General features: G+C 45.5%; 94 protein-coding genes and 22 pseudogenes (1 of these 116 only partly in view). 50 read left to right on the top strand and 66 right to left on the bottom strand.

Annotated features, from left to right (window positions below):
• Positions 1 to 68 precede the first annotated feature (68 nt).
• The 9 genes and pseudogenes from cysH to HFV01_RS16265 all read right to left on the bottom strand — a co-directional run bounded on the left by cysH (position 69) and on the right by HFV01_RS16265 (position 7,208).
• Entirely contained in the window at positions 69 to 890 is an 822-nt protein-coding gene (gene cysH, locus HFV01_RS16230; RefSeq protein ID WP_006626217.1) for a phosphoadenosine phosphosulfate reductase, read from the bottom strand.
• A 127-nt stretch (positions 891 to 1,017) separates the two neighbouring features.
• Positions 1,018 to 2,085 carry an RNA-guided endonuclease InsQ/TnpB family protein gene (locus tag HFV01_RS16235; RefSeq protein ID WP_235720277.1) on the bottom strand — a complete coding sequence of 356 codons (1,068 nt, stop codon included), beginning with the start codon at positions 2,083 to 2,085 and terminating at the stop codon, positions 1,018 to 1,020.
• A 37-nt stretch (positions 2,086 to 2,122) separates the two neighbouring features.
• Positions 2,123 to 2,698: pseudogene (locus tag HFV01_RS32125) on the bottom strand (IS607 family transposase); the annotation flags it as partial.
• Positions 2,699 to 3,298: 600 nt separating this feature from the next.
• Positions 3,299 to 3,691 (bottom strand): RNA-guided endonuclease InsQ/TnpB family protein, encoded by a 393-nt coding sequence (locus HFV01_RS30825; protein ID WP_315639236.1) that lies wholly within the window; start codon positions 3,689 to 3,691, stop codon positions 3,299 to 3,301.
• Between the two features lie 51 nt (positions 3,692 to 3,742).
• Positions 3,743 to 4,318 (bottom strand): RNA-guided endonuclease InsQ/TnpB family protein, encoded by a 576-nt coding sequence (locus HFV01_RS30830; RefSeq protein WP_006626220.1) that lies wholly within the window; start codon positions 4,316 to 4,318, stop codon positions 3,743 to 3,745.
• A 310-nt stretch (positions 4,319 to 4,628) separates the two neighbouring features.
• The gene (locus HFV01_RS16250; RefSeq protein WP_006626222.1) at positions 4,629 to 5,270 is read right to left on the bottom strand and encodes a dual OB domain-containing protein; all 642 of its coding nucleotides are present in this window, start codon (positions 5,268 to 5,270) and stop codon (positions 4,629 to 4,631) included.
• A gap of 9 nt (positions 5,271 to 5,279) precedes the next feature.
• Positions 5,280 to 5,726, bottom strand: a complete 447-nt coding sequence (locus HFV01_RS16255; RefSeq protein WP_006626223.1) for a DUF488 domain-containing protein — start codon at positions 5,724 to 5,726, stop codon at positions 5,280 to 5,282.
• Positions 5,716 to 6,348 (bottom strand): DUF488 domain-containing protein, encoded by a 633-nt coding sequence (locus HFV01_RS16260; protein ID WP_006626224.1) that lies wholly within the window; start codon positions 6,346 to 6,348, stop codon positions 5,716 to 5,718. The genes HFV01_RS16255 and HFV01_RS16260 overlap by 11 nt, the downstream gene beginning before the upstream one ends.
• A gap of 428 nt (positions 6,349 to 6,776) precedes the next feature.
• Positions 6,777 to 7,208, bottom strand: coding sequence for a CHAT domain-containing protein (locus tag HFV01_RS16265; protein WP_315639274.1), 432 nt, complete (start codon positions 7,206 to 7,208; stop codon positions 6,777 to 6,779).
• A 41-nt stretch (positions 7,209 to 7,249) separates the two neighbouring features.
• Between HFV01_RS16265 and HFV01_RS16270 the strand changes: the two genes are divergently transcribed.
• Positions 7,250 to 7,435, top strand: a complete 186-nt coding sequence (locus tag HFV01_RS16270; protein WP_193520214.1) for a hypothetical protein — start codon at positions 7,250 to 7,252, stop codon at positions 7,433 to 7,435.
• 257 nt (positions 7,436 to 7,692) lie between these two features.
• Here HFV01_RS16270 and HFV01_RS30835 read toward each other — a convergent pair.
• The 4 genes and pseudogenes from HFV01_RS30835 to HFV01_RS16285 form a co-directional block, all read right to left on the bottom strand.
• Positions 7,693 to 8,049, bottom strand: a pseudogene (locus HFV01_RS30835) (sigma-70 family RNA polymerase sigma factor); the annotation flags it as partial.
• Between the two features lie 138 nt (positions 8,050 to 8,187).
• A pseudogene (locus HFV01_RS16275) lies at positions 8,188 to 9,690 on the bottom strand (SAV_2336 N-terminal domain-related protein); the annotation flags it as partial.
• Positions 9,690 to 10,733, bottom strand: coding sequence for an AAA family ATPase (locus tag HFV01_RS16280; RefSeq protein ID WP_193520216.1), 1,044 nt, complete (start codon positions 10,731 to 10,733; stop codon positions 9,690 to 9,692). The pseudogene HFV01_RS16275 and the gene HFV01_RS16280, both read right to left, overlap by 1 nt.
• A gap of 13 nt (positions 10,734 to 10,746) precedes the next feature.
• A complete protein-coding gene (locus HFV01_RS16285) occupies positions 10,747 to 12,900 on the bottom strand; it encodes a VMAP-C domain-containing protein (RefSeq protein ID WP_193520217.1) in 2,154 nt (717 codons plus the stop codon).
• Positions 12,901 to 13,293: 393 nt separating this feature from the next.
• On the opposite strand from HFV01_RS16285, the gene HFV01_RS16290 reads away from it, so the two are divergent.
• The gene (locus tag HFV01_RS16290; protein WP_006626231.1) at positions 13,294 to 13,845 is read left to right on the top strand and encodes a peroxiredoxin family protein; all 552 of its coding nucleotides are present in this window, start codon (positions 13,294 to 13,296) and stop codon (positions 13,843 to 13,845) included.
• On the opposite strand, the gene HFV01_RS16295 is transcribed toward HFV01_RS16290, so the two are convergent.
• On the bottom strand, positions 13,842 to 14,885 hold the full coding sequence (locus tag HFV01_RS16295; RefSeq protein WP_193520218.1) for a phosphotransferase: 1,044 nt from the start codon (positions 14,883 to 14,885) through the stop codon (positions 13,842 to 13,844). The genes HFV01_RS16290 and HFV01_RS16295 overlap by 4 nt on opposite strands.
• Positions 14,886 to 15,488: 603 nt before the next feature.
• On the opposite strand from HFV01_RS16295, the gene HFV01_RS16300 reads away from it, so the two are divergent.
• From HFV01_RS16300 to HFV01_RS16310, 3 genes are all read left to right on the top strand, one after another.
• Positions 15,489 to 16,115 (top strand): DUF6745 domain-containing protein, encoded by a 627-nt coding sequence (locus HFV01_RS16300; RefSeq protein WP_006626234.1) that lies wholly within the window; start codon positions 15,489 to 15,491, stop codon positions 16,113 to 16,115.
• 123 nt (positions 16,116 to 16,238) lie between these two features.
• Complete coding sequence (locus HFV01_RS16305) at positions 16,239 to 17,504, top strand: glycosyltransferase family protein (RefSeq protein WP_006626235.1); 1,266 nt, start codon at positions 16,239 to 16,241, stop codon at positions 17,502 to 17,504.
• A 102-nt stretch (positions 17,505 to 17,606) separates the two neighbouring features.
• A complete protein-coding gene (locus HFV01_RS16310) occupies positions 17,607 to 19,100 on the top strand; it encodes a site-2 protease family protein (RefSeq protein WP_006670066.1) in 1,494 nt (497 codons plus the stop codon).
• Positions 19,101 to 19,338: 238 nt separating this feature from the next.
• Here HFV01_RS16310 and HFV01_RS16315 read toward each other — a convergent pair whose 3' ends face one another.
• The 7 genes from HFV01_RS16315 to HFV01_RS16340 form a co-directional block, all read right to left on the bottom strand.
• Positions 19,339 to 22,257 carry a plasmid replication protein, CyRepA1 family gene (locus tag HFV01_RS16315; RefSeq protein WP_006626237.1) on the bottom strand — a complete coding sequence of 973 codons (2,919 nt, stop codon included), beginning with the start codon at positions 22,255 to 22,257 and terminating at the stop codon, positions 19,339 to 19,341.
• Between the two features lie 145 nt (positions 22,258 to 22,402).
• Entirely contained in the window at positions 22,403 to 24,730 is a 2,328-nt protein-coding gene (locus HFV01_RS16320; protein ID WP_006670068.1) for a hypothetical protein, read from the bottom strand.
• A gap of 6 nt (positions 24,731 to 24,736) precedes the next feature.
• Positions 24,737 to 26,602, bottom strand: coding sequence for a GtrA family protein (locus HFV01_RS16325; RefSeq protein ID WP_193520219.1), 1,866 nt, complete (start codon positions 26,600 to 26,602; stop codon positions 24,737 to 24,739).
• 617 nt (positions 26,603 to 27,219) lie between these two features.
• Positions 27,220 to 27,408: a hypothetical protein gene (locus HFV01_RS30840; RefSeq protein ID WP_071776849.1), complete on the bottom strand. Its 189-nt coding sequence runs from the start codon at positions 27,406 to 27,408 to the stop codon at positions 27,220 to 27,222.
• A 139-nt stretch (positions 27,409 to 27,547) separates the two neighbouring features.
• A complete protein-coding gene (gene ylqF, locus HFV01_RS16330; RefSeq protein WP_006626242.1) occupies positions 27,548 to 28,381 on the bottom strand; it encodes a ribosome biogenesis GTPase YlqF in 834 nt (277 codons plus the stop codon).
• A 46-nt stretch (positions 28,382 to 28,427) separates the two neighbouring features.
• On the bottom strand, positions 28,428 to 30,998 hold the full coding sequence (locus HFV01_RS16335) for an MASE1 domain-containing protein (protein ID WP_006670070.1): 2,571 nt from the start codon (positions 30,996 to 30,998) through the stop codon (positions 28,428 to 28,430).
• Between the two features lie 508 nt (positions 30,999 to 31,506).
• On the bottom strand, positions 31,507 to 32,709 hold the full coding sequence (locus HFV01_RS16340) for a phosphoglycerate kinase (protein WP_046321243.1): 1,203 nt from the start codon (positions 32,707 to 32,709) through the stop codon (positions 31,507 to 31,509).
• Between the two features lie 168 nt (positions 32,710 to 32,877).
• Between HFV01_RS16340 and HFV01_RS16345 the strand changes: the two genes are divergently transcribed.
• A complete protein-coding gene (locus HFV01_RS16345) occupies positions 32,878 to 33,291 on the top strand; it encodes a universal stress protein (protein ID WP_006626245.1) in 414 nt (137 codons plus the stop codon).
• A 331-nt stretch (positions 33,292 to 33,622) separates the two neighbouring features.
• Here HFV01_RS16345 and HFV01_RS16350 read toward each other — a convergent pair whose 3' ends face one another.
• Positions 33,623 to 34,045 carry a hypothetical protein gene (locus HFV01_RS16350; protein ID WP_006626246.1) on the bottom strand — a complete coding sequence of 141 codons (423 nt, stop codon included), beginning with the start codon at positions 34,043 to 34,045 and terminating at the stop codon, positions 33,623 to 33,625.
• 65 nt (positions 34,046 to 34,110) lie between these two features.
• On the opposite strand from HFV01_RS16350, the gene folD reads away from it, so the two are divergent.
• The 3 genes from folD to HFV01_RS16365 all read left to right on the top strand — a co-directional run bounded on the left by folD (position 34,111) and on the right by HFV01_RS16365 (position 36,557).
• Positions 34,111 to 34,971, top strand: a complete 861-nt coding sequence (gene folD / locus HFV01_RS16355; protein ID WP_006626247.1) for a bifunctional methylenetetrahydrofolate dehydrogenase/methenyltetrahydrofolate cyclohydrolase FolD — start codon at positions 34,111 to 34,113, stop codon at positions 34,969 to 34,971.
• Between the two features lie 154 nt (positions 34,972 to 35,125).
• The gene (crtE, locus tag HFV01_RS16360; protein ID WP_006626248.1) at positions 35,126 to 36,076 is read left to right on the top strand and encodes a geranylgeranyl diphosphate synthase CrtE; all 951 of its coding nucleotides are present in this window, start codon (positions 35,126 to 35,128) and stop codon (positions 36,074 to 36,076) included.
• Between the two features lie 25 nt (positions 36,077 to 36,101).
• Positions 36,102 to 36,557, top strand: a complete 456-nt coding sequence (locus HFV01_RS16365) for a divergent PAP2 family protein (protein ID WP_006619999.1) — start codon at positions 36,102 to 36,104, stop codon at positions 36,555 to 36,557.
• A 16-nt stretch (positions 36,558 to 36,573) separates the two neighbouring features.
• Here the strand turns inward: HFV01_RS16365 and HFV01_RS16370 are convergent, their stop codons facing one another.
• From HFV01_RS16370 to HFV01_RS16380, 3 genes are all read right to left on the bottom strand, one after another.
• The gene (locus tag HFV01_RS16370) at positions 36,574 to 37,242 is read right to left on the bottom strand and encodes a hypothetical protein (RefSeq protein ID WP_006626249.1); all 669 of its coding nucleotides are present in this window, start codon (positions 37,240 to 37,242) and stop codon (positions 36,574 to 36,576) included.
• Between the two features lie 170 nt (positions 37,243 to 37,412).
• Positions 37,413 to 37,739 carry an MgPME-cyclase complex family protein gene (locus HFV01_RS16375; RefSeq protein ID WP_006626250.1) on the bottom strand — a complete coding sequence of 109 codons (327 nt, stop codon included), beginning with the start codon at positions 37,737 to 37,739 and terminating at the stop codon, positions 37,413 to 37,415.
• Between the two features lie 55 nt (positions 37,740 to 37,794).
• Positions 37,795 to 38,508: a pyridoxine 5'-phosphate synthase gene (locus tag HFV01_RS16380; protein ID WP_006626251.1), complete on the bottom strand. Its 714-nt coding sequence runs from the start codon at positions 38,506 to 38,508 to the stop codon at positions 37,795 to 37,797.
• Positions 38,509 to 38,886: 378 nt separating this feature from the next.
• On the opposite strand from HFV01_RS16380, the gene HFV01_RS16385 reads away from it, so the two are divergent.
• Both HFV01_RS16385 and HFV01_RS16390 read left to right on the top strand, forming a co-directional pair.
• Entirely contained in the window at positions 38,887 to 39,180 is a 294-nt protein-coding gene (locus tag HFV01_RS16385; RefSeq protein ID WP_006626252.1) for a hypothetical protein, read from the top strand.
• Positions 39,181 to 39,325: 145 nt separating this feature from the next.
• Positions 39,326 to 40,078, top strand: coding sequence for a pentapeptide repeat-containing protein (locus tag HFV01_RS16390; protein ID WP_046321238.1), 753 nt, complete (start codon positions 39,326 to 39,328; stop codon positions 40,076 to 40,078).
• Here the strand turns inward: HFV01_RS16390 and HFV01_RS16395 are convergent.
• From HFV01_RS16395 to HFV01_RS16415, 5 genes are all read right to left on the bottom strand, one after another.
• On the bottom strand, positions 40,075 to 40,728 hold the full coding sequence (locus tag HFV01_RS16395) for a GDYXXLXY domain-containing protein (RefSeq protein WP_006626255.1): 654 nt from the start codon (positions 40,726 to 40,728) through the stop codon (positions 40,075 to 40,077). The two genes, HFV01_RS16390 and HFV01_RS16395, sit on opposite strands and share 4 nt — an antisense overlap.
• Positions 40,729 to 40,762: 34 nt before the next feature.
• Positions 40,763 to 42,154, bottom strand: a complete 1,392-nt coding sequence (locus HFV01_RS16400) for a DUF2157 domain-containing protein (protein ID WP_006626256.1) — start codon at positions 42,152 to 42,154, stop codon at positions 40,763 to 40,765.
• Positions 42,155 to 42,760: 606 nt separating this feature from the next.
• Positions 42,761 to 43,417, bottom strand: coding sequence for an ATP synthase subunit B family protein (locus HFV01_RS16405; RefSeq protein ID WP_006626257.1), 657 nt, complete (start codon positions 43,415 to 43,417; stop codon positions 42,761 to 42,763).
• Entirely contained in the window at positions 43,399 to 43,878 is a 480-nt protein-coding gene (coaD, locus tag HFV01_RS16410; RefSeq protein ID WP_006626258.1) for a pantetheine-phosphate adenylyltransferase, read from the bottom strand. The genes HFV01_RS16405 and coaD overlap by 19 nt, the downstream gene beginning before the upstream one ends.
• 56 nt (positions 43,879 to 43,934) lie before the next feature.
• Positions 43,935 to 45,149, bottom strand: a complete 1,215-nt coding sequence (locus tag HFV01_RS16415; RefSeq protein WP_008050048.1) for a type IV pilus twitching motility protein PilT — start codon at positions 45,147 to 45,149, stop codon at positions 43,935 to 43,937.
• 262 nt (positions 45,150 to 45,411) lie between these two features.
• On the opposite strand from HFV01_RS16415, the gene tyrS reads away from it, so the two are divergent.
• Together tyrS and pyrF are read left to right on the top strand one after the other, a co-directional pair.
• Positions 45,412 to 46,659, top strand: a complete 1,248-nt coding sequence (gene tyrS / locus HFV01_RS16420; RefSeq protein WP_006670075.1) for a tyrosine--tRNA ligase — start codon at positions 45,412 to 45,414, stop codon at positions 46,657 to 46,659.
• A 113-nt stretch (positions 46,660 to 46,772) separates the two neighbouring features.
• Entirely contained in the window at positions 46,773 to 47,501 is a 729-nt protein-coding gene (pyrF, locus tag HFV01_RS16425; RefSeq protein ID WP_006626261.1) for an orotidine-5'-phosphate decarboxylase, read from the top strand.
• Positions 47,502 to 47,517: 16 nt separating this feature from the next.
• Here pyrF and HFV01_RS16430 read toward each other — a convergent pair whose 3' ends face one another.
• From HFV01_RS16430 to HFV01_RS16440, 3 genes are all read right to left on the bottom strand, one after another.
• Positions 47,518 to 49,170 (bottom strand): ABC transporter ATP-binding protein, encoded by a 1,653-nt coding sequence (locus HFV01_RS16430; protein WP_006626262.1) that lies wholly within the window; start codon positions 49,168 to 49,170, stop codon positions 47,518 to 47,520.
• Between the two features lie 96 nt (positions 49,171 to 49,266).
• A complete protein-coding gene (locus HFV01_RS16435) occupies positions 49,267 to 49,566 on the bottom strand; it encodes a zinc ribbon domain-containing protein (RefSeq protein WP_215905440.1) in 300 nt (99 codons plus the stop codon).
• Positions 49,567 to 50,197: 631 nt separating this feature from the next.
• Positions 50,198 to 50,422 (bottom strand): hypothetical protein, encoded by a 225-nt coding sequence (locus tag HFV01_RS16440; protein ID WP_035759715.1) that lies wholly within the window; start codon positions 50,420 to 50,422, stop codon positions 50,198 to 50,200.
• A 1,140-nt stretch (positions 50,423 to 51,562) separates the two neighbouring features.
• Here HFV01_RS16440 and HFV01_RS16445 point away from each other — a divergent pair.
• Complete coding sequence (locus HFV01_RS16445) at positions 51,563 to 51,742, top strand: hypothetical protein (protein ID WP_008050473.1); 180 nt, start codon at positions 51,563 to 51,565, stop codon at positions 51,740 to 51,742.
• A gap of 828 nt (positions 51,743 to 52,570) precedes the next feature.
• Here HFV01_RS16445 and HFV01_RS32130 read toward each other — a convergent pair.
• From HFV01_RS32130 to HFV01_RS16460, 3 genes and pseudogenes are all read right to left on the bottom strand, one after another.
• Positions 52,571 to 52,675 (bottom strand): annotated as a pseudogene (locus HFV01_RS32130) (IS607 family transposase); the annotation flags it as partial.
• Positions 52,676 to 52,989: 314 nt separating this feature from the next.
• Positions 52,990 to 54,480: a group II intron reverse transcriptase/maturase gene (gene ltrA, locus HFV01_RS16455; protein WP_006626264.1), complete on the bottom strand. Its 1,491-nt coding sequence runs from the start codon at positions 54,478 to 54,480 to the stop codon at positions 52,990 to 52,992.
• Positions 54,481 to 54,975: 495 nt separating this feature from the next.
• A pseudogene (locus HFV01_RS16460) lies at positions 54,976 to 55,323 on the bottom strand (IS630 family transposase); the annotation flags it as partial.
• A gap of 57 nt (positions 55,324 to 55,380) precedes the next feature.
• Between HFV01_RS16460 and HFV01_RS16465 the strand changes: the two are divergent.
• The 3 genes and pseudogenes from HFV01_RS16465 to HFV01_RS16475 all read left to right on the top strand — a co-directional run.
• A pseudogene (locus HFV01_RS16465) lies at positions 55,381 to 55,765 on the top strand (IS630-like element ISAtsp1 family transposase); the annotation flags it as partial.
• A gap of 84 nt (positions 55,766 to 55,849) precedes the next feature.
• A complete protein-coding gene (locus HFV01_RS16470; RefSeq protein WP_006668372.1) occupies positions 55,850 to 57,499 on the top strand; it encodes an IS1634-like element ISAtsp2 family transposase in 1,650 nt (549 codons plus the stop codon).
• 27 nt (positions 57,500 to 57,526) lie between these two features.
• Positions 57,527 to 58,025: pseudogene (locus HFV01_RS16475) on the top strand (IS630-like element ISAtsp1 family transposase); the annotation flags it as partial.
• Between the two features lie 14 nt (positions 58,026 to 58,039).
• On the opposite strand, the pseudogene HFV01_RS16480 reads toward HFV01_RS16475, so the two are convergent.
• The 5 genes and pseudogenes from HFV01_RS16480 to HFV01_RS16500 form a co-directional block, all read right to left on the bottom strand.
• Positions 58,040 to 58,579: pseudogene (locus tag HFV01_RS16480) on the bottom strand (IS630 transposase-related protein); the annotation flags it as partial.
• An 84-nt stretch (positions 58,580 to 58,663) separates the two neighbouring features.
• Complete coding sequence (locus tag HFV01_RS16485) at positions 58,664 to 58,819, bottom strand: hypothetical protein (RefSeq protein ID WP_008055272.1); 156 nt, start codon at positions 58,817 to 58,819, stop codon at positions 58,664 to 58,666.
• Between the two features lie 518 nt (positions 58,820 to 59,337).
• Positions 59,338 to 59,596: pseudogene (locus HFV01_RS16490) on the bottom strand (transposase); the annotation flags it as partial.
• 5 nt (positions 59,597 to 59,601) lie between these two features.
• Positions 59,602 to 60,477, bottom strand: a complete 876-nt coding sequence (locus HFV01_RS16495; protein ID WP_048895025.1) for an IS630 family transposase — start codon at positions 60,475 to 60,477, stop codon at positions 59,602 to 59,604.
• Between the two features lie 478 nt (positions 60,478 to 60,955).
• Entirely contained in the window at positions 60,956 to 61,201 is a 246-nt protein-coding gene (locus HFV01_RS16500; RefSeq protein ID WP_006626266.1) for a DUF2949 domain-containing protein, read from the bottom strand.
• A gap of 441 nt (positions 61,202 to 61,642) precedes the next feature.
• Here HFV01_RS16500 and pap point away from each other — a divergent pair, with 441 nt between their 5' ends.
• Both pap and HFV01_RS16510 read left to right on the top strand, forming a co-directional pair.
• Positions 61,643 to 63,121, top strand: coding sequence for a polyphosphate:AMP phosphotransferase (pap, locus tag HFV01_RS16505; RefSeq protein ID WP_006626267.1), 1,479 nt, complete (start codon positions 61,643 to 61,645; stop codon positions 63,119 to 63,121).
• 197 nt (positions 63,122 to 63,318) lie between these two features.
• Positions 63,319 to 64,308 carry a YdcF family protein gene (locus HFV01_RS16510; protein WP_006626268.1) on the top strand — a complete coding sequence of 330 codons (990 nt, stop codon included), beginning with the start codon at positions 63,319 to 63,321 and terminating at the stop codon, positions 64,306 to 64,308.
• 94 nt (positions 64,309 to 64,402) lie between these two features.
• Here HFV01_RS16510 and HFV01_RS16515 read toward each other — a convergent pair.
• The 3 pseudogenes from HFV01_RS16515 to HFV01_RS16525 form a co-directional block, all read right to left on the bottom strand.
• A pseudogene (locus tag HFV01_RS16515) lies at positions 64,403 to 65,296 on the bottom strand (IS4-like element ISAtsp3 family transposase); the annotation flags it as partial.
• A 27-nt stretch (positions 65,297 to 65,323) separates the two neighbouring features.
• Positions 65,324 to 66,972, bottom strand: a pseudogene (locus HFV01_RS16520) (IS1634-like element ISAtsp2 family transposase).
• 70 nt (positions 66,973 to 67,042) lie between these two features.
• Positions 67,043 to 67,240, bottom strand: a pseudogene (locus HFV01_RS16525) (IS4 family transposase); the annotation flags it as partial.
• A 238-nt stretch (positions 67,241 to 67,478) separates the two neighbouring features.
• Between HFV01_RS16525 and HFV01_RS16530 the strand changes: the two are divergent.
• Positions 67,479 to 68,355 (top strand): IS630 family transposase gene (locus HFV01_RS16530; protein ID WP_108614957.1). Its coding sequence is split into 2 segments (ribosomal slippage): positions 67,479 to 67,808 and positions 67,810 to 68,355, totalling 876 coding nucleotides; the frame shifts between segments, so codons are not numbered across the junction.
• 248 nt (positions 68,356 to 68,603) lie between these two features.
• Here the strand turns inward: HFV01_RS16530 and HFV01_RS30845 are convergent.
• Complete coding sequence (locus tag HFV01_RS30845; protein WP_006621755.1) at positions 68,604 to 68,726, bottom strand: hypothetical protein; 123 nt, start codon at positions 68,724 to 68,726, stop codon at positions 68,604 to 68,606.
• A gap of 432 nt (positions 68,727 to 69,158) precedes the next feature.
• On the bottom strand, positions 69,159 to 69,365 hold the full coding sequence (locus HFV01_RS30850) for a hypothetical protein (RefSeq protein ID WP_071776885.1): 207 nt from the start codon (positions 69,363 to 69,365) through the stop codon (positions 69,159 to 69,161).
• A gap of 2 nt (positions 69,366 to 69,367) precedes the next feature.
• On the opposite strand from HFV01_RS30850, the gene HFV01_RS16540 reads away from it, so the two are divergent.
• A protein-coding gene (locus HFV01_RS16540) for an IS630-like element ISAtsp1 family transposase (RefSeq protein ID WP_006670343.1) occupies positions 69,368 to 70,244 on the top strand; the annotation gives its coding sequence in 2 pieces (ribosomal slippage) (positions 69,368 to 69,697 and positions 69,699 to 70,244; 876 coding nt in all).
• A 138-nt stretch (positions 70,245 to 70,382) separates the two neighbouring features.
• Here HFV01_RS16540 and HFV01_RS16545 read toward each other — a convergent pair.
• Positions 70,383 to 71,266 (bottom strand): annotated as a pseudogene (locus HFV01_RS16545) (IS630 family transposase).
• 479 nt (positions 71,267 to 71,745) lie between these two features.
• Here HFV01_RS16545 and HFV01_RS16550 point away from each other — a divergent pair.
• Genes HFV01_RS16550 through HFV01_RS16560 form a run of 3 tightly spaced genes read left to right on the top strand, consistent with a single transcriptional unit; the run spans position 71,746 to position 72,342 of the window.
• Complete coding sequence (locus HFV01_RS16550) at positions 71,746 to 71,937, top strand: hypothetical protein (RefSeq protein ID WP_152344063.1); 192 nt, start codon at positions 71,746 to 71,748, stop codon at positions 71,935 to 71,937.
• A 9-nt stretch (positions 71,938 to 71,946) separates the two neighbouring features.
• A complete protein-coding gene (locus HFV01_RS16555) occupies positions 71,947 to 72,138 on the top strand; it encodes a hypothetical protein (protein ID WP_152344063.1) in 192 nt (63 codons plus the stop codon).
• A 9-nt stretch (positions 72,139 to 72,147) separates the two neighbouring features.
• Entirely contained in the window at positions 72,148 to 72,342 is a 195-nt protein-coding gene (locus HFV01_RS16560; protein WP_108614960.1) for a hypothetical protein, read from the top strand.
• Between the two features lie 15 nt (positions 72,343 to 72,357).
• Here the strand turns inward: HFV01_RS16560 and HFV01_RS16565 are convergent.
• Positions 72,358 to 73,194: pseudogene (locus tag HFV01_RS16565) on the bottom strand (IS630 family transposase).
• A 102-nt stretch (positions 73,195 to 73,296) separates the two neighbouring features.
• Between HFV01_RS16565 and HFV01_RS16570 the strand changes: the two are divergent.
• The 6 genes and pseudogenes from HFV01_RS16570 to HFV01_RS16595 form a co-directional block, all read left to right on the top strand.
• Positions 73,297 to 73,773 (top strand): annotated as a pseudogene (locus tag HFV01_RS16570) (IS1 family transposase); the annotation flags it as partial.
• A 237-nt stretch (positions 73,774 to 74,010) separates the two neighbouring features.
• A complete protein-coding gene (locus tag HFV01_RS16575) occupies positions 74,011 to 74,151 on the top strand; it encodes a hypothetical protein (protein ID WP_006670925.1) in 141 nt (46 codons plus the stop codon).
• 181 nt (positions 74,152 to 74,332) lie between these two features.
• The gene (locus HFV01_RS16580; protein WP_231296401.1) at positions 74,333 to 74,473 is read left to right on the top strand and encodes a hypothetical protein; all 141 of its coding nucleotides are present in this window, start codon (positions 74,333 to 74,335) and stop codon (positions 74,471 to 74,473) included.
• A gap of 148 nt (positions 74,474 to 74,621) precedes the next feature.
• On the top strand, positions 74,622 to 76,370 hold the full coding sequence (ribBA, locus tag HFV01_RS16585) for a bifunctional 3,4-dihydroxy-2-butanone-4-phosphate synthase/GTP cyclohydrolase II (protein ID WP_006626270.1): 1,749 nt from the start codon (positions 74,622 to 74,624) through the stop codon (positions 76,368 to 76,370).
• Between the two features lie 293 nt (positions 76,371 to 76,663).
• On the top strand, positions 76,664 to 76,948 hold the full coding sequence (psaK, locus tag HFV01_RS16590) for a photosystem I reaction center subunit PsaK (protein ID WP_006626271.1): 285 nt from the start codon (positions 76,664 to 76,666) through the stop codon (positions 76,946 to 76,948).
• 376 nt (positions 76,949 to 77,324) lie between these two features.
• Positions 77,325 to 78,530, top strand: a complete 1,206-nt coding sequence (locus HFV01_RS16595; protein WP_006626272.1) for a site-2 protease family protein — start codon at positions 77,325 to 77,327, stop codon at positions 78,528 to 78,530.
• Here the strand turns inward: HFV01_RS16595 and HFV01_RS16600 are convergent.
• Positions 78,515 to 79,252 carry a lipoate--protein ligase family protein gene (locus HFV01_RS16600; protein ID WP_006626273.1) on the bottom strand — a complete coding sequence of 246 codons (738 nt, stop codon included), beginning with the start codon at positions 79,250 to 79,252 and terminating at the stop codon, positions 78,515 to 78,517. The genes HFV01_RS16595 and HFV01_RS16600 overlap by 16 nt on opposite strands.
• A 149-nt stretch (positions 79,253 to 79,401) precedes the next feature.
• Between HFV01_RS16600 and HFV01_RS32135 the strand changes: the two are divergent.
• Both HFV01_RS32135 and HFV01_RS16610 read left to right on the top strand, forming a co-directional pair.
• Positions 79,402 to 79,479, top strand: a pseudogene (locus tag HFV01_RS32135) (IS607 family transposase); the annotation flags it as partial.
• On the top strand, positions 79,451 to 81,082 hold the full coding sequence (locus tag HFV01_RS16610; protein ID WP_432430808.1) for an RNA-guided endonuclease InsQ/TnpB family protein: 1,632 nt from the start codon (positions 79,451 to 79,453) through the stop codon (positions 81,080 to 81,082). The pseudogene HFV01_RS32135 and the gene HFV01_RS16610, both read left to right, overlap by 29 nt.
• Before the next feature lie 118 nt (positions 81,083 to 81,200).
• On the opposite strand, the pseudogene HFV01_RS16615 reads toward HFV01_RS16610, so the two are convergent.
• The 3 genes and pseudogenes from HFV01_RS16615 to HFV01_RS16625 form a co-directional block, all read right to left on the bottom strand.
• Positions 81,201 to 81,696, bottom strand: a pseudogene (locus HFV01_RS16615) (YbjN domain-containing protein).
• A gap of 41 nt (positions 81,697 to 81,737) precedes the next feature.
• On the bottom strand, positions 81,738 to 82,394 hold the full coding sequence (locus tag HFV01_RS16620) for a methyltransferase domain-containing protein (RefSeq protein WP_008049936.1): 657 nt from the start codon (positions 82,392 to 82,394) through the stop codon (positions 81,738 to 81,740).
• 26 nt (positions 82,395 to 82,420) lie between these two features.
• Positions 82,421 to 83,491 (bottom strand): RNA-guided endonuclease InsQ/TnpB family protein, encoded by a 1,071-nt coding sequence (locus HFV01_RS16625; RefSeq protein ID WP_318286291.1) that lies wholly within the window; start codon positions 83,489 to 83,491, stop codon positions 82,421 to 82,423.
• 538 nt (positions 83,492 to 84,029) lie between these two features.
• On the opposite strand from HFV01_RS16625, the gene HFV01_RS16630 reads away from it, so the two are divergent.
• On the top strand, positions 84,030 to 84,251 hold the full coding sequence (locus HFV01_RS16630) for a hypothetical protein (RefSeq protein WP_193520220.1): 222 nt from the start codon (positions 84,030 to 84,032) through the stop codon (positions 84,249 to 84,251).
• A 319-nt stretch (positions 84,252 to 84,570) separates the two neighbouring features.
• Here the strand turns inward: HFV01_RS16630 and HFV01_RS16635 are convergent, their stop codons facing one another.
• Both HFV01_RS16635 and glnA read right to left on the bottom strand, forming a co-directional pair.
• Positions 84,571 to 85,032, bottom strand: a complete 462-nt coding sequence (locus tag HFV01_RS16635; RefSeq protein WP_006626278.1) for a hypothetical protein — start codon at positions 85,030 to 85,032, stop codon at positions 84,571 to 84,573.
• Between the two features lie 132 nt (positions 85,033 to 85,164).
• Entirely contained in the window at positions 85,165 to 86,586 is a 1,422-nt protein-coding gene (glnA, locus tag HFV01_RS16640; protein WP_006626280.1) for a type I glutamate--ammonia ligase, read from the bottom strand.
• A gap of 173 nt (positions 86,587 to 86,759) precedes the next feature.
• Here glnA and apcB point away from each other — a divergent pair, with 173 nt between their 5' ends.
• The 7 genes from apcB to HFV01_RS16675 all read left to right on the top strand — a co-directional run bounded on the left by apcB (position 86,760) and on the right by HFV01_RS16675 (position 93,421).
• A complete protein-coding gene (gene apcB, locus HFV01_RS16645; RefSeq protein ID WP_006626281.1) occupies positions 86,760 to 87,269 on the top strand; it encodes an allophycocyanin subunit beta in 510 nt (169 codons plus the stop codon).
• 56 nt (positions 87,270 to 87,325) lie between these two features.
• Positions 87,326 to 88,618 (top strand): DNA cytosine methyltransferase, encoded by a 1,293-nt coding sequence (locus HFV01_RS16650; RefSeq protein WP_318285772.1) that lies wholly within the window; start codon positions 87,326 to 87,328, stop codon positions 88,616 to 88,618.
• The gene (locus HFV01_RS16655; protein ID WP_006669718.1) at positions 88,605 to 89,408 is read left to right on the top strand and encodes a hypothetical protein; all 804 of its coding nucleotides are present in this window, start codon (positions 88,605 to 88,607) and stop codon (positions 89,406 to 89,408) included. The genes HFV01_RS16650 and HFV01_RS16655 overlap by 14 nt, the downstream gene beginning before the upstream one ends.
• Before the next feature lie 14 nt (positions 89,409 to 89,422).
• Positions 89,423 to 90,259: a TlyA family RNA methyltransferase gene (locus tag HFV01_RS16660; RefSeq protein ID WP_006626283.1), complete on the top strand. Its 837-nt coding sequence runs from the start codon at positions 89,423 to 89,425 to the stop codon at positions 90,257 to 90,259.
• Positions 90,240 to 90,965 carry a hypothetical protein gene (locus HFV01_RS16665; RefSeq protein ID WP_006626284.1) on the top strand — a complete coding sequence of 242 codons (726 nt, stop codon included), beginning with the start codon at positions 90,240 to 90,242 and terminating at the stop codon, positions 90,963 to 90,965. The genes HFV01_RS16660 and HFV01_RS16665 overlap by 20 nt, the downstream gene beginning before the upstream one ends.
• Positions 90,966 to 91,115: 150 nt before the next feature.
• Positions 91,116 to 92,573 carry a hypothetical protein gene (locus tag HFV01_RS16670; protein ID WP_006626285.1) on the top strand — a complete coding sequence of 486 codons (1,458 nt, stop codon included), beginning with the start codon at positions 91,116 to 91,118 and terminating at the stop codon, positions 92,571 to 92,573.
• Between the two features lie 47 nt (positions 92,574 to 92,620).
• Positions 92,621 to 93,421: a hypothetical protein gene (locus HFV01_RS16675; protein ID WP_006626286.1), complete on the top strand. Its 801-nt coding sequence runs from the start codon at positions 92,621 to 92,623 to the stop codon at positions 93,419 to 93,421.
• A gap of 1 nt (position 93,422) precedes the next feature.
• Here the strand turns inward: HFV01_RS16675 and HFV01_RS16680 are convergent, their stop codons facing one another.
• From HFV01_RS16680 to HFV01_RS16720, 9 genes and pseudogenes are all read right to left on the bottom strand, one after another.
• A complete protein-coding gene (locus HFV01_RS16680) occupies positions 93,423 to 93,803 on the bottom strand; it encodes a DUF4189 domain-containing protein (protein WP_006626287.1) in 381 nt (126 codons plus the stop codon).
• Positions 93,800 to 95,395: a sensor histidine kinase gene (locus HFV01_RS16685; RefSeq protein ID WP_006626288.1), complete on the bottom strand. Its 1,596-nt coding sequence runs from the start codon at positions 95,393 to 95,395 to the stop codon at positions 93,800 to 93,802. Before HFV01_RS16685 ends, HFV01_RS16680 begins: the two co-directional genes overlap by 4 nt.
• A 460-nt stretch (positions 95,396 to 95,855) precedes the next feature.
• The gene (locus HFV01_RS16690; protein WP_006626289.1) at positions 95,856 to 96,761 is read right to left on the bottom strand and encodes an Rpn family recombination-promoting nuclease/putative transposase; all 906 of its coding nucleotides are present in this window, start codon (positions 96,759 to 96,761) and stop codon (positions 95,856 to 95,858) included.
• 4 nt (positions 96,762 to 96,765) lie between these two features.
• Entirely contained in the window at positions 96,766 to 97,014 is a 249-nt protein-coding gene (locus tag HFV01_RS16695) for a hypothetical protein (protein ID WP_108614964.1), read from the bottom strand.
• A gap of 105 nt (positions 97,015 to 97,119) precedes the next feature.
• Entirely contained in the window at positions 97,120 to 97,929 is an 810-nt protein-coding gene (locus HFV01_RS16700) for an Rpn family recombination-promoting nuclease/putative transposase (RefSeq protein ID WP_193520222.1), read from the bottom strand.
• A gap of 4 nt (positions 97,930 to 97,933) precedes the next feature.
• The gene (locus HFV01_RS16705; protein WP_108614964.1) at positions 97,934 to 98,182 is read right to left on the bottom strand and encodes a hypothetical protein; all 249 of its coding nucleotides are present in this window, start codon (positions 98,180 to 98,182) and stop codon (positions 97,934 to 97,936) included.
• Between the two features lie 105 nt (positions 98,183 to 98,287).
• Positions 98,288 to 98,635, bottom strand: a pseudogene (locus HFV01_RS16710) (Rpn family recombination-promoting nuclease/putative transposase); the annotation flags it as partial.
• A 182-nt stretch (positions 98,636 to 98,817) separates the two neighbouring features.
• A complete protein-coding gene (locus tag HFV01_RS16715) occupies positions 98,818 to 99,831 on the bottom strand; it encodes an Rpn family recombination-promoting nuclease/putative transposase (protein ID WP_193520224.1) in 1,014 nt (337 codons plus the stop codon).
• Positions 99,832 to 100,194: 363 nt separating this feature from the next.
• Entirely contained in the window at positions 100,195 to 101,016 is an 822-nt protein-coding gene (locus HFV01_RS16720) for an Rpn family recombination-promoting nuclease/putative transposase (protein ID WP_006626293.1), read from the bottom strand.
• A 113-nt stretch (positions 101,017 to 101,129) separates the two neighbouring features.
• Between HFV01_RS16720 and HFV01_RS16725 the strand changes: the two genes are divergently transcribed.
• Entirely contained in the window at positions 101,130 to 102,527 is a 1,398-nt protein-coding gene (locus HFV01_RS16725; protein ID WP_193520225.1) for a TldD/PmbA family protein, read from the top strand.
• Positions 102,528 to 102,542: 15 nt separating this feature from the next.
• Here the strand turns inward: HFV01_RS16725 and HFV01_RS16730 are convergent, their stop codons facing one another.
• Positions 102,543 to 104,243 carry a TPM domain-containing protein gene (locus tag HFV01_RS16730; RefSeq protein WP_193520226.1) on the bottom strand — a complete coding sequence of 567 codons (1,701 nt, stop codon included), beginning with the start codon at positions 104,241 to 104,243 and terminating at the stop codon, positions 102,543 to 102,545.
• Positions 104,244 to 104,349: 106 nt separating this feature from the next.
• Between HFV01_RS16730 and HFV01_RS16735 the strand changes: the two genes are divergently transcribed.
• Positions 104,350 to 105,120: a LemA family protein gene (locus HFV01_RS16735; RefSeq protein WP_193520227.1), complete on the top strand. Its 771-nt coding sequence runs from the start codon at positions 104,350 to 104,352 to the stop codon at positions 105,118 to 105,120.
• An 84-nt stretch (positions 105,121 to 105,204) separates the two neighbouring features.
• On the opposite strand, the gene glpK is transcribed toward HFV01_RS16735, so the two are convergent.
• Positions 105,205 to 106,722: a glycerol kinase GlpK gene (gene glpK / locus HFV01_RS16740; RefSeq protein ID WP_006626298.1), complete on the bottom strand. Its 1,518-nt coding sequence runs from the start codon at positions 106,720 to 106,722 to the stop codon at positions 105,205 to 105,207.
• A 124-nt stretch (positions 106,723 to 106,846) separates the two neighbouring features.
• On the opposite strand from glpK, the gene HFV01_RS16745 reads away from it, so the two are divergent.
• From HFV01_RS16745 to HFV01_RS16765, 5 genes and pseudogenes are all read left to right on the top strand, one after another.
• The gene (locus tag HFV01_RS16745; protein WP_006626299.1) at positions 106,847 to 107,593 is read left to right on the top strand and encodes an RNA-guided endonuclease InsQ/TnpB family protein; all 747 of its coding nucleotides are present in this window, start codon (positions 106,847 to 106,849) and stop codon (positions 107,591 to 107,593) included.
• A 161-nt stretch (positions 107,594 to 107,754) separates the two neighbouring features.
• A pseudogene (locus HFV01_RS16750) lies at positions 107,755 to 108,150 on the top strand (zinc ribbon domain-containing protein); the annotation flags it as partial.
• A 91-nt stretch (positions 108,151 to 108,241) separates the two neighbouring features.
• Positions 108,242 to 108,815 (top strand): annotated as a pseudogene (locus HFV01_RS16755) (LptA/OstA family protein).
• Positions 108,816 to 108,955: 140 nt separating this feature from the next.
• On the top strand, positions 108,956 to 109,684 hold the full coding sequence (lptB, locus tag HFV01_RS16760) for an LPS export ABC transporter ATP-binding protein (protein WP_035759721.1): 729 nt from the start codon (positions 108,956 to 108,958) through the stop codon (positions 109,682 to 109,684).
• Positions 109,681 to 110,859 carry an LptF/LptG family permease gene (locus tag HFV01_RS16765; RefSeq protein ID WP_006626303.1) on the top strand — a complete coding sequence of 393 codons (1,179 nt, stop codon included), beginning with the start codon at positions 109,681 to 109,683 and terminating at the stop codon, positions 110,857 to 110,859. The genes lptB and HFV01_RS16765 overlap by 4 nt, the downstream gene beginning before the upstream one ends.
• Before the next feature lie 164 nt (positions 110,860 to 111,023).
• On the opposite strand, the pseudogene HFV01_RS16770 reads toward HFV01_RS16765, so the two are convergent.
• Positions 111,024 to 111,503: pseudogene (locus tag HFV01_RS16770) on the bottom strand (nuclease/transposase family protein); the annotation flags it as partial.
• 95 nt (positions 111,504 to 111,598) lie between these two features.
• Here HFV01_RS16770 and HFV01_RS16775 point away from each other — a divergent pair.
• The 3 genes and pseudogenes from HFV01_RS16775 to HFV01_RS16785 form a co-directional block, all read left to right on the top strand.
• Positions 111,599 to 112,069 (top strand): GNAT family N-acetyltransferase, encoded by a 471-nt coding sequence (locus tag HFV01_RS16775; protein WP_006626305.1) that lies wholly within the window; start codon positions 111,599 to 111,601, stop codon positions 112,067 to 112,069.
• 50 nt (positions 112,070 to 112,119) lie between these two features.
• The gene (locus tag HFV01_RS16780; RefSeq protein ID WP_006626306.1) at positions 112,120 to 114,519 is read left to right on the top strand and encodes a GH116 family glycosyl hydrolase; all 2,400 of its coding nucleotides are present in this window, start codon (positions 112,120 to 112,122) and stop codon (positions 114,517 to 114,519) included.
• A gap of 375 nt (positions 114,520 to 114,894) precedes the next feature.
• Positions 114,895 to 115,343 (top strand): annotated as a pseudogene (locus HFV01_RS16785) (IS630 family transposase); its annotated part runs 217 nt beyond the window's last position; the annotation flags it as partial.

Here is a 115,343-nt window from a genome sequence, read left to right on the forward strand (position 1 = left end):
ATCTAATTATCAGAATAGACCGATACCGGGGAATCGCCCTGGGTGTAACCATAACAGGCGGGACTATGTTAGAGGGAACTAGAATCCAAGCTCTTGGCTTCTTCGTCGCTTTGGGGAAGGTGTAAGCCGCACTCTTGTTTAAGTCCCCGGAACCGGGTATCACGATCGCTTTGATCACTATCAGTCACCGGGCGACTGGAATGCCAATCACCAACAGTAGTGTAACCGAGGTCAAAATAGGGATGATAGGGGAGGTCGTGGGCGGTTAGATATTGATAGACATCGCGGGAATGCCAATTAAGAATCGGGTAAACCTTATAACGACCCGATTGGTAATCAATAGAACGCAAAGTTTGGCGGTGTGCGGTCTGATCAGCCCTAAGTCCCGCCAACCAAGCCGTAGCCCCAAGTTCATTTAAAGCCCGTTGCATAGGTTCAACCTTGCGGATTTGGTCATAGCGGTTAAAGGCTTCGAGATCATTTTGTTCCCACAGACGACCATAAAGTGCTTCCATCCTAGCCGGAGACAGGGAAGATTGATAGACTTTCAGATTGAGTTGGAGGCGCTGAGTCAATTCTTCAGCAAAGCGGTAGGTTTCAATGGGAAGATAACCCGTATCGACCCAAATCACCGGAATATCTGGAACTACCTGGGTAACTAGATGTAGCATCACAGCCGATTGGATACCGAAACTGGTACTCATCAACAACCCTGACCCAAAAGTTTCCGCAGCCCATTTCACAATATCAGTAGCATTAGCATTTTTGAGGCGATCGTTAATGCTATCGAGATCCAGTTGCTCTAAAGTGCGATCGTCACAGCACCCGTTTTGGTCTGACGGGATAGATGCAGATTGTCCGTTGGAATTAATTAGACTCAAATTCGTCATCTTTTTTCCCTCCTAGAGACCCCCGCCATAGCTGTATTCAGCTGGGCTGGCTGCCGGAGTAAACGAGGGGCAGCACTTAGTTGGCATACGAATAACCATCCTTCTTGTGAATATTTGACTGATACATTTACGCGACATTTTTCCGGTTGTTCCCGGACAATGCAACGATAGCACTATTACCCGTTAAGGTAACAGAGGCGGTATCCCGCAAAGCTTTTAGAAAGATTCCAAAAGCACCGTTCCAGTCCCTAGGTAGAGTGAACCCACACTCCGGACATCGGAACACTTTTGAGCCACCTAGCTGGGAATGCACATGACCACAGTGAGTACAGGTTTTGCTGGTGTATTCTTCCGTCACATCTACAACTGTGGTTCCAGTTATTTCCCCTTGATGTCTCAGGGTTAGTTTGAATCGATAATGCGCCCATGTCAGCATGGCGCGGGCAGTCTTAGACCTGATTAGACGCTTCACCTTGGCAACCATATCGGAAGTCTCGAAGGTGGGCAAAAAAATTAGGCTGTAGTTGTGAGTCAAGTAGTGAGCAATTTGTTTGTGGGCTTCATCAACTAGATTGCGGATTTTGGTTCTCATTCGTTGAGCCGCTTGCCTCATCCGTCGCCTCCTTGAACGACAGGGTTCCTTGGCGATTCGGCTCATTAAATCATCCAAATGTTGACATAGCCTAGTAATGCGTCCAATATCCCCGGAGCCCAATTCCAGAAATCGTGAACCATCAAACCCGGTTATGAAAGTTCGCACACCCGGGTCTAATGCAATCACGCCAGTAGCGTCAGTTGGGGTAACGGCAACTGGTTCAGGGAAAATCGCCAACCATCGACCTTTGGTAAACACCAACTGAGTCCCTTGCCCGCAAGTTTTAGGGATGGGTTCGGAAACCATGAAAGTTAATCCTTTCGTGAGTCTTGGATACCAACTCCCTGAAGAGAAATTAGCATCGTTAAACTTGATGGCTTGAGAACTATCCCGACAGCTCCTAAACCTTGCGCCAGGACTGGCTGAAAAGGCGAGATAGGCATCAAAGATAGCATTCTGCCGAATGTGGCAGGGTGTTTCTTTGACCCATGCAGGCAAGTCGCTCTGCATCACTTCGTTGCGTAATTTCAGTTTGCTTAGTCGTTTACCACTCCGGGATAATGCAATTGCTTGGTTGTAGCAATACCGACAAGCGGCCAACCATTTGCGCCAGACTTGATTTAGCTCGGGGCTGGGGTAAATCCGGATCTTCTTTGACCTGAGTTTTGTATTTACTCCGTCCGTATAATCGGGAACTGAAGCAGTGGAGGATGGCGAGGATGTCCTCAACCATTTCTGGTTCTGGACTGAGACTTGTCTGGTTGAGAACCATGAGTGAACACCTGTTTTGCTCACAGAGCCATCGAAACAAGTCAAATCCCCATATTGCCAATCAGTCTTTGTGGGCAACGACAACCATGCCGACATCTCCTGACAAATGATGTCCCAGTAAGGCCAGCATTTTCTTTCCCTTGAAGTTGAGCCCGCCTCGGATTTCTGAGACGACTTCTGCTTCGGGGTAGAGGTTGGACAGTGCGGCCACCTGTCGGTTGAGGTCTGACTGCTGGGCGCGGCTACTAACTCTGGCATAGATAACGACTTTGCGTTTGTCACTGCCTGATTTGGCAGCAGTATATCACTCAACGTTGTATCGTCGTTGCCCAGCGGGGGTTCTGATGGTCTCGATTGAGCCATTGTCGTCCCATCTGCGGAGTGTTCTTTCATGGACTCCAAGGATTTGGGTGGCTTCCTTGGGTTTGACATATCTGGCAATAGGTTTATCCTCAACCCTTCTCGCTTATTATACTGTATTGCCCTAAAATATTAACCGAATTTGTGATTAAATCATGCTCTCTCCACGCTAAAGCAACGGAGATTCGGGAATGAACCAAAAGTTCTCACAGGCGTAGTCAAAGCGCCCCTATAGGTAGCCATAAGGCTTCCCTTTACTTTTTTTCGATGTCCCTTTTGCCTCTCGCCGATGAAACCACTTTGCTACCGACATTTCTGCATTATGCAAGTCTGCCCTCACGGGATGTTAAGCCCCTTTCATTCGGGTCTTAGAGAAGGCAGTTATATGATACCATAGCACCCGCCGGCGTAAGCACGCCTGTCGCTTTTCCTCCCCGTTAAAGAGACGGGGCTACCAAGCCACCGAGCTTTCAGCGTGTTGAGATCTTAAAACTTCCAGCAGTAGCCGTGGTGCAACCCACAGAATCAATCGTCCGGTATGATGACTTATCCGCAGTCCCCACAGCGGGTTTAGGCATAACCCAAACAAATCTTACCCAAAAATTCCCTGAGCAACTACCCTTGTTTTGACGCTCCCCGCTCTAAATAGACGGGGATTCTTCATTCATAGACTTGCCATAATTTAGCAGGATTTCTCCAACCAAACTAGAGGGCAAATCTCTGAAGCTTGAGATTTGGTGCGCCCCACCATACTTAATCCTTTTGGCAATATGTTTAAAGCAGCGTTTCTATCACGGAAGTCTGTATATCTGCAATGAGGGCAGACATGAGTGCGAGTAGATAACGACTTTTCTACCCTTTGGTCACAATTAGAACAATTCTGAGAAGTATTATGGGGTGGAACAGCAATAACCAATTTGCCATACTTATCCCCAAAATACCCTCGCCATCGTTTAAAAGTAGCCCATCCTGCATCGGTTATCGACTTGGCTAAACGATGATTTATAACCATACCTCGAACATTCAAGTCTTCACAAACTACCAAACCGTTAGATTGGACTAAACGGAGTGCCACGCTTTTGACAAACTCTTCTCGCTGTCTGCTTACTCTTAAATGTTTTTTGGCCTAAGGAGTTAAAGGGGTTATGGTATCTCTAGGATCTAATTTTATGGAGAATTGAACATAATATCCATCTGCTTGTCTAATAATCCTCACTCGCTTAATCTGTTCAGGCTGATAGTAATTAATATCCCTAGAGCCGATCAGCTTGAGCTTACCAATACCTTTTTGGTCGGTAAAAGTGATCTGCCGTTTATTGTCTGATAGTTTCCATCCAGAGACTTTATATTCTACCGAACGAGAATGTTTTTTGAATCTTGGATACCCCTTCTTCCCCTTGACCTGGTTTTGGCAATTCTCGTAAAAACGAGTAATGGCACCGAGAACCCTTTCAACTGTCGTTTGACAAGCATGATAGTTTAAATCCTTGACCAAATCAAACACCTTCCGCAGTGCTGTGTTGCATCGAAATAAGTCAACCTTACCTATGCCACGATTGTCCATCCAATAACGAAGCACCTTATTGCCGACAAACTGTGCTGTCCGTATTGCTTCATCAATGGCTTCGACTTGATGTGGCTTGGGTTGGACTTTGTATTCGATCACCAACATTTTGACACTGTACGCGCTGGTATCAGCCATTATAGCCTAAAAAATAAACGCGGGTTAAAACCCGCGAGTCGCCCTAACCCTCCCTTGAAAGACGAGGGCTTGCGGGCATCCCGTGTGATTTTCGTCAGATCCATAGCCAAAATTTTGGTGAAAATTTCTTGATTTCCTCCACAAGATCTTCACAATCTCATGGTTTGATGAGAATTAACTACTTTAGTAAACCGCCAGCACCCCTTTTATAAAATCGCTGGCCTATATGATCAAAGCATAGCCTGAGTCCATCGGACTTGGGCTATGTTGTCTGCGAGGAAAAAGTTGGTTTTTGCCGGGGCGGGTTTATTTACAGTTCCAGAACAGCAACCACTAGCCTGTAACATAGAAGCTGATCATCAGAATTCCGCTTTTTCCAAGGTTGAGAAAGGCTAAGAACCACCAGACATTCAGGACTTAAAATATAGTCATTGTCTAGTTTAGTACAAAGCTCTGGATCAGTCACGTTTAAGACCAAGCTGTTACCGCCCTCTAAAGGAATTTCCCCTTTCCACTTCCCGTAATTATTGCACCAAGTTTTAAACCCGTCAACCTTGACTATTTGTAATGTACGTCTTTGATGGCGAGGCAATGAAGATATGTATGAATAGGGGATAGCATTCAGCCAATCATGACAATGACTATGAATAATTTCATCATCACAATAACAAACTACGTCCATAGGGCTAACTCTGCCAATGTGCTTCCAGGAACCCCTTAAAATCAGTCTATTCTCGTATTCATATCCATTTCCTGTATCACTTAGAGGTATATCAACGATATCCAGAGGTTGGATAAGCCTTCCATTAATCTGAGACATATTTACCGGAATGCGACCATCATCCAATCTAGTCACAGGACGAACCCATTTACCTGTAGATATTTCTATCCCAGCAATACAACGGTCATTGTTCTTCCGAGAATTAGCAAGACAAATTAATTTTGACATCATCCTTACGACTTATAGGTGATGAATGTTTATATTTCCCCATTTTTGGTTTAAGTATTCAGCAACTAAGCGACGATGACAGTTATGAGGTTTAGCCTCACTGCAAAGCAAACAGGCTCCATGAGCTAAATCTGGGGACAGTTTTTTTTCGATTTGACGCTCCTCCATCAGCGTTAAAAATTTCTGCTCGTATATCGACCAATCTCCTTTTTTCTTTTTGTACTCATCAAGAATATCTTTGGTGGGAGCCAAGTCTAAAATATGCACATAATCAATATCGTTGATAGTTTTCAAGAAATACTCTAAGTCGGCTCTTTTAGCGAATCCCGCCAATTGAGATACGTTATTTAGGCGAGTGTCTATAACTGTCTTAACACCTGCTTTTTTAAGAGTTTCAAAGAAATTTTGTGCGCTCTTTTTAGTGAAACCTATGGTGAATAAATCAACCTTATTTTTCATGGCTATTATCCGGTTCGACATAAGCAATCTCATCCCCCTGAAGTCGATAAGCTTGGCTCAAGCATTCTTCTCTTGTCGGTAAAATTTGGGGGGAAAATAGGGAAAGCTGAACTTCTTGTGAATCGCCAAAATCCCTAAAACCATGCTTGACAAGCATTCTATCTTCCAAATGCTCATGAGATTCTAAATCACCATTCTTGAGGATGTGATTTATAGGGATATCCAAATCCCGTAAGTGCTGACAGACCAAGATGGCTCTGTGACAGGTTAATGGATCTTTTTCAGCACACATCAGCGAAATCTTATGTTTTTTCAAACCTTTCTGAAGTCGCTTAATTCCTTGGTGAAACGCATCTGTGAGGGCAATTCTTTCATATACGGCTTTACCATTGATATAGCAGTCGGGGTTACTAGGTCTTGCACCCAGTTCCCGTCCCAGAAAAACATATTGAATTCCCTCTTTAGCGAGAAACTCTTGTAGGGATGAGCGATTGAAATGTGACAAGAATCGGCTGTAGGGATGTGAACGTACATCAGCAACAGCGGTTACTTGATGCTTTTGGAGCAGGGAGATAAAAGCATCTATCTCATGATTAGAGTGACCGATACTGAATAACTCCATGCTGCTCCTCTGTTGTTACCTAGTCATACCATCTTATATAGTAGGGTTCATCCAGGTATATGAACCGTGGTTATTATGATAGTACAGACGCGCTTGGCTTGTCAATCTTAACCAGTTTCCCAATCAGGTAGAGGGGGGATATCTAACTATTCATCAGACAAGGGCAACTCAGCACAACTGCGATCGCCCTATCCCATAACCCCTATGCCATAGGCCATAACCCATAACCCCTATCCCATAACCCCTATGCCATAGGCCAATTATCCCCCGGATTAGCTTCCCAGGGAAAAGCGATCGCTTCTGCAAACATTAACGGGGAGGTGGAGGCGAAAATTGCCCCCAATGTATTCGCACACGCAGCAGGATTTTGGCACTGGGGAGTTGATAACCCGTAACTACCCCAACGCCCAGGGCTATAATTATCCCGATCAACCCCCGATCGCCACAAACGCAGCCCAGTAGTAAGGAGATGAAAAAGGTTGACTCTCGGATTTTTTGCCCCATTGCAAGGTAAATTTCATCTGCTCCTGCCATTTCGGTGCAATCGCCGGACAACTATCAATCCAGTCTAACAAATTTTGCACTGTGGCTTCTCGCAGCCATTTCTGAGTCTGCTGCAACGCCGGAGCCACTGATGAATTAGGCTGCTGGTGGAGAATTTCATAAAAGCGAATCATTAAGATGGCAGTGGATAAATCATGTACACTCCACAGGGAGCAGACCACATTAGCAGAACCCGCCAAAAGAAATCCACTGGCTAAACTGATATATTCATCGGTTTGGTCAACGGCGACTTGTCCAGTTTCAGAGGCGGAAAGGGTTACAAGGCGGCAGTTGCTCAGGTTCAGTTGGGTGATGATTTGTTCTAGGGGATTGGTGACAACTTAAGGCTAGAGTGTAATTGTCAAGCTACTTTCGACAGCAGTTTGATGGAATGAGTCGTCCTCGCAAAAACAACCCAGATCATACTCGCCGCCACAATATGCCAGGGCCAAGTAGCGACGCGATTAAAGCCCACCTGAGCGACTTGTTGAGACCTGTGGTTCACGAGCAATTGAAATACTATCGCCAGTTGGGGTTGCGCTAACGAATTGTGGGGCTTCCTCTAATGGTGGCAGCAGTGTTGAGCCTGTTATGGCCTCAAAATGTGGGATCTCAAACCTTTCCATCCAAACCTCTAGCAACCTCTGAAAAAAACTGGGAGTTCCAACCAAGAAACCCCAGCTTTTTCCTTGTCTTCAAAAATGTGATCGCCCTGATCTGTAGTCTGTCTGAAACGTCCCTGCATCATGACCCAGCCTACTATTGATCACCATGACCCACAGGAAGCCATATCTGCGCAAACTAGCGAATGTACTTTTTAAGAATACTATTGCGATCGGAATGGCGGAGTTTACGCAACGCTTTAGCCTCAATTTGGCGAATGCGTTCGCGAGTCACATTAAAAATTTTGCCGATTTCTTCAAGAGTTTTCATCCGCCCATCATCGAGCCCGTAACGAAGTCGCAGGATATCCCGTTCACTGGGGCTTAATGTATCTAAGACACTTTCAAGATCTTCGCGCAACAACTTTTTAGAGACTTGAGCTTCAGGGGTTTCACCATCAGATTCAATGAAATCCCCCGGCTCTGGCTCTTCGGTAGGTGGGGGCGGTTCCTCAACTACAGAGGAGGATTCCAACTGTTCCGCATACTCTATATATGCTCCTCCCAATGACCTTAAAACCTGAGCCGTTACCCGGGCAAAAGCGATCGCATTCCCCTGAACTTCCCCTTCCCCTAACTGTTGCGGATTTCTCAAAATCGCCCCAAAATCTTCTACCGCAAAGCCCAAATTCCTCGCCACATAACCAGAAATCTCATCAATCACCCTCACCGTCTCATCCACCGGCATCAACTCTAACAATAACTCCCGGACTCCCGGCATAAAATCATATTGCACCAACTCTGGGTCAGTATCGATATTAATCTCCGATATCGGCTGCAATAACCCACCCAAAAACACCTCCGCTACATGGACTGGCAACGACTCTTTTAACAAATTTTCCTGAATCAACCGCACCACAGGTAAGGTAATCACAGGGGCTGCCGCCAACAACCCGGCTAATTTCCGCCCTACCCGAGAAGCCGTTGCCCGAAACCCGTTTACCCGCTTTTCCGCCGTCAATTCTCCCCCAGAATTGGGTCTGCGCCTCCGTCCTTGATGTTCTGCACACTTAAATAGATATCCTGCCGCCCAAACTTTACCTTTCCCCGCCAATAATCGCGCCCAAGTCCCTACGGATTCCGGTTCTAAGGTAAAAATCGGCACTTTCACCACCGAATGAGCCACTTCCTCATCCCACCACAAGGGGAATTCATCAACCTTTAAATTCTGATTCCAATCTCCGGGATTGAGTCCCTGTAACCTCACCAACGCTTCCCAACCTAAACCGCTTCTTTTCCACATCCATTCAGGCAGCATCTGCAAAATAGCCATCGACCCCCGTTTCGCCCACAGGTCTAAAATGGGAGTCATTTTCCCCTCTCGCCACACTTTCGAGACACAATCACTCACCACAATCACTAACCGTCGCCCAGTGGGGTCGATTAATTCCTTGGGACTGCGAGGGGCTTGATGTTTCGCCGTTGCCCCAATCCCCCGCCGAATTTTGACCGCTTCCGGGTTATCGGTGAGCAAACTCCAAACTCGGACATCTCGGAAAATTCCATAGTTCTTGAGGAGTTTTTCTAAGTCTCGCAGGGTATGCCGCCACAGCAACATCGAGAGGGAATCCTCAATCACTAAATCTAAGTCTAACCAAGGTTCTAGGCGAGGTTTTAAAACCGGAATCCAAATCCCTTGGCTGGCAATTTGTTCGCTAGTGGCGACTTCATCAATCACCCAATCTCGTCCCCCAGAAACTCGACGCATCAGGGGTTTTAAGGCTCTGGCTAAGGTCAGAGGTTCCCGGAGTGAGGGGGCATCGGAAACTCGAATGGGTAAACCCCCTCCACCCGCAGCGGTTTGACTGGGTTCCGGTTTAGGGACAATTTCCCCTTGGGGCGGTTGGGGGGTTGCTGGGGTAGCAGGGGCAGGAGGTTGGTTTTCTGGGAGATTCTCTGGAGGGGTTGTGGCGGAATCCTCTGGGGTAGGGGGTTGAGGGGCTGGTTCTGTGGGCGGTTGGGATGAACTGCTGCTGTCGGTGGGGGGTTCAGCCCCAGGAGAAGCACTGGCTTCCTCTGGGGGGGTTACAGATTCAGAATATTGGTCAATGTGGCAAGCCAGCCAAAAGACATCCGCAATATCTTGGGCGGAGAGTTGAAATTCCTGTTGTAAGGCTTGAACCAAGTCGGGATTCATTAGTCTTCTGAACTGTTCAGATACTTCATTAAGATTGTTACCAAATCTTGCTCGTCGCTGACTTCCGGTTTTAAGTCTCGCGTCACCATATAAATGGCATTTAAGAGTTGGTCGGTGGCGAGGTCTCCCTGGCTGCGACGCTTGATAAACTGGTCGATGAGTTGATTAATTTTTGCGGGGTTTTGGGTGAGGCTATCTTCCCCTAAATGGGCTTCGACAATTTCTTTTAAGGCGGTAGAATTGGGTTGATAGGGCATGGATAGTCTTAAACAACGCCGGAGAAAAGCTGGGGGAAAATCCCGTTCTCCATTGTTGGTGAGGATAATCAAGGGAAAGTTACAGCAGCGAATTTTCCCATTTTGGACGGGAACTGAAATTCCATCAGCGGTGGTGACTTCGACTTGATTTTGCTCTGGGCTAATGCGGGCGAGTTCGGGAATGGGGAATTCCCCTTCTTCAAATAGGTTGAGGAGGTCGTTGGGGAGGTTGATGTCACTTTTATCAATCTCATCGATGAGTAGAACTCTGGGACGATGAGCGGGTAAGAGGGCGGTTCCTAATGGACCGAGGGTGATGTAACGACCGATATCTTTACTTTGGTCGCCCATTTGAACGTCCTGGAGACGGGCGATCGCATCATAACGATAGAGTCCATCTTGCAAGGTGGAACGAGCGGTAATATACCACGGCAACACCGGACCCAGTTTCAATTCGTAAGCCACCGCATAGGCTAAGGAGGTTTTCCCCGTTCCCGGTTTCCCGGTTACTAACAGGGGTCGCCTCAGATATAAGGCAGCATTGACCATATTCACCACCCGATTTTGCTCCTGGGTCTCAGGGCTATGAATCCGAAAACTTTTCCCCCGTTTTTGGTCGCGAGTTTCCGAGTCCAAAGTCTGTAAAAAATCGTTCCAGCGGCTGGCAATTTCTGCCACCAAACTCTCTTCTACTCCCGTAAACTGTCGCCAACTCGGAGGCGGCGGCAATTTCTCAATCCCATCATGGGGGTCATGATTTCCTTGAAAGATTTTCCAGGTGTTCATAGGGTTAGGTGGGTTATTCTCCGGGTTGCATGAGTTCAATCATCATCTCAGGGGTGAGACGATAAGGGTCTTCCCAGAGAAAGCCTAAATGACATCCGAGATGATCGGGTCCATTTCCTCGGGATTGCGATCGCAGTTCTTGGACTGACTCCGTTAACTGACGCAAAGGGCGACAGGTGAGGAGTTGATTGATACTCTCAGCATAGTTGGAATTGGCATCAGGGCATCGGGGCCAAAGGGCGATCGGTGTTGCTGCTTGTAACATGGCTTTGACTAAAACCTGGAACTGCTCAGAGGCGGTGGGACAAGTCAGCTTTAAGCCTATTTTCTGGGTTAATTGGTGGGGCAGTTGCCGAGAGTTGAAGCTGTGGAGGTCTTCTAGGCTCTCAAAACTTTCTAACGGGGGATATTGGTCTAAAATCTGGCTGACTTTCCCCCAGTTTTCATACCACTGATTGAGGTAATTGTCAAGATAATCGAGATTTAATCGTTCAAGCGATCGCACTCGCAGTCCGTACCTCATTCCCCAACAAAATTCACTATCAATGGGGTCAAATTCTAATTGCCATTGGTCAACTTCGGTACTGAGAAACTCTTGGGGCAAAAACACTTCAATAGTTAAATGATACCGCTTTCCTCTCAGCAACTTTAAGGCTTTTCTGAGACATTGATTTAACACACTCTGAATCTCCGCCTGAGTACAACTTAACCCATATTCCCCAGGTTCATCTAACAGCGGCTTAAACGCGGTATTGGGGTCATTTTGGATTAAGGAATTATCCTTCACTAGCCAAGCCTTGACGATGAATTGCTCAGACTTTTTCTGGGACTCCACAGTAACCAGCACATAAGACTCTAAGGGATGGGGTAAATTATCGGCTTCTTTCTGGGATGTCTGATTTTCCAATAAGTTTAAGAATTTATCTAAGCATTGATACCGCAAAATCTGGGTCAAGCTGCTGAGTTCAGAAGGTGAAAATTTATCCTCTAAAATAGCATCATCTGGTAATTCAGTATGGGCAAACTCTATGACATCTTTATCATAACCAATACCCTGCAATATTTGAAGAATTTGTTGCGATATCCCTTCAAAATTCATAGGTTTTCTATCTTCAAACATCCCAGGAATGGGGAGGATAGTCGATGATTTTAATAGAGTTTTGATTTCCTCAATCCCTTGATTGGCTTGGTCAACCCCGGCTTGAAGTTCTTCAAGTTGCCAGGGAATGCTCTGTAAAATCTCTCGAATACTGCCATAACTCGACTCAAGGCTTGCGGAAATCTCTCGCAGGGTTTGCCGTTGTTGTTCTTCGCTAACCTCCTTAAGTTTACCCTGTAAGTCATCAAAATGTTGTTGGATTTTGGCAAACTCTAGAATCTGATAGGCTTGACTGGCTTCGCCGTCATTTTTGAGTTGCAGTAATTGGCTTAAAACACTTCCAAACTGAGTATTTTGCTGTTCATTTAGCCCAGCCAAGTCAGTCTGCAACCTGGTCAGTAAATCCAACATTAACCCCGCGAAAGCCTTACCATCTTCGGCAAAATCTTCCTTGAGGGTTTGACGGAAGGCTTGGGGGAACTCATCATAAAGCAATTCGGAGACTGTGGCAGAAACTCCATCAGGAAACTGAAATCCTCCACCCGGACAGGCTTCCATATTCAGCCGTCTAAAAATATCTTGCCAATCTTCCAGTTCCAGGATTTCATCACCCTTTGGAATCAGGATATCTGGGAGTTTACCCTCACCAAGTTCTGGGTATCTTTCCGATTCTCCTGTCTCTTCATTTAGCCAACGACTCCATAAATCTACCCATTTGTCGGGGGTGATTTCGGCAATCTTCAGAAGATGGTGACGAGTCTTTCTATCATGCTTAAACTTAGGGACGGCTTTATCGGTAATAATGGCGGCGATCGCTTTGCCAACGGCTTGAATTAAATCCTGGTTTTTTAAAGAAACCCCAGGATGTCCGGTGGTGGCATCCCCTAACTCATTCGCCACATTTCCGGCTATAACTGAGCCAATAGCCTTGCAAGTTTCTCCCAAAAACTCTTGAGCCTCTGGGTTCGAGAGTAACCCCACGACACCCAAGGCTGGGGGGAATGTGCAGGTTGCAACATAGCAGGCTCCAAATACTCCCAGCCGATAGAGGGTCTTTTTGACCGCCATATCCTGCTCCGTCTAACTCATGGACTGATTCTACCAGAAACCGCCTAGAAATCTGATGTCTGGGGTCATGGTTTTCTGGGATTTTTGATTCCACCGGATTAACCTTCTGCTGCTGTCTGGGAATTCTTGTGCCGCTAGGCTTGACAGGTGCTGCCAAGCCATGATACTATATCTATGTACAGTTTCATAATTGAGATATTTATTCTTTAAAAAAAATTAGCAATATTCCCATTATGTAAAAGTATAGCCCAGGTTTCCCAAAAAAGCAAGGAACCCCCCCAGAAAAAAAATTTTCGTAACATTTCGTAACATTTCGTAACATTTCTTTACAGAAGTTAACATAATTATGAATTACATTGATAGCTAATCAAGCAGAGTAGATATGAGATTGAGATGATGCTAACTTCCAATGACTTTAGTGGGTTACTGAATCAAAGATTTTTCCGAAACTTTTTACCCATTCCGGCGACTGGGACTTTACACTTAGGGAAAAAGACCCCAGACTTTGAATTACCAGACATCACGAATAATGGGAAAGTGCGTCTGTCTGAATACCGAGGTAATACGCCTGTTATTCTGGCGTTTACGCGAATTTTTACGGAAAAGCAGTATTGTCCCCTATGCTACCCCCACATAAAAGCTCTCAATGAAAATTATGCAGCTTTTGTGGAGCGTGGCGCTGAAATATTGATGATTACCAGTACAGACACAGCACAAAGCCAGACCGTGGTTAAAGATTTAGGTCTAAAAATGCCGTTGTTAAGTGATTCTAGCTGTGGTATTTTCCGACTTTATCATGTAGGTCAAGCCTTGGGCGCACCTCTTCCGGCTCAATTTGTTTTAGACCGTGAGGGAATCTTACAATATCGCCATTTATTTTCGTTTCTTGAACCCAATGCGACAGTCCCTAAACTGCTGAGTGTTCTGGATGAACTAGCTAATTAAAAACCAGGCTGCCAATCTTTGGATTCTAAGCGTTTGAGCTGTTGTAGGTAACGAGAAAAATAACCATGATTTAAGCGGCTGTAGTCGTACATTTTGGCGCTTTGTAAGCTAATCGCCCAGGACCAAATTTGGGCAACTTGGGTGAAGGCGGGTAAGGTATATTTTTCCCAATCAGTGAGGGGGTAAATATCTTGATATCCTTGTATAAAAGCGTCTCGGCTACTACGTCCTAACCCGGCTTGTAGGGAAACTTGTAAAAATTTGGCGATGTCAAAAATGCGCCAACCATAGCCACATTGATCAAAGTCGAATAGGGTGATATCTCCTGAATTGGTAAAATGGGCGTTTCCACTGTGGGGGTCTCCCCAACAAATTCCCCATAGGTCAGCGTTTTTGGGGAAATCAGCTAGTTGAGCCCGGATTGTCTCTGCTGTATTATGTAAGTCTGATAGGTCAGACGATCGCAATTGTAGGAAGGGGGCGATCGCTTCTACGGAACGATCTAAGAGGTATTCTAGGGTTAGTGGCGATCGGTAATGGTCTGTATGGAAGTGACGAGAAACCTGATGAAGACGGGCGACAGTTTGACCTAGTTGGCGACTTTGGCTAGAGTTTAAGTCTCCTAGGGGGATTTGTCCTGATGCGTAGGTGAACAGGGCTGCATATCGTTTCCCCTCCGGTGCATTAATTTCTACTAACAGTTGATTCTCCCAAGTCCTTAACGGGTGCGAAACGGGAATATCTCGTTTCCGCAGAAAGTCCAACAGGTCTAACTCGAATTGGGTTTCTGACCTGGACCGCCAATGATGATGGGACACTCTGAGAATGTAGGATCTGATCGATGTTTCGATTACATATATATCACTCAAGCCTCGATGCCAAAATTCACAACTCTGGACTGCTTCGAGTCTATACTTAGGCAGTACCTTGGAAAGTAAAGCATCACAGGCTAGGGTTGAGTAACTGACGGGAAATGTCTCTTCTGTAGTCGTTAGGCTTAGTCTAGATCCTTTGCTTTTGGTGCGACTAACAGCAATCATGGCTTTATACCTCCAAAGTTATTTGATGAGTGTTGACGGCTTCTCTGGTCCCACACAGATGCGATCGCTTTAGCTGGCTAACGGTTTCCCTCCGTTGTTGGTAGCATCTGTATTGACTATTTCCCTTTTTTGGATCAATTGGCTGATTCCTCGCCTGATTCCCTCAACTATCCGGTTATTTCTACCATCAAAAATTATCAAACCTTTTTGGTATAAATGACAAGCTATGGCGACGTTGAACCACCAATCGATCACACCATTTGATTCATTATCATATTTCTTCTAGCCTAAAATTGTAAGATAAAAATGACATTTTTATATTTTTTTTCCAGATGATTTTCCCGGTCAATAATTCTTAACTATTTATTTGTATTTTTCCCGAAAACTGATATAATGGACGATTATGCCATTCCACCAAGCCATACTACAAATCGAATTTTTTGGCAAGTCTGATTTGAACAAAATCTGCGATTTCTGGTTGATCACTTAGCAACTATCCTCAAATTTGGTAAAATTGATTACAGTTTTTGTAGTGGTTATGCGCTATGGCTGACCTGATAGCTGGGAATATGAAACCAATTAAATCAATGGGACATGGAAGTGATGAGATGTCTGATTAAATCAGCCAAGGAAAAAGCTAATCAGCCTCATGATTTCACGAGGTTAACAGATAACAGGTCTCGCTTGCACGCGATCGCCAAACCCGCTATGGTATTTGAGGACGGTTATCAGGTCTACGCCCATCATGGCTGGATTTTCCGAGAAGATTATCTATGGGGGGTTGAGTTAATCCGTCATAGTGTGGATGAAAGCGATCGCCTCCACGCCGAAGGGGAAGCCGCCATCGAATTTTCCGATGGATTTTGCTGTCACGTCCAGGGGGTAAGGTTACCGGAAAAATACGGCAAACTGCACCCAAATCCATGGCAATCACAATGGTTATTAACGGAACCAAATGCGGAACGAATAAGGGTGTTAATTGAGGGGATAGGTTATGGCAGAATTTGCCAAGAACTCGATTCGGTAGAATTAGATAATTGGCGGGAATATAATTTATTAAAAATTGATAACTATCAGGAAAACGAGCCAATTTTATTATTAAAAATGACCTGTGGGAGTACCAAATCAATTCATGTCCTGCGGGTTCCCCCAGATATGACCTCAGCTAGGGCGGCGATTAAGTGGGTGAACTGGGGGATTGACCCGGAAGAATTTGCAGTGTCAACTTAAACAATATTTAATGATTATGCGATCGGCAAAATGTCTCGTTCAATTCTAGCCATATCGAGATAAAAATGTTACCATCTATTCTACAATTGTAGCATCTAATGGTTTGAGAGTTGGGCTTTTTTTATGGATTATAAACAAGAATTAATTACCACAATCCACGATTTTGGCTGTGACCTAGAATTATTAGAAGGTCGCTTAACCCAACTCAGTGAAATTTCCCCAACAGCCGTCCTAATTCCGGCGTTGTATGAAGAACTAGAAAGACCGGCGCTGACTCAAATTCGCGATTGCTTAAAAGACTGTGAATTTGTCAGAACTGTTGTAATATGTGTGCGAGCAACCACCTTAGAACAATATGCCAGCACGGTTCAATTTTTTGAAATCATGCCCCAACCGACCCTAGTAATTTGGGAAAACGGACCCCGCGTGACTCAACTTTTGAACAAATTAAGGGAAAAGGGGCTAGATCTATTGAGTTTTAAAGGTAAAGGTCAAGCGGTATGGTTAGGACTAGGTTTAGCATCCCTGCAAGCGGAAGCGATCGCTCTCCATGATGCAGATATTACCACCTATGATAAATCCTATCCGCTCAAATTGTTATTTCCCCTAGTGGAGAAGGACTTAGGCTTGGCCTTCAATAAAGCCTACTACGCGCGCATAGGAGGGGAACCCCTAGGTTTTCATGGTCGGGTAGTGCGTCTGTTTGTGACACCGTTACTGACAGCAATGATGGATGTATTTGGCTATAACAATTACCTCCGGTATCTTAGCGCCTATCGTTACCCCCTGTCGGGAGAATTTGCCCTGACCGATGACCTGGCCCTGAATACTCGCATTCCGGGTAACTGGGGGTTAGAAATCGGGTTATTAGCAGAAGTCTACCGCAATGTTGCCGATAAACGTATCGCCCAAATCGACTTAGGGATTTTCGACCATAAACATCAAAGCCTAGGAAGATCCAGCAATGAAGGCCTGCGGAAGATGTGCCGGGATATTTTCCGTTCAATTCTCAGAACCCTAGTAGAAATGGAAAGAGTTACCATTAGCCGGGAACAAATCCATACTTTGCGGGTAAAATTTCGGCGAGAAGCACAAGACTACACGAGACAATATTTTCTTGATGCCCGATTTAATAACCTACACTACGATCGCCACCAGGAAGAAATGACTGTAGAAATCTTTGAACAGGTGATCGCAGAAGCCGGGGACGAATATTTCCGCAACCCAGCGGGGGCGCAAATTCCTGACTGGACTAGGGCGTTAGCGGTAATGCCAGCCCTGCGGGAACAACTACGGGAAGCCACCCGGCGCGATATGGTACAAGGGAGGGAACTTACCGAAAAAAATGCTGGTGAACCTTCGCCGGAGGCTGACTCGGAAGCAAATTAGACTGTTGTGGGTTCTCGTCTTGTTTCTCAGAACGGTTATTGTATTAAAAGGAACTAAAAGACGCGATCGCCTGATTTTTGGGACTCGACAAAAAGGAAGAGAATGTTTATTGCATCGGACAACACTACAATTTTTATCTTACTAATTTCCCTAGGGATTCTGACTTGGGGGTACTACCGCGCTAGACCTTATGGAAAAGCTGGCATTCTCTCATGGCTACAGTCAGTATCTCTGATGGGACCCTGGCTATTATTTTTTGGGCTAACTGCCTTTGGCATCTATATTAACTTTGTCAGCATTCTGCTGTTATTCGTCGCCGCCACGGGTATTTACATTTACTTGGGGCGAAAACTGCGATCGCTGGCTGAAGAATTAGATGACAACAACCCACAGATTCCTCAAGAGGGGGAAACTCCTACCCCAGAAGCTGTTAACCTCAGCGACACCAGCCGGGAAACACCAGGGACTCCCCAAACTGAAACTACAGCTATCAACCCAGAAGACCTAAAAGTTATCCAAGGTATTTTTGGCATTGATACCTTTTTCGCCACGGAAACTTTCCCCTATCAAGAGGGAGTGATTTTTAAGGGGAACCTTCGCAGTGACCCGGAAGAGGTCCATGGTCGTCTCAGCCGCAGCCTTCAAGAAAAAATGGGCGATCGCTTCCGTTTATTTTTAATCGAAAATCCTGACGGTAAACCCGTTGTCATTGTCCTTCCCAGTAGCAAAGACCCCCAACCCGCTACAGATGGACAAAAAATCCTCGCCCTGGTTTTACTGGTGATTACAGTCGCCACTATTTTTCAAGCCGGGGGTCTACTTTTGGGCTTCGACTTCTTTGGTGAACATAATCGTTATGGGGAAGTCTTACCTATTGCGATCGGTATAGGATCGGTTCTCGCCGCCCATGAAATCGCCCATCAAGTTATCGCCAACCGCCACCAGGTTAAATTTAGTCTCCCCTTTTTCATTCCTACTGTACAAATCGGCACCTTTGGCGCTTTTAACCGATTTGAGTCTCTACTTCCCAACCGGAAGGTTTTATTTGATGTCGCCCTAGCTGGACCCGCCGCCGGGGGTTTGTTATCACTACTTATGCTATTGGCTGGATTGATACTTTCCCACCAAGGTAGTTTGTTTCAAGTTCCCACTAGCTTTTTCCAGGGTTCTGTTTTGGTCGGGCTACTTTCCAAATTGATTCTCGGAAACGCCCTCAAACAAAGTATTGTCGATGTTCATCCCTTGACTATTATTGGTTGGCTAGGCTTGGTGATTACTGCTATTAATTTAATGCCAGCCGGACAGTTAGATGGTGGTCGCATTATCCAGTCTATCTTTGGGCGCAAAGTCGCTGGAAGGTCTACTTTTGCTACTTTTATTGTTTTGGCGATCGCTTCTTTGGTCAATCCCCTGGCTTTGTATTGGGCGGCGGTTATCCTGATTTTACAGCGTAACCTCGAACGTCCTAGCCTTAATGAACTCACTGAACCCGACGACACCCGCGCCGCTTTGGGACTCCTGGCTATCTTTATGATGATTATTACCCTCTTTCCCCTTACCCCTACCTTAGCCAGTCGCTTGGGAATTGGCGGTTGATCTCACCCCATACACAAACCACCCCCTGTCTCTATATCGGCTATTGTGTTAATTTATGTAACAAAAAATTAAGAAGTGTTAGAAAAAACGGCTTTTTGGCACTGGGGGGGTTGATTTTGTAGGTGGCTCGTGGTACTATGTTACATAATGGGAATGTTAGCAATTTTATTTTTTGGGTCAATTATCCATTATGCTATAAACTATATGTCAATAGCCTATCACGACTCGACAACAGTTGTCAACCCCCAGAATGATTCAACCATTGTTGAAAGACAAGATTTCTGTCATCATCAGGGATAAGTAATTGATAGACCCGATGTCGTTTTTTGGCATAAGTTTCGAGACGATCGCATTTTAAGCCATAGCCAATTTGATCAAGAAAGCGACTTAATACCATAATGGGGGTAGATCGTGGTGCTAACCCTATTCCGATAATAGACTTAATAGCAGTGCGATCGCCTAAAGCCAGCTTCGCCATTTGCTGTAAATCAGGATCAGTATTTTTAAACTCCCGATTTTCCTGTTGTAATAAAGTAGGAAAGCGTAATAATTCCAGAGTAGCGACGACCGCGCCTAATTGCGATCGGTTAAAATCAGGACCAAATAAACTACCTTTTCCTCGTTGTCCCAAATCCTGTGCTATTCGCGCATCTCTCGCGGACAGGAAAGGGCGACCCACAGTTAAGAAATAATGCAATTTTAATTTTTCATACCATCCCTGGTCATCCTTAGTTATCAATTCAGGATTAACGGGAATACCATAGCGCAATTTTAACTGATGTTTGCGTAAAGATTGACTTTCAGCAGGAGTTTTAAACACTTTTTTTTGCAAAACATGATATGCCAAATCACTTAAATCTGTAGCGTTAGATATAGCCCAGCATTCGGTCTGATAATTGCGATCGCGCACAGCGTCAATCAAATCAGTTAAACTAGGTTTAAGGTGATGGTCAGCCACCAAATCAGAATCAGAAGTTTCGCAAGGGGGAGAAACGGGTGATAATTGATGACCTTCAGCTTCCAAGCCAGCCAATACAGATTCCCGATAGCGGGTCATAGTAGCATTAAACCGGACGGCAATTTTAGCCCAACACATTAAAGACTCAGCTTGAAACCCCATTTCCAAATCATCAAAATCATCAAAATCTGACTGTTGTAATAAACGAATGTTTAACTGAGTTAAGCGATGGCTACAACTCAGCAGGGAAGCCATAGATAAAGCGCCATTTCCCAACCTATTTAAACCGTGGGAAGCTATCCACAGATGTCGAGGTATATTTTCGCGAATTCTAGCCAAAGCCTGACGCACAGAATTTTCAGATTGAACCCCTTGGGCGATACCCCATACGGAGGTAAAATGACCTTTTAAATCAATACTCACCCCAGTTTCAATAGCAGGGGAAGCCAAAACCAGATCATAATCTGCTAAAATATGATTAAGTCGGTTGATGCAACCGTAGGCGGGATGATGAGGGTCAGCCAAAGACTGGGAATCAATACGGAGGATTTTCAGTTGAGGAAATTGCGCTTTAAAATAGGCTTCTAAGGTGGAAGTCCCCCACTTACTAGCTAACTTTTGGGCGGACAAACACACAAAGGGACGACCGCCATTAGCGAGATGATTTTCTAGGTCTTTAACTAATTGTTTAGGAGTATGACCGCCATAGTGATAAACATTCCAAGCCTGATCAGCAGCAGGTCGAAAATGGTTTTCGATAATAAAGGGAGTTAGGGGAATTCCCGATAAGGCTTTGAGATAATCAATAGTAGTATCACTGAGGTCAGCATCAGCGATAACTACCCGACCATTGGACATGAAGACATTTTGCAATAAAACTTTTAGCGATCGCAATATAGCGACTCGATATTGGCGACAGGTGTCGGAATTTAGACCATGCCAAATTATCTGTTCAACTTCATCAAAAATCACCAAAGTATTAGACCAATTATTGGGGTTAAAACCCAGGGAGGAAGAGGGATGCAGGGAATCAATACATAATCCATAACCCTCCCCAGGACGACTGATAACCGTCCCCATTCCGGCTTTCATATAGTTTAAACCAAACCGCTGACAGAGAGATTCTACTAAGCGGATACGATGACCGATAACCAGGACAGACTGACCTTTATCACTGGCTTGTTTAACGAGATTTTCTAGGAGTCTAGTTTTCCCGCTACCTTTGGGGGATTTAATCGCCACCAATTGGCAGGCTTGAGGGATAGCTAAATCCTCTGGGAGATAGGGACAATTGAGGTTTAAATCGGCGGAATAGGTCAAGCGTGAGTGGGAGATGGCGCGCCAGGTTTCCAGGGGTGTAGCGGCTTGATAGGCTTGATGTAGGGCTTCTACTCCTTGGGTCGCAATGAGATCATCAACACCTTTCCCTAATTGGGGTTTCCAGGTAATGACTTTAGTATGGCAACCTCTGCGGCTGAGAAGATATCCCATTTGGCGGATAGCTGCGTCTACGGCTTTGATGGTGTTAGGTTTGGTATCGCTATCAAAGACAATATAGATTTGGCGACCTTGGCTGGCTAGTTTTTGTAATTCTGGAATTAACTGAGATTTTCCGATGCGGTTTCCCCATTGGTCTCGCGGGACTCGATAGCCGCCGTTAATACCGGGAAGGGCTATGGCTGGGTATCCAGCAGTAAGTAGTGATCCGGCTTTTTTTGCGCCTTCGGTGATACAGATGGGAATTTCGTGATGATCAATGACCCACTCCCAAAATCCTAAATCGGCGCGGTCTGGTTGTATGGCTTCGGGGGAAATGGTTAAACTGTGACGATGGGCGATCGCTTCCCAAATTGATTGGGAGACTCGCAAGGCAAAAATTCCGGTGGCGGTTTGGGGAGGATGTTCGTATTTTATGGGTTTATTGCTGTGACTGCTAAGGCGAGGTTTGGCGGGTTTGAAGCATCCCCACAGATCCTCGTTTCCGGTTAAGATATCGACACCTGAACACCACCAGCCCCCTTGGTTAACATGACTATAGCGTTTAAGAATGCGATCGCATACTCGACCACCATTGCGTCTGGGTAGGTTGTCGGCATACAGCAGATAATCTAAAGGGCGATCGCCTTCTAGGGGGATAACATTCAATTGAGTTAGCTCTGGGTCAACGCAGCTTGCGTTCCATTCTATCAGATGATTCACTATATCTCCAGGAAATTAGGCACACCCCACACTGCCTATACAATCAATTGGGATTTAGGGGATTTATACTATAACCCCAGATGTGGAGTTTTTGTCAATTGATTGGCTGAATCTTCCATAGATATGGGGTAATTGACCGGGCTCATCAGGTCCTCGCCCCATCCCGATTTAGTTTAATGATGTCAATCGCTTCTCCAATTTGGGTTAGCTGGTGGTTTTCGGAATTATAAGCCCAAACCTTTAAAGATATTTCGCCAGAGGGTAAACTAGCGGTGGGAATCCTTAGCCTCCAACCAGATTGTGCATATTCACGAATTCCTAAAACACTAGCAACATCCCAGCGAGGAATATTTACCTCTCCCACAGCAATTAACTGGTTATTCTCCCCGACACTGAGATAAACAGCATCAGCAGGTTTTCGGGTTTCGGGAATTACTCCCCACCCGGTTAAAACTGAGGGTTGACCTACCCGAATTGGTGATTCTGGAATGACATCAATTGCGCCATTAAATTGGTCGGTAGTGGCGAAAGTTGGGGGCATATCACTCCGTCGCCAAAACCAATGGGATTGGACGAATTTGTGAGGGCGATATTGTTGTAAAATGTATTGATAAATTAGAGAGGCTGAATCGGCTTTTAAGACTTCATCCCAGGGGTTTTGAAACCAGACATCATTAGTTAATAAAATTATGGGCGGTTGGGTCGTTTCCAAGTCTTCAATTACCCGGTTTTGGGCGACGGTAGGTTTGGCATACAAAACATAGCTATATTTAGAACAGGATGGCTTATTATATAGATAATACCACAATCCCTCTGATGTGACATTAAAAAAACAGGATTGATTGGCTATTTCGGCTGACATGACATTTTTGGCTTCTAAATAATCGGGTTTGAGTAATTCAGCATCAGGGATAGAGATAGCGGCTGGGAGGCGCGAGAGTTTCTGGGATGCTTCCAGGACATTAAAACCAGATTCTGAGGTCAGAATAAATATCAATAACACTCCTATAATCAGCTTTTGCGGCAAAGTTAGGGTTAATTTATGTAGGGGATTTTCGAGATATCGCCGATAAGCCAAGAGTAATAAATATACACTTAACAATGCTGTCATCATTGCGCCGTGATAAGCATGACCTAAATCACTGCGGTCTAAGGTTATTCTCATATAAACCCCGGCGGCGGATAGGAGAATTAGGGTAAATAAATGTTTGCGGACAAAGGGTTTTAGTTGGAATTTATGGTTGATTAAGTCCCAGGTGAGATAGGTTAAAACTCCGGCTTGAATGAGAATAGATAGCCAGAATTTTTGAGAGATAAAGGTCATTTGGAAGGGGGGAAGGGGAATGAAGGAAATGTAGCGACCATATTTTCCCCAGTAGGCGATTTGAGAGGCGATCGCATTGACTTGATCTAGTCCTAAAAAAATGGCGATCGCCGTGAAGGAAACTACTACCCCGGTGGAAGTTACAGTTAACCAAGTCTTGCGAATTGGGGAAGGTAAAAATAGGCTGATGATACAGGTAATCAAATAAACGGCTAGGAAATATATGGCGCGGTCATACACATATAAAAAACCCCCAGGAATAGACAACCCCACCAACAGGGATAAAATTATGGCTTGTCGGCTATGAAAATGGCGGTTATCTCGGACATGATTAGATTTTAAGTCTTCTGGCTTTTCCCAGGGTATAAATAGGCGAAAATAACGGAGAGTGATGGCGAGTTGAAAGACAAACCAAGTCCCTCGCCTTCCGTCAAACTTGAAGAAAATGCCATCAAAAATACACGCGAATAAACAGAAGAGTAAAAAAATGGGTAATTTTGACTTTTTTAATCCTACTAACCCGGTGATTTCCCACAAAATCCAAAAATAGCCTACAGCAGTGAGTGCATTTTGGAGATTAACAAATAGCCGAGTCAATACAATTCCATTATCATTGCTAATCAACCTCATGGCTATTTCTGTGGGTAAAACATCCATACCATAGCCATGAATTAAGACGGTATTAATAAATGGCTTTTCCAGTTGGGAGAAATTCGGCCAAAATCCTAAAAATTCTCCCTCGTGGAAGGAGTCCCGCAAAAGGGAGGTAATTGGAAACTGATTGAAAGGAATATTAATGACCCAAGCTAAGAGTAAAATTCCAGTAACGGTTGCTAAAAACCAATTTTGGCTGAGAGTTTTGGCGGTAATGTTAATGACAGAATGGAGATATTCTCCCAGCGATATTTTCCCAAATTTCCAAACTATCAGAGTTAGCAGGGGGGGAGTAAATAGCAAAATCAGATATTTGAGATAATCTGTATAGGGACTGATATTCTCAATGCTGGCTTGGGAAATTACCCCGGTGGTATTGTTTCCGAGAGGGATAGCAATGGGGTTGACCAGGGGAACAAAAATCATCCAACTGGTAAGGGTAATTATCAGGACTACAGCTAAACTTGGTGACGGGGTAAATTTGCGATCGCTCATTTTTACCTAAGACTCCCAACTGGAAACGCGATCGCCAGACGAAAAGGAATATAGCTTATGTCCGGTAAAGCTAATTAAGGCTACACAGGCGGCGCTTACGAGTCTAGCAGGGGTAGGAGACCATCCCAATTCATTAATCAACAATTGTAATAACCCCAAATTCGCCAATAAGCTATTTAAGGCGACTGTCGCAAACACCCCATATTGCATCAACCAATTACGCCAGTAAATACCAAACACAAACCGACGACTTAACCAGAAATTGGTACTTAATCCCAAAAAGTAACTAATTCCCAAGGCGTAAACATACCAAACTCCCGCCTGGGTAAGAAGAGAAAACACCAAAACATCTACAACTGTCGCACTTCCCCCGGTGAGTAAATAACCGCCAAACTGTCGCAAAGTAGCGATCGCCTGACGACGGCGAGATTTTCGGGAAACCGCCGCCACTGTGGTGGGGGTGTCGGCTTCGGCTTCCTCGACATATTCACTATCACTATTGACATTCCAGAGGTTATGTTTTCCGGGGGTCATGACATTTTCCGCCGCCAAAATTCCCATCAAGAGGCTATGGTCTTGATTATTATACTTAAATGCACCATATCGACCGACCAACTGCAAATTCTGGAAGCCTTTAAAATACTCCTCAATGGTTGCTAAAGAGGCTTTATAATTTCCGGCATATATCGGATAAGTCCGAGGTAAACGCACAACAAACCCCCCAGAAACCTGCTGCTTTTGGAGTAATCCAATTTTCATCAGGTCGGCTTGCGCCATGCGTCGCAGGTCCTCCTCTGGACAATTCCATAACTGATCATCAAAATTGCACCAATACTCACAACAGAGGGGAGTTTGATGATTATTGGGTAACATTTCCGGCGACCAATTGGCAAAATTTGTCACCCTTCCTAATTTCACCCTGGGGTCATTAATATATAGCCAGTTATCGGGGAATAAATGACCATCATCAATAATTAAATAGACTAAAATGGTATTCCGAAATTTAAGCGATCGCGCTGATTCTATCACTGGCTGAGGCGGTGCTGTTTTCAACTCTTCCACCAATAAAGTTAACGGAATAGAAGAAATCACCCCCCCACAGGGAAAAGTTTGCACTTCTTTAGTCTCACGGTTGCGGACAGTCACATGGGTAGCCTCACCATCATTATGATGTACCTCAATCACTTCGGTATTCAGTAATAAAGGCTGCTGATGCTGATTTAAATAATCAGCTATTTTATCATAAAGTTGACCAGAACCCAACCGAGGAAATTGGAATTGGTCAATCAAGGTTTTGACTTTACCATCATTTCCCAATAAGGCATTAACCACCGCTTTATATAAGGACAAACCCTTAATTCTTTGTGCCGCCCAGTCGGCGCTAATTTCTGTACAAGGAATTCCCCAAAGTTTCTCGGTGTAACTTTCAAAGAAAATCTCAAACAGCCGTCTCCCAAATTTACCAATCACCCACTCGGAAAAATTATCGGGCTGGGGTTTAGGAAATAAACGCACTTTCACATAAGACGAAAGTATTTTAACTGTCTCTAATAACCCCAACGCGGAAAGCACCTGTTTGGCTTGGAGAGGATAACTAAAGTATTTTCCCCCGTAATAAATGCGGGTAAGTCGATTAACTGTTACCTGGTCTTTTCCTAATACTTGATTCCATAGTTTCACCACAGGCGATAATTTGGTGAAAAATCGATGGGGTCCGAAATCGAGAATAAACCCTTCATACTCGATACTTTTCGCTAGTCCCCCCACCCGCTTATCTCTTTCTACTACTACTACAGGAATTCCCTGACTGGTGAGAGTATAAGCCGCAGCTAACCCCGCTGGACCTGCACCTAAAATGTAAATCGGTTTCATCACACCACACTCAAATTATCGACTAGGGCAAATTGTACTCATCATACACTATCATCCATAATAACCCGATTTTTCTATTCAAAAGGGGTTGACATTATCCTCTATTTTCTGATATTATAGGTTATATATAACATAATTGTAATATTTATATATATTTTTTTGGAAGACAGATTACCATTATAATAAAAGTATATCCGATTTTCCCCCAAATTGTCAACCCCCCTTCCCCAAAAAGCCGGGCGGCGATAAGTTTTGCTAATTTAAAATTTGCAAATAGTTTTAATATTTAAAAGATTGTAAATATTTATGACATTTTTATTGCTAGTGATTATCAAATAGTTGACGACAGAATGGGGGTTGTGGTAGATTTATGTAAATAAAAATCCACTGGGGTTTATGTCAGCACCCCCGGCTGAAGCACGGGGGCTTCCTGCCCCCCGCTTTCAGGTAGCTGACCAGTTTAAGCCTTAACTGGCTACGTTCAGAGCAAGAGTTAAAGTTCCTACCCTGGAATGCGTGCTAGTTCCAGGCACTAGAACCAAATCGTTAAACAGTCCTAAGGGGTTAAGACAGTGCGATTTGGAAAGTACCGACTCTGAACATTAGCGAAGCAAACATTACCCCGCAAGGGAGTCGGAGCCAACCATAGCTCCATGGAGGGGCAACCATACCCCTCCACCCCGCAAGGGGGTGCTGGCGGCGGTCAGCCGCTTGAGTCGGTTTTCCTCTCCGCGATCAATCACGGAGCTTCCAACCCTCCCAGGAGTTTTACGTGAACTAAGCAAAATATAGCCCCAAAAGACGATTATATGGTGAGCTTTAGACGATCGCAGTAGGAATTTCAAGTTTAGCGATGCACGAGTTTTGGGGAAATTCGGAGCGCTCGAAAATCGGCGACTTGACAAAAACGGTGATTTATGGTATGTGCTGTCAAACTGAGTAAAATCAAGATGGTGGAATTTCCAAAGCGATCGCGCCTAATAAGCCCTTGCGAAAATCATTAAGTAGTTGTCGTGCGGTGCGTTCCAAATCTCCTTGAAAGCGTTGATCAGCCAAGGCTTGTAGATAAGACTCTCCATTTTCCGAAGCGATCGCCAGAGAATAGCGATCGGTCAGTTTATGGTGAATTTGGAGATCTTGAAACAAATCGACCATACCCGCGGCCACCCGTTGGTTATCATAACCCGCCTCACCAATATCCTCACAAATCGCCAACTTGAGAGCATCCTGTTGATTTTCAATACGGCTAGGAATGACCCCTGGCGCATCCAACAATTCAATTTGCTTAGAAATCCTGACCCACTGTAACTTTCGAGTCACCCCAGCCCGTCGAGCGCTTTCTACCACTCGCCGCCCCAAAAGTCGATTAATCAAAGCCGACTTACCGACATTGGGAAATCCAATCACCACAGCCCGGACAGGTCGGGGCAACATTCCCCGTTGCTGACGTTTTTGATTCAACTGTTCCCCAGCCTGTTTAGTAGCGCGTACTACTGCATCGACCCCATCTCCCTGTTGAGCATTGGTAAAATAGGGGATTTCCTGGTGTTCCTCAAACCACTGTTGCCATTGTTGTTGTATATGGGGAGGAATCATATCTTGGCGATTAATAATCAATAATCGTGGCTTTTGGGATACCCATTGAGATACTTTAGGATGGTGAGTAGCCAAGGGAATACGAGCATCGCGAACTTCCAGGACAACATCAACTCGTTTAAGTTGTTCTGTGAGGGTGCGTTCAGCTTTAGCAATATGACCGGGATACCATTGAATTGTCATAATCTGGGAAAATAGTTAATAGTGGATTAATAGTTAAGTGAAATGTTCAAGTTTGATTTTGTCCCTGATACATATATTGAGGTAATCGCATGGTGAAGGTTGACCCTTTGTTTAACTCACTTTCCACCCAGAGGTCACCACCCATCATCTGACATAATTTATGGGTGATAGAAAGTCCTAAACCAGTCCCCCCATATTTACGGGTTGTACTTTCATCAGCTTGGGTAAAGGGGCTAAAAACCGTGGCGATTTGTCGCTCATTCATACCAATTCCGTGATCCTGAACTTGAAAAAAGATAAAGGGAATTTCTGAGAGTTCTTCTTCGGGAGATTCTAGGGAGTGATAAACGGGTAAATCCGGTAAATCTGTGGCGGGAATTAACTGTTTCCATACTCGTAAAGTCACCTGTCCTTGTTCGGTAAATTTACAGGCATTACTTAACAGATTAAGCAGTGACTGTCTCACCTTGGTTAAATCAGTATACATCAAGTCAAGACCGGGCGCAACCTCTAGGGTAAATTGATTATGATTTTTGTCTGCCAAGGGTGCTATAGTAGTTTCCACTTCCCAAAGCAAGGTATTAATTTGACATTTTTCCAAGTGAAAATTCATGCGGCCAGCTTCAATCTTAGAAAAATCTAGAATATCACTAATTAAGGTGAGGAGATGTTGACCAGCCACGTGGATATTTTTCAAGTCTGCCACCCAATCATCCTGTCCGAGGTCTTCAGCGTCTTCTTGTAGTAATTCACTGTAGCCAAGAATAGCATTTAAGGGAGTGCGAAGTTCATGACTCATGTTAGCTAAAAATAGGCTTTTAGCTTGGTTAGCCTGTTCAGCAGCTTCTTTAGCTCTACGGAGTTCCTCAGCCTGCTTATGTTCAGTGATATCACTAGCCAGAATAAGCAAACAGGGAGTATTTTCTAATTGGATAGGTTCAATGGCGATTAACCAATCTCGAATTGCTCCTGATTTATGGCGAACTTGAACGGTTAAATTACTGAGGCGATCGCCATTAGTAATCCTTTGTAAAATGGGGTTAATCTGTTCAGCATCCCACATTTCCAAATCCTCAAAAGTGCGGTCAATGACCTGTTCTCGACTCCACCCCAATTGCTGAAGAAAACTATCATTGACATCCACAAATCGGCCTTCTTCAACAGTAGTAATACTAATACCAATGGGACTAGCCTTAAACACCCGCGAAAACCTTTCCTCACTAGCTCTTAAAGCAATTTCGGCTCGTTTGCGTTCCGTGATATCCTGAACAGTGCTAGTAATATGGGTAGGAGTAACGATCGCCTGTTCAACCACAAATCGTTCTTGACCGTCAGGGCGTGCAATCCGATAATCTATAGAATAGGGAATTTGCTCTGAGATAGCTTGAGAAATAGCATTTTCCACCCGTGGGCGATCCTGATGATGGATATATTGCATCAAGCTATCAATGCTGGGAGTCACTTGCTGAGGATTAACGCCAAAAATGCGGTACAACTGATCAGACCAAGTACAGGTTAGTTGTGGGATATCTAATTCCCAGTGTCCTAACTTAGCAATACGTTGAGCGGTAGCTAAACTAGCTTCCCCCGAACGTAGAGAGGCTTCTACAGTTTGTCGTTCTTCCACCGCACCCGCCAAAAATAAACCGGTGACAGTCATCACCAAAATAAAGGCTTGTAGAGAAAAGACTTGGGGATTTTCGTTAAGGTTGTTCATAAAAGGACCACTACCCCGTAGGACACCCCAGACGGCAAATGTTGCCGTTAATAAGTGAGCGATCGCAGTTCCTCGCTGACCAAAACGCAGGGAAGCCCAGACTAATAGTGGAAATGGCAGGTACTCTAGGGGGTAGTGAATAGTGAGAACCCGGGTTCTGGAACAGAATACAAACCAATTCAAAGCCGAAAATAGTAGGAACCAGATGGTTATTTCCAGATAGCTGAATAATTTAGGCAGCCATAGCTGTTGCTTGGGGTTTTTGAGAATTTCCCAGCTTTCTGGTAATAGCCAACTCCAATAATTGCCAGTTGACTCCTGCAAGTCTCTGGTCTGTTGATATTTAATCCGAAATCGATGAGCCCAAGTCAGAAGTACCGGGGCTAATAGCAGAACGCCAATGGTATCTCCCAGCCACCATGTTACCCAAATATCGATTAATGTATCGGGTTTAATTTCTCCAGCGATTAATAATGCGATCGGAGTAATAGTAGAATTAATCAGACTCGAGAGGGCTCCAGCTAGAATAGCTAGTCCCAGTACATCCTTGAGGCGGGCTAAAGCCGGAGAGAAACCGATCCTTTTTAACATCCACCAACCCGCGCCAGCTTCTAGGAGGGTTCCCAGAGTCCTAATGAATCCCAGATAACCGTAGTGACCCGTCAGCCAATAGTTAGAAAACAAAGCACCGAGAACAATTCCCGGCCAACATTTACCCCCCCACCAGATTAAAACCACTAAAGACCATCCCGCCGCTGGCCATAATATGGCTTCCATGGCATTGAGCATTAAAGTCTCAATGGTGATCCAGATTAGCCCCAGATAGACCAGAAGCGCAACCATATTGATAGTTAGGTAGCGTCCCAGTTTAGATCTGAGGATGTTATGGAACTGAAGCATTTTGCTGCCCTCCGTTGCTTCTCCCCCACACTCAAAGAAATTATCCTCAGTATTAAGCTACCCGGCGCTAAGTCTTGCGACTTCCTTGGGGTACTTCCTCAAACTTCCTAGAATCTGAAGACAAGTTGCACAAACTCACCACCGCTGTCTCTGGCTTCCTACTTTTGAGTTCATCCACCGAGTAAGCGAACCAAGCTAGACCATTAGACACCCACTTCCCACCTCGTCGAAGTAATGGGATATTTTATAGTTTGATACTTCCGCCGTTAATTGCTAGAGCCATCTAACGGGGGATTCTTGCTTATTTCAACTTTACTATAGCACTCAATTACTGATTCATTTAAGCTGAACATTCCCGAACATTGATTGACCATGATCGGACTCTTGAAACTCCCGCGACTACCGACTCCACAAGCATTTTCAACGCGGTGGGTCAGTTCTAAATAGGTGTGTTGGGGTAAGCGATCGCACTTACAGACTTACCCCAAAATCCTTTTACCAACGGCAATTAGGCATCATCTAAAGCCACAATACCGGGAAGTTGCTTCCCTTCGAGGAGTTCCAGACTAGCCCCACCACCTGTAGAAATGTGGCTCATCTTTTCACCCAAATTCAATTGTTCCACAGCCGCCACCGAGTCGCCGCCACCGATAATTGTAGTAGTACCGGTGCTGGTTAGTTCTGCCAAAGTTTGAGCGATCGCCCGAGTACCCGCCGCAAACTTCTCAAACTCAAACACTCCCATAGGACCATTCCAGAGGACAGTTTTGCAGTCTCCCAAGGCTTCTTGGAAAACCTTAACCGAATCAGGGCCAATATCCAATCCCATCCAACCATCAGGAATTGCTTCAACGCTAACAGTTTGAGAATCAGCATCAGCCGCAAACTTATCAGCCAAAACCACATCTGCAGGTAACAACATAGTTACCCCTTTTTCTTTCGCCTTCGCTTCCAGGGACTTAGCCAACTCCAGCTTATCTTCTTCCACCAGGGAATTACCCACACTCAGCCCCCTGGCTTTGTAGAATGTGAAAATCATGCCGCCACCCAGCAACAACTTGTCGCATTTGTCAAGTAACGCTTCAATGACACCAATTTTGCTAGATACCTTAGAACCACCAATAATCGCTGCTAGGGGACGTTGAGGGCTTTCAATCGCCCCTTGGAGGAACTGCAATTCCTTCTCAATCAAATAACCCGCCACACAGGGACTCAGATATTTAGTCACCCCTTCAGTGGAAGCATGGGCGCGGTGTGCAGTACCAAAAGCATCATTTACATACAGATCCGCTACCGAAGCCAACTGCTTGGCAAATTCCGGATCATTTTTCTCTTCGGCTGCATGGAAGCGAACATTTTCCAGTAACAGCACATCGCCATCACTCATGGCCCCCACTGCTACGGCGACTTCCTCTCCAATGCAATCGTCACATTTCTTAACGGTTTTGCCCAAAAGTTCCGACAAACGCGCCGCCACAGGAGTTAAGCGCATTGATTCAACTACTTGACCTTGGGGACGGCCAAAGTGGCTGCTCAGAATCACTTTAGCCCCTTTAGAGGTCAGATCTTGAATGGTAGGCAGAGCCGCCCGAATCCTGGTATCATCACTAATAGAGCCATTATCAAGGGGTACGTTAAAGTCAGCACGCACCAGCACTTTCTTACCGGATAGTTCTGATGCTGACAGATTTGCTACAGTTTTTTTAGCCACAGGATTAACCTCGTTGATCGTTTATTCTGGTTTAATCGAAATTAAATGGGAACGGTGAGGGTTATTGGTTAAATGGCCCCTAGGTTGTTACCAACCCGCTGGCCTACCAGCCATCAAATCGTTCACTGTAAACATTCTACCTAAGTCCGCGTCTTGGAGATGCGAGATATGTTTAAGACCGTTTTATTTGCTATAGATCAAAGTCGGGAAGCCCGCGAGGCGGCTGAAAGGGTCATTAATATTGTCCAAACCTATCAGTCTAACCTCTATCTTCTCGCTGTTGTTGAACCAAAAGAACCAGACGGGGAACCTCCCCATTCTGAACCGATGACTTCCCCTGATACGGTGAGCCAACTTTTACAGGAGGCTCATGGTATCTTCTCTAAGCTAGGGATTGATGCCAAACTCATTGAACGTGAAGGTAAACCTGCTTTTACTATCTGTGATGTGGCTGATGAGATTGATGCTGATCTGATTGTGATGGGTAGTCGCGGCACTGGACTTACAGAAGAAGGTGTTGCTGACAGTATCACTAACCGTGTGATTAATCTCTCTCCCTGTCCTGTCTTAGTTGTTCCTTAACTGATTCCCCCCCGTTGACCTATAACCTATAACCTACCTTTGACGGGGGGTTCTCCATTTCTACTAAGTTGATTTTTTAGTCAATTTTTAAAAAATGTCCCCCCAGAACAACCGAGGGGGTTGACAAGTTCCGGGAATTGATGGTATTATATTGACATATTGCTAAATAATGGAAATATATCCACAAATTTCAAAAATGCGTATATTCCCATTATTTAAAATAATATCATGAGCCGGGCAAAAAAGCTACACCCTCACCAATGAGGTCGATTTTTGTAACAATTCTTAACTGTTCGTTACAAAAGTTAACATAAGGGAGTTTGATGGTGGATTATTGATTGTCGGTGATTCTTTCCAATTCTTGAATATAGAAATCACCAATATCTAAACCGGGGAGTCCTTCGACAGTAATTTGTTCATAATTAACCTGACCCCGGATTAACATTTGTTCACCGACAGAAGGTAGAGGTTGGGTAGTAAAAACCCAGATAGTGGCGGTGGAGTCTTGAAGCTGATACGCACCAGCGCCGACAAAGGGAGCCAGGTTAGCGACAGTCCCCTCTATGTAGATTTTAGACCCAACTTTGCGCTGTTGTGCGATCGCCTCAATTTTAGTAGTTTGGCGAGTAAATTGAGTGGTAGACTCAATAATTTGGCGACAGCCAATCATCCCTGGTGTTAGGGATAGTAGAATCAAGAGAATATGGAAGCGGTTAGCAAAGCGTGGGGGTAGGACAATGGCGAATGTAGTCATTTTGTATAAAAAGGGGACAAATTTCTGGGAAGATATACTGGCTTGGAATTGTTGGATATATTGTGATGGCTAATTTATTAGACGGTAAGACAACAGCCCAAAAAATTCAATCGCAATTGAGGGAAAAAATTAAAACCCTAGAACCGCAAAGGGGACGACCTCCAGGTTTAGCAGTGTTAATGGTAGGAGATAACCCCGCCAGCGCCGTTTATGTCCGCAACAAAGAGAAATCCTGTGAACGGGTAGGAATAGCATCGTTTGGTCAACATTTCCCGGCTGATACAAGCCAGGAAGAACTTAAAGAGGCGATCGCCAATTTAAACGAAGATGATCGGGTTGATGGTATTCTAGTACAACTGCCGTTACCAGAACACCTAGACGCTGTGAGTTTGCTGTATGAGATAGCGCCGCACAAAGACGCAGACGGGTTGCACCCCATGAACTTAGGGGGATTAGTAAGAGGGGAAAAGGGGTTACGCAGTTGTACTCCAGCGGGGGTAATGCGTCTATTAGAAGAATATCAAATCCCATTAGCGGGAAAACGAGCGGTAGTGCTAGGACGGAGTATCTTAGTGGGGAAACCCATGGCTTTGATGTTACTAGAGGCTAATTGTACAGTAACTGTAGCCCACTCTCGGACGGAAAACCTAGAAGCGATCGCATCGGAAGCTGATATTCTGATCGCGGCGGTAGGTCGTCCCGAGATGGTGGGAGCGAATTGTATCAAACCGGGGGCGGTAGTGATTGATGTGGGAATTAACCGCTTAGAAGATGCTAACGGAAAATCGCGGTTAGTAGGAGATGTAGACTTCCAGGCGGCTGAACCCATAGCAGGATATATTACCCCTGTACCGGGTGGTATCGGTCCGATGACTGTGGCTATGCTGTTACAGAATACGGTGGAAAGTTATCAAAAACGCATCTGATCGACTCGATGATGTGATTAACGGGATTCGCGATCGCGCATGGTGTCAAAAGACCCGTACAATAAAAACTGATGTTCACCGATTACTGCCCTACTTGTCCCTATAAACCGCTATCAGACTTTGGCTGGTTGGGCTGTGGGGTTTGCCCCTAATTATGACAGATATCAACACCGACGGTATGGTAGTCACAGAAAACATGGATTTATCCGGGTCAGACAGACCATTTGACCTATCGACTTATCTTAGCCAAAAAAAGGAATTAGTGGAAGCGGCGCTAGATGCTGCTATTGCTGTCACCTACCCCGAAAAAATTTATGAGTCGATGCGCTATTCCCTCATGGCTGGGGGAAAACGGCTGCGACCTATTTTATGTTTAGCTACCTGTGAACTGCTTGGGGGTACAGTGGAAATGGCAATGCCGACAGCCTGCGCCCTAGAGATGATTCATACGATGTCTTTAATTCACGATGATCTACCAGCAATGGATAATGATGATTATCGGCGTGGGAAATTGACTAACCACAAGGTCTATGGCGAGGATATTGCTATTTTAGCGGGAGATGGATTGCTAAGTTATGCTTTTGAGTTCGTGGCTACCCAAACTCAAGGTGTACCCCCGGAAAGAGTCCTACAGGTAATCGGTCGCCTGGGTCGTGCGGTGGGGGCGACTGGATTGGTGGGCGGTCAGGTGGTAGATTTAGCATCGGAGGGTTTATCAGATATATCTGAGGAAACTCTAACTTTTATCCATACCCACAAAACTGGGGCTTTATTAGAAGCCTGTGTGGTCTGTGGTGCGATTTTGGCGGGTGCTAATGAAACTGACCTGGAGAGACTCTCTCGCTATGCTAAAAATATTGGCTTGGCGTTTCAAATTGTCGATGATATTCTCGATATTACCGTACCCTCGTCGGAGTTGGGTAAAACCGCAGGCAAGGATCTGGAAGCTCAAAAGGCTACCTATCCTAGTTTATGGGGCTTGGAAAAGTCACGGGCGAAAGCTCAACAACTGGTGGAGGAGGCTAAGGCTGAATTACAGGCTTTTGGAAACGGTGGTTGCGCTCTGGCGGCGATCGCTGATTTTATTACCTATCGCAGTCACTAACTTTTAAAGCGAGGTGTTCAACCCCATGCAAGAATTTGGTCACATATTGGACAACCGGGTGCTGTTAGTGGCACTGTTTGCTTGTCTGTTCGCCCAAGCGTCTAAACTGGCGATCGAATTGATACAGCATGGAAAAATTAATCTGCGGGTTCTGGTGACTACTGGGGGAATGCCTAGTTCTCACTCAGCCTTTGTGGGTGCTTTAGCCGCCAGTGTTGGTCAGGTGATCGGGTGGGGTAGCCCGGAGTTTGCGATCGCTGTGGTATTTGCTATTATTGTTATGTATGATGCGGCGGGTGTCCGACAAGCAGCAGGGAAACAGGCTCGCATTCTTAATCAGATTATGGACGAGTTATTCCAAGAGCATCCCCAATTTAATGAGGACCGCCTCAAGGAATTACTCGGACATACCCCCTTTCAGGTGATTGTGGGCTTGAGTTTGGGAATAGCGATCGCAGCTTTAGCAGAACTTACCTATTAGCTACGATATTGGGAATTTAATCGCCAGTAGCTAGGTTAGGTCGCTCAATTTTCACCCGACTGCTATCAACCATGAGCGACCAAAATCCCTGATCATTGAGACGGCGGAAAACTTCCATGGCACTATTCGGCTCGGCGGTATGTTCTACCAGTAAATAGAAGCGCCGATTATAGGAAACTATGGGAATTCTTCTCCCCATAGTTGCCTCAAGTCTAGCCGCAATTTCTGGCTGGTTGAAATAGTCTACCATGATCGCATAACCCATGCCTAGGGGTTGGCTACCCAAATCACTGCTAGGACCAGAAGGACCGACAGGGGGACGTGGTTCGGGTCTAGGAGTTACTGCTGCATCAGATTTAACCACATGGGTGGATAAACCGGCTGTTTCCTTGAAATAAGCCGCCCAGTCTTCGGCAATTAGGACGTCATCAAAACCGCCAACTCTGGTGACAATATCATTGAGATAGCGACACACCTGGCTTTCTATGTTGCTAGGTAGGACTTGACGCGCTAGTGCTTGTGTCTCGGGGGTGTTGCTGGTGATTAACAGCAAATACTCACCGGGTCGAGGGGGAACACAGGAGGCTTGACCAAAGCTGGGTTTAGCACTGAAACCTATGGTAAGCAGAACCACCCCTACAGAACTAATCCTAGTTAACCATCGCCTCAACCTAAGTTTAACCATAGCTATAACAACTTTTGCGATCGATTTTGCAGCTATTGTACCCGAATTGAGATTTTCTGAGCGTAGGGGCGGTTTCTTTAGACAATCCTGATTTCAACCACATGATCTGAGAACCCGCCCCTATAGCCTGAAATAGTAGTATATTGAGCGACCACAGGTAATCAGGATTTTTAGCCAGCAGTAGCCAGAGACGCGATCGCATCAGGGATAGTAGCTGAAGGCGCTTCAAATTGTCCGGTAATCACGTGCTCAAGTCGCAATTTCAGCCAAGTAATAAACTGAGGGTTAGTAGAAACCAACGCCGCCGCTGGTTTAGGACATTTAGCTTTCACTTCGGCCATTTCGGGCGCTTCCAAAAATCCTGGCTCAATTACTAACCAAAAATCGATCTCCTTTTCCTGTTCTTGATAATTGCGCCGACGTTCCTTGAGCACTTCCTCAATAGGTTCCTCGATCACAAAGTCTTTACTAGCTAGGAGATAATAATAAGTTGCCATTTGTTTGTCACCTACAATTAACTAAAGAACAACTGGGCTGACTGTAACTTTCCCGTTAACCCAGGATAGCCTGTTTCATTTCCCGCACGGCTTTATCTAAACCGACAAGAACTGCCCGACTTATTATTGTATGACCAATGTTGAGTTCTTCCATACCTTCTAAGCGGGCTACAGGTTGCACATTCCAATAAGTCAAGCCGTGACCCGCATTAACTCGCAGTCCGGCTTCTAGGGCTAATTTACATCCTTGGGCTAAAATCTCGAGTTCCTTTTGCTGTTGGACTCCCTTGGCTTCGCAGTAACAACCTGTATGTAGTTCGATGAATTGGGCTTTAACTGTGGCTGAGGCTTCGATTTGGGCGGGGTTAGGATCGATAAATAAACTTACGGGGATTCCTGCATTTTGCAGGGTGCTGACTACTTCTGACATCCGCTGTAGTTGACCCAGGATATCTAATCCTCCTTCGGTGGTGACTTCTTCCCGGCGTTCGGGTACTAAGGTTATGTAGTCGGGTTTAATATCTAGGGCGATCGCTACCATTTCATCTGTGGCGGCCATTTCCAGGTTTAGGTGAGTTCTCACGGTTTCCCGTAACAGTCGCACATCTCTATCTTGGATATGACGGCGATCTTCGCGCAAATGTACTGTAATCCCGTCTGCTCCCGCTAGTTCTGCGATCGCCGCCGCTGCTACTGGATCCGGTTCCACTGTCCGCCGGGCTTGTCTAATTGTGGCAATGTGGTCAATATTTACACCGAGAGTGGGCATAGTTCTTTTGATCAAATCTTAGACCACAACAGTTTGACATATTCATGGGAACTCTGAAAAGTTAATTATTACAGGCCTTTCAAGAAAAGACCAACAGGGTATTGACAAAATCGATATTATATGTATATGAGTGTGATATAGAAATATTGTGGTAACATTACAGCTTGTTCACCAGTCGCTTAATACATTGCCCTCACCCTAAATCCCTCTGCCAGAGAGGGAGAGGGACTTTGAAAGGTGATCAGATGATTTCTGAACAGGCTGTAAGGTGCGTATCTGTGGGTAAATAATGCCGAATGGGGCTTAGTATAGATTATTAATAGGGAGTGGGTCATCAATATTGTGAATCTGGGGAACTTTAGGAAACTGCATAGCACGATGGCTCCGATTGTGATGCTACCACTATTTGTGACGGTATTTACGGGGGTAGCTTACCGATTGGGGAAAAGTTGGTTTGGTTTATCAAGGGACCAGGTACATTTTTTAATGGTGATTCATGAAGGGGAATATTTAGGGCAAACCTTAGAACCTGTGTATGTGCTATTAAATGGCTTAGGTTTACTGTGGATGCTGATCACGGGGTTAACAATGGTGTTTCAAAATATGAAGCGATCGCGATGGTTTAGGAATCTGCAAGCCAAAAAACAGGCTTCATCCCAATCGCCAGAATAAATGGGTTATTTCCGTTTGGGGACTAAAAAACCTTCAACTTTCCTCAATATCTGTTAGGCGATCGCATGAGCTAGAATAATTTAAGCCGGAAATGGCGATCGCCCATTTCCAGGGGACAACCTTCTAGGGGGGGTAAACCTTGACCATGACACCAAGTGAGTTGAACCACTGTTATAGGGTCCTTGAATTGCAACCCGGTGCATCCCTGGAGGTTGTAGATAGGGCTTATAAAGATTTAGCATTTATCTGGCATCCCGATCGCATTCCAGAAGATAACCAACGGCTGCGACAGTTAGCAGAAGATAAACTCAAGGAAATTAACCAGGCGCGCGATAAGTTGCGATCGCTGTTGAGGTCTAATAAAACGAAACCATCGAAACCGACCCCCAGACCTGAGTATGCTGGGGCTAAACGTCAGACCCAGACCAGCCACAACACCAACTCATATTATACTTACCGCGCGGCCACTCCACCCCACCGTCCCCCCAAACAGGAGTATCAGTCACCACCAGCTTATCAGCGTCCATCCTATTCTGATTTGACTAACGCTGATTTTCGGGGGGCGAACCTGAAGGAAAGAGATTTGTCGGGACGGAATTTGAGTGGGGCAGATCTGAGTTATGCTGATATGACGGATTGTTTTTTACATAGAGTTAACTTGAGTGGGGCTTGTTTGCATCGGGCTAATTTATTCCGGGCTAATTTTTTGCAGGCCAATCTGAGTTACGCTAATCTTCAGGAGGCTAACCTAATTGGTGCGGATTTAAGTGGTGCGGATTTGCGGGGGGCTAATTTAACCGGGGCGAAAGTGGGATATAGCGATCGCTTAATGGTGAAACTAACCGGGGCTAATTTGGCTGGGGCAATTTTACCAGATGGCACTATTCACCCGGGTTAAAACTGATAGCTGCGATCGCTTACCCACAAACGTAGTGGAATTGCATTCCCCTGGGAGTCCACTTTGACTTCAACCACAAAAGACTCAGGATCGCGACTTTGAGCGCGGCTAATGTTCTCGTTAACCTCTAAGCGCTTATTTTCCGGCATATAGTAGGTTTCCAGACCGTATTTTAGACCCCAGCCATCACCTGTACCTCGAATGGCGATCTGATTTTCTGGTAAATTATCAGGACGCTGGTTGCTAACTGCTACGGGTTGCCAAGGAAGGGGGCGATCGCCTTCTGGTTGTTCTTGGGGTTTTTCTAGGATCACATAAACTGTATCACCATCTCGGATAGAATTTCTGTGTGACATGGTACCGGAACCGGGAAGATTTCTGAGGGTACTAGGTTGAGAAATTTCATAACTGAGAATTTGATAATAACCCCGCAAGAAATCATAGGGGTCAACGGGGGCTGTTTGTAATACAACAGTTGTTCCAGTAATATATGTGTAAAAAGCCTGAGCCGGAATTGATATTACCAATGCTACCTGACACAATAGGGGAGCCAGAAGTCGCCAATTGGGTAAGCGACGTTGACGGCTATTTACTGAACCCGGAAGGATAACTGAGGGTTTTGCGGATGGGATTTTGTTAGTGTTAACCATACTGTTACCTCACCATGAAAGATGAAATTATGAATTAGGACTTGGAATTAGGGAGAGTCGGACGAGACAAGTTTTTTTCAAACCATAAACCGGCGATAATTACAGCAATTCCACACAGGACTAAAACTAAGGCTTTCAGGAGTAGTTCGGTTTCGTATTCAAACATTCGGCTGATAATTTGGAGGACTAATAGCACCATACCGTACCAAAAAGCACTCCGATTGCCTTTTAACAGTCCTAAGCGAACGGTGAATGCGCCCAACAGAAACATTTGCACATTGAAAATTAAAGTGGCGGTGGTGGGAATTTCCGCTATTGAGATATGCCAAAAAGTGACTATACCAGTGATGATAATCAAGGCACTAATAGCGGTGGTATAGGCATCTACACCCCAATATCTTTGGCTACCATGAGGCTTAATTATCTGGAACCATTGCCAGAGGGATATGACCACAAAAGCCAGGATATTAATTAGCATTACATTGGGATTTTCTGGGTTAGAGCGATAAGTCCAGAAGTCCAAGTTTTTCCAAACCTGAAAAAATGAAAAGAGGAAGCATAAAAATCCTAAGTACAAAATGGCTAAACGGTGAGCGATCGCTTGAAAAGGCTGACCATGGACATAGGGCCATTGACTATCTCGATAGGACCATAACCAAGTGGGGATTAAAATTAAGCTGATCACAACCTCAATTCCGCTTATGGGCTGGAAGGAAATCAATCTTCCCATAATGACTAATAATGGGATAGCGATCGCCAACAGCGCCATGATAAAAACCACACGGGATTGACACCAATAGGCTAGGGGTATAAATAAAATAGCAGATGCGATCGGCATATATTGGAGCAAAATATCAATAGCAGATAAATCCCTGGCTGATAGGGCTATATTGATGCCCTGAAAGTATCCTAAGCCCAACAGAATTATGGCTAAAACCGATAGAGAGCGCAATTTTAAGCTATAAGCCATAATCAGGACACCTAGCCCCCAAACGACATATAATCCGTATGGGGAACCGCCTATATGAAACATCTGGGCCAGCAGTGCTATATTTGCTCCCAAAGACAATGCGCCAGCCATTAGCAGTCCCTGTCCGAGGCGTTGTTTAGATTCTGATGTAGGATGTTGCCACAGGTAAAACCCACCTGTATTAAATCCAATGAGGACGGATAGGAGTAGCAAAACCCGCATATATCGGGGCCATTGTTGCCAGTTAGCTGCCACAAAGGTAATCACACCCAATCCCAAGAGGATGCCACCACCTACCATGAGAATCATGACAAAGCGATTGCTGGCGGCGGTTTCGAGGCTATTAAACTGATAGCGATCGGCTAATTGTTGATAAAGTTCATCATTAACCAAGCCTTCTGCTTTCCATAGTCGAGCTTCCTGTCGCAATTGGCGACGAAACTTTTCTGAAATCATCGATTGAAAGCCTATGTCAGATAGGTTCAGTTTGTCTTGATGTTCAGATTTTGGTAGAATAGTTTATGCCACATTCTCAACTGTCTCTGTTTCAAAAAAGCAGCAAATGAGGGGAGGAGTAGGGAAGCGGAAAAAAGAGTGTAGAGACAAGTGGGGCCTTATCCAAGGTATAACTTGTCTCTAGGGTCAGGGGCTATTTTCGTGTGATTTGTTGCCTGATACATTTACGCGACATTTTTCCGGCTCCGGATAATGCAACGATAGCACCATTACCTATTAAGGTAATGGAGGCGGTATCCCGCAAAGCTTTTAGAAAGATGATCCCAAAGCACTGTTTAGCTTGGTAGTCTTAGACCTGATTTTTCCCTTCACCTAGCTAGCCATGTTGGAAGTCTCGAAGATGAGCCCAAAAATTAGGCTGTGTTATGGGATGGTCAGGGATGCGACCCAATCAACCAAGGGGTTTAAGTCCTCACCGGGTAGTTATTTGGCTCATTTCAGCTCTATTTCATACCCGAAGGTCCCGCACCATACTTGGTATGGTAGCGCATCGCCCTAATTGGTTCAACTAATCTGCGATTAAATTAAGCTCTTTAAGTTTTTTCATTAGTAAAGAGGGGGACGCTGAGACTCGTTAATTTGCAACTGTTCGCGACCATTGCGGATAATCCTTACCATGTCGCTCAGTTCATGCTCAATTTTAGCTAGAACATGATCAGCATACTCATCGGCTCCGGTTTGGATCTCATTACACTCATTTAAGATCCGATTTCGCATAGCATCAAGTTCCTGTTGAGCCTGATAGCGAATTTGTTCAACCTCGGCGAGAGTTTGTTGCTGTAAGGCTTCACACTCTATCTGGACTTGTTGTCTAAGGCGATCGGCTTCTTCGGTCGCTCGTTGGACAATACCAGTTTCATTAAAAAGTTGAGTAGCTCTTTGTTCAGCATTCTGTAGGATAGAGGCTGCATATTCTTCAGCTTCCTGGAGAATTTCATCTTTATGACGAACAATAATATCAGCCTCCTGAAAAGCACTCGGAAGATTTAAGCGGATCAGGTCTAGTTGATCTAGCAACTGTTCCTCGTCCACAAGAGTGCGTCGAGTCAGGGGAATGCGAGGACTGTCAAGAATCATTTCTTCAAGTCGGTTAAGTTCCCGCTGAATATCTATACTAGGCGAAGCGGTAGGAGTCGGTTCGCCGTTAGTGACAAGTCCATTAGGATTAGATTCAATTCTGGGGGTTAATTCCTGGCGTAACATCTATTAATATCTATAGCGACGTGGTTGGGAACAAGATGATCGACTGAACCGCCAAACTTGGCGATCTCCTTAACGACACTGCTTGATAAAAAGCTATATTCGTTGGAGGTTGCCAAGAAAACTGTCTCGATTGTATCAGACAGGGTTTTATTAGTGTGAGCCATTTGCAGTTCCATCTCAAAATCAGACAGGACTCGCAAGCCGCGCAATAGCACTTGTGCCTTTCTCAGTTTGGCATAGTCTACGGTGAGACCCTCAAAACTGGCAACCTCGACATTATCCAAATGGGAGATAGATTGCCGAATTTGAATCAGGCGTTGTTCGACTGTAAACAGGGGAGTCTTGCTAGGGTTGCGTAGGACGGCCACAATCACCCATTCAAATAGATGGGAACCTCGCTCAATTATATCAATATGTCCAAAGGTAACTGGGTCAAAACTGCCTGGATATATAGCAATCACAATAGATTATGGTTATCTTGAAGTCTTACCAGAGATTACCTTAAACTGTTTGATGGTTAAAACAAACTTTTTCCCTTACGGAATTCCCGGGCTACCCCGGAAGAGTCAAGCCCAGCCATACGGAATCGGCGATCTAAATCGGCCGCATCGGGGGAGGACTTTTCGGCTTCTTCCATGGTAATGCGTCCTAGGGTAACTTGTTCAAAAATCGCCTGGTTAATCAGTTGCATTCCTTCATAGGTGTCATTTTCCATGAGGTGAGTTGCACTTTCCTCGTCGCCTTTGAGTAGATAGTCTTTCATGGCTGGGGTATTAACTAGGATATCGTGAACTGCAGCCCTTTTGTTATCGACTGTGGGGATTAATAATTGAGCAATTACGGCGACTAGGGAATCACAGATCTGAATCCTGACGGCTGCCTGTTCGTCTACGTTGTAGAGGTTTAACAGTCGGTTGACTGAGTTAATGGCGTTGTGAGTGTGGACGGTTCCCAAGACTAGGTGCCCGGTTTGGGATGCTTGGAGGGCAGTATTAACTGTGGTGCGATCGCGCATTTCCCCAATTAGAATAACATCTGGGTCTTCCCGCAAAACGGCACGGAGGGCATGATGAAATTCTAGGGTATGTAATCCGACTTCCCTTTGAGAGATTAAGCATTGTCGGGAAGCATGGACAAATTCAATGGGGTCTTCAATGGTGACAATGTGCTTGCGAGCGTTTTCATTGAGATAACGTAACATGGCAGCGAGGGTGGTAGATTTACCTGAACCCGTTGGACCTGTGACTAAAATTAACCCATGGGGATAGCTAATAATGTTTTTGAGAACTTCTGGTAATCTCAATTCATCGATACTAGGAATTTTTAAGTTAATTAGTCGCAGCACCATGGCTCCCCCGGTCAGAGATTCAAAGCAATTAACCCGACATCGGACTATACCAGGATAAAAAATGGCGGTGTCGAGTTCTTTCATTTCGGCAAATTGTTGCCTTTGGTGTGGGGCGAGAATCTCACTGAGATACTGCTCAAATATTTCTGGGGTGACTTTTACTTGGTCTTTAATTCTAACCATTTCCCCCTGTATCCTATATCGGGTAGTATGTCCGACTCGAATATGAATATCGGAGGCTTTTTTAACAAAGGCATCCTTAACCATATCTTTAATGGAGTTACTGGGGGAAACATTGGTCGATTGTCGTTGTCTCGCGCGCACCGGAACTGTGGGCTTGGGGGGGAGATTTTCGGGAGATGGTGACTGAGTTGAATGAGCCATGAGGTGAGTGTCCCTTAGCTGATATCTGTTGCTAATTGTGGCACAGGGTTAACCGCAGTTGCAGTTGAGAACAGAGGGAAATTGATTTTCTGGTGGGGTTATGGCTCGTCGGTGCGATCGCCCCTGGGAATCCCTGGGAATCGAGAATTGACAGTAGAACCTGCCCCTAACATGATTGTTGATTTTTGTTTGAACGGCACAGGGAAATGATAGGATGATCTGAGGTATCCTAACCTAACATTTGCTCAAGTTTCGATTTTTTATGATTGTGAGTCAACCAGCCCTAGAGACTTCTGCGGGAGTTTCTTTACAAAATTTTCCGAGACTGCGCCGGGGGGTTACTGATATTTTCCCGGAATTGCCTAATTCTGAAAACCCAGAGGAAAATTTGGGTCAGCGGTTGGCTCTCAGTACCCGCCCTCTTAGGATTAAGTTAGGTATCGACCCGACTGGCTCGGATATTCACCTAGGACATAGTATCATTTTTCGGAAGTTGCGGGCTTTCCAGGACGCAGGACATACGGCGGTTCTCATTATTGGCGATTTTACTGCCCGCATTGGTGATCCTACTGGCAAATCGGAGGTTCGTCGTCAGCTAACTCCTGAGCAAGTAGAACAAAATGCCCAAACTTATCTCGAACAACTGCGCCCGATTTTAGATTTTGATACCCCGGGACGTTTGGAAATTCGTCGTAACTCGGAATGGTTATCTAAGTTGGATCTGGCTAAAACTTTGGATTTGCTGTCGCGGATGACGGTGGGACAAATGTTGGCTAAGGAAGGGTTTTCGCTGAGGTTTGAACAGGAAAATCCAATATATTTGCATGAGTTTCTCTATCCGTTAATGCAGGGTTATGATTCGGTGGCAGTTGAGGCTGATGTGGAGTTGGGAGGAACGGATCAAAAGTTTAATCTGGCTGTGGGAAGAGATTTACAGCGCTATTTTGGACAAACACCACAGTTCGGTTTACTAATGCCTATTTTGATTGGTACTGATGGGGTGCAGAAAATGTCTAAGTCCCTGGGTAATTATGTGGGACTGTCGGAAGACCCTTTGACTATGTACTCCAAATTGGAGAAGGTTCCTGATGGTTTGATTGCACAATATTTTGAGTTGCTCACTGATTACCCATTGGCAGAATTGCCGGAAAATCCTCGCGATCGCCAAAAGTTACTCGCCTTGGATATAGTCACTCAATACCACGGAGAAGCGGCGGCTTTGGCGGCGCAAAAAGCGGCTGTAAATTTGGTGCAAGGAGATGCAACTAGGGCTGAGGCTGTACCGGAATTTTCTCTGTCAGAGGTGGAGTTTCCGGCTAAGTTATTCTATATTCTTTCGGCTAGTGGACTGTGTAAAAGTGGCAGCGAGGCGAGGCGACAAATTGCGGGAGGTGCTGTGAAAATAGATGGCGATCGCATTGAGGATCCTAATTTAGTTGTGGCTTCTGCTGAAGAACTGAAAGGGCGAGTTTTACAAGTTGGGAAAAAGAAATTTATCCGGCTAGTGTAAATGGGTTGCCTATCATTGATTAACTTGGGGTGTAATCGGGATAATTTATCATCAATAAATTTCCGGTTTTACCCGGCTTATATTGACTGTAAAAATTGGAAAATATACCAACCATGACCATAGATAAAGTTATTGTTCCCCTAGATGTTTCCAGTCAAGCTGATGCGATCGCATTGATTGAAACCCTGCCACAAGTCACATTTTGGAAAGTGGGTTTAGAACTGTTTGTCAGTTGTGGTCCGCAAATTTTAAAACAACTAAAACAGCGCAATAAGCGGATATTTTTGGATCTGAAATTCCATGATATACCCAATACCGTAGCCGGAGCCTGTCGCGCCGCCGCTCGCTATGGTGTAGACTTAATTACTATTCACGCCACCGCTGGAAAAGTCGCCCTAAAAGCTGCTCAGTCGGCGGCGGAAATGGGAGCGAATGAGGCGGGTGTACCCGTACCTAAATTAATCGCCATTAGCCTGTTAACGAGCCTTAACGCCAGGGAATTAGCCTTTGACCTCAAAATTCCCCTGGAACTGCCAGAGTATGCCTTACAGATGGCATTATTAGGGCAAGAGTGCGGTTTAGCGGGGGCGGTGTGTTCGCCGCAGGAAGTGGCACAACTACGGCGGACTTGCGGGGATGATTTTCTGTTGGTGTGTCCTGGGGTGCGTCCGAGTTGGGCATCTAAAGGTGATCAAAAGCGATCGCTCACTCCTTCGGAAGCATTGAAAGCGGGTGCTAATTATTTAGTAATTGGACGACCTATTACTGAAGCGAATAACCCCATGACAGCATTAAAGCTAATTTCGGAAGAGTTAGACGCAGCGGAAAAGATAGTCAAGTAGATGTTTAGTATTGTAGCTAAATTACCATTTTGGTGAGCAAAGGGGCGGCGCTGAGAAGGGTTTGGGTGTAGGGATGCTGAGGATGTTTAAAAATCTGCTCAGTGTTTCCTATTTCCACAATTTTACCAGCGTTCATAACCGCAATGCGATCGCACAAAAATCTAGCCACCCATAAATCGTGGGTAATAAATAAATAGGTAAGATTAAAGTCTCGCTTGAGGTCTAACATTAACTGTAATACTTGAGCCTGAACACTAGCATCAAGCATACTAACAGGCTCATCACAGATTACCAATTTAGGGCGAGTAATTAAAGCACGAGCAATGGCTACCCGTTGCTGTTGTCCTCCTGAGAGTTGTTTGGGATAGCGGTTATAATAGTCCTCTACCGGAGTCAAACCCACGCGATCGAGCATTTCTAATACCCAACGTTTCGCCTGGGGTAGTTTTGCCATTTTATGAATTAATAGGGGGTCAGCAATAGCTCGACCAATGGTCATCATGGGATTTAAACAAGCGTTAGGATCTTGAAATATCATTTGGATATCGCGACGCTGTGAGCGCACTTGTCGCACTGACATAGCCGTTAAATCTTGACCCTCAAATTTCACTGTACCAGCGGTGGCGCGAACTAACTGTAAAATGGTGCGGGAAAGGGTACTTTTACCGCAGCCAGACTCTCCTACCAACCCGAAAATTTCACCAGGAGATAACTCGAAACTCACGCCATCAACGGCTTTGATTAATTGCTTTTGTTTGGTGAATATTTGCTGAATTATGCCGGATTCTAAACTATAATGCTGTTGGAGATTTTCAATTTGGAGAAGTGGTGGTGGTGGGTTAGTCTGTGTCTGTTCTTGGGGAGTATTGGGTTCTGGTGGCTGTTGGGAAGTTCCATGAACGTGGAGAGCAGATTCTAGGAGCGATCGCGTATATTGATGTTGGGGGTATTGTAGAACGGTGCGGCTATCTCCGAGTTCGACAATTTTACCTTGATACATAACCGCAATGCGATCGCAATACTCTCCCACCATGGCTAAATCATGGGAAATTAATAGGATAGCAGTTCCGCGTTCACGACATAGCCGGGTGAGTTCCTGCAAAATTTGCGCTGATACTGTCACATCTAAACTGGTGGTAGGTTCATCAGCTACAATTAACTTTGGGTTTAACAATAGGGCTAATGCGATCGCCACCCGTTGACGCATTCCACCACTAAACTCGTGAGGGTATTGAGACCAGCGTTCCGGTTGAATTTGGACGGCTGCTAAAGTAGCGATCGCCCTTTCTTTCGCCTGAGACCTGGACAATTGTGGCTCATGAGCTTTTAGGGTTTCAATGCAATGTTCCCCAATAGTCATCAGTGGATCAAGGCGGGTCATGGGGTCTTGAAACACTAAGGCGATCGCCTCCCCCCGAAACTGTCGCAATTCCTTCTCGTTAAGGTCAAAAACCGATTTTCCGCCAAATGTGACTCGACCTTGAATAAGACTAGACTCTGGAAGTAGACGCATAGCAGCGCGTCCCAAAGTAGACTTACCACAGCCAGACTCACCGACAAGTCCCAGACGTTCCCCCGGTTTGAGGGTTAGGGAAACATCATCTACGACCCAAGAGGGTGATTTATTCTGACTGGGATAAGCTACTCGCAGGTTTTCGATGTTAAACATTAAATTAAAGTTCCGAAGTTAGTCAGAAGCTGCCACCGTAGGACAAGTTTTATCATATCAACTATCTTGAAACAGATACATTTAACCCGGAAAAATCTAGCAATTGCTGGAAGTTTCTGAGTATGGCACAATCTGGAATGAAGTTATCGCGCCATTGGCGGAGGTATCTCTCAAAGCCAAGGGCAAAATGTTGAAAGCGCCATTGACATCACGCCCAATAGCGTGACTGCAGTCGGGACAAACAAATTGTTTGTTGCCTCTTAGCTTTGTGTGAATGTGGCCACACTTGGAGCAGGTTTTACTGGTGTACTCTTCCGTCACATCCGGGGGCGGGTTTACAAAGCTGATTCTTCTTAGTGGGGGCTGATCGCAGAACCCGCCCCTACACACAGCCATATTTAGCCGCTTGATGCTTCAATGTTTGCTTAAAACGGTAATGAGACCATGTAACCATTTTCCGTGCTGTCTTAGTTGACAGCCGTCGCTTGCCTCGTTTGACCATATTTTTGACCTCAAATGTAGGCAAAAATATGACTTTGTACTTGCTGCATAGATAGTTAGCTGCTTTCTTGTGCAGCTCCGAAACCAGGTCACGAATTTTCACCCGAATCTTTTGTGCAGCTTTTCGCAGACAGTGCCGTAGCCACTTCAATTGGCGTCCCTTGGATAGACCGATTCGAGACATTAACCTATCGAGGTGGGTAGCCAGTCGATAAATACGTCATAGGTCCGACTTGCCAATTTCCCAAATTTCTTGCCCGTAAAACCCAGTTATAAATGTCCTTACCCCTGGGTCAAGGGCGATGCTCTGCGTGCGTGTAAAGTGGTTGGCGCATAGGCGCATCTATGACGTAACAGATAAACCAGCGCCCTCTATCTAGTACCAAGGTGTCGCGAGTGCATCTTGTCGATAATTGGCTCACTTGCCTTGAACCTTAATCCCTGGGTCTGTGTCGGATAAAATGTCCCCTTTTTCCAATTATCTTTTGGAAATCGGGGGCGGGTTTTTAAAGCTGACTTGTGGGAATTATGGCTGACTGCGGAACCCGCCCCTACAACTTTCTTCGCGCACAGACCGGGGGCGGGTTTTTAAAGCTGACTTGTGGGAATTATGGCTGACTGCGGAACCCGCCCCTACAGCATCTCCCCCTGATTTTATTGCCGCTTTGTGCGCCTCATCAGCTTGGAATACCGCCAATTGGCGTGGGTTATATGGGGTAATTGGCGCTACCCCATATGGACTCGTATCCATGACCGTTTGTCCGCAGCTCCTCTTTGCCAATCCTGTTATGGTCGAAAGGGAAGTCACCTTCCCCAACTCCAATTCAAAACCGTGCATGCGAGTTTCTCAGCACACGGCTCCTGATGTGAACACCCTATTGTCAATAGGAACAGGCTACAACCCCTGCTTTGTGACTTCAACTTTGGGAGCTATATACAACACGTAGTCTTTAAACTCGCTCAAGTCATAAGCACTCTTACTTATCGCAGTCTCTATATCCACACCGTGACTAGTGGGCATATCCCAACCATTACCATTGGGCATTGGCTTTCAGTCACATCCTTTCCCCTTATAGGGTTAGGGGTCGAGAGTGAAGTCACCTTCACCCTCTCCCATTCAGAACCGTGCTTGATAGTTTCCCATCACACGGCTCCTGGTGTGGATACCCTATTTGTCAAAGGAGCAGAATCAAGAGACCTGCTTTCTACTTCGATGTTCAGAGCTATATGCACCACGTAGTCTTTAAACTCGTCCTCGCCATTATACTCTTACTGACCGCAGTATCTATATCCCCACCGTGACCTGTGGGCATATCCCAACCATGACAATTGGGCTTTAGCTTCTGGTCACATCCTTCACCCTCTAAGGTTAGGGGTCGAGAGTGAAGTCACCTTCACCCTCTCCCATTCAGAACCGTGCTTGATAGTTTCCCATCACACGGCTCCTGGTGTGGATACCCTATTTGTCAAAGGAGCAGAATCAAGAGACCTGCTTTCTACTTCGATGTTCAGAGCTATATGCACCACGTAGTCTTTAAACTCGTCCTCGCCATTATACTCTTACTGACCGCAGTATCTATATCCCCACCGTGACCTGTGGGCATATCCCAACCATGACAATTGGGCTTTAGCTTCTGGTCACATCCTTCACCCTCTAAGCATGCGCTTACATTTTTCACTACTGCCTTGTGAATAGCATTACTCACTGGTTTATAGGCAGAGCATTAGAGGGGTTACAACGTTCCGATTATATGGGCATTCCATCGTTAGATTTGTCCTCTCCGCCGGGGTACTTTTAAAGGTCTGTATAGGTAGTCGCACGAACCCCCTACTTTTCCCCTTGCCCTTTTGAGCGCAGCGTGTCAACCTATTTCGCTGCTAGTGTATTACGATGGTTCAAGTCGGACATTCGGTCTTCCTAATCATAGATGGTTGGCAGTGGTCGCGTCTTGGTAGTAGGTTCTACCTCACGCCTTCCGTTCCCCGCTTCAATCCTGGAGTTATGATTTCCAAAACTGGGGGTGGCTATCGCCGTTACTCTCTACTCCCTGATTTCTCAGTTCGTTTATGACCTTGAGTTCCCTGCCTTGCTTAGTTCCCTAAGCGTCGGGACATATAACCAGTTATGAGGATGGTCAGGAGAGGTATCCTTATATCCAGATTCGGAGCTGGAATCCTCACCGGGTAGTTATTTCGGGCATTTCAGCCCTATTTCATACCCGAACGTCTCGCACCATACGCTTACACTTTTCACTACTCAATAGACACAACACTACTGAGAGCCTAACAGGGGTTTAAACGTTCCGTTTATATGGGCATTCCATCTTTAGATTTGTTCTATCCACCGGGGTACTTAAAAAGGTCTGTGTAGGTAGTAAATACAAACTCCTACTTTTCCCCTTACCCTTTTGGGCGCAGCGTATCAAACCTATTTCGCTGCTTATTTATAACGATGGTTCAAGCCGAACATTCGGTTTCCCTAATCATGGATGGTTGGCAGTGGTCGCATCTGGTAGTAGGTTCTACTTCACGCCTTCCGTTCCCCGCTTCAATCCTGGGTTTGTGATTCCCAAAACTGGGGGTGGCTATCGCCTTTACTCTTTCCCATAATCGCCCCAAGTGGATTTTACTCCTCCTAGGTATACTTGGACGGTACATTGCGATTTCTTAAAATGGGATTGACCTTGAGTCTCCTGCCTTGCTCCTCATTGCAATTGGAGCGTTGGAACATATAAACAGTTAAGGGATGACTGGGTTGATTCAGTCTATCTCCCTCTAGGAGGTTATTTCAGGCATTGCAGCCCTATTTCACTCCTAAACGTTTCGCACCTTAGTTTTAAGTATGGCGATCGCTTATCGGTTGCACCATCTGGCTGCTGATATCCATTGAAACCAAGTTTTAGCTAGTGCCGTTTCTGGATATACTCGAATCTTCTTTGATAGCAGACTTGTACTTTCGGAGTCCATAGAGCCGGCAACTGAAGACATGGACGATGGCAAGGATGGCGGGTAGGGAATTGATGTCACCATCTCATCCCCTCCTAAGAACCGGACTTGACACTTTCGCATCATCCGGCTCAAGGCTTTAGCTTATCAGAATGTGAGCCTGTGTGTATATGTAAATGACAGGCTTTATGTACGTGGACGAGGTTTGATTCTTGATCCGTCCCCCCCATCTTTCACTCTGATTAAGTGATGGGTGTGTAGTTCTTCTCCGTTGAACAGATTTTCACCGCATACTGGACATTTCTATTTCTGGTTTTCAGCCACTTTGTAATACTTCGAGTCTTTATCCCATCAGGTCTTCCCTGTTGAGGTTTATCGCTGTTCCCAGTATTTGGCTAGGGCGGGATTGTCTGGGGATGAGGTATCCTTTACTTTGACGTGGCGTTTAATCGGCGTTTGAGAGATTTTAACCACCGATTCGGTTTGGGAATTTCCACGCCTGTCCTTTACCTCTGCCGCGAATATCCATTGCCTCCTTACCTTGGTGCGGAAGTATTTGTTCTTAACCCATTCTTTCCCTTTTGTTGGATGCCTCCTGACTGCCCATGCCCACAACATCTTGTGAACCATATGGTCAACATAGGAGAACACCGCTTTACTGACACCCGTTCTGTAGTAGTTTGCCCATCCGATTAATTGTTGGTTGATATTTGGTATTACTACGTCCTGGGGAAGTGATTTGTTGGCTTTGAGCCAATCTCGTAACTTTTGAAGGAAAGCTCGCATTCTTTTTTCTTTTTGAGGTTTGGTGAGAAGCTTGCCTTTGTACTGACGTAGATTAAACCCAAGGAAATTAACCCCTTGTGCTATCTGGGTGATAGAGGTCTTTTCTTTATTTAGAGTCAGTCCCCTTTTGCTCAACCATTCTTCGATGATGGGTACCACGGCTTTGATATCTTCCTCACATCTAGCAGTAATGATGAAGTCATCTGCATAGCGACTGTAACCGTACATCGGTGACTTCACTCTTTCCTGTTGCCCCTGGCGATTGCCACTCTTCCTAACTTGGATGGTTATTTTCTGATACTTTTTGAGAAGTTCGTCTAATCCATCTAGGGCAATGTTTGCTAATAGTGGGCTTATTATACCGCCTTGGGGTGTTCCGCTTTCTGTTGCGTTGAATATCTCTGCCTCAACATATCCTGCTTTCAGCCATTGTTTGATTATCTCTCTACCTGGTAAATTACCTACGGCTTTGAGTATGAATTCATGGTTTATGTTGTCAAAAGCCCCTTTAATATCCGCGTCTAGCACCCATGTGTCCTTTCCTCCTTGAAGTCGGAGGAAGCATTGATCGATAGCGTCATGGGCGCTTCTCCCCGGTCGAAAGCCATAGGAATTGGCTTCAAACCTAGCCTCGAAATGCGGTTCATAGGAATTCTTGACTACTGCTTGTCGAACTCGGTCTTTAATTGTGGGAATTCCGAGCGGTCTCCTTTTTCCGTTTGCTTTTGGTATATACACTCTCCTAGTTGGCGAAGCCTTCCCGGGTGTGTATTTTGTCATTTCCCCGACCAGTTTCACCCTTTCCTGATGGGTTAGAGCCGTCTGTTTATCAATCCCAGCCGTGCTTTTTCCCTGGTTTTCTTGGGTTACTCGTCTTACTGACAGTAGCAGGTTGGAGTAACTGCGTATCATGAGTTTCATAAGGCTTTTGACCTTTTTCCACTCACCGTTCTGAGTTGCTCGATAAATTCTCTGTCTTAGTTTCCTAACATTCTTCTTTATGGACTTCCAATTGATGTCCGCCCATTCCAAAGCTTGTTCCTTGACTCCAATACCATTGCTGGTTCCATCTTTCATCTCGGTTGGGATTCCTCACAAATGTTTATCGTTTAAGACCAGTTGGAAGTCTGCCATCTTTCGATGTGAGGCAAATCTTGAACCCCTATTCTCTGCATTACACAGGGACATTCGCTTTTTCCAACCTCCTATACCCTCTGAGTTATTCATCTTCCTTACGGTTGATTTACTCATTCGACCTTTGAGAACTCATAGGGTTTACCGTGTTTCGTGCGTAGAACCTTCGTTCCAGTTGGGTTCCTCCTATGCTCCGACAGAGGCTTTGTCCTTCCGTAATCAGCGAAGACATCTGATTACCCCTCTGCTCACCTTTTGGTTAATGTGTATCAGCCTTATTTCACATTTAAATGGATAACGGAGCTTGGGGAGATTCACTTTCGTTAACCCTTCTGGGACTTTCCCTTGCCTCTTATACCTCTTTTAGGCTGGAAGTATATTAGGCTTCTGTGCCTTGCATTATGCCAATTTCATTACTTATAGCATTAGTCAAGGTGGTTAGGACGCAGTGTTGAGAACGGAATCCATGGCATCATGGAGAGAATCAAACTGCTCAATACAATGGCGAATGCGGGCTTTCAACCACGACCAACATTTCTCTATCTTGTTGAGGTCTGGCGAATAAGGCGGAAGATAGAGTAAACGGCATTGAGCTGCCTCCACCAGTTCAGCAATCCGCCCCCCTTTATGAAACGTTGCATTGTCTAGCACTAGAGTCTGACCTGGCTTCAGTGTTGGAATTAAGATGAACTCCAACCACAACTCAAACACTGTCTGATTACAACAACCCTCAAAGCTAAAGGGGGCTAAGAGTTGTTGATGACACCATGCGGCTATATATAGCACAAGACAGAACACTTAGGACGTATAATGGAGAGGACGAGATGACTAAGAAGACCCAAAATGCCAGCCCCCTATAGTTACGACCTCAGACAAAAAGTTATTGATGCCATTGAACTAGACGGTATGCCCAAAACAGAAGCCAGTCAAGTTTTCCATGTCAGCCGGAACACCATTAATCTCTGGCTGCAAAGAAAAGCACAGACCGGAGACTTCCTCCCTAAACCTCATCACCGACCTGGCAATAACCACAAAATTACCGACTGGCAAAAATTCAAGGCTTTTGCCCAAGAGCATGGCGACAAAACAGCAGCTCAAATGGCTGAACTTTGGGATGACGACATCTCTCCTCGCACCATATCCAGAGCCTTGAAGAAAATTGGCTTCACCAGAAAAAAAAACTTACGGCTACCAAGAACGTGATGAGCAACAGCGAGAGGAGTTTATCCTACATTCCGCAGGTTGACAGGGAATAAAAGATATGGTGCTAGTCTAGGCTAGAAAGGGTTCCTTCGAGCGGTAGGCTCTGGCGATGCAGATTAAAAATTTAGACCATCTGGGTTTAGTGGCTGGAGTGATTGACGAACTTGGCCTGGTCGAGTTGACGGATAAGCGGATTGAACCTCATAGCTTGGAGCATGTGAGTGCCGGACAAGTGGTTAAAGCCATGATTTTGAACGCCCTAGGCTTTCTCAGTGCACCGTTGTATTTATTCAGCGAGTTTTTTGAGAGTAAAGCGGTGTCTCATCTGCTCGGGGAAGGGGTAGAGGCTCGTCACTTGAATGACGACCGCTTAGGTCGAGTGTTGGATGAACTCTACGCAGAAGGGACGACATCATTTTTTCTCCAGGTGGCGCTCCAGGCTGTGGAACGATTTGGAATTGATATTCAACAGCGTCATCTCGATGCCACCTCGATCTCAGTAGAAGGGAAGTATCAGCGGTGCTCGAAGGGGAAATCCGAGGTAGGACTTGAGTCAGCTCCCCCCGGTGAGACATCAGCAGAACCCAGCCCAATTCGGCTGTGTCGAGGCTATTCCCGAGACCATCGTCCAGATTTGAAACAGTTTTTGATGACTCTAGTCTGTGCCGCCGACGGTGGCGTGCCGCTATGGTTGCAGTTGGCCAGTGGCAATGAACAGGACACTCAGCAGTTTGCAGAGGTGCTCAAGGCGTTTGGTGACCAATGGACTAGCGACGGTATCGTTGTGATGGATGCCGCCTTTTACACAGCAGCCAATCTGCAGCAGATGGAGACCACGGGGTGGCTATCACGGGTGCCGCTGACCCTAAAAGCGGCTCAAGAGCTGGTGCACAGCGATGTCACCCGACTGACTGAAGTCCCCTGCAACTCCAAGGATTACCGGATGTGGGAGATTGAGCAGACCTATGCCGGAGTGCGCCAGCGCTGGCGCCTCGTCGAAAGCCAAACCCGCAAAGCCAATGCCGACCTCTGGCAACCCGAATTAGAGAAGCTCGAACACCGCCTCAACCGCCAATTGAAAAAGCTGACCCAGCGGGTCTTTGCTTGCAAACCCGATGCCCTCGAGGCCTTGATGCAGTTTCAAGATGGACTCGAGGTGCATCAGCTCACTCAGGTCTCCCTGGAGACGGTGCGGGCCAAGCGACCCCCCGGTCGTCCCGCCAAATCCGCCGAACCCACCCCAGTTCAGGGCTATCGGCTCCAGGCCACGTTACAGCAGACCGCCACGGCGGAAGACCGCTTTAGCCGTCAGCGTAGTCGCTTTATTCTAGCCACCAATCAACTGGAGCAATCCCTCTGGCCGGCTCAGACCTGCTTGAGCGAATATAAAGGGCAACAGACCGTCGAGAGAGGCTTTCGCTTCCTCCAAGACCCCCTCTTCTTTGCCAGTAGCGTCTTTGTCAAAAAGCCGCAGCGGGTCGAGGCCTTAGCTCTCATCATGGCCCTAACCCTTATGGTGTATACCCTCGCCGAACGCCAACTGCGACAGGCGCTAGATGCTCAGAAGCAAACGGTGCGCGACCAACGCCAACAACCCACCGCTAAACCGACCTTTCGCTGGATTATGCAGAAGTTTCAAGGAATCCACTGGGTTAATCTCGATGGGCAAAGGCAGATTAGCAATCTCAATGATGAACGGCGATTGATTATTCACCTCTTCGGTCCACCCGTTGAGCGCTATTACTACGCATCCGGTTAATTACCTATCAACCTGCGGAATGTAGGGTTTATGGCTCAGATTGAACAGATGGAGCCGGAAGAAGTGGTCTACCTCGATGAAGCCGGCATGAATAGTCAGGACTCGGATTACCCTTATGGTTACTGCGAGGAAGGAAAACGCTTCCATGCACTCAAATCAGGGAAGAGGCAGGGCAGGGTAAGTATGATAGCCGCATGGTGTCATCAACAACTCTTAGCTCCCTTTAGCTTTGAGGGTTGTTGTAATCGGACAGTGTTTGAGTTGTGGTTGGAGTTCATCTTAATTCCAACATTGAAGCCAGGTCAGACTCTAGTATTGGACAATGCAACGTTTCATAAAGGGGGACGGATTGCTGAACTGGTGGAGGCAGCTCAATGCCGTTTACTCTATCTTCCGCCTTATTCGCCAGACCTCAACAAGATAGAGAAATGTTGGTCATGGCTGAAAGCCCGTATTCGCCACTGCACGTGAGCAGTTTGATTCTCTCCATGATGCCATGGATTCCGTTCTCAAAGCTGCGTCCTAACCACCTTGACTAATGATAGAGCTCACCCTGCCCTGCCTCTTCCCGGATTTGAGGGCATGGAAGCGTTGTCCTTCCTCGCAGTAACCATAAGGGTAATCCGAGTCCTGACTATTCATGCCGGCTTCATTGAGGTAGACCACTTCTTGTGGCTCCATCTGTTCAATCTGAGCAATAAACTCCTCTCGCTGTTGCTCATCACGTTCTTGGTAGCCGTAAGTTTTTTTTCTGGTGAAGCCAATTTTCTTCAAGGCTCTGGATATGGTGCGAGGAGAGATGTCGTCATCCCAAAGTTCAGCCATTTGAGCTGCTGTTTTGTCGCCATGCTCTTGGGCAAAAGCCTTGAATTTTTGCCAGTCGGTAATTTTGTGGTTATTGCCAGGTGGGTGATTAGGTTTAGGGAGGAAGTCTCCTGTCTGTGCTTTTCTTTGCAGCCAGAGATTAATGGTGTTCCGACTGACATGGAAAACTGGACTGGCTTCTGTTTTGGGCATACCGTCTAGTTCAATTGCATCAATAACTTTTTGTCTGAGGTCGTAACTATAGGGGGCTGGCATTTTTGGTCTTCTTAGTAATCTCTTCCTCTCCATTATACGTCCTAACTTTCCTGTCTGGTGCTATACTTTTGACATCGGCGGAGTCTAGGACTCTTTTACATGGGAACAGGAAGAAAGGATTTCCTGGAGGAGACGGCTCCTCTGTTCTTGTGGAATGGGTTCCACTAACCGCACGACTTCACGTCGCACATCCTCAACCATTTCTGGTTCTGGAGATAAGTCACTTCGGTTGAGAACCACGAGTTGGCCATCTTTTGGTTGACAGAGCCACTCGATAAGGTCCTGACCTTACCTGACGAGTCGGTCTTTGTGCGAGACCACAATTTCTCTGACATCTCCTGACAGGACTTGTCCCAAAATGGATAAAAGCCCTTTTCGTTTCTAGTTGAGTCCCCATCCGATTTCTTTGACGAGTTTTGCGTCTGCAAACTCCGATTGCAAGTAGTCGGCTTGTCGAAAGAGGTCTGACTTTTGCTTATACGAACTGACTCTGGCGTAGAGGATTCTAATTCTTGTGTGGCCGCCTGGATTAATGACGTAATCAATGTCCTATCGTCGATGACCAGGGGGAGTTCTAATTGTGAGTATTTTTCCGTCCCTGTCCCAGTAACGGGCCGTGTTTTTTCTGAGACCTGAAGGACTTGTGACGCTTCCCTCGGTGTGGCATATCTCATAATGTGTTTTTTGCACTACTGAAAACTCTACCACACACAGCCTGGTATTTTCGGAATCATCTAGTATAGCACTAGTCAATACGGTTAGGACGCAGCCTTGAGAACAGAATCCATGGCATCATGGAGAGAATCAAACTGCTCACGTGCAGTGGCGAATGCGGGCTTTCAACCACGACCAACATTTCTCTATCTTGTTGAGGTCTGGCGAATAAGGCGGAAGATAGAGTAAACGGCATTGAGCTGCCTCCACCAGTTCAGCAATCCGCCCCCCTTTATGAAACGTTGCATTGTCCAATACTAGAGTCTGACCTGGCTTCAATGTTGGAATTATAGCATTAGTCAAGGTGGTTAGGACGCAGCTTTGAGAACGGAATCCATGGCATCATCGAGAGAATCAAACTGCTCAATACAATGGCGAATGCGGGCTTTCAACCACGACCAACATTTCTCTATCTTGTTGAGGTCTGGCGAATAAGGTGGTAGATAGAGCAAACGGCATTGAGCCGCCTCCACTAGCTCAGGAATCCGTCCCCCTTTATGAAACGTTGCATTGTCTAGCACTAGAGTCTGACCTGGCTTCAGTGTTGGAATTAAGATGAACTCCAACCACAACTCAAACACTGTCCGATTACAACAACCCTCAAAGCTAAAGGGGGCTAAGAGTTGTTGATGACACCATGCGGCTATATAGCTCACCCTGCCCTGCCTCTTCCCTGATTTGAGGGCATGGAAGCGTTTTCCTTCCTCGCAGTAACCATAAGGGTAATCCGAGTCCTGACTATTCATGCCGGCTTCATCGAGGTAGACCACTTCTTGTGGCTCCATCTGTTCAATCTGAGCAATAAACTCCTCTCGCTGTTGCTTCCAACGTTCTTGGTAGCCGTAAGTTTTTTTTCTGGTGAAGCCAATTTTCTTCAAGGCTCTGGATATGGTGCGAGGAGAGATGTCGTCATCCCAAAGTTCAGCCATTGGAGCGGAGGTTTGATCGCCATGCTCTTGGGCAAAAGCCTTGAATTTATGCCAGTCGGTAATTTTGTGGTTATTGCCAGGTGGGTGATTAGGTTTAGGGAGGAAGTCTCCGGTCTGTGCTTTTCTTTGCAGCCAGAGATTAATGGTGTTCCGGCTGACATGGAAAACTTGACTGGCTTCTGTTTTGGGCATACCGTCTAGTTCAATGGCATCAATAACTTTTTGTCTGAGGTCGTAACTATAGGGGGCTGGCATTTTTGGTCTTCTTAGTCATCTCGTCCTCTCCATTATACGTCCTAACTTTCCTGTCTGGTGCTATAGTAGGGTGCGTCAGACCCCGTAAATAGGGATCCCAACCGGAGCATCAACAACTGACGCACCTGGTCAATAGCTGAATTTTTGTCCCAGGCTGTTGTCTATGGGCCATGTTTATCATCTGGGCGGTAATAGTTGATTTATCGTGAGCAACCGGTTGCTATAATTTTCGTTTTAGCCTTTAAGGGTAGAAAAGGTTGGTCAAACCTCCATACAAAAATTTTTTCACCCCCAACATTTTTGAGGCGACATATATAGTGATCATCTAATCATTTTTCAACATTCGCAGTTGAAACTTTTAGGTCATGCAGGTAGATTTTAGTCTTGAGAGAAATTGGCTATTAGTGTGTAAATTCGGCATAAACCAAGGAACCTAAGACGCATCTGTAATTGAGATGCTATCTAAGTCCATTGATTCTCAACCAGCTTTTTTGTCTGAATAAGACCGGGAGGTGATATCTGGAGAGGTTCCGAACTTTTCAAGCCAATCAAAAATCCGGTCAAGCTGTTCTAGGGTGACTAGCCCGTATTGCCATAAAATCATGGGAAGTTGACCTGATTCTTGCTCAGGATGTCGGAGGGCCATGGCGATGGAAGAGGCAGGGATCGCTAATTCCCAACGTAAAAATTGAATTAACTGGGCTTGCTTGGTTGAGATCATCATTTTTTTCCTGCATGAACGTAAAAAAGTTGGGAACTGTTGGATGTCGGATTAGATAACTAAGTCGGGTGTGAATTCCTATAGTATCTATATTATCTTCTATCTAACTAAGTTCAGTGATATATTACACCCGAACATTGTGATTTCTTTGTGAAATTTAAGTGATCTGGGTCACTAATTATGTTTGAGCTGTATAGGTGCCGGGGGAGTTAATTGGGCAGACGGCACTTTTTTTTGGGGGAAAATTTATCATAGCCGTTACCAGAGCTATTCTGGTGAAAATCTAATGTTTTTTTAACAAAAGCAATGAAGCGGGTTTGGATCACAAAATCATCAAACCATAATCTAAAAAGGAATGGGACTGGCGGTTCTGTGTAGTGGGTGTTCCCGGACTCCTGATCCTGCTAGACTGGATGTAAGTTAGACGGATATTGATTCATATTCATGCTCAACACACTAAACCTGGAGCTTTCGCTAGATAAAGAAAGCTATAAGACTCAGACGGAAGGACTGATGCGGGAGCTGCGATCGCTACAGCAAATCTGCTGGGAAAAAAAACTACCTGTGATTATCGTCCTGGAGGGTTGGGCGGCGGCGGGTAAGGGTTCTCTAGTCAAAAAAATGGTTAGCTATATGGACCCTCGTGGGTTCAAAGTGATTCCGGTGTGGCCCCCGACCGAACAGGAGCGGTTGTATCCATTCATGTGGAGATTTTGGCAAGAGTTCCCAGGTTATGGGAAAATCGGGATTTTTTACCACAGTTGGTATACCCATGTTCTGGAAGATCGTCTATTTGAGAGACTTCCAGAAGCTAATGTAGGGATGGCAATGCGTCAAATTAATGCTTTTGAGCGTCAAATGATTGACGATGGGGCAGCGATCGCCAAATTTTGGATTCACTTGAGCAAAAAAGAACTCAAGCGCCGCCTGAAAAAGGCCACTAACGATGAACTAGAAGCATGGCGGGTGCGTCCCGAAGACTGGGAGCAGGCTAAAAACTATGATATTTATAGTTCCTATGCCGAAGAGATGCTAATTCACACCAGCACGGGTGTAGTTCCCTGGACCTTAGTAGAGGGAGATGATAAACGGTGGGGTAGGGTCAAGGTGCTATCTAAAATGGTGTCTACTATCAAAGAGACTCTCGAAAGGCTGGAAGTGCAACCGCCTCCTATTTTTACTCCTCCCCAACAACACCTAGAACCTACCGATCCACAACCCCTGGCTGCTGTGGATCTGAGTTTGTCCTTGTCAGAGGATGACTATAAGGAACAGTTGCGGGAACAACAGGTTCGCTTAGGTAAGATGCAGCAAATGATTTTTGAACAGCAAATCCCCGTTTTAGCCATATTTGAGGGATGGGACGCGGCTGGAAAAGGGGGATCCATTAAGCGTTTAACCGATATTCTTGATCCGCGCAGCTATGAAGTTCATGCTTTTGCTGCTCCCACTGATGAGCAAAAGGTGCATCATTATCTGTGGCGGTTTTGGCGTAAACTTCCGCCAGCCGGAAAAATTGGCGTTTTTGACCGCAGTTGGTATGGTCGGGTCTTAGTAGAACGCCTTGAGGGGTTTGCTTCCGAACGACAATGGCGACGCGCCTATCGAGAAATTAATGAGTTTGAGGAACAACTGACTACGGCGGGTTATATTTTGCTGAAGTTTTGGTTACATATTGACCCGGATACCCAACTTGAAAGGTTTACTGAACGCGAGAATAATCCGTTTAAGCAATATAAACTCACAGATGAGGACTGGCGGAACCGGGAAAAATGGTCTTGTTATGAGGTAGCCGTCAACCAAATGGTGCATCGGACTAATACCCCTAGGGCTCCTTGGACTTTGGTTTCCGGTAATGATAAGTTTTATGCGCGGGTGCAGGTGGCGCAAACGGTGGCTGATGCGATCGCTCAAACTTTATAGTTAGTAGGCAATTTGGCAAAACTATTGCCAGCGTCGGGTAGTTCACTATAAACTTGAGCCGTATACTATTTGTCAGTTATACGGCTCTCGTTTTCCTCAGTCCCTAAAGCACTCTGTGATTTGATTTGGGGTAGACCAGGAAAAATCAAAGGGTGATATGATGTGGGATTCTCCACGGTCAACCATGAAGGGAAAAAATGATGTTTGTATTACTCACCCAAGTTCTGGTTTTACTGCTACTGATTACCATTTCTTTTAGGATTTGGAGACTCTTAGCAGGCAAAGAAAATAGCTTAGTTAGTCGGCTGTTTTTTTTACTAACTCTCACTTTACTTATAGTCACTTTTATCGCTCCTGATAGCCAGGTTGGTAGATCTGTTATTCAGCTTTTGGCGATTTTTCTAAGACCTCTGGGTTTATCAATTTTACTATTAACCATTGCCTCGGCTTTGATTACTAATGGGGGGATTAAAAATCCGGCTCCGAATTTAATTTTAACTGCATTATTAATTCTGATTTTATCGAGTACCCCCGTTTTGGCTCAATGGTTGGCTTTGCAGGTGGAAAGGGTGGCTGTGCAAACAGTTCAAACTGATTTATGTTGTGGGGAAAGAGCCGGGGCAATTGTTTTGTTAGGACGGGGAACAACACAGCCTAAATTGCCCTACAGAACTCAGATCCAACTCACGGCTACAGGCGATCGCATTCCCTATACAGCCGAACTTTATCGGGAACGTTTAGCTCGTTTGGTGATTGTAGCAGCAGGCGATCGCCATGAGTTAATTCATCCGACTAATGAGGCGAAAGATATTCAACAGTTATTGATTTATATGGGAGTTTTGCCTAGTGATATTCTTTTGGCAACTGAAAGCCATACCGTTAGGGAAGAAGCCCTAGAAGTCAAAGAAATCATGGAAAAAAGGCGGTTAGGAAGAACTATCATTTTGGTTACTTCTGCCTTAGAAATGCGCCGCGCCGCCCTCACATTTACTCAAGCTGGTTTTAAGGTAATTCCGGCTCCCACTAATTTTTCTACTTTTATTCCCTATGGCAAACGTAAGGAGAGGGTTTCTTTCCAAGACTTCGCCCCTAATGCGGAGGCTTTGGTTCTCAGTACCCGTGTGGTTGATGAATATCTCGCTACTTTTTATTACTTTCTACGGGGGTGGATGGCTCCTAGTTTATAAGTCTGTTGACACTCCATCGGGCTAAAGCTACGAGGATTCTTTAGAGGAGATAACCAACAAATGTTAGTCATTGCTCGTAACGGTAGTGCCTAATCTAAGTACAGGACAAAAGTTGTAGAGCCTGGTGAAACCGCCCTGAAAACAAAGGCAGATTAGAGAAAGTGCGGCGTAGAAAATCCAAGCCAGTGCGGAAAAGACTCTGGGAGCGTCGTCCGTGAGCCTTCAAAGGAATGGGTGAACCTTGGTGAATCCACAAACCCACCTTCATAGCCCAAGTAAAAGCCAGGCTAAGCAAAGCCAATAAACGGCTCAAGCGCTCAGGGTCCTTAAAGTGAGTCGATTCGAGACAGAAGCCCCGAGTCTTCAAGGCTCCGAAGAGGTTTTCAATACCCCAACGCCGAGCATAGTCGGGGAGGGCCGTTTCGGGGCAAGCGTTAGTGATGAGAATCAACAACTCCCCCGAATCAGCCAGACGAGAGCCAATGACGTAAACCTGCCGTCCCCAAACCCAACGGCGACCCGAAAGCTGGCGAAATTCTCCGGGTCGCAGAGAATCAAACATTCGTTCGCCGCTACGCCGAGTTCCTCCTAACTTAGGACTAATCAGCTCGCTGTGGCGGATGCGTAGGCGGAAAGGAACCTCGGGGTCGATGAGAAGATACGAGAGCCAATCTCGCCCCACAAATTCCCGGTCAGCGGTCAGACAAGCCACCTCCACGTCAGGAAATAGTGCCTCGAAGCGGTCGAATAAGTCCATGCGTTCGCCACTGTTGCTATTGCCCTTTTTGTCAAGCATCGTCCACAGCAGGGGAAAGGCAATCCCCTCGTGGACGACTGCCAACATCAAGATGTTGAAATGGGTTTGACCGAAAGACCAACAGGTGCGGTCGAGACTAAGAGTCCAAGGTTGGGGAATGTCAATGAGGCTAACGACGAAACGGGCAATCTCTGCCCGGTCAAATTTGAATTGCCGAAAAAAACGTTGTAATCCTACATTCCGCAGGTTGATAGGTAATTAACCGGATGCGTAGTAATAGCGCTCAACGGGTGGACCGAAGAGGTGAATAATCAATCGCCGTTCATCATTGAGATTGCTAATCTGCCTTTGCCCATCGAGATTAACCCAGTGGATTCCTTGAAACTTCTGCATAATCCAGCGAAAGGTCGGTTTAGCGGTGGGTTGTTGGCGTTGGTCGCGCACCGTTTGCTTCTGAGCATCTAGCGCCTGTCGCAGTTGGCGTTCGGCGAGGGTATACACCATAAGGGTTAGGGCCATGATGAGAGCTAAGGCCTCGACCCGCTGCGGCTTTTTGACAAAGACGCTACTGGCAAAGAAGAGGGGGTCTTTGAGGAAGCGAAAGCCTCTCTCGACGGTCTGTTGCCCTTTATATTCGCTCAAGCAGGTCTGAGCCGGCCAGAGGGATTGCTCCAGTTGATTGGTGGCTAGAATAAAGCGACTACGCTGACGGCTAAAGCGGTCTTCCGCCGTGGCGGTCTGCTGTAACGTGGCCTGGAGCCGATAGCCCTGAACTGGGGTGGGTTCGGCGGATTTGGCGGGACGACCGGGGGGTCGCTTGGCCCGCACCGTCTCCAGGGAGACCTGAGTGAGCTGATGCACCTCGAGTCCATCTTGAAACTGCATCAAGGCCTCGAGGGCATCGGGTTTGCAAGCAAAGACCCGCTGGGTCAGCTTTTTCAATTGGCGGTTGAGGCGGTGTTCGAGCTTCTCTAATTCGGGTTGCCAGAGGTCGGCATTGGCTTTGCGGGTTTGGCTTTCGACGAGGCGCCAGCGCTGGCGCACTCCGGCATAGGTCTGCTCAATCTCCCACATCCGGTAATCCTTGGAGTTGCAGGGGACTTCAGTCAGTCGGGTGACATCGCTGTGCACCAGCTCTTGAGCCGCTTTTAGGGTCAGCGACGCCGTGATAGCCACCCCGTGGTCTCCATCTGCTGCAGATTGGCTGCTGTGTAAAAGGCGGCATCCATCACAACGATACCGTCGCTAGTCCATTGGTCACCAAACGCCTTGAGCACCTCTGCAAACTGCTGAGTGTCCTGTTCATTGCCACTGGCCAACTGCAACCATAGCGGCACGCCACCGTCGGCGGCACAGACTAGAGTCATCAAAAACTGTTTCAAATCTGGACGATGGTCTCGGGAATAGCCTCGACACAGCCGAATTGGGCTGGGTTCTGCTGATGTCTCACCGGGGGGAGCTGACTCAAGTCCTACCTCGGATTTCCCCTTCGAGCACCGCTGATACTTCCCTTCTACTGAGATCGAGGTGGCATCGAGATGACGCTGTTGAATATCAATTCCAAATCGTTCCACAGCCTGGAGCGCCACCTGGAGAAAAAATGATGTCGTCCCTTCTGCGTAGAGTTCATCCAACACTCGACCTAAGCGGTCGTCATTCAAGTGACGAGCCTCTACCCCTTCCCCGAGCAGATGAGACACCGCTTTACTCTCAAAAAACTCGCTGAATAAATACAACGGTGCACTGAGAAAGCCTAGGGCGTTCAAAATCATGGCTTTAACCACTTGTCCGGCACTCACATGCTCCAAGCTATGAGGTTCAATCCGCTTATCCGTCAACTCGACCAGGCCAAGTTCGTCAATCACTCCAGCCACTAAACCCAGATGGTCTAAATTTTTAATCTGCATCGCCAGAGCCTACCGCTCGAAGGAACCCTTTCTAGCCTAGACTAGCACCATATCTTTTATTCCCTGTCAACCTGCGGAATGTAGGTTGTAATCGCTGGTAATTTGAGGAAATTTGCACAGGATTTGCGAATACAGTCGCTATTTCCATCAGATTAACCGTCTTTGTTTGGAATAGCGCCATCAGGAACAGGCAGACAAAGTTTAATCTCGCCCCGTGCCAGGGCAAGTGAGGGCGCAAAGTGTCTCGTAATCGGTTAAGCTCGTTCATGAGAGGGAAGTTTGGTTTGTGGTAATTCCGATCTAACCCTCTCACCCCAACTTGGCGCTACCCCCCCACCCCTCGACTTTCACCTCAGCCCGGAGCGCCCCCTTCAGAATTTTCGGCTAGATTCCCTTTTGGCTAAGACTTTCAGCTTTTTTGTCCTGTACTGAGGTGCCTAATATAGCACAAGACAGGAAAGTTAGGACGTATAATGGAGAGGACGAGATGACTAAGAAGACCAAAAATGCCAGCCCCCTATAGTTACGACCTCAGACAAAAAGTTATTGATGCAATTGAACTAGACGGTATGCCCAAAACAGAAGCCAGTCAAGTTTTCCATGTCAGCCGGAACACCATTAATCTCTGGCTGCAAAGAAAAGCACAGACCGGAGACTTCCTCCCTAAACCTAATCACCCACCTGGCAATAACCACAAAATTACCGACTGGCATAAATTCAAGGCTTTTGCCCAAGAGCATGGCGATCAAACCTCCGCTCAAATGGCTGAACTTTGGGATGACGACATCTCTCCTCGCACCATATCCAGAGCCTTGAAGAAAATTGGCTTCACCAGAAAAAAAAACTTACGGCTACCAAGAACGTGATGAGCAACAGCGAGAGGAGTTTATGGCTCAGATTGAACAGATGGAGCCGGAAGGGTTGGTTTACCTCGATGAAGCTGGCATGAATAGTCAGGACTCGGATTACCCTTATGGTTACTGCGAGGAAGGAAAACGCTTCCATGCCCTCAAATCAGGGAAGAGGCAGGGCAGGGTGAGCTATATGGCCCCATGGTGTCATCAACAACTCTTAGCCCCCTTTAGCTTTGAGGGTTGTTGTAATCGGACAGTGTTTGAGTTGTGGTTGGAGTTCATCTTAATTCCAACACTGAAGCCAAGTCAGACTCTAGTGCTAGACAATGCAACGTTTCATAAAGGGGGACGGATTCCTGAGCTAGTGGAGGCGGCTCAATGCCGTTTGCTCTATCTACCACCTTATTCGCCAGACCTCAACAAGATAGAGAAATGTTGGTCGTGGTTGAAAGCCCGCATTCGCCATTGTATTGAGCAGTTTGATTCTCTCTATGATGCCATGGATTCCGTTCTCAAAACTGCGTCCTAACCACCTTGACTAATGCTATATGTAATGATAGAGGTGTAGTGCGAAACGTTTAGGAGACAAAATAAGGCTGCAATGCCTGAAATAACCTCCTAGAGGGGCTTAAACCACCCCTTAACTGTTTATATGTCCCAACGCTTAGACGTTATGAATCTAAGCAAGGCAGGGGACTCAAGGTCAATCCCATTTGAAGAAATCGCAATATACCGTCCAAGTATACCTAGAAGGAGTATTAAACCCACTTGGGGCGATTATGGGAGAGAGTAACGGCGATAGCCACCCCCAGTTTTGGGAATCACAAACTCAGGATTGAAGCGGGGAACGGAAGGCGTGAGGGAAAACCTATCCCAATAAATCCGACCACTGCCAACCATCTATGACTAAGGAAATCTGAATGTTCCGACTTGAACCATCGTAACTACTAAGCCAGCGAAAAGGTTTGATACGCTGGGCCCAAAAGGGTACGGAGAAAAGTAGGGTACTTACACCAACACCTACACAGACCTTTAAAAGTAACCCGGTGGATAGGACAAGTCTAAAGATGGAATGCCCGTATAAACGGAACGTTTAAACCCCTCATTGGCTCTCTAATAAATAAGTGAGCAATATTACTCACAAGAGTAGTGAAAAGTGTAAGCGTATGGTGCGAGACGTTCGGGTATGAAATAGGGCTGAAATGCCCGAAATAACTACCCGGTGAGGATCCCAGCTCCGAATCTGGATATAAGGAGACCTCTCCTGACCATCCTCATAACTGGTTATATGTCCCGACGCTTAGGGAACTAAGCAAGGCAAGGAACTCAAGGTCATAAACGAACTGAGAAATCAGGGAGTAGAGAGTAACGGCGATAGCCACCCCCAGTTTTGGAAATCATAACTCCAGGATTGAAGCGGGGAACGGAAGGCGTGAGGTAGAACCTACTACCAAGACGCGACCACTGCCAACCATCTATAGCACAAGACAGAACACTTAGGACGTATAATGGAGAGGACGAGATGACTAAGAAGACCAAAAATGCCAGCCCCCTATAGTTACGACCTCAGACAAAAAGTTATTGATGCCATTGAACTAGACGGTATGCCCAAAACAGAAGCCAGTCAAGTTTTCCATGTCAGCAGGAACACTATTAATCTCTGGCTGCAAAGAAAAGCACAGACCGGAGACTTCCTCCCTAAACCTCATCACCGACCTGGCAATAACCACAAAATTACCGACTGGCAGAAATTCAAGGCTTTTGCCCAAGAGCATGGCCACAAAACCTCCGCTCAAATGGCTGAACTTTGGGATGACGACATCTCTCCTCGCACCATATCCAGAGCCTTGAAGAAAATTGGCTTCACCAGAAAAAAAAACTTACGGCTACCAAGAACGTTGGAAGCAACAGCGAGAGGAGTTTATGGCTCAGATTGAACAGATGGAGCCGGAAGAAGTGGTCTACCTCGATGAAGCCGGCATGAATAGTCAGGACTCGGATTACCCTTATGGTTACTGCGAGGAAGGAAAACGCTTCCATGCACTCAAATCAGGGAAGAGGCAGGGCAGGGTAAGTATGATAGCCGCATGGTGTCATCAACAACTCTTAGCTCCCTTTAGCTTTGAGGGTTGTTGTAATCGGACAGTGTTTGAGTTGTGGTTGGAGTTCATCTTAATTCCAACATTGAAGCCAGGTCAGACTCTAGTATTGGACAATGCAACGTTTCATAAAGGGGGACGGATTGCTGAACTGGTGGAGGCAGCTCAATGCCGTTTACTCTATCTACCACCTTATTCGCCAGACCTCAACAAGATAGAGAAATGTTGGTCGTGGCTGAAAGCCCGTATTCGCCACTGCATTGAGCAGTTTGATTCTCTCCATGATGCCATGGATTCCGTTCTCAAAGCTGCGTCCTAACCACCTTGACTAATGCTATAAATAAGCGATCGCTCTTGGTAGGTTGGGTGAAACTCCGTGAAACCCAATATAACGGAGAGATGGTGGTGTTGGGTTCCGTACCTCCACCCAACCTACTTATAGCACTAGTCAATAGGGTTAGGACGCAGCCTTGAGAACATAATCCATGGCATCATGGAGAGAATCAAACTGCTCAATACAATGGCGAATGCGGGCTTTCAACCACGACCAACATTTCTCTATTCTCTATCTTGTTGAGGTCTGGCGAATAAGGCGGAAGATAGAGTAAACGGCATTGAGCTGCCTCCACCAGTTCAGCAATCCGCCTCCCTTTATGAAACGTTGCATTGTCCAATACTAGAGTCTGACCTGGCTTCAATGTTGGAATTAAGATAAACTCCAACCACAACTCAAACACTGTCCGATTACAACAACCCTCAAAGGTAAAGGGAGCTAAGAGTTGTTGATAACACCATGCGGCTATCATACTTACCCTGCCCTGCCTCTTCCCTGATTTGAGTGCATGGAAGCGTTTTCCTTCCTCGCAGTAACCATAAGGGTAATCCGAGTCCTGACTATTCATGCCGGCTTCATCGAGGTAGACCACTTCTTCCGGCTCCATCTGTTCAATCTGAGCCATAAACTCCTCTCGCTGTTGCTCATCACGTTCTTGGTAGCCGTAAGTTTTTTTTTCTGGTGAAGCCAATTTTCTTCAAGGCTCTGGATATGGTGCGAGGAGAGATGTCGTCATCCCAAAGTTCAGCCATTTGAGCTGCTGTTTTGTCGCCATGCTCTTGGGCAAAAGCCTTGAATTTTTGCCAGTCGGTAATTTTGTGGTTATTGCCAGGTCGGTGATGAGGTTTAGGGAGGAAGTCTCCGGTCTGTGCTTTTCTTTGCAGCCAGAGATTAATGGTGTTCCTGCTGACATGGAAAACTTGACTGGCTTCTGTTTTGGGCATACCGTCTAGTTCAATGGCATCAATAACTTTTTGTCTGAGGTCGTAACTATAGGGGGCTGGCATTTTGGGTCTTCTTAGTCATCTCGTCCTCTCCATTATACGTCCTAAGTGTTCTGTCTTGTGCTATAAGTAGGTTGGGTGGAGGTAACGGAACCCAACAACACCATCTCTCCGTTATGTTGGGTTTCACGGAGTTTCACCCAACCTACCAAGAGCGATCGCTTATTTAAGTAGGTTGGGTGGAGGTAACGGAACCCAACAACACCATCTCTCCGTTATATTGGGTTTCACGGAGTTTCACCCAACCTACCAAGAGCGATCGCTTATTTAAGTAGGTTGGGTGGAGGTAACGGAACCCAACAACACCATCTCTCGGTTATGTTGGGTTTCACGGAGTTTCACTCAACCTACAAAGAGCGATCGCTTATTTAAGTAGGTTGGGTGGAGGTAACGGAACCCAACAACACCATCTCTCGGTTATGTTGGGTTTCACGGAGTTTCACCCAACCTACCAAGAGCGATCGCTTATTTAAGTAGGTTGGGTGGAGGTACGGAACCCAACAACACCATCTCTCAATGATGTTGGGTTTCACGGAGTTTCACCCAACCTACAAAGAGCGATCGCTTATTTAAGTAGGTTGGGTGGAGGTAACGGAACCCAACACCACCATCTCTCCGTTATATTGGGTTTCACGGAGTTTCACCCAACCTACCAAGAGCGATCGCTTATTTAAGTAGGTTGGGTGGAGGTACGGAACCCAACAACACCATCTCTCAATGATGTTGGGTTTCACGGAGTTTCACCCAACCTACAAAGAGCGATCGCTTATTTAAGTAGGTTGGGTGGAGGTAACGGAACCCAACACCACCATCTCTCCGTTATATTGGGTTTCACGGAGTTTCACCCAACCTACCAAGAGCGATCGCTTATTTAAGTAGGTTGGGTGGAGGTACGGAACCCAACAACACCATCTCTCAATGATGTTGGGTTTCACGGAGTTTCACCCAACCTACAAAGAGCGATCGCTTATTTAAGTAGGTTGGGTGGAGGTAACGGAACCCAACACCACCATCTCTCCGTTATATTGGGTTTCACCCTCGTTTCACCCAACCTACCAAGAGCGATCGCTTATTTATAGCATTAGTCAAGGTGGTTAGGACGCAGCCTTGAGAACGGAATCCATGGCATCATGGAGAGAATCAAACTGCTCAATACAATGGCGAATGCGGGCTTTCAACCACGACCAACATTTCTCTATCTTGTTGAGGTCTGGCGAATAAGGTGGTAGATAGAGCAAACGGCATTGAGCCGCCTCCACTAGCTCAGGAATCCGTCCCCCTTTATGAAACGTTGCATTGTCTAGCACTAGAGTCTGACCTGGCTTCAGTGTTGGAATTAAGATGAACTCCAACCACAACTCAAACACTGTCCGATTACAACAACCCTCAAAGGTAAAGGGGGCTAAGAGTTGTTGATGACACCATGCCACAATCATGCTCACCCTGCCCTGCCTCTTCCCTGATTTGAGGGCATGGAAGCGTTGTCCTTCCTGGCAGTAACCATAAGGATCATCTGAGTCTTGACTATTCATGTCAGCTTCATCGAGGTAAACCAACCCTTCCGGCTCCATCTGTTCAATCTGAGCAATAAACTCCTCTCGCTGTTGCTTCCAACGTTCTTGGTAGCCGTAAGTTTTTTTTCTGGTGAAGCCAATTTTCTTCAAGGCTCTGGATATGGTGCGAGGAGAGATGTCGTCATCCCAAAGTTCAGCCATCTGAGCGGAGGTTTTGTGGCCATGCTCTTGGGCAAAAGCCTTGAATTTTTGCCAGTCGGTAATTTTGTGGTTATTGCCAGGTGGGTGATTAGGTTGAGGGAGGAAGTCTCCGGTCTGTGCTTTTCTTTGCAGCCAGAGATTAATGGTGTTCCGGCTGACATGGAAAAGTTGACTGGCTTATGTTTTGGGCATACCGTCTAGTTCAATTGCATTAATAACTTTTTGTCTGAGGTCGTAACTATAGGGGGCTGGCCTTTTGGGTCTTCTTAGTCATCTCGTCCTCTCCATTATACGTCCTAACTTTCCTGTCTTGTGCTATACGTCAATCAGAAATATGCCTCTGTGCCCCGCCAAGTCCAGGTGAGGCACAAAAAAACGGGAGGTTAACGATTCAATGTGATGAATTGTGGTCTTTTCGTACCCTGAGGAAACAAACAGTGGATTTGGTTAGCTCTCGACGTAAAAACCCGTGAGATTGTCGGTGTTTACATTGGTGCACGGGATGAAGCCGCAGCCCGCCAATTGTGGGAGTCATTGCCCCCAGTGTATCGCCAATGTGCGGTGGCTTATACAGATTTCTGGGGGGCCTATGAGGCTGTTCTACCGAGTAAACGTCATCAAGGGGTTGGGAAGGATACAGGTTTGACCAGCTACATCGAAAGGTTTAACAATACCTTGAGACAACCAGTGTCTCGCTTAGTACCCAAGACCTTGTCCTTTTCCAAGTGTTTGCAGAATCACATTGGTGGCATTTGGTATTTTATCCATCACTACAACGCATCATTACCTCTTTAGTACTACCATGAATACCTCGACCAGATACCCAGAGCCTTAGAGGGGTTAAAACGTTCTGTTTATATGGGCATTCCATCTTTAGATTTTTCCTATCCACCGGGGTACTTTTAAAGGTCTATGTAGGTGTCTCATCCAAACCCCTACTTTTCCCCTTGCCCTTTTGGGTGTAGCGTTTCAACCTATTTCGCTACCTGCTCATTGCGATGGTTCAAGTCAGACATTCAGATTTCCTTAATCATGGATGGTTGGCAGTGGTCGCGTCTTGATAGTAGGTTTGATCTCACGCCTTCCGTTCCCCGCTTTAGTCCTAGAGTTATGAGTTCTCAAACCGGGGGTGGCTATCGCCGTTACCCTCAACGTTTGTTACAAAACTGTTAAGAATTGTAACAACGTATGTTGACCCTGGGTTCCTTGCCTGGTTTTGGTATCAAAATGATACAAAAAGTCGGGACATATAAACAGTTATGAGGTCGCTCAGGGGAGACTCCCTTATATCCAACCAAGGGGCTGGAACCCTCACGCTTGCTGTTATTTCAAGCATTCATTGCAGCTCTATTTGATGCCTAAACGTCTCGCACGGATTACTAGAGCGTACCACAAAGGGAACAAAGTATCTGGGGCGGCGCTCAAGGCTGCCAGGAATGCCACATCCAGAAAGCAGGCTGAGACTTTGTTTAAGGCTCTGTGGGATATGCGATAATCCTACTTTAAAGGTTGGCTTATAAAGGCCCCGCTGATTTGTTGGTCAAGCGGGGCTTTTTACTGTTGAAAGTTTGAGTGTAGGATAGAAAAACAGTTAGAATGGTTAATCAGCTTGTTCCAAGACTTATAGCTAATTTTAGGATTCCGTGACCGAACCAACTTCCACCCCCCCTTTTAAATTCGATCCCGTTGAAGATGCTTTAGCCGACTTGAAAGCCGGACGCTGTATCGTGGTTGTGGACGATGAACACCGGGAAAATGAAGGTGATCTCATCTGTGCAGCTAATTTTGCTACGCCCAACCTGATTAATTTTATGGCGGTGGAAGCCAGAGGATTAATATGTTTAGCCCTAACAGGCGATCGCCTCGACCAACTCGATCTTCCCCTAATGGTGACAAAAAACACCGATAGCAACCAAACCGCCTTCACGGTCAGCATCGACGCTTCCCCCCAAATGGGAGTCAGCACCGGAATTTCTGCCGAAGATCGCGCCCGGACTATTCAAGTGGCGATCCAACCCCAGACTAAACCAGAGGATCTGCGTCGTCCGGGTCATATTTTCCCCCTGCGGGCTAAAGAAGGGGGAGTGCTAGAAAGGGCTGGTCATACAGAAGCAGCCGTAGACCTAGCGCGACTGGCGGGTTTATATCCGGGTGGGGTGATTTGCGAAATTCAAAACCCCGACGGGTCTATGGCGCGACTGCCACAATTGATCGAATATGCTAAAACCCATAATCTCAAGTTGATCAGCATTGCTGACCTAATTAGCTATCGCCTACAGCACGATCGCTTTATTATTCGCGAAGCCGTGGCCAAACTTCCCACCCAATTCGGGGATTTTCTCATTTATGCCTATCGTAACACCCAGGATAATAGCGAGCACGTCGCCCTCGTCAAAGGAGATCCGGCTACATTTGGTGATATTCCGGTCATGGTTAGGGTTCACTCTGAATGTCTAACGGGGGACGCTTTCGGTTCTCTACGCTGCGACTGTAGGATGCAACTGCAAACGGCCTTAAAAATGATTAACCATGCTGGAGCTGGGGTGGTAGTTTATCTCAAACAAGAAGGGCGCGGTATTGGTTTAATCAATAAACTTAAAGCCTATTCTCTGCAAGATATGGGGCTGGATACCGTCGAGGCTAACGAACGCCTCGGCTTTCCCCCTGACCTACGCAATTATGGCATGGGGGCGCAAGTTCTTAATGATATTGGTGTCCGACAGATCCGCCTAGTCACTAATAATCCTCGTAAAATTGCGGGACTCAAGGGTTATGGTATTGAGATTGTCGATCGCGTCCCATTATTGATTGAGGCCACCGATTATAATTCTGTGTATCTGGCAACTAAGGCACAAAAATTAGGTCATCTTTTACTGCAAACCTATTTGGTTACAGTGGCGGTTAAATGGCATCATTCACCCCAAGCCACTTGGGAAGCAGCAGAGGAAATGGGGGAAACTTTTATCCCTTCTACTATGTCGGTCCTCAAGTCGGCAGCGGAACTTTATTCCTATGGCGATCGCATGGAAAAGTTACAGAATATCGCCCATACTTATGACCTGCTAATTCAGGAAGAAACTCGTCCCGTCGCTGTGGCTTTATTTGGTCAAGCAGACCTAGTTTTTCATCTCGGTCTTGATCAACCATTATTGGCATCACCCGACTGGTATCAATATCCTGACCATCCCTATGTCAATGCTATCCAACAGATACTTGATCATATTGTCGCTTTACCAGATTTGCAAAGGTTGGAGTTTCTAATTGCTTCCGGCAATGACCCTTTAACCAGTCTCAAGGGGCAATTAAAACGTCAGGCTTTCCCCTTTTCCAGCCTTCCTGGTTCTTTATGCTACGCCCGTGAGTTGCAAACAATTTATAGTTTTTCATGGTAAGTAATTCTCTGGGGCTAATCAACCCTCATTTAACATACCTAATGCCATCATAACTTAACCTTGATTAGCAATTAACTACCTGGTCTCAGCGCCAGGTTTGTTAATTTTTAAAACAAAACCTTGCCCCTCCGCATTTTTGAGATATAATGGGCGACATTTTTTGAGTGATTCCTATCAAGACCAGTTCCGATAATTAGCCTTAGCCAGAGACTTTGAGGAATTGGGGCTTGCCGATTTTACCAATTACATATTAAAATGCTGTTTACTAAAAATCTGAGATTTAGGAGCAAAAAATGAGCAATTTAAACCTGTTTTTGGGCGTGCAAAGTACAACGGGTCAGACTGTTGAGTGGTCTTTTAGCGTGGCAATTATCATGATTTTGTGCAATGTATTTGCCATTGTCATTGGTTATTATGGCATCTCTAAAGAAAATCGTGGCAAAGGTCCCGCCCTTCCCGTTTCCTTACCCCGCATTTTTACTGGGTTTGGTTTTCCCGAACTCCTCGCCACCGCCAGCTTAGGCCATCTCCTCGGTGCAGGTGTCATCCTCGGCTTGGCTAATGCTGGAGTCCTGTAGTAGCCATAGTTAGTCACAAACAAGCAGTAATGGGAGCATTTTGCTCCCTAATTTCCTGGTGTGATAGCCAAGGTTAATTACCCCTTAACTGTGGGTAAATACAATTAAAATTAACCCTTTACCAACCTTACTTAACTCAAGTTGGCGATCGCCTAAACATTCACCGCATCTTCCTGTAGCCTTAATTGCTCAATTAACCCTATTGACTCCCCATGGCTTGTACAGCAGGGGTGAGGCCATAACTCGTAACTATAGCCAGCTTTTTCTGGGTTAAATGTATCTGTTACACTGGAAGAGGGGGAAAGTAATTAACCCCCCGGTAAAGATAACGTATACCTTGTCTGTAATCACGGCAAGGGATTCAAGGGAGGGATTCATGCAGGCAGGTTGGCGGATAGGAACGATATTTGGTATTCCACTGTATATCGACTCCTCATGGTTTGTCATCGTCGTGTTGGTGACATTACTCAATAGTCAGGAATATTTGCAATGGGGAGAACTATTATCCTGGGGCGCAGGTTTAGCAGTCGCGCTGCTGCTGTTTGCTTCTGTTCTCCTCCACGAGTTAGGACACAGCTTGATTGCCAAATCCCAAGGCATTCAGGTCAATTCCATCACCCTATTTTTGTTTGGAGGTATTGCCTCCATTGAGAAAGAATCAAAAACACCCGGTCAGGCTTTCCAAGTAGCGATCGCCGGTCCCCTAGTCAGTTTAGCCCTATTTTTTCTACTAACCGCATTAGCCCAAAGTTTACCAGAACCCAACCTGGTGCGAGAAATTGCCCAACGGATTGGGGAAATTAACCTAGTCCTAGCCATATTTAATTTAATACCCGGTTTACCCCTAGACGGTGGACAGGTACTAAAAGCCACAGTTTGGCAGATTACCGGAAGTCGGTTTGCTGGAGTACGTTGGGCCGCCAGAAGCGGACAATTTCTGGGTTGGGGGGCAATTTTCCTAGGTCTATTTGCCCTATTCGCAGGCAATAACTATAGCGGTTTGTGGATTGCCTTAATTGGTTTGTTCGTCATCCGTAACGCTAGTTCCTACTCGCGAATGAGCGATTTGCAGGAAGTCTTGCTCAAAATTCAAGCTAGTGATGTGATGACCCGTGAATTTAGAGTCATTGATGCCGAGATGACCCTGCGACAATTTGCCGATGATTATTTGATTTGTCCCTCCTCCATTCCAGTATTTTTTGCCGCCTCGTCCGGTCGCTATCGGGGGTTAGTGTCTGTGGACAAGTTGCGAATGGTCGAACGTAGTCAATGGGAAACGCAGACCTTGCATGATATTGTCACACCTCTAGATCAGTTAATTGCAGTCCCAGAAAAAGCCCTACTGGTGGAAGTAATTAACCAAATGGAATCCCAAGGACTTCCTAGAATCACAGTTTTATCCCCAGCCGGAGCCGTCTCAGGCATAATAGATCGTGGGGATGTCGTTAGGGCCGTGGCTAAATCTCTCAGAGTTCCTATTCCCGAAGCTAATATTAAACGGATCAAAGAAGATGGTAGTTATCCCCCTGGACTTCCCCTAGATGCGATCGCTAAAACCGCCGCCTCCTACACCGAGAATTGAGGCGCAAATTTGGCGATCTGATCCCATTCAGCCTCCGTTAAGGGTTGGGTGTCTAATTGAATCCCAAAGCTATCCGTAGCCGCCATAATTAAAGCATCTATGACAGTTTGTAATTCCATAGATAGCAATGGTGGGGATGCCATAGCAGTCCCAAATACTTGGGATTGTAGACCCGGGTCAGGAGTTAAACGCATAGACCCATGTTGAAGCACCGCCCGACCCCGACACAGTTGAGCGCTACCAATCAGTTTATAACCATTGTCTAGGACTAAATCCGCTCCGGTTGCTGTCCCAAAACAGTCAGGATGATGAATATAGCCCCGTCCCGCAGAACCATAATCGAGATGAAATCCTAGACTTCGCCATCCCCTCACTAAAAACTCGCTAATGTATTGGTAAATTTGCGATCGCGATCCAGACAACCCCGAAGTCACCACCGCATAAGTCAGATCCCCTTGATGCAGTACCCCCCGTCCTCCACTAGGGCGGCGCACCAATTCAATAGGCTGATTCTGCCATTGCAAATCATGCCAAAATTCCGGCCAGCGCCGTTGATGATAACCCAGAGAAATGGCTACAGGTTGCCAAGTATAAAACCGCAATGTCGAGGGATGACAACCTTGATCATGTTGTGATAGCAACCAGCTATCTATCGCCATTTGCAGCCGCCCCGAAGCCTCAGTCAGAGGGATTAAACGCCAGACAGAACTATCAGTAGACATAACTACATATACCTATACCCCCTTTCACAGATTGATGCTGTGCCCATCTCAGAGTTACCCATAAGGTAGGGAGCATGATTTAATCTCAAATTAGGTTAATATTTTAGGGCAATATGGTATAAGAAGCGAGAAGAGTTGAGGATAAACCTATTGCCAGATATGTCAAACCCAAGGAAGCGGCCCAAATCCTTGGAGTCCATGAAAGAATACTCCGCAGATGGGACAAAAATGGCTCAATCGAGACCATCAGAACCCCCGCTGGGCAACGACGATACAACGTTGAGTCATATTCTGATTCCATATCAGGCAGTGACAAACGCAAAGTCGTTATCTATGCCAGAGTTAGTAGCCGCGCCCAGCAGTCCGACCTCAACCGACAGGTGGCCGCATTGTCCAACCTCTACCCCGAAGCAGAAGTCGTCTCAGAAATCCGAGGCGGGCTCAACTTCAAGGGAAAGAAAATGCTGGCCTGACTGGGACATCATTTGTCAGGAGATGTCCGCATGGTTGTCGTTGCCCACCCAGACCGATTGGCAATATGGGGATTTGACTTGTTTCGATGGCTCTGTGAGCAAAACAGTTGCTCACTCATGGTTCTCAACCAGACAAGTCTCAGTCCAGAACGAGAAATGGTTGAGGACATCCTCGCCATCCTCCACTGCTTCAGTTCCCGATTATACCGACGGAGTAAATACAAAACTCAGGTCAAAGAAGATCCGGATTTACCCCAGCCCCGAGCTAAATCAAGTCTGGCGTAAATGGCTGGCTGCTTGTCGGTATTGCTACAACCAAGCAATTGCATTATCTAGGAGTGGTAAACGACTAAGCAAGTTAAAGTTACGCAATAAAGTGATGCAGAGTGACTTACCCGAATGGGTCAAAGAAACACCCTGCCACATTCGGCAAAATGCCATCTTTGATGCCTATCAGGCTTTGACCGCCAGTCCTGATGCCAGGTTTAGAAGTTGTCGTGACAGCTCTCAAGGGATTAAGTTCAATAATACTAATTTCTCTTCAGGGAGTTGGTATCCAAGACTAACGAAAGGATTAACTTTCATGGTTTCCGAAGCTATCCCTAAAACTTGCGGGCAAGGGACTCAGTTGGTGTTTACCAAAGGTCGATGGTTGGCGATTTTCCCTGAACCAGTTGCCGTTACCCCAACTGAAGCGAATGGCGTAATTACATTAGACCCGGGTGTGCGAACTTTCATAACTGGGTTTGATGGCTCTCGGTTTCTGGAATTGGGCTCCGGGGATATAGGACGCATTACTAGGCTATGTCAACATTTGGATGATTTGATGAGCCGAATCGCCAAGGAACCCTGTCGTTCAAGGAGGCGACGGATGAGGCAAGCGGCTCAACGAATGAGAACCAAAATCCGCAATCTAGTTGATGAAGCCCACAAACAAATTGCTCACTACTTGACTCACAACTACAGCATAATTTTTCTGCCCACCTTCGAGACTTCCAACATGGTTGCCAAAGCCAAGCGGAAAATCAAATCCAAGACGGCCCGAGCCATGCTGACATGGGCGCATTATCGATTCAAACTAACCCTGAGACATCAAGCCGAGATAACTGGAACCACAGTTGTAGATGTGACGGAAGAATACACCAGCAAAACCTGTACTCACTGTGGTCAGATGCATTCCCAGCTAGGTGGCTCAAAAGTGTTCCGATGTCCTGAGTGTGGGTTCACTCTACCCAGGGACTGGAACGGTGCTTTTGGAATCTTTCTAAAAGCTTTGCGGGATACCGCCTCTGTTACCTTAACGGGTAATAGTGCTATCGTCGCATTGTCCGGCAATAGCCGGATAAATGTCGCGTAAATGTATCAGTTCCCCTAGAATTGATGGGGTAGGATCTGCAAAAAACCCCCATTAACTTCGCGCTAGGGGGATGTTGCAGAAACCCCAATCGTCAGTCATTTGGGCATCCCGGTCCATGTCAAGTAACAGGAATGCCAAATTCCTCTATCAGGATATCGTCATTATCATCGGCGATCGTCGCGACAATAGTAATAGCTCGCGATATTTCCCCCGGCGTAATGCCAGCTAAAGTGCGGGTAGTCAGAACTACCACCTGATTATTAGTGATGGCAAAATGGGATTCAAACGTCGAAAGCCAATTCATTTCCAGCAGCCTCTTCATCAGCTCGATCCTCATTTTTGACTGGGAATTGCAGAATAGGAGACCACACCGTTAGCGTATCATCTTCCGTTTCTCCCGTCAGTTGTACAAACACTATTACACTGCCATACTGAAACTTCCAGAGATGACCCGCGTCACTCTGACCAACCATCGCTTTCTGGTCTTGGGCTAAACCCGCAATCACCGTTTCAATTTCTTCCCTGTAGCCAATACTAGAGCGATCGCTAATACTGATGTCGTCAGTCATATCTTCAGGCATAGTGTCCAGGTTAGTCTGATTTGTCGATGTCATAGCAAATCTGTTTATTAAGTGTTCTTGAGCCTATATTTACTCTATTTAACAGTATCACCTGCTAGAGTGTGCTTCTTGTGAGCGATCCAGTATTTACTCACAAAGTGCTGTTCCGTGCTAATTCCTTCAAATCCTACCTGAGAGAGGCGATCGCTCAAATCATCCGTAATATAATTGCGATAATAAGGCTCATGGAACATCACCGCAAAATTTTCCATCATCTCCTTCAACTCAGGACAATCAATAGCCTGAATCGAATCACAAATAACAAATACCCCTCCCGGTTGCAGTACCCGATAAGCCTCCTCAATCACCTTCTGACGCGCGAGTGGTGGCAGTTCGTGAAACAAAAACACAGAAGTAATACCATGGAAATAGTTATCCTGATACGGTAAAGCCTCAGCATTAGCTTGGATTAATTGAGGTAGTTCCCCCGGAATTCGCGATAACAATTGATTAGCCTTGCGTAAATAAGCCCCCGACAAATCCACCCCATATAAACTAGCCTTGGGAAAAGTAGCTCCCATAAACTTCAAAGTTCGACCCGTCCCACAAGCCACATCTAGCACCCGTAATTCCCTAGCCGAAACCCCCTCAAAACCCTGTAAACCACCTTTCAGAGGCGCTAATACCCGCCGCCTCATCGCATCTGCACCCCCATTAAACAGGATATCAACTGCTCTATAAAACTTAAACAAAACCGGACATAGCCGGATATTGATGTTTATTTCTGGCTTCGTCCGGGACTGTCGGCAGCACCCCGTCCACAAGTGTAATCGTCTGAACCAGGCGATTTTTCTAAATTTATACTGGCGTTCAAATCTCTATCAATCTTCAGCCCACAGTTCTGACATTCAAAAGTCCGACGGACTAGGGGCATTTGTTGACGATGGCCACAGTTAGAACAAAGTTGACTGGATGGATAAAATCTATCGGCAATAATCAACTTTGAACCATAACGTTCTGCCTTGTAACCTAGTTGACGACGGAACTCATAAAATGAAGCATCAGCGATAGAACCCGCCAAACAATGATTTTTCAGCATACCTGACACATTCAAATCTTCAATGACTACTTGGCTGTGGTTTTTAGCCAAAAAAGTAGTTATTTTATGAATCGTGTCACGGCGAATATTAGCGACTCTTTGATGTAGCTTTTGAACTTTTAAGAGACATTTGGCCCAATTTTTTGAGCCTTTGACTTTGCGACTTAAATGGCGTTGTAATCTGGCTAGTTTTTGGGTCGCTGCTTTATAAGCCTTGGGATTAGAGAATTGGGTCCCATCGGAGCAAGTCGCCAAATTGTTAATTCCTAGGTCTACCCCGATTCTCTCTCGGAATTTCGGTGTAATTTCTGGCGTGATTTCTACGAAAAAGCTAATATACCAGTCACCTGCTTGGCGCGCTATAGTGACTTTCTTAACTAGACTGGGTGGTAGAGCCTCAAATGTAGAAACCCAGCCCACAAAAGGCAGCTTATGGCGAGTTCCTGACAACTTGAATGGCTTTCCGGAATTGTCAAGCGTAAAACTATCATGGTGGCCTTTCTTCTTAAATTTAGGATAACTGCTTATTCCCTTGAAGAAGCGCTTAAAGGCATCCCCTAGATTAATGAAGGCATATTGATAAACTTTAGAAGACAATTCAGACATCCAAGGATATTGAGGTTTCACATAATGAGTAAAAACCTTTTTAATGGAGTTGATATTAGGCTTGAGTCCCTCTTCATAAGCTGACCTCCATAAGTGTAATCCCCAATTGAACACAAATCGAGCATACCCCGCGTGTTTGGCCATCAAGGTAGCTTGACGGTCATTGAGTTTTAGTTTTGTCCGGAAAGCTTTGTAAGGTTATGGTCGAAAGGGAAGTCACCTTCCCCAACTCCACTTCCAAACCGTACTTGAGACTTTCACCTCATACGGCTCCTAATGTAGATACCCTTTTTGTCACTAGGAACAGGGTTACGAACCCCCGCTTTATGATTCCAACTTTGGGAGCTTGGCATACAACTCGTAGTCTTTAAACTCGCTCTCGTCATATTACTCCTACTTGTCGCAGTCTCCATATCTACACCGTGACTAGTGGGCATATCCTAATCATTACAATTAGGCATTGGCTTTCAGTCACATCCTTTCCCCTCAATGGTATACGCTTACACTTTTCACTACTCCTTGTGAGTAATATTGCTCACTTTTTTGATAAGGAGAACCAATGAGGAGTTTAAACGTTCCGTTTATATGGGCATTCCATCTTTAGACTTGTCCTCTCCACCGGGGTACTTAAAAAGGTCTGTGTAGGTGTTTTATGCAAAACCCTACTTTTCCCCTTGCTCTTTTGAGCGCAGCGTGGCAACCTATTACGCTGCTAAATCATTACGATGGTTCAAGCCGGACATTCGGTTTCCCTAATCATGGATGGTTGGCAGTGGTCGCATTTGGTAGTAGGTTCTACTTCACGCCTTCCGTTCCCCGCTTCAATCCCAGAATCGTGTATCCTGAAATTGGGGGTGGCTATCGCCTTTACTCTCTACTCCCTGATTTCTCAGTTTGTTTATGACCTTGAGTCCCCTGCCTTGCTCAGATTTCTCCAAGCGTCGGGACATATAAACAGTTATGGGATGGTCAGGATACGAGTCCCTTATATTCCACCAAGGGGTGGAAGTCCCACTAGGAGGCTATTTCGGGCATTGCATCCCTATTTCACTCCTAAACGTCTCGCACGCATGATTGGATTTTACCATGAAGAATCCGACTTGATGAGTATGTCGTCAAGGAAATTTGGCATGGTCTGGGGTTTGACCGTATACTCATTATTGAGTTGCGAATCTTTTGGGGTATTGTACCTTATTGTCCTAAGATATTAAGCAAATCTTGGATTAAATTCTTGCTCCCAGATCATACAAATTAGCCGACCAATCACTCAAATAGCCATCAGTCTGATGATGGAAATTCTGGAGGTAGTAACCAGGATAGCCCTCCGTATCAATTTCCCGCGCAAATTCCTGATATCGCTTCTGATTAGCACGTTCTTGCATTTGCAGCATATCCCACCATAACAGCGGATAGTAGCGCAATATATCTTCTATCGGCGTATCAAACAAAATCGAGGCGGGATAAACCCCCCTTTCCGCCTCCTCCCAATCCCTTTGATATATTTTCTCCAAAGAGTCCCGAATTTTGTTAATCACCTCTGGTTTCAGAGGTTGAGGTCTACGCTCTGGGGTCGGTGGTGCTACCATCTCCAGCACTTGATTGCTCAAAGTTTTATGAGCCAAACTTAAAACGCTCTTGCTGTACTGAAACGCCTGATAAGTTAGTTGAGTTAAGGGATCTGACATGACCAGTGAAAAATCTCTAAATGTTAAGAATTGTAATTGATTTTAACAATTTTATCGAATCGGGGGGGTTAAACAAAAAATCACCCCCCTCTGGGGGTGACTGGCTAAGTCTCAGAATAGAAGTTCTGAAGATTAGCAATCGTAGTAGAGAGAAAACTCAAACGGGTGAGGACGTAACCGCATGGGGTTAACCTCATTATCGAGTTTGTAGGAAATCCAGTTAGTAACAAAGTCTTCCGTAAACACCCCACAATCCGTCAGGAAGGCATGATCATTTTCCAGAGCTTCCAGAGCCAATTCCAAAGAACCAGGAGTTGAGGGAATCTTGCGGAGTTCTTCAGGAGTCAGATCATAGATATCCACATCCAGCGGTTCGCCGGGGTCAATTTCGTTCTTAATGCCATCAATACCCGCACAGAGCATAGCCGCAAAAGCGAGGTAGGGGTTAGCCGTAGCATCAGGACAGCGGAACTCAAAACGCTTGGCTTTGGGGCTATCACCAGCCAGAGGAATCCGAACCGAAGCCGAGCGGTTTCCTTGGGAATAAGCCAAGTTCACCGGAGCTTCAAAACCAGGAACCAGACGCTTATAGGAGTTAGTGGTTGGGTTAGTCAGAGCCAACAAAGCCGGCGCGTGTTTGAGAATACCACCGATATAGTGTAAAGCCATTTGGCTCAATCCAGCATAGCCATCTCCTGCAAACAAAGGCTGACCACCTTTCCAGAGTGACTGGTGAGTGTGCATACCAGAACCGTTATCGTTAAAAACTGGTTTAGGCATGAACGTGACAGTTTTGCCATACTTTTTAGCAACGTTCTTGATGACATATTTGTAAATCATCAAGTTATCAGCAGCTTCTACCAGGGTTCCGAACTTAATACCCAGTTCGTTTTGTCCGCCTGTGGCTACTTCATGGTGATGCTTTTCAATGGGAACCCCACACTGAGCCATCGTTAGCAGCATCTCAGTCCGCAAGTCTTGCATAGTATCTGTGGGGGATACAGGGAAGTAACCCTCTTTATAACGGGGTTTATAGCCTAAGTTACCTCCTGGTTCTTCCCGACCAGAATTCCAACGGCCCTCAATGGAGTCTAAAAAGTAGTAACCAGAGTGTTGATTTTGGTCAAAGCGGACATCATCAAACACAAAAAACTCAGCTTCTGGACCTAAAAAGGCTGTATCGGCAATACCTGTTTCCTTCAAATAGTCAATCGCCTTTTGAGCAATCACCCTCGGACAGCGACTATACCATTCCCCCGTCCGAGGCTCTTTGATGCTACAAATCACGCTCAGGGTCGGTTCCGCCATGAAGGGGTCAAACCAGGCTGTTGTCGGGTCTAGCACCATCATCATATCGGATTCGTTGATGGCTTTCCAACCCCGAATACTGGAACCGTCAAAAGCCACCCCATCGGTGAAGGAAGTTTCATCAATCTGATCGTAGTATACGGTCAAATGCTGCCAGGTTCCTGGCATGTCGATAAATTTCAGGTCGATAACTTTAATACCTTGGTCTTGAATCATACTCAAGACTTCTTGGGCTGTCGTGGGCATATATCTCTCCTTAGAATTTCCACTATTTGAGGAGCTTACCAGATTTTCTGACGAAGCACATCTGGTTGATCATAGTGACTTCAATTGATTAAGTTTTGTATTGAGTGCTACACTATGACGCAACCTGGATCAAAATAATTTAAAGATAAAGATATCATAGGGAGATCGACTTGATGCGGGACGCAGTAACGAGCCTGATTAAAAATTACGACATTACCGGGCGGTACTTAGACCGAGATGCCATTGATAGCTTAAAATCCTACTTTGTCACCGGAACCGCACGGGTTCAAGCGGCAGCAACTATCACGGCTAATGCAGCAGAGTTGGTTAAGCAAGCTGCTTCTCAATTGTTTGGCGACCTACCTGAGTTAATTCGTCCGGGTGGAAATGCTTATACAACCCGTCGCTATGCAGCCTGTCTGCGGGACATGGATTATTATCTGCGCTATGCAACTTATGCTTTGGTAGCAGGCGATACAGATGTTCTCGATGAGCGTGTGCTACAAGGCTTGCGCGAAACTTATAATTCTCTTGGGGTTCCTATTGGTCCAACTGTTGTTGGTATCGGTATCCTCAAAGACTTGGTGACTGAGAAGGTTCAAGCTGCGGGTATTGAAGTGGGCGCATATTTGGAACAGCCCTTTGACCATTTGATCGCTGAATTGAGCGAAACTGACGTTTAAGATCATTTTCCAGATGGGGAAAATTTAACATAAAAAGGGGCGACATTAATTATTATATGTTCGCCTCTTGTTTTTTCGGGGAAAATTTAACAGTGACCAAAAGACCAATTGCGATTGATTTATTTGCTGGGTGTGGGGGGATGTCTCTGGGTTTGGAGGCGGCGGGGTTTGATGTGGCTGTGGCGGTAGAGTTTGATGCTGTTCATTGTTTGGTACATCATTTTAACTTTCCCTACTGTCATACAATATGCAGAGATATATCAAAAGTTACAAGCGCCGAAATTCTGGAGCAATTACAATTAAAATATCAAGATACACAAGTTGACTTGATTGCGGGGGGGCCTCCCTGTCAGGGATTTTCCCATATAGGTAAACGTCAACTTGATGACCCGAGAAATTCCCTGGTTTTTGAATATCTCAGAATGATTGCGGAAATTCAGCCCAAATACTTTATTTTTGAAAATGTGCCGGGTATCGCTACTGGCAAACATAAACGGTTTTTAAATGAACTAATTACTGAATTTGAAGCTATTGGCTACCAGATCCAAAAGCCGATTAAAATTCTTGATGCTAGTGAATACGGGGCTCCTCAAAAACGAAAAAGACTAATATTAATCGGTAGTCGATTCGATGTGAAAATAGCTGAATATCCTGCCACAAATAAATCGGAAATGTGCACGGTTTATCAAGCAATATCTGACCTAGAAAAGATAGATCATTTTACTAATTATGACCCAGGAATTTCTCCGGCTTTCCTAGAATATGAAGGCGATCGCAAAAAATATTCCTTAGTCCCTAGTGATAGTTTTTCGCTCTGCCATAAACGTACTATTGAGCCGACTGTTTATGGTCATGTTGGCTCGGTTCACACTCCCCTGTCGATCGCCAGATTTGCTGAGACTCCACCAGGTACAGTTGAACCCAAAAGTAGATTTTTTAAACTCTCACCTACGGGATTATGTAATACTCTGAGAGCAGGTACTAATAGCGATAAAGGAGCCTATACAGCACCCAGACCTATTCACTACTCTATCCCTCGATGTATCACTATTAGGGAGGCGGCTAGACTTCATACTTTCCCGGATTGGTTTCAATTTCATCGCACTATATGGCATGGATTTCGGGAAATTGGAAATGCGGTGATTCCGATTCTGGCTAAACAGCTTGGCGGGTCGGTAATTGATGCCCTGGGGGTAGATGTCAATCAGTTAAAATCAACAACTTTGGCACAAGTGCCGGAAAGTTTGTTATCATATAATATCTCCCAAGCCTCTAGTTATTGGGGAATCCCTGACAATGTGATACCTAAGAGAAAACGATTAAGAGACAATAAAAATGGCAAAATATGATGATATAATCGCGCACGTTTTTCACAAAAATTACATCGGCGGAGCAATGCGGGTAATTTTTACGAGAGATGAGTTAGCTTTAGCTTGTAATGACCTGGGATTTGAGCGAATCAAAAATCTAGGTGACATACCCTATTCATTTAGATTCAGAAGAGAACTACCAGAGTCAATCACCAACACTGCACCACCAGATTCAGAATGGATAATTATTGGTTCAGGAGTAGGATTATATGAGTTTAGACTTGCATCACCAGCAAAAATTACCCCAACAAATAATAGACAAAGGGTGAAAATTCCAGATGCCACACCAGAGATTGTCAAGAAATACGCACCGGGAACTGATGAACAAGCACTGCTAACTAAGGTTAGATACAATAGGCTGGTTGATATTTTTTCTGGGCTAACCTGCTATTCAGTTCAAAATCATTTAAGAACTACTGTTGATAATATTGGACAGATTGAAATTGATGAAATTTACCTAGGTGTAAGCAAGAAAGGTGCTCATTATGTAATTCCATGTCAGGCAAAATCACCGGGTGACAAATTTGGAATAGTTCAGATTATGCAAGATATAGAATTTTGTAAAACCAGGTATCCTCATGCTTTATGTAAGCCTATCGCGCTACAATTTTTGTCTACCAATTCCTTGGCAATACTTGAATTAACTGTTGCTGAGTATGAGCATATCTTTCACTTGTATGTTGTGGATGAAAAGCATTATCAGCTGATCAGCAAAGATGAAATATATGAAGATGAAATAATTGATTATTGCCAACAAGAGTTAATCTAAGAAGTCTTGATGATATGAAACAACGTCTTGATACATTGCTAGTCGATCGCCATTTGTCAGACTCACGACAACAAGCCCAACGTTTGATTAGGGCGGGGGAGGTAATGGTCAATCGCCAAGTAGTTGATAAACCAGGTACAGAAGTAGATATTTCGGCGACTATAGATGTGAAAGCGCGATCGCCTTATGTATCTCGTGGCGGGGAAAAACTAGCGGAAGCGCTGGAGAAATTCGCGATCAATGTTACTGATAGAATCTGTATTGATGCTGGTATTTCCACGGGTGGATTTACGGACTGTCTGCTACAACGTGGGGCTAAACAGGTTTATGGTATTGACGTAGGTTACGGACAGGTAGATTGGCGACTTCGCAACGATCGCCGGGTGATTTTACGGGAACGCACCAACTTCCGCTATCTGACTCGGGAGCAATTATATCACCAAGAGGATTATACTAGAAACAGTTTTGCTGATTTGGGGGTGGTGGATGTATCTTTCATCTCCCTAACCAAGATTCTACCCGCCCTGTGGGAACTACTACAACCTCCACGAGAGGTGGTATTGTTGGTTAAACCTCAATTTGAGGTGGGGAAGGGTCGGGTTGGCAAAAAAGGGGTGGTGCGATCGCCACTTGATCAAGCCGAGGCAATTTTGGGGGTCGGGTCGAAGGCTGAAAGCATGGGATGGGAGTATCGGGGGTTAACAGCATCACCGATTCAGGGTCCGGCTGGTAACATTGAATATCTGTTATGGTTATCTGATCAAGGTGAAGCTATCCCCAGTTTAGATGCGATCGCCAAAATGACTGAATTCACTCAAATTCAATTCCAAAATGGTCAAGCAAAAAATTAAATTATCCCAACGTTCCCAACCACCGATTTCACCCATAAAGCGAGGCGCTAGATATCTGATCTGTGCTTTGGCTTATGTAACCTGCGGGGTGATTTTAGTAGCGATCGCTATTTCCATTAAAGTCATCGCCCTCCAGTTAGCCCATAGATTTGTGTATCCGATTTTTGTGTTTGGTGACTTATTAAGAGGGCTAGAAATTATTGAGTTATTAAATTTACTGGTTTTTGCCATACTGGGGATGGGATTGGGATTAGCAACCGGTTTGCTTCCCACCCGAGACAGTCGCCGAATCAGCACCATATTTTTAATTATTTTAGTGCCAGTTATTTTAGCCATTCCCCAATATATTAAATACGATCTATGGATTCAGGACATCTCCCAGCAAGACCAAATTAGCAACAGTCAAGCCATGACCATTGCTAACTCATTTTTAGAACGTCGCATTGGACATCAGGGAGTTTTGGGCTTTTATTTATATACAGGTCAATTTCCGATGATTCCCACCAGACAGTCACAAATGCAGGATTTAGATAGACTGGAAAAACAAGTTAACTCAAAATTTGTCAGAGTCAGCGGTATTCCCCCAACCATAGTTAATTGGTTAATGGGAATTTGCTTCTGGGGAATCAGATTATTTTATTTCTCGGTGGCGGCGATAACCGCTACGGCACATTTTCGGGAAGGTCTCAAAATTGTGGGGAGATAAAACCCATTGAGTTCCCGCAAGCCGGGGAAAATTAGCTATGATGATCATGGTGGTGGTTACAGTTGACTGAGATTTGGCTGAATTTACCTAAATTTGGGTGAATGCCTCAACCGGAATTGGGGAAAACTAAACTGTAGCAGAATTACAACCATGCAATCTAACGGTTATTTTATGGCTATTCCTAGTTACCTTATAATTCTGATTGTTGTCCTGGTCATTGTACCATCGGTGATAGCGGTTCTCCTGCGAATGGCGCTACACTATTATTTGATTGACCAAGGAAACCAAGTAATTAGACTCATTAACGGACAGCCTCTCAGGAAACCACCGAAAATAGTCAATTATTTAGAAACTCGACTAGCTGAAGCCAGCCAACAATTGGAACAAGTCAACACTCCAGCAATTATTGATCAGGTTTATAGTCAGCAGCGAGTTTTGTTGATTTCCTGCGAACAAATTGAACAATTGGGGCGCATTCTTCCCAATTTATTACTATCCTTTGGTTTACTGGGAACTTTTATTGGTATTACGATTAACTTATATTCCCTCAGTGAAACGGTCAGCACCACTAATGTCACTGACATTAGCAGTTTACTCCAGGATATTCAAACACCTTTACAGGGAATGGGAATTGCTTTTACTACCAGTTTAGCGGCGATTTTATTTAGCGCGCTTCTGGTGGTGATTAACTTCATGTTTAATACTAATCTGGCTAAGTATCGCTGGATGAGTGCTTTAGAAGACTATCTGGATAATATTTATCAACCTACTCTGAAAGGTCAAACGAAAACTGATAAAATTGTTCAAGAGATGGTGCAGGTATTTGACCAGTTTTTAATCCGTTTTGGTCAAGGTATCCAAACGTCTATCGAGACAGCATTTCGACAAAAGATTGATGAAATTTATGCAACTAACCTGAAAGCTAATCAACTGGCTGAACAGGTTTATAGTCGGTTAATTGATGCTTCAGTGACAGTGACGCAAAGTGCTAAGGATTTTCAAATTGCGGGCGATCGCTTTTTGGAAGTAGCGCGCGCTTTTGAACAAAGCGAGTTCCCCCAACAGCTTTCCAATGCTACTATCAACTTAGCCAATACTCAACGCAGTTTTTCCCAATCAGCTTCCGGGTTGGCTACCTCAGTACAATCGGTGGATTTAGCTGTTATTGAACTGCAAAACTACAGCAAACGCCTGATTAAATTTAGTGAACAAATCCAACAAACTAATCAAACGGCATTAAATTTATTAGAAACCCAGAATCAGAATCAACAATCATTTAATCATATCGTTGAACAGGTGCAAACTGCTTCCCAAGGGTTTCAATTGGCTGTAAATAACCTGGATAGCCTACAAAGGCGCATGGTGAATAAAACTGATAATCTGGAAGAAATTCAGGCGGAATTATCGAAGTTGGTAGTAGCTATGCAAACTTACAGCCAGGGAGTCAATACAGCAGTCGGCGGCGGAGTTGCTGCTAATTATCCAGGGAATTCGATTAATTCAATGGAGTTACAACCAGTAATTTCTGGGTTACAAGAATGTGTGAGTCATTTACAGGACACTAAAAATGAACTTTATCGACTCAGGCATACCATAGAAAAGCAATAATGTCAAGCATTAAAGCTGTAAATAATAAGATTTAAGAGGCAAAAAATATGCGTTATTCCCGTTCTAATCAGAAATCAGAAGAGTTTAACTTGTGGCCATCTTTTACGGATTTAATGGCTAATTCGTTTATGATTTTGAGCCTATTTCTGTTGTTAGCAATTATCAAGTCGATATTTATTCAAACGGTTTCTGATGCGACGGCTTCTCGTTCCGAACAATTAGAAGTACAAATGTCGGAATTACAAAGTAGACTACAACAGCAAACCACTCAGGTGACGGGACTGCAAGGAGAGGTAGCTAGGCTACAAACTGAACTGAGAAATAGAGGCGATCGCATTATGCAATTACAGGGAGAAGTGGAACGCCTAAAATCTCCACCAGTGATTGTATTGCGAGATTCATCATCACGAACATTTGACTCCGGTAGTGCGGTGATTTCGTTAGAATTAGGTGAGTTTATCGATAATAAATTAGTAGCACAAATTAAGGATTTTGCGGAAGATTATGAGGGATATGTGGTAGAAGTCATCGGTCATACTGACGGACAAGTTACAGGGGGCGGTTACAGCAACCTAGACCAAGTATTAGAAGAAGTTGCACGCAATAACCAAGCGGTTACTAGCCTAGTTCCTGGTTCTAATGCGGACTTAGGCTTAATGCGCGCTTTATCAGTTGTCCAAAGATTACAGGGAAATGAAGAATTGCAGTCATTAGGATTAACGTTTAAAGCATATTCGGCGGCGCAATTATATGAGGCTTCGGGAAATTATGCTTCTATTAACCGCACCTCTGACCCCAGTCGCCGCCGGATTGAAATTCGATTCACTCCCAAAGCTGTGGAACAATAATTTAAGGGTTAAAATGGGTTGTACAAGCCCAGACCTCAATTTTACAGTCTCCTTGACCACAGGCGACAATTGAACGCGCCTCAGCTTCGGCCCTATTTACAGCCCAAGCTGATCCAATATTAGAGCCATTAGTGGCGATCGCACCACAACCATTTTTAAACCATACCCGGATCTGACAATCAGCCTGTCCGCAGTATTCTAGGGCGTAACGTTGGGCTTGGGCGAGTGTGGGGTAGTCATGGGAGTAACCCCAGATAGCGGGGTTAGTGGTTGAAGTAGCGATCGCCCCGTAATGATCGCGATTTTGGGCAACAATAGCCCCAGTAGTGATACCTTCAAGCGCAATCAGAATTAACCCAGTCAGACTCAAACACTTAATCATCGGACTTGTACAGGTAGGAAAATAGTCATCACCTTCCCTTGCTGGGGTCGCTGTCGGACAACTAATTTCCCCCCAAGGGCTTGGAACAGATTTTTAGTGACATTTATATTTAAACTTAGACTACCGGTTTCTGGCTGCACCATCAAGACAGGTCCGATAGATTTTAGGGGAGACTTAGGCGCAACTGTAAAAGGGGAATGAGTTTGGGTGTGAGAATGGGACTCTAGCTGCAATTTCAACAACTGTCCGGCGAGTCTTACACCGACTTTAATATGGCTACCAGATGGTAGACTGCGGGTAAAGTTTTCGATCGCCCCGGTTAGCATTTGGTCTAATAAGGTCGGATCACTAACTACAGAGGGTAATTGTTTGGGTAAAATCACCTCTAGGGTATGATTCCGCTGGCTGGCTTGTTTTTGCCATCGTGGTAGTCCGTTTTGGAACACATCTCCTAAAGACATGGTGGTTAACTGCACTCCGGTATTGCTAGGAATTTCGCAAGAGGAGGGGGGATTTGGGGACATTTCCAATTCTACCGCCCGGAAAATCAGGTTAAAGCGATCGATTTGGATGCTACACTCGCGATCAATGGACTCTAAGCGTTTACGGACTACCTCTGGGTCGAAATTCGGACGCTTCAACAGTAGCCGAGTTAAGGTCAGAATTGTGGTTAAGGGGGTGCGAACTTCATGGGCGATCGCCTGTAATAATTCTGCCTGGGATTGTCTAATAGTGTAGTCTGTCCCGACTGATGACCCAACTGTTAATAGGTTTTCAGGTGATTGGGGAACAACTACGGTTTCGGAGGGGTTAGTTTTTGGCTGGGTTGGGCGATCGCATGGTAGGGCTGAGTTTTGCAGCAGCAAACGGCTAAACTGGGTCACAGTTTGATAATGGGGGGCGACTGGGGGAAATTGTGAGGCGATCGCATCTAGTTGAGTAATATAATGGTGATCGTGACTGGGGACGGTTGAGGACTGTTTAACCATGCGTTGGCGCAACAGCAACAGCGATCGCTTGACTAGATCTGGATCAAAAGAAAACAAAAACGCCGGATCGTTAGCAGGATTAACCCCTAACACCATCACTAGGCTAAATTCGGCGGTCAAGACTAAACAAAATCTCTCCCCCATAAGTGGATCGTCTCCAGATAAGGGAAAAGCTGACTGAAAGGGTAACTGATTAATTTTTTCTGCACAAACGGGAATATCCCCCTTGTGGGATGCGGGTAATAACCGAAATCCCCTTTCTCTTCCCCATACTGATCCTACAGACCCGAATTGCGATTCACAGGTCAAAATTAGGGTAGTGAAATCACTCGCTAGACGGGGATTCATTAATACCGGAGATGGACCAGAGATGACATAACCACGATGGGAATAAGGTGGGGGAATATCGCTGATCAGTTGATTGTCATTGGTTGATGAAATTCTCGGATATCTGGGGGGGGTCACTTCTAGGAATTGATTTAAGCTACGAATAGCCCCATACCAGTCGGCTTCGGCTTTCTGGCGGGAATAACGACTGCGATCGCCTATTAGGGCTTCACTAGCTAAAATTTCGCTTAAAGTTGCTACACTAAAATCACTCATAGCTTTCTCTCCATCGTTTCCGATTGATTAGCGCCATTCATATAATTACCCTGACTCTGGAAAATGAAATACTGAATATGGGTTAACTTATCCTATTTTCAGCATATCTGCTATTATGCTCCAGTAGATTCGTAGAACCGAACCCGTCACGCCGTAGAAACCGTTCGTTATCCTATTCCCCTCAGCCAGAACCTACCACTACACTGATTCACTCCACCAACAATTAAACTTATATCAATTTTGACTAAAATTTACCCGCCACGACGGATATTAGTAATTATCAGTATGATTCAATTTAAAAGTATGTTGAATTTGCGCGACAGCTAAGGGTAAGATGGCGGCGATCGCTTGCCAATTCTTACCCTACCGAAAAAACAGGTTTTCGGGATATTTATTTGATAGGTAATCTGTTCCCTGTTTTTACCCAAAACCCTGGTTAATTAATAGTGATTGGCAAATTTTACCCCTCATTAGAATCTTCTAAAATCGGCAGAATTTCATCAACAGGTAAGCCTAAAATTTCGGCGATCGCTTCCGAAGCATAACCCAGGTTATTCAAACGTAGGACAATGTTTCGCGTGATTTCTTCGCGACCTTCCTGGAGACCTTCCTGGAGACCTTCCTGGAGACCTTCTAGGCGACCTTCCTGGCGACCTTCCTGGCGACCTTCTAGGCGACCTTCCTGGAGACCTTCTAGGCGACCTTCCTGGAGACCTTCCGTAAAGGCTTCTTGATAGAAACGAGTTTGTTTTAAATCAGTTAATCCTAACATTCTAGCAATCTCCTCGCGACTAGCTTGGGGTAGTTTATAGACTACAATAGTTTCGATTAAATCAATGATATCGCGTCTCAGGGGGGCTGGTGGGAGTATTTGTTGAGCTTGTTCAATCAGTTGTTGGGCTGATTCTATAGCTACAGACTCCGATGCGACTACTAACTTAATGATACCTACCCCTAAGCCGTTTTCGCCTTCCAACTCGTCTAGGTAAATGCGGGTCACTGCTTCTGAGTTGAGAATTTGGCTAAAGTGTTGAGACTTTTCGCGCTCTGTGTTACGGTTAGGGTAGATGACTACAACTCTCCAGGGGTAAGGGGGTTGATACTGTCGCAGATAGAGGAAAAGTTCCGCAAAAATCCGATAGTACAGGTCATCGTCGGGTTGAAATTGTACTTCCGTCAGATAAAAGGGTTGGCTAGGGTTGTCGGTACTGGGAAAGAATAACCCGTCTAAGCGAAAGGCGAGTTGTTTGACTTCTAGGTTGGTGAATTGATATTGATCAGCTTCTGTGAGAGGAAGGTTCAGCAGTTCAAAGAAGCTGCGCGGGTATTGTTGGAAGATGCGGTAAAATATGCTATCGGTTTTCACTGGCTTATGGCGAGATTGGTGATCGGAAATTCATTGAACCCTGGCCAATGGGTTGATATGACTCTAATAATGCTATAGTAACACCTACTGATTGATAGAAACGAGTTTGTTTTAAATCAGTTAATCCTAACATTCTAGCAATCTCCTCGCGACTAGCTTGGGGTAGTTTATAGACTACAATAATGCCGGGTGATGTTTTGCTGCTTAGGATGCAGTCATAGCTAAGGGTAAGATGGCGGCGATCGCTTGCCAATTCTTACCCTACCGAAAAAACAGGTTTTCGGGATATTTATTTAATAGGTAATCGGTTCCCTGTTTTTACCCAAAAACCTGGTTAATTAATAGTGATTTGCAAATTTTACCCCTTATGAGAATCTTCTAAAATCGGCAGAATTTCATCAACAGGTAAGCCTAAAATTTCGGCGATCGCTTCCGAAGCATAACCCAGGTTATTCAAACGTAGGACAATGTTTCGCGTGATTTCTTCGCGACCTTCCTGGCGACCTTCCTGGAGACCTTCCGTAAAGGCTTCTTGATAGAAACGAGTTTGTTTTAAATCAGTTAATCCTAACATTCTAGCAATCTCCTCGCGACTAGCTTGGGGTAGTTTATAGACTACAATAGTTTCGATTAAATCAATGATATCGCGTCTCAGGGGGGCTGGTGGGAGTATTTGTTGAGCTTGTTCAATCAGTTGTTGGGCTGATTCTATAGCTACAGACTCCGATGCGACTACTAACTTAATGATACCTACCCCTAAGCCGTTTTCGCCTTCCAACTCGTCTAGGTAAATGCGGGTCACTGCTTCTGAGTTGAGAATTTGGCTAAAGTGTTGAGACTTTTCGCGCTCTGTGTTACGGTTAGGGTAGATGACTACAACTCTCCAGGGGTAAGGGGGTTGATACTGTCGCAGATAGAGGAAAAGTTCCGCAAAAATCCGATAGTACAGGTCATCGTCGGGTTGAAATTGTACTTCCGTCAGATAAAAGGGTTGGCTAGGGTTGTCGGTACTGGGAAAGAATAACCCGTCTAAGCGAAAGGCGAGTTGTTTGACTTCTAGGTTGGTGAATTGATATTGATCAGCTTCTGTGAGAGGAAGGTTCAGCAGTTCAAAGAAGCTGCGCGGGTATTGTTGGAAGATGCGGTAAAATATGCTATCGGTTTTCACTGGCTTATGGCGAGATTGGTGATCGGAAATTCATTGAACCCTGGCCAATGGGTTGATATGACTCTAATAATGCTATAGTAACACCTACTGATTGATAGAAACGAGTTTGTTTTAAATCAGTTAATCCTAACATTCTAGCAATCTCCTCGCGACTAGCTTGGGGTAGTTTATAGACTACAATAATGCCGGGTGATGTTTTGCTGCTTAGGATGCAGTCATAGCTAAGGGTAAGATGGCGGCGATCGCTTGCCAATTCTTACCCTACCGAAAAAACAGGTTTTCGGGATATTTATTTAATAGGTAATCGGTTCCCTGTTTTTACCCAAAAACCTGGTTAATTAATAGTGATTTGCAAATTTTACCCCTTATTAGAATCTTCTAAAATCGGCAGAATTTCATCAACAGGTAAGCCTAAAATTTCGGCGATCGCTTCCGAAGCATAACCCAGGTTATTCAAACGTAGGACAATGTTTCGCGTGATTTCTTCGCGACCTTCCTGGAGACCTTCCTGGCGACCTTCCTGGAGACCTTCCTGGAGACCTTCTAGGCGACCTTCCTGGCGACCTTCCTGGCGACCTTCTAGGCGACCTTCCTGGAGACCTTCGGTAAAGGCTTCTTGATAGAAACGAGTTTGTTTTAAATCAGTTAATCCTAACATTCTAGCAATCTCCTCGCGACTAGCTTGGGGTAGTTTATAGACTACAATAATGCCGGGTGATGTTTTGCTGCTTAGGATGCAGTCATAGCTAAGGGTAAGATGGCGGCGATCGCTTGCCAATTCTTACCCAGTTTTACCTAAACAACAGCTTTTCGGGATATTTATTTGATAGGTAATCTGTTCCCTGTTTTTACCCAAAACCCTGGTTAATTAATAGTGATTGGCAAATTTTACCCCTCATTAGAATCTTCTAAAATCGGCAGAATTTCATCAACAGGTAAGCCTAAAATTTCGGCGATCGCTTCCGAAGCATAACCCAGGTTATTCAAACGTAGGACAATGTTTCGCGTGATTTCTTCGCGACCTTCCTGGCGACCTTCCTGGAGACCTTCCTGGAGACCTTCCTGGAGACCTTCTAGGCGACCTTCCTGGCGACCTTCCTGGCGACCTTCCTGGAGACCTTCCTGGAGACCTTCTAGGCGACCTTCCTGGCGACCTTCCTGGCGACCTTCCTGGCGACCTTCTAGGCGACCTTCCTGGCGACCTTCTAGGCGACCTTCCTGGAGACCTTCTAGGCGACCTTCCTGGAGACCTTCCGTAAAGGCTTCTTGATAGAAACGAGTTTGTTTTAAATCAGTTAATCCTAACATTCTAGCAATCTCCTCGCGACTAGCTTGGGGTAGTTTATAGACTACAATAGTTTCGATTAAATCAATGATATCGCGTCTCAGGGGGGCTGGTGGGAGTATTTGTTGAGCTTGTTCAATCAGTTGTTGGGCTGATTCTATAGCTACAGACTCCGATGCGACTACTAACTTAATGATACCTACCCCTAAGCCGTTTTCGCCTTCCAACTCGTCTAGGTAAATGCGGGTCACTGCTTCTGAGTTGAGAATTTGGCTAAAGTGTTGAGACTTTTCGCGCTCTGTGTTACGGTTAGGGTAGATGACTACAACTCTCCAGGGGTAAGGGGGTTGATACTGTCGCAGATAGAGGAAAAGTTCCGCAAAAATCCGATAGTACAGGTCATCGTCGGGTTGAAATTGTACTTCCGTCAGATAAAAGGGTTGGCTAGGGTTGTCGGTACTGGGAAAGAATAACCCGTCTAAGCGAAAGGCGAGTTGTTTGACTTCTAGGTTGGTGAATTGATATTGATCAGCTTCTGTGAGAGGAAGGTTCAGCAGTTCAAAGAAGCTGCGCGGGTATTGTTGGAAGATGCGGTAAAATATGCTATCGGTTTTCACTGGCTTATGGCGAGATTGGTGATCGGAAATTCATTGAACCCTGGCCAATGGGTTGATATGACTCTAATAATGCTATAGTAACACCTACTGATTGATAGAAACGAGTTTGTTTTAAATCAGTTAATCCTAACATTCTAGCAATCTCATGGCGACTAGCTTGGGGTAGTTTATAGACTACAATAATGCCGGGTGATGTTTTGCTGCTTACGATGCAGTCATAGCTAAGGGTAAGATGGCGGCGATCGCTTGCCAATTCTTACCCAGTTTTACCTAAACAACAGCTTTTCGGGATATTTATTTGATAGGTAATCGGTTCCCTATTTTGACCCAAAACCCTGGTTAATTAATAGTGATTGGCAAATTTTACCCCTCATTAGAATCTTCTAAAATCGGCAGAATTTCATCAATAGGTAAGCCTAAAATTTCGGCGATCGCTTCCGAAGCATAACCCAGGTTATTCAAACGTAGGACAATGTTTCGCGTGATTTCTTCGCGACCTTCTAGGCGACCTTCCTGGCGACCTTCCTGGAGACCTTCCGTAAAGGCTTCTTGATAGAAACGAGTTTGTTTTAAATCAGTTAATCCTAACATTCTAGCAATCTCCTCGCGACTAGCTTGGGGTAGTTTATAGACTACAATAGTTTCGATTAAATCAATGATATCGCGTCTCAGGGGGGCTGGTGGGAGTATTTGTTGAGCTTGTTCAATCAGTTGTTGGGCTGATTCTATAGCTACAGACTCCGATGCGACTACTAACTTAATGATACCTACCCCTAAGCCGTTTTCGCCTTCCAACTCGTCTAGGTAAATGCGGGTCACTGCTTCCGAGTTGAGAATTTGGCTAAAGTGTTGAGACTTTTCACGCTCAGTGTTACGGTTAGGGTAGATGACTACAACTCTCCAGGGGTAAGGGGGTTGATACTGTCGCAGATAGAGGAAAAGTTCCGCAAAAATCCGATAGTACAGGTCATCGTCCGGTTGAAATTGTACTTCCGTCAGATAAAAGGGTTGGCTAGGGTTGTCGGTACTGGGAAAGAATAACCCGTCTAAGCGAAAGGCGAGTTGTTTGACTTCTAGGTTGGTGAATTGATATTGATCAGCTTCTGTGGGAGGAAGGTTCAGCAGTTCAAAGAAGCTGCGCGGGTATTGTTGGAAGATGCGGTAAAATATGCTATCGGTTTTCACTGGCTTATGGCGAGATTGGTGATCGGAAATTCATTGAACCCTGGCAAATGGGTTGATATGACTCTAATAATGTTATAGTAACACCTACTGATTCATCAATATTGTTATCTATTATGAACACTACCTTTGCAGATGTCAAAACTATAGTCCAGGATTTAATTACCCGCTATCGTCATCGGGTGGATTATTTAGCGATCCGAATTGAGGAATCAGAGGAAACTAATATTTTATTAAGGGGCGATCGCATTGAAACTTTGAGCGAGGGTTTGTCTTTAGGGGGACAGGTACGCGCTTGTTATCGAGGCGGTTGGGGTTTTGCTAGTTTTAATGATTTATCTAAGCTAGAAGACCGGATTCAAGAATCAATTATGGCCGCGCGATTAATTGGTACTGAAGAAACTATCCTCGCGCCAATTCCGATTATTGAAGATAGCTATATTTTACCGCTGACCGGTTCCGATCCTCGTCATATTCCCCTGTCGGACAAAAAGACATTATGCGATCGCTATGGAGAAATTCTCCGCAGTGTTGATGACAAAATCACCACCATTTCTGTTAGCTATAATGATAGCACTCAACGGATGCTCCTAGCTACCTCTGAGGGGACTTTACTAGAACAGGGTTGGGTAGATATGGAAATGCGTTTTGCCGCCACAGCGCGCCACGGAGAAACCGTCCAGACCGGACGAGAAACCACAGGTTCCAGAACAGCCTATGAAGACCTAACCCAACTTGATCATCAGGTTCGCAGCGCCGCCAAACGGGCTGTTAATTCTCTTAATTTACCTCCCGTCCGGGGCAATATTTACACTGTAGTTATTGACCCAATTTTGTCCGGTTTATTCGTTCATGAAGCCTTTGGGCATCTTTCAGAAGCAGATATGGCTTACGAAAATCCTGACCTCTTGGAAGTCATGACTTTAGGGCGAGAATTTGGGCCGAAAAACCTCCAAATTTTTGATGGTGCATCCCCAGCAGGACATCGGGGTAGTTATTTTTATGATGATGAAGGAACCCCCGCTACTAAAACTCAATTAATCCAAGATGGGCGATTAGTCGGACGGCTACACTCCCGCGAAACTGCTGGTAAATTAGGAGAAAATCCCACCGGAAATGCTCGTTGTTTAAATTACCATTATCCCCCTTTAGTACGGATGACTAACACTTGGATTGAACGGGGAAATACTCCCGTCGAGGATTTGTTTAGTGAGATTAAATTGGGGGTTTATGCACGGAATTGGTTGGGGGGAATGACTAACGGCGAAATGTTTACTTTTAGTGCTGGAGAAGCCTGTATGATTCGCAATGGAAAATTAGCGGAACCTGTCCGGGATGTTACCCTATCTGGTAATGTGTTTACCACTTTGGCAGATATTGAGGAAATTGGTGATGATTTCTATTGGGATGAGTCGGGAGGTTGTGGAAAAGGAGGTCAAAATGGGCTACCTGTAGGCTGCGGTGGTCCTAGTTTGCGTATCCGTAATGTGGTTGTGGGAGGAGAAGCATCATAAATTAATTAAAAGCCTCTAAAAGTCACTACCACCCCCACCCCCACCACTACTACCCCCACCAAAACTCCCACCACTACTACTACTACCCCCACCAAAACTGCCACCACCACTACCGCTACTTCCACCACTACTGGAGGATGATGATAAGCTGGGAATTGTGTGGTCGGTTTTTGTATTGTAGTTGCAACATTCACATTGATAGGTAATCCGTAGGAGTCCTGTACTATATTGAGTGGGTGAGACGACGGTTTGTGATGTGCTGGTTACGGTTAATTCTTTACCAATAGGACATTCTGAATGGCTGGGCTTGTTAACGTAGGCTTTTAGATAGATAGTATCGCGACTCAGTGCGCCTACTTCAGGACTCCACCACGCCTCAAAACTAACATTTCCGAGTTTGGCGGCTACCTGTTCATGGTCTGTTAATAGGGGTTGGAGTTCTGCGGTTTCTAAGGGTTCTAGGAAAACTTGTGAATCAGTATTATAAACAGGACGGAATGAACGCTGATTTTTGTTTTTCTTAAAACGCCATTCAATGAGTTGAGAACTGATGGTAAAACAGCCAATCAAACTAATTAGAGATGTGATAATTATTCCCGATTTAATTATGCCAATCCATGATTCTTGATAGGATATTAACCACCCTATTAACCAAAAAATTAACCCAAAAATTAACCAAAAAAAGAAACCTATGGACAAAATACCTACACAGAATGCCATAATGATGAGCTGATAAATTTTGGTGGGCTGATGAATTTTGGTGGGCTGATTAATTTTGGTGGGCCGATTAATTTTGGTCATTGATACTAAGATAGTTTTATACGCTTTTTTATACGCTTTACCCACCAGGTTTATAAACAATATAGCTATCAGAGCCACCCCTGAAAATGGAGCTAATTGTGGGGTTCGATACAACATCCATAATACGGGGATAGCAGTTAAGGCAAATAATACACAAAATATACCTAAGCGGACATAAGTATAAGCGCCAGTTTCACTGGGGTCAAATGTTGTAATCCGCTGATAGTCTCCAGGCTTAACCAAAATAGGTTTTTGGGCTTCACGGCTGGCTAAATTATAAAAAGTACATGATAATAAACCGGCTGAACCTGTCAAAAACCAAACTAAATTAGGGATATCTATAGGGGGTTGAAGGCTGGCATCAAAAACGTGGTATTCTACGGCTTGAATTAAGGCTTGAGTTCCGGCTAAAATGCCATCATTAAAATTATCATTTCTTAAATAAGGAACTACATGATTATCAATAATTCGCCCGACTCTCGCATCAGGTAAAACTCTCTCAATACCGTATCCGGTCTCAATTTCTACACGGCGATCGCCTACAGATGTTAAAAATAAAAGACCGTTATCTTGACCCTGTTTACCAATTCCCCAATGATTAAATAGTGCAGTGGTAAAGGCTTTAGGGGAAGGATAAGACCCGGTTTCAGGAACTGTCACCACAGCAATTTCGGTCCCGTTTTTTTCTTCGAGTTCAAAAATCATCTGATTTAATCGGTCTTCTGTTTCATTGCTGAGAACATTCGCCATATCTGTCACCCATCCCCCATATACTTCTTGAGGATTAGGAACTTCTGAGGGAGTGAGACTATAACTGACGGAAGGCTGTGATATCAGGATGATGCTAAAACAGAGAATTCCTAAGCACCATACTCCTAAAATGCGACCGTAGCGCTGGATACTGTTAATTTTCATAATTCCAGGTTAACTCATCAGCAAGTTATGTGATATTATAAGGACCTACAATCAGCAGAGGAGCAATTCTTTAAGAAAACTTAATTTTTGGGGGAGAGGAAGATTGATGAATGATGCTGCTGATAGCAATATTCCCGAAAGACTCGCGCCAGAAGTGTTAGAAGTGGCTTCTCGCTTGTATCAGGAAGCTATTGATAGTTATTCGATCGCCGAACTCCAGGAAGCGGGTGCGGAGGTTTCTATTCCGCCAGAATTTATCGAAAAAGCGATCGCCGAAATTGAGAAACAGCGCCAACTAGAAGCGATCGCCCAACAAAAAGCCACCCAACTTAAATCTGGGTTAACATTAGGGGGGATAGTTTTCGCAGTAGTAACGGTATTATGGACTATTGTTACTTATAATTTAATTTCAGCCAGGTATCAGCAAACCCAAGCATCCTGGAGTCAAGTAGAAAACCAACTCCAGCGGCGGGCTGATTTAATTCCTAATTTATTAGCTGTAACTCAAGCACAAGCACAACACGAACAGCAAATTATTAACCTGTTAATTGAATCGAGGGAACAGTTTTTACAAGCCAATTCTGCATCGGAAAAATTAGTAGCTAATGATGAAATGAATTTAGCTATTGGGCAATTTAATCAGTATGTAGTCAGCCAGCCCCAACTGGGTTCTTCCCCGGCTTTTATCGGTCTTATGTATGAATTAGCTGGGACAGAAAACCGCATAGCTACTGAAAGACAAAGATATAACCAAACTGTCCAAGAATATAATCAATACCTCCAACGTTTTCCTAACTCTATAGTTGCTGCTATTTTTGGTTTTGAGGAAAAGCCTTTTTTTCGCGCTGAAAATACCCAGGTTCCTAAGATTGAATAAAAGCAGAAAGTCAACCGCCATCTAGTCAAAATTAATCCTATAGGAGGTTGACAAAATCGGATATTTATGATAAAAAAGGGATTTTTAATCAACCCAATTTTTAGCCCTACTGATGGCGCGTGTCCACATAATAAAATGATCGCGCGCCTGTGCGGAGCCTCCTCCGGGTTCAAATATGCGATCGACTTGGCGGCGAGAAATCAAATCCTGGTAACTATCCCAAAAACCGATCGCCAAACCCGCACCAAAAGCGGCCCCTTGGGCGGTAGCATCCAAAATGGCGGGACGTTCGACAGGAATACCCAACAAATCGGCTTGAAACTGCATCAAAAAATTATTTCGGGAAGCGCCGCCATCAACCTTCAGCAGAGAAATAGAAGTTTGACAATCCTTATTCATAGCTTCCACGACCTCACCGACTTGATAAGCGATCGACTCCAAAACCGATCGCACCAAATGTTGTCGCTGTACACCGCCAGTAATACCCATAAAAGCACCCCTAGCACTCATATCCCAGTGAGGGGCTCCCAAACCGCTGAGGGCTGGCACAAAATAAACTCCATTAGTATCATGAACCTGGCGACACAATCCCTCAGTTTCCGCCGCCGAATCAATCAATTTAATTCCATCTCGCAGCCATTGAATACAAGCGCCGGTGGTAAACATAGCCCCCTCCAGGGCATAATTTGCCGAAATCGGGCGGTCTCCCTGCTGTTGAGTCCATGCCATAGTAGACAAAAGTTGATTATGCGATCGCGTCAAAATCTCCCCAGTCTGAGAAATCAAAAAACATCCCGTCCCATAGGTACATTTCAACATCCCCGGCTGGTCGCAACCGTGAGCAAATAAAGCAGCCTGCTGGTCTCCCAAAATAGCCGTAATCGGAATTTCCACCCCCAATAGATTCGGGTCAGTTTTACCAAAAAAGCCGATACTGGGTTTAATTTCCGGCATGATATGGCGAGGAATACCAAACAAATCTAGCAAAACCGGACCCCAATCACCCCGATCCAAATTCATTAACATAGTGCGGCTGGCGTTGCTGTGGTCTGTAGCGTGAACCTTTCCCCCCGTAAGTTTCCATAGCGCCCAGGTATCCACAGTTCCGGCTAAGACATTATCCAAATTAACATGGGGCTTTTCTCGTTTTACCCAGTCAAGTAACCAAGCCAATTTAGTTGCCGAAAAATAGGCATCAACCACCAATCCTGTGCGTTCTTGAATTTCCTCAGCCTTTCCTTGCTCGGCTAATTCTCGGCATTTAGCAGCCGTGCGGCGATCCTGCCAAACGATCGCATTATGAAGAGGCTCTCCCGTCGTCTTATCCCACAACATACAGGTTTCGCGCTGCACCGTCAAACCAATAGCTTGCACTTGGGTCGGAGAAATCCCCGTATCCCGAAATACCCGTTGCATCATCTCTGACGTATCTTCCCAAATCTGTTGCGGGTCATGTTCCAACCAACCAGGTTGAGGATAATGTTGTGTAAGTTCTTTATAAGCCTGACCTGCGATGGAACCTTCAGCATTAAACAAAATCGCCCGATTGCCTGTTGTGCCTAAATCCAGGGCTAAAATATATTGAGTATTTAATGTAGTCATGAGCATTTCTTTGAAAAAACTTACGAAACTAGCACGATCATTTGAAAGCCCCATTGCTTCAGCGCGGGGATGAAAAACAACGGCGACTTTAGTCGCCTTAGGCTAGATGTGCTAACATCACAGCATGATTGTACTTGAGTTTAAGGCAAAAACCAAACCGCTACCAGCTTTAGCCATAGACGAGGCTATTCGGACGGCTCAATTCATCCGTAACAAAGCCTTGCGCTATTGGATGGATAACCAAGGGGTTGGCAGGTACGACCTCAGCCGACTCTGTAAAGAGTTAGCTGAGGAATTTCCTTTTGCCAGAAAACTCAACTCGATGGCTCGTCAAGCGGCAGGAGAACGCGCTTGGAATGCAATTAGCCGGTTCTTTGAGAACTGTAGGAAAGGCATCAAGCCAGTAGGGTATCCTAAGTTTAAGAAACACTCTCGTTCAGTAGAGTACAAAACCTCTGGCTGGAAGCTACTTGAACCTAAGCGTATTAAGTTTACAGATGGTTTTGCTATCGGCGAGTTGCGCTTGATTGGTAGCTATGATTTAGCCCATTATGACGAATCACAAATTAAGCGGGTTCGGCTAGTCCGTCGGGCGGATGGGTACTATGTTCAGTTCTGCATCAAAGCAGATTGTCGAGTGCAGACAAAACCCAGTCAAAAAGCTATTGGGATAGATATGGGACTGCGATATTTCATAGCCACCAGTGATGGCAGTGTAATAGAGGCACCTCAGTTCTACAGAAAAGCTGAAAAGCAGCTTAATCGTGCGAATAGGCGGAAATCTCGAAAGTTTCGTAAAGGAGCAAAACCTCAGTCCCAGAACTATCACAAGGCTAGGAATCGGTATGCTCGCGAGCATTTGAGAGCATGATTTAATCTCAAATTAGGTTAACATTTTACGGCAATACGGTATAATACCAAGTATGGTGCGAGACCTTCGGGTATGAAATAGAGCTGAAATGGGCGTGGGGACTACCCGGTGAGGACTTCAACCCCTTGGTTGATTGGGTCGCATCCCTGGCCATCCCATAACACAGCCTGATTTTTTGGCCCCCCTTCGAGACTTCCAATATGGTTGCCAAGGTGAAGCGTCTAATCAGGTCTAAGACTGCCCGCGCCATGCTGACATGGGCGCATTATCGATTCAAACTAACCCTGAGACATCAAGGGGAAATAACTGGAACCACAGTTGTAGATGTGACGGAAGAATACACCAGCAAAACCTGTACTCACTGTGGTCAGATGCATTCCCAGCTAGGTGGCTCAAAAGTGTTCCGATGTCCTGAGTGCGGGTTCACTCTACCCAGGGACTGGAACGGTGCTTTTGGAATCTTTCTAAAAGCTTTGCGGGATACCGCCTCTGTTACCTTAACCGGTAATAGTGCTATCGTCGCATTGTCCGGGAACAACCGGAAAAATGTCGCGTAAATGTATCAGTTTCCAATATAGTCAGTGTTAATGCCATAATGAAACCGCCGGCCGTTATCAGGGTTCAATACTCCTATCGTCGTCCTCACACATGATCATGCTGATGAATAGATTACCCAAACACCTACAACTGCTATTGTGGAAACAGTCCGTGTCTGGCTGTAGTTCTGGTAGCCCCAAAATTACCCATGTACTGGGAGTTATAATAGCGATCGCCATCTTTCCATTTTTATCTACTGGGGGTATCTTCAGCCCGTATCCAGGTAACGCCCAAAGTCCCAGAGGTTCTGGTCAAGCCATGACCGTCCGTTCCGATATACAGGAAGCCGATGCTAACACCGGAATTGTCACCGCTAGGGGAAACGTACAAATAGACTACCCCGCCCGTCAAATTCAAGCCACCGCCGCCCAAGCCCAATACTTCAGCCAGGAACGTCGCATCATCCTGAGCGGGAATGTTTTAGTTTTACAAAATGGCAACACTATCCGAGGAGAAACCGTCACCTATCTAATTGATGAAGGGCGATTTATCGCCACTCCCCGCCAAGGCGGACAGGTCGAGTCAATTTATCTGCTTCCCGACAACACCAGCGAGCAAAACAACGCTGCCTGCTCAACCATTTAACCCCTTACCCGCCTTTCAAACCCCTTTAGGTTCCCCGTAGAATTCAACCTGATGGGTAATCAGGAATATAATCAGGAATATATTTCTGTTGCCTGTAATCTCTGTTGTCCGTTGCCTGATATAACTATCTATATCACCGTTAACAGCCGTCGCGCTATACTCAAATTTTGTCAAACAGCAATGAAAATCGTGCTGGAAAACATCCATAAGTCCTATGGAAAGCGCACTATTGTTAGTCGCGTGAATTTATCTATCTCCCAGGGAGAAATTGTTGGTTTACTGGGTCCGAATGGTGCCGGAAAAACCACCACCTTCTATATAGCCACTGGATTAGAAAAGCCGACCCAGGGGCGTATTTATCTTGACGATCGCAATATTACCCACCTACCGATACACAAACGGGCTAGACTAGGTATAGGGTATTTAGCCCAAGAAGCCAGTATTTTCCGACATCTAAGTGTCCGCGACAATATTCTGTTAATTCTCCAACAAACCCGTGTCCCCCGCCGTCTATGGGAACATAGGCTTAACAGTCTCTTGCAGGATTTTCGGTTAGAAAAAGTCGCTAACAACTTAGGCGTGCAAGTTTCCGGGGGTGAAAGACGCAGGACAGAATTAGCCCGCGCCTTAGCATCAGGGCCATTACCGCCCCATTTTTTGCTATTGGACGAACCCTTTGCGGGAGTTGACCCGATCGCCGTATCAGAGATGCAAGCCATTGTCGCCGATTTACGCGATCGGAATATGGGCATTTTAATTACCGATCATAATGTTCGCGAAACCCTCGCCATTACCGATCGCGCCTATATCATGAGAGACGGACAGATTTTTGCATCAGGGGTAGCAGAAGAACTTTACAACAATCCCCTAGTGCGACAGTATTACCTTGGCGATAGTTTTCAATTATGAAATTAAGCATTACCAAGTCTACACCTTCAACTCGATGGCTACTACCCAACCTATCGGTGTTAGATCGCTACATCATCCAAGAATTGATACCTCCCTTTATCTTTGGGGTAGGATTATTTACCTCAGTTGCTGTCACCGTCGGGACTGTATTTGAATTAGTCCGCCGCGTAGCAGAATCGGGACTTCCGGTCAGTGTAGCTTTTCAGGTATTCCTGTTAAAAATGCCTGATTTTATGGTCCTCGCCTTTCCCATGTCAATGATTTTAACCACATTGATGGTGTATGGGCGACTGTCTAGCGATAGTGAATTAATTGCCATTCGCAGTTGTGGCATTAGTCTTTATCGCCTCGTAATTCCCGCAATTATTTTTAGTTTTTTCGTCACCGGGATGACTTTCGCCTTTAATGAAATAATCGTACCAGCCGCCAACTTTCAGGCTACAATTACCCTGCAAAAATCTCTCAATGAAGACGCACTAAATATCAGGTCAACTAACATCTTTTTCCCAGAATATGAAAGGGTAAGCGTCGAGGGTACTAACCGCCGCGTTAACGTTTTAAGGCGGCTTTTTTATGCCGAAGAATTTGCCGATGGCAAAATGTCAGGAGTCACCATTTTAGATCGTTCCCGCGCCGGAATCACCCAAATTATTTCATCAAGAACCGCCATTTGGAACCCCGAAGAAAGCACCTGGGATTTCTATAACGGCACCGTTTATATTGTAGACCCAGATGGTTCTTATCGTAATATTGCCCGCTTCGACCATAAACAATTATATCTTTCCCGTGTTCCCCTAGACTTAGCCAGCCAAGACCGCGACTATGGGGAAATGAATATCGCCCAAACCAAAGAATACCTAGAATTGATGAAACTCAGTGGCGATCAAGCCAAAATCCTCAAAACCAAAGTACGCATTCAACAAAAATACGCCCTTCCCTTTGTCTGTGTGGTGTTTGGACTGCTGGGGTCTTCCCTCGGTTCTCGTCCAGGACGCACCAACCGCGCCACCAGCTTCGGAATCAGCGTTATGATTATATTTGCCTATTATTTACTCTCTTTTATCACCGGTGCAATGGGCCAGAAAGGAATTCTTAGCCCGTTTATGGCAGCTTGGCTACCAACAATGTTGGGTTTAGGAGTATCTGGCTTTTTGTTGTACCGGAGTGCGGATTGACACTCCCCACTAAAGGCGTGGGGATTCCACATTCACAGACTCGCCGTTAGACAGCAGGCTGGCGCCAACCGCCCAAGAGGACAAATCTCCTGAGCGCGTGAGTTCCGGTATGCCCTACCGTACTGAGTCCTAACTTGAAAATGTTGATAGCGGCATTGATATCTCTGTCGCACTAATCGCACTCGCTTAATTTGCTTGATGTCATAGTAATTAAGGTCGTAAGTTCCCTTGAGCTTCAGAGTTCCGATTCCTTTCCGGTCTGAGAAGGTAATCGCTTTTCGAGTCTCTGACAGCTTCCACCCAGATGATTTGTATTCAACTGAACGGCAATTCTTTTTAAATTTAGGGAAACCTTTTTTACCCTTAATGTTCTTCTTGCAGTTGTCGTAAAATCGGGCTATGGCAGACCAAGAACGTTCCGCAGCCGATTGTCTAGCCATTGAGTTGAGTTCATTGGCAAAAGGAAACTCAGTCGCCAATACTGCACAATATTTATTCAATGCGTACTTGTCTACCTTGATGTCTTTGTTGTCCATCCAGTAGCGCAAGCACTTGTTTTGAATAAATTGGCTAGTACGAATGGCTTCGTCTATGGCTTGATATTGCTTGTCTTTCCCTTTGACTTTGAACTCGTATACAATCATGGCATGAACCATTTGCAACTTACCTTATCTTAGTACACGCATAAAGTCGTCCTATAAGGACGAGGTTAATGACCCAATTTTTTGATAATTAATCAATGACCACAACTCCCAATTTTGTTACCTCCCAGATTACCATTCGTCCCTACCGCGATCGCGACTGGCAACAAGTCTGTCAAGTTCACGATCGCGCCCAACCCGCCGAATTTGCCGGTTCTTGTGATTTAAGAGGGATGCGACCCCTGTCAGAAAATCCCTATATCGCCCGTATTTTCCCCCTCTGTCGCAAGTTTGTCGCCTGTGATGGCAAAAAAGTCATTGGGATTATGGCAATCTACCAAGGCTATATTATCCTGTTGTACATCGATCCAGATTATCAACACCAAGGTATCGGATGCCGTCTTTTGCGTTTGGCGATTAATTTAATCGGTTCCCCAGCCTGGACTATTGTCATGGCGGGGAATAAAAACGCCATTCGGTTTTATGAAAAAGCCGGATTTGTCAAAGTCGAAACCTTTGAAAATACTGTTTCTGGCTATCCCTGTACCTTTGTCCGTATGAAACGCTAAACCCGCCGGTCCGCAGTTAACTTCTATCCTACCCTTAACGATTCAATGCTATGCAATATCCATCCCCAACCGTAAATATTCCCCCCTATACTTGGAATCGTCCCATAGGCCTAGGATGGGAAAAACCCTATACAGTACGCTACCCTAGTAATTTAGATGATGGTCCCTTTCATGGAATGCCTCTAGGGGGTTTTGGCGCGGGTTGCATTGGTCGGTCTCATCGGGGAGACTTTAATCTATGGCATCTTGATGGTGGGGAACATATCTTTCGCCCCCTTCCTGGCTGTCAATTTAGCGTTTTTGAGGAAATCGACGGTAAACGACAAGCCTACGCCCTATCTACCCAGCCTCCCCAAGATGGTAGCTTATCAGCATGGAGTTGGTATCCTACTTCCGATCAACATACCCAAACCGGAACCTATTACGCCCTTTACCCCCGCAGTTGGTTTGTTTATGAAAACGTCTTTCAAACTCAATTAACCTGTGAACAGTTTTCCCCAGTGTGGGGGGGAAATTACCAAGAAACCAGTTATCCTATTGCTGTCTTTGAGTGGATAGCCCACAACCCGACCGATAAACTAATTATCCTCAGTATTTTATTAACCTGGGAAAATACTATCGGCTGGTTTACCAATAGTTTAGAAAACCCCACGGTCAAGGTCCGCGATGATGGTAGTCCCGTCTATGAATATCAGCCCCGCTGGGGAGATAGTCAGGATAATTTGAATCGCTTTGTCGAAGACTTCCACCGTGTTGGTTGTGTGATGACTCGCTTGAATATTAATGACCAACCGAGAGAAGGGGAGGGTCAAATAGCGATCGCCACTATTTCTAACCCCGCCGTTGAGGTATATTATCACAATCGCTGGAACCCTAACGGTAATGGTTACGATATTTGGGAATATTTTTCTAAGGATGGGTCCCTGATTGATATACAGGATGACAGACCCGCCGTTGAAGGTGAAAGAATTGGCGCGGCTTTGGCGGTCCGCTGTATCCTCAGACCCGGAAAAATTCGCAAAATTCCCTTTTTTATCGCCTGGGATTTACCCGTGTGTGAGTTTGAGGCGGGAGTTAGTTACTACCGCCACTATACCGATTTTTTTGGGCGCAATGGTCGTAACGCTTGGTCAATGATTCGGACAGCTATGAAGCATTCCGACACCTGGCGTGAGAATATTGAAGCATGGCAAAATCCAATTCTCAATCGCCAAGATTTACCCCCTTGGTTCAAAATGGCTTTGTTTAATGAACTTTATCTACTGACGGACGGGGGGAGTCTATGGACGGCTACAGATGAGGATCAACCTTGGGGACGGTTTGCTGTCCTCGAATGCTTGGATTATCGTTGGTATGAAAGTCTCGATGTGCGCCTGTATGGGTCCTTTGGCTTGTTGATGTCCTGGCCAGAATTGGAAAAATCGGTGATACGGACTTTTGCTAAGGCGATCGCTACTGCTGATCATACCCCCAGAATTATTGGTTATAATCAAGCCTCAGCTATTCGGAAAGCGGCTGGGGCGACTCCCCATGACTTGGGGGCCCCTAATGAACATCCCTGGGAAAAGACTAACTACACCAGTTATCAGGATTGCAATTTGTGGAAAGATTTACCCTGTGATTTTGTCTTGCAGGTCTATCGCGATTATCTGTTGACAGGGGCTGATGATATTCAGTTTTTGGTAGAATGTTGGCCGGCGATCGTCGAAACTCTCGATTATCTCAAAACCTTCGATCGCGATCAAGATGGTATCCCAGAAAATGGCGGCGCACCAGATCAGACTTTTGATGATTGGCGACTGGTGGGGATTAGCGCCTATTGTGGGGGGTTATGGTTAGCCGCTTTGGAAGCCGCTATTGAGATCGCAAATATCCTACTTTCCCATAATCGTGATCTCACTCCAGATACTACTAAGGCGATCGCTACCTGGACTAATTGGCTAGAGACCGCTAAACCTCTTTATGACCAAACTCTCTGGAATGGTAGCTACTACAATCTCGACAGTCAGAGTGGATCTGATGTCGTCATGGCTGATCAACTTTGTGGTCAGTTTTATGCCGCTTTATTAGGTTTGCCCGATATTGTCCCGCCACATCGCGCACAAGTGGCGCTACAAACCATTTATCAAGCCTGCTTCCAGAATTTTCATAATGGCAAGTTTGGAGCCGCTAACGGTGTCAGAACTACCGGAGAACCCATGAATCCTAACGATACCCACCCCCTAGAGGTATGGACTGGGATTAATTTCGGTCTGGGCGCTTTCTTTATTCAAATGGGGATGAAAGAAGAGGCTTTTCAACTCGCCGAAGCCGTGATCACTCAAGTATATCAAAACGGCCTCCAGTTCCGCACCCCAGAAGCTATTACCGCCGCCGGAACTTTCCGCGCTAGTCACTATCTCCGCGCTATGGCAATTTGGGCTATGTATTATCAAATACAACACCCCTAGTTAATTATTCTGGTGCGTCAGCCATCCAACTATTTGTGGCCATCATGATGATTCTATCTGACGCACCCTACCCCCTACCCATGTCTAATCATGATTACTGTGGTCGTCTGACCCACCAAGGGTGTTAATTATTCTGGTGCGTCAGCCATCCAACTATTTTGTGGCGTTATGGTCGAAAGGGAAGTCGCCTTCCCCAACTCCAATTCAAAACCGTGCTTGATACTTTCACATCACACGGCTCCTGATGTGGATACCCCTTTTGACATCGGGAACAGGGTAACAACTTCCTGCTTTGTGACTTCAACTTTTAGAGCTATAGCAAAAAACAGAAAAGTTAGGACGTATAATGGCAAGGATATCTACAGAAGACCCAAAATGCCAGCCCCCTACAGTTACGACCTTAGACAAAAAGTTATTAATGCAATTGAACTAGACGGTATACCCAAAACCGAAGCCAGTCAAGTTTTCCATGTCAGCCGGAACACCATCAATCTCTGGCTGCAAAGAAAAGAACACACCGGCGACTTCCTCCCTAAACCTAATCGCCCACCTGGTCATAGCCACCAAATTACCGACTGGCAGAAATTCCAGGCTTTTGCCCAAGAGCATGGCCACAAAACCTCCGCTCAAATGGCTCAACTTTGGGATGACGACATCTCTCCTCGCACCATATCCAGAGCCTTGAAGAAAATTGGCTTCACCAGAAAAAAAACTTACGGCTACCAAGAACGTGATGAGCAACAGCGAGAGGAGTTTATTGCTCAGATTCAACATATGGAGCCGGAAGGGTTGGTTTACCTCGATGAAGCTGGCATGAATAGTCA

Source organism: Limnospira fusiformis SAG 85.79 (assembly GCF_012516315.1).
In the GTDB taxonomy this organism is placed as follows: Bacteria; Cyanobacteriota; Cyanobacteriia; order Cyanobacteriales; family Microcoleaceae; genus Limnospira; species Limnospira fusiformis.

Excerpts from the sequence above, each read along its gene's own strand:
- cysH (WP_006626217.1), bottom strand. The coding sequence starts at position 890 with ATGACGAATTTGAGTCTAATTAATTCCAACGGACAATCTGCATCTATC.
- HFV01_RS30830 (WP_006626220.1), bottom strand. The coding sequence starts at position 4,318 with ATGGCTGATACCAGCGCGTACAGTGTCAAAATGTTGGTGATCGAATAC.
- HFV01_RS16250 (WP_006626222.1), bottom strand. The coding sequence starts at position 5,270 with ATGATGTCAAAATTAATTTGTCTTGCTAATTCTCGGAAGAACAATGAC.
- HFV01_RS16255 (WP_006626223.1), bottom strand. The coding sequence starts at position 5,726 with ATGAAAAATAAGGTTGATTTATTCACCATAGGTTTCACTAAAAAGAGC.
- HFV01_RS16260 (WP_006626224.1), bottom strand. The coding sequence starts at position 6,348 with ATGGAGTTATTCAGTATCGGTCACTCTAATCATGAGATAGATGCTTTT.
- HFV01_RS16280 (WP_193520216.1), bottom strand. The coding sequence starts at position 10,733 with ATGAACACCTGGAAAATCTTTCAAGGAAATCATGACCCCCATGATGGG.
- HFV01_RS16285 (WP_193520217.1), bottom strand. The coding sequence starts at position 12,900 with ATGGCGGTCAAAAAGACCCTCTATCGGCTGGGAGTATTTGGAGCCTGC.
- HFV01_RS16290 (WP_006626231.1), top strand. The coding sequence starts at position 13,294 with ATGATGCTAACTTCCAATGACTTTAGTGGGTTACTGAATCAAAGATTT.
- HFV01_RS16295 (WP_193520218.1), bottom strand. The coding sequence starts at position 14,885 with ATGATTGCTGTTAGTCGCACCAAAAGCAAAGGATCTAGACTAAGCCTA.
- HFV01_RS16300 (WP_006626234.1), top strand. The coding sequence starts at position 15,489 with ATGAGATGTCTGATTAAATCAGCCAAGGAAAAAGCTAATCAGCCTCAT.
- HFV01_RS16305 (WP_006626235.1), top strand. The coding sequence starts at position 16,239 with ATGGATTATAAACAAGAATTAATTACCACAATCCACGATTTTGGCTGT.
- HFV01_RS16310 (WP_006670066.1), top strand. The coding sequence starts at position 17,607 with ATGTTTATTGCATCGGACAACACTACAATTTTTATCTTACTAATTTCC.
- HFV01_RS16320 (WP_006670068.1), bottom strand. The coding sequence starts at position 24,730 with ATGAGCGATCGCAAATTTACCCCGTCACCAAGTTTAGCTGTAGTCCTG.
- HFV01_RS16325 (WP_193520219.1), bottom strand. The coding sequence starts at position 26,602 with ATGAAACCGATTTACATTTTAGGTGCAGGTCCAGCGGGGTTAGCTGCG.
- ylqF (WP_006626242.1), bottom strand. The coding sequence starts at position 28,381 with ATGACAATTCAATGGTATCCCGGTCATATTGCTAAAGCTGAACGCACC.
- HFV01_RS16335 (WP_006670070.1), bottom strand. The coding sequence starts at position 30,998 with ATGCTTCAGTTCCATAACATCCTCAGATCTAAACTGGGACGCTACCTA.
- HFV01_RS16345 (WP_006626245.1), top strand. The coding sequence starts at position 32,878 with ATGTTTAAGACCGTTTTATTTGCTATAGATCAAAGTCGGGAAGCCCGC.
- HFV01_RS16350 (WP_006626246.1), bottom strand. The coding sequence starts at position 34,045 with ATGACTACATTCGCCATTGTCCTACCCCCACGCTTTGCTAACCGCTTC.
- folD (WP_006626247.1), top strand. The coding sequence starts at position 34,111 with ATGGCTAATTTATTAGACGGTAAGACAACAGCCCAAAAAATTCAATCG.
- crtE (WP_006626248.1), top strand. The coding sequence starts at position 35,126 with ATGACAGATATCAACACCGACGGTATGGTAGTCACAGAAAACATGGAT.
- HFV01_RS16365 (WP_006619999.1), top strand. The coding sequence starts at position 36,102 with ATGCAAGAATTTGGTCACATATTGGACAACCGGGTGCTGTTAGTGGCA.
- HFV01_RS16370 (WP_006626249.1), bottom strand. The coding sequence starts at position 37,242 with ATGGTTAAACTTAGGTTGAGGCGATGGTTAACTAGGATTAGTTCTGTA.
- HFV01_RS16375 (WP_006626250.1), bottom strand. The coding sequence starts at position 37,739 with ATGGCAACTTATTATTATCTCCTAGCTAGTAAAGACTTTGTGATCGAG.
- HFV01_RS16380 (WP_006626251.1), bottom strand. The coding sequence starts at position 38,508 with ATGCCCACTCTCGGTGTAAATATTGACCACATTGCCACAATTAGACAA.
- HFV01_RS16385 (WP_006626252.1), top strand. The coding sequence starts at position 38,887 with ATGGCTCCGATTGTGATGCTACCACTATTTGTGACGGTATTTACGGGG.
- HFV01_RS16390 (WP_046321238.1), top strand. The coding sequence starts at position 39,326 with ATGACACCAAGTGAGTTGAACCACTGTTATAGGGTCCTTGAATTGCAA.
- HFV01_RS16395 (WP_006626255.1), bottom strand. The coding sequence starts at position 40,728 with ATGGTTAACACTAACAAAATCCCATCCGCAAAACCCTCAGTTATCCTT.
- HFV01_RS16400 (WP_006626256.1), bottom strand. The coding sequence starts at position 42,154 with ATGATTTCAGAAAAGTTTCGTCGCCAATTGCGACAGGAAGCTCGACTA.
- HFV01_RS16405 (WP_006626257.1), bottom strand. The coding sequence starts at position 43,417 with ATGTTACGCCAGGAATTAACCCCCAGAATTGAATCTAATCCTAATGGA.
- HFV01_RS16415 (WP_008050048.1), bottom strand. The coding sequence starts at position 45,149 with ATGGCTCATTCAACTCAGTCACCATCTCCCGAAAATCTCCCCCCCAAG.
- tyrS (WP_006670075.1), top strand. The coding sequence starts at position 45,412 with ATGATTGTGAGTCAACCAGCCCTAGAGACTTCTGCGGGAGTTTCTTTA.
- pyrF (WP_006626261.1), top strand. The coding sequence starts at position 46,773 with ATGACCATAGATAAAGTTATTGTTCCCCTAGATGTTTCCAGTCAAGCT.
- HFV01_RS16430 (WP_006626262.1), bottom strand. The coding sequence starts at position 49,170 with ATGTTTAACATCGAAAACCTGCGAGTAGCTTATCCCAGTCAGAATAAA.
- HFV01_RS16435 (WP_215905440.1), bottom strand. The coding sequence starts at position 49,566 with ATGGCTGTGTGTAGGGGCGGGTTCTGCGATCAGCCCCCACTAAGAAGA.
- HFV01_RS16440 (WP_035759715.1), bottom strand. The coding sequence starts at position 50,422 with ATGGATACGAGTCCATATGGGGTAGCGCCAATTACCCCATATAACCCA.
- HFV01_RS16445 (WP_008050473.1), top strand. The coding sequence starts at position 51,563 with ATGGTTCAAGTCGGACATTCGGTCTTCCTAATCATAGATGGTTGGCAG.
- ltrA (WP_006626264.1), bottom strand. The coding sequence starts at position 54,480 with ATGAAAGATGGAACCAGCAATGGTATTGGAGTCAAGGAACAAGCTTTG.
- HFV01_RS16470 (WP_006668372.1), top strand. The coding sequence starts at position 55,850 with ATGCAGATTAAAAATTTAGACCATCTGGGTTTAGTGGCTGGAGTGATT.
- HFV01_RS16495 (WP_048895025.1), bottom strand. The coding sequence starts at position 60,477 with ATGCCAGCCCCCTATAGTTACGACCTCAGACAAAAAGTTATTGATGCC.
- HFV01_RS16500 (WP_006626266.1), bottom strand. The coding sequence starts at position 61,201 with ATGATGATCTCAACCAAGCAAGCCCAGTTAATTCAATTTTTACGTTGG.
- pap (WP_006626267.1), top strand. The coding sequence starts at position 61,643 with ATGCTCAACACACTAAACCTGGAGCTTTCGCTAGATAAAGAAAGCTAT.
- HFV01_RS16510 (WP_006626268.1), top strand. The coding sequence starts at position 63,319 with ATGATGTTTGTATTACTCACCCAAGTTCTGGTTTTACTGCTACTGATT.
- HFV01_RS30845 (WP_006621755.1), bottom strand. The coding sequence starts at position 68,726 with ATGGTTGGCAGTGGTCGGATTTATTGGGATAGGTTTTCCCTCACGCCT.
- HFV01_RS16575 (WP_006670925.1), top strand. The coding sequence starts at position 74,011 with ATGGATGGTTGGCAGTGGTCGCGTCTTGATAGTAGGTTTGATCTCACG.
- HFV01_RS16580 (WP_231296401.1), top strand. The coding sequence starts at position 74,333 with ATGCCTAAACGTCTCGCACGGATTACTAGAGCGTACCACAAAGGGAAC.
- psaK (WP_006626271.1), top strand. The coding sequence starts at position 76,664 with ATGAGCAATTTAAACCTGTTTTTGGGCGTGCAAAGTACAACGGGTCAG.
- HFV01_RS16595 (WP_006626272.1), top strand. The coding sequence starts at position 77,325 with ATGCAGGCAGGTTGGCGGATAGGAACGATATTTGGTATTCCACTGTAT.
- HFV01_RS16600 (WP_006626273.1), bottom strand. The coding sequence starts at position 79,252 with ATGTCTACTGATAGTTCTGTCTGGCGTTTAATCCCTCTGACTGAGGCT.
- HFV01_RS16610 (WP_432430808.1), top strand. The coding sequence starts at position 79,451 with ATGAAAGAATACTCCGCAGATGGGACAAAAATGGCTCAATCGAGACCA.
- HFV01_RS16625 (WP_318286291.1), bottom strand. The coding sequence starts at position 83,491 with ATGGCCAAACACGCGGGGTATGCTCGATTTGTGTTCAATTGGGGATTA.
- HFV01_RS16635 (WP_006626278.1), bottom strand. The coding sequence starts at position 85,032 with ATGTCAGATCCCTTAACTCAACTAACTTATCAGGCGTTTCAGTACAGC.
- glnA (WP_006626280.1), bottom strand. The coding sequence starts at position 86,586 with ATGCCCACGACAGCCCAAGAAGTCTTGAGTATGATTCAAGACCAAGGT.
- apcB (WP_006626281.1), top strand. The coding sequence starts at position 86,760 with ATGCGGGACGCAGTAACGAGCCTGATTAAAAATTACGACATTACCGGG.
- HFV01_RS16650 (WP_318285772.1), top strand. The coding sequence starts at position 87,326 with ATGTTCGCCTCTTGTTTTTTCGGGGAAAATTTAACAGTGACCAAAAGA.
- HFV01_RS16655 (WP_006669718.1), top strand. The coding sequence starts at position 88,605 with ATGGCAAAATATGATGATATAATCGCGCACGTTTTTCACAAAAATTAC.
- HFV01_RS16660 (WP_006626283.1), top strand. The coding sequence starts at position 89,423 with ATGAAACAACGTCTTGATACATTGCTAGTCGATCGCCATTTGTCAGAC.
- HFV01_RS16665 (WP_006626284.1), top strand. The coding sequence starts at position 90,240 with ATGGTCAAGCAAAAAATTAAATTATCCCAACGTTCCCAACCACCGATT.
- HFV01_RS16670 (WP_006626285.1), top strand. The coding sequence starts at position 91,116 with ATGCAATCTAACGGTTATTTTATGGCTATTCCTAGTTACCTTATAATT.
- HFV01_RS16675 (WP_006626286.1), top strand. The coding sequence starts at position 92,621 with ATGCGTTATTCCCGTTCTAATCAGAAATCAGAAGAGTTTAACTTGTGG.
- HFV01_RS16680 (WP_006626287.1), bottom strand. The coding sequence starts at position 93,803 with ATGATTAAGTGTTTGAGTCTGACTGGGTTAATTCTGATTGCGCTTGAA.
- HFV01_RS16685 (WP_006626288.1), bottom strand. The coding sequence starts at position 95,395 with ATGAGTGATTTTAGTGTAGCAACTTTAAGCGAAATTTTAGCTAGTGAA.
- HFV01_RS16725 (WP_193520225.1), top strand. The coding sequence starts at position 101,130 with ATGAACACTACCTTTGCAGATGTCAAAACTATAGTCCAGGATTTAATT.
- HFV01_RS16730 (WP_193520226.1), bottom strand. The coding sequence starts at position 104,243 with ATGAAAATTAACAGTATCCAGCGCTACGGTCGCATTTTAGGAGTATGG.
- HFV01_RS16735 (WP_193520227.1), top strand. The coding sequence starts at position 104,350 with ATGAATGATGCTGCTGATAGCAATATTCCCGAAAGACTCGCGCCAGAA.
- glpK (WP_006626298.1), bottom strand. The coding sequence starts at position 106,722 with ATGACTACATTAAATACTCAATATATTTTAGCCCTGGATTTAGGCACA.
- HFV01_RS16745 (WP_006626299.1), top strand. The coding sequence starts at position 106,847 with ATGATTGTACTTGAGTTTAAGGCAAAAACCAAACCGCTACCAGCTTTA.
- lptB (WP_035759721.1), top strand. The coding sequence starts at position 108,956 with ATGAAAATCGTGCTGGAAAACATCCATAAGTCCTATGGAAAGCGCACT.
- HFV01_RS16765 (WP_006626303.1), top strand. The coding sequence starts at position 109,681 with ATGAAATTAAGCATTACCAAGTCTACACCTTCAACTCGATGGCTACTA.
- HFV01_RS16775 (WP_006626305.1), top strand. The coding sequence starts at position 111,599 with ATGACCACAACTCCCAATTTTGTTACCTCCCAGATTACCATTCGTCCC.
- HFV01_RS16780 (WP_006626306.1), top strand. The coding sequence starts at position 112,120 with ATGCAATATCCATCCCCAACCGTAAATATTCCCCCCTATACTTGGAAT.